This window comes from Xanthomonas nasturtii (genome assembly GCF_023337365.3).
Classification (GTDB): Bacteria; Pseudomonadota; Gammaproteobacteria; order Xanthomonadales; family Xanthomonadaceae; genus Xanthomonas; species Xanthomonas nasturtii.
Map to the genome: position 1 here is coordinate 4019445 of NZ_CP142084.2, position 112619 is coordinate 4132063.

Annotated in this window: 105 protein-coding genes, 4 other RNA genes and 5 pseudogenes (2 of these 114 cut by a window edge); 51 read left to right on the forward strand and 63 right to left on the reverse strand. The window is 64.9% G+C overall.

Translation table 11 applies throughout. The features are described 5' to 3' along the window. Positions 1–96 carry the end of a beta-ketoacyl-ACP synthase I gene (gene fabB, locus M3O59_RS17470; RefSeq protein WP_064635117.1) on the forward strand. The gene continues 1113 nt to the left of window position 1, outside the view, so only the last 96 of its 1209 coding nucleotides appear in the window; the start codon falls outside the window, past its left edge; its stop codon occupies positions 94–96. Positions 97–321: 225 nt separating this feature from the next. Here fabB and M3O59_RS17475 read toward each other — a convergent pair whose 3' ends face one another. The 3 genes from M3O59_RS17475 to M3O59_RS17485 form a co-directional block, all read right to left on the reverse strand. Next, on the reverse strand, positions 322–987 hold the full coding sequence (locus tag M3O59_RS17475; RefSeq protein ID WP_064635245.1) for an SH3 domain-containing protein: 666 nt from the start codon (positions 985–987) through the stop codon (positions 322–324). A 146-nt stretch (positions 988–1133) separates the two neighbouring features. Continuing rightward, entirely contained in the window at positions 1134–3158 is a 2025-nt protein-coding gene (locus M3O59_RS17480; RefSeq protein ID WP_249054599.1) for a M3 family metallopeptidase, read from the reverse strand. Between the two features lie 92 nt (positions 3159–3250). Then, positions 3251–4354, reverse strand: coding sequence for a PLP-dependent cysteine synthase family protein (locus tag M3O59_RS17485; protein WP_064635113.1), 1104 nt, complete (start codon positions 4352–4354; stop codon positions 3251–3253). 133 nt (positions 4355–4487) lie between these two features. Between M3O59_RS17485 and M3O59_RS17490 the strand changes: the two genes are divergently transcribed. The 5 genes from M3O59_RS17490 to gloA all read left to right on the forward strand — a co-directional run bounded on the left by M3O59_RS17490 (position 4488) and on the right by gloA (position 9059). Further along, positions 4488–4904, forward strand: coding sequence for a CopL family metal-binding regulatory protein (locus tag M3O59_RS17490; protein WP_330462232.1), 417 nt, complete (start codon positions 4488–4490; stop codon positions 4902–4904). 224 nt (positions 4905–5128) lie between these two features. Beyond that, positions 5129–6922 carry a copper resistance system multicopper oxidase gene (locus M3O59_RS17495; protein ID WP_249054608.1) on the forward strand — a complete coding sequence of 598 codons (1794 nt, stop codon included), beginning with the start codon at positions 5129–5131 and terminating at the stop codon, positions 6920–6922. Beyond that, a complete protein-coding gene (locus M3O59_RS17500) occupies positions 6919–8181 on the forward strand; it encodes a copper resistance protein B (RefSeq protein WP_116905765.1) in 1263 nt (420 codons plus the stop codon). Before M3O59_RS17495 ends, M3O59_RS17500 begins: the two co-directional genes overlap by 4 nt. 97 nt (positions 8182–8278) lie before the next feature. Further along, positions 8279–8353: non-coding RNA, sX9 sRNA (locus tag M3O59_RS17505), on the forward strand. A gap of 181 nt (positions 8354–8534) precedes the next feature. Then, entirely contained in the window at positions 8535–9059 is a 525-nt protein-coding gene (gene gloA, locus M3O59_RS17510) for a lactoylglutathione lyase (protein WP_116905766.1), read from the forward strand. Positions 9060–9067: 8 nt separating this feature from the next. Here the strand turns inward: gloA and M3O59_RS17515 are convergent. Both M3O59_RS17515 and M3O59_RS17520 read right to left on the reverse strand, forming a co-directional pair. Next, positions 9068–9866 (reverse strand): IS5 family transposase gene (locus M3O59_RS17515; RefSeq protein ID WP_373419007.1). Its coding sequence is split into 2 segments (ribosomal slippage): positions 9068–9596 and positions 9595–9866, totalling 801 coding nucleotides; the frame shifts between segments, so codons are not numbered across the junction. A gap of 104 nt (positions 9867–9970) precedes the next feature. After that, positions 9971–10954, reverse strand: a complete 984-nt coding sequence (locus tag M3O59_RS17520) for an IS5 family transposase (protein WP_330462230.1) — start codon at positions 10952–10954, stop codon at positions 9971–9973. Between the two features lie 327 nt (positions 10955–11281). Here M3O59_RS17520 and M3O59_RS17525 point away from each other — a divergent pair, with 327 nt between their 5' ends. Continuing rightward, positions 11282–12040 carry a hypothetical protein gene (locus M3O59_RS17525; protein WP_116906363.1) on the forward strand — a complete coding sequence of 253 codons (759 nt, stop codon included), beginning with the start codon at positions 11282–11284 and terminating at the stop codon, positions 12038–12040. 106 nt (positions 12041–12146) lie between these two features. Beyond that, positions 12147–14012, forward strand: a complete 1866-nt coding sequence (locus tag M3O59_RS17530; protein ID WP_116906362.1) for a peptidoglycan-binding protein — start codon at positions 12147–12149, stop codon at positions 14010–14012. Between the two features lie 134 nt (positions 14013–14146). Here M3O59_RS17530 and M3O59_RS17535 read toward each other — a convergent pair whose 3' ends face one another. The 3 genes from M3O59_RS17535 to glmS all read right to left on the reverse strand — a co-directional run bounded on the left by M3O59_RS17535 (position 14147) and on the right by glmS (position 18225). After that, positions 14147–15292, reverse strand: coding sequence for a hypothetical protein (locus M3O59_RS17535; protein WP_116906361.1), 1146 nt, complete (start codon positions 15290–15292; stop codon positions 14147–14149). A 234-nt stretch (positions 15293–15526) separates the two neighbouring features. Beyond that, the gene (locus M3O59_RS17540) at positions 15527–16000 is read right to left on the reverse strand and encodes a hypothetical protein (protein WP_116906360.1); all 474 of its coding nucleotides are present in this window, start codon (positions 15998–16000) and stop codon (positions 15527–15529) included. Positions 16001–16395: 395 nt separating this feature from the next. Beyond that, positions 16396–18225: a glutamine--fructose-6-phosphate transaminase (isomerizing) gene (gene glmS / locus M3O59_RS17545; RefSeq protein WP_116906359.1), complete on the reverse strand. Its 1830-nt coding sequence runs from the start codon at positions 18223–18225 to the stop codon at positions 16396–16398. A 206-nt stretch (positions 18226–18431) separates the two neighbouring features. On the opposite strand from glmS, the gene M3O59_RS17550 reads away from it, so the two are divergent. From M3O59_RS17550 to M3O59_RS17575, 6 genes are all read left to right on the forward strand, one after another. Beyond that, positions 18432–19703: an efflux RND transporter periplasmic adaptor subunit gene (locus M3O59_RS17550; protein WP_249048939.1), complete on the forward strand. Its 1272-nt coding sequence runs from the start codon at positions 18432–18434 to the stop codon at positions 19701–19703. Between the two features lie 100 nt (positions 19704–19803). Next, positions 19804–20523 carry an ABC transporter ATP-binding protein gene (locus M3O59_RS17555; RefSeq protein WP_249054685.1) on the forward strand — a complete coding sequence of 240 codons (720 nt, stop codon included), beginning with the start codon at positions 19804–19806 and terminating at the stop codon, positions 20521–20523. An 11-nt stretch (positions 20524–20534) separates the two neighbouring features. Further along, positions 20535–21836, forward strand: coding sequence for an ABC transporter permease (locus tag M3O59_RS17560; protein ID WP_249054683.1), 1302 nt, complete (start codon positions 20535–20537; stop codon positions 21834–21836). Between the two features lie 55 nt (positions 21837–21891). Continuing rightward, the gene (locus tag M3O59_RS17565; protein WP_116906355.1) at positions 21892–23118 is read left to right on the forward strand and encodes an ABC transporter permease; all 1227 of its coding nucleotides are present in this window, start codon (positions 21892–21894) and stop codon (positions 23116–23118) included. A 390-nt stretch (positions 23119–23508) separates the two neighbouring features. Then, positions 23509–24852 (forward strand): sigma-54-dependent transcriptional regulator, encoded by a 1344-nt coding sequence (locus M3O59_RS17570; RefSeq protein ID WP_116906354.1) that lies wholly within the window; start codon positions 23509–23511, stop codon positions 24850–24852. Positions 24853–24860: 8 nt separating this feature from the next. After that, positions 24861–26204, forward strand: coding sequence for a sensor histidine kinase (locus M3O59_RS17575; RefSeq protein WP_116906366.1), 1344 nt, complete (start codon positions 24861–24863; stop codon positions 26202–26204). A 278-nt stretch (positions 26205–26482) separates the two neighbouring features. Here the strand turns inward: M3O59_RS17575 and glmU are convergent, their stop codons facing one another. Beyond that, entirely contained in the window at positions 26483–27847 is a 1365-nt protein-coding gene (glmU, locus tag M3O59_RS17580; protein ID WP_064635085.1) for a bifunctional UDP-N-acetylglucosamine diphosphorylase/glucosamine-1-phosphate N-acetyltransferase GlmU, read from the reverse strand. A gap of 108 nt (positions 27848–27955) precedes the next feature. Beyond that, positions 27956–28032, reverse strand: a non-coding RNA gene (locus tag M3O59_RS17585) — sX9 sRNA. Between the two features lie 104 nt (positions 28033–28136). Here M3O59_RS17585 and M3O59_RS17590 point away from each other — a divergent pair. Further along, complete coding sequence (locus M3O59_RS17590; RefSeq protein WP_116906353.1) at positions 28137–28520, forward strand: GtrA family protein; 384 nt, start codon at positions 28137–28139, stop codon at positions 28518–28520. Between the two features lie 189 nt (positions 28521–28709). Here the strand turns inward: M3O59_RS17590 and M3O59_RS17595 are convergent, their stop codons facing one another. The 10 genes from M3O59_RS17595 to M3O59_RS17640 form a co-directional block, all read right to left on the reverse strand. Further along, entirely contained in the window at positions 28710–29279 is a 570-nt protein-coding gene (locus tag M3O59_RS17595) for a chorismate mutase (protein WP_064635081.1), read from the reverse strand. 237 nt (positions 29280–29516) lie between these two features. Then, on the reverse strand, positions 29517–29939 hold the full coding sequence (locus M3O59_RS17600) for a F0F1 ATP synthase subunit epsilon (protein WP_064635079.1): 423 nt from the start codon (positions 29937–29939) through the stop codon (positions 29517–29519). A 137-nt stretch (positions 29940–30076) separates the two neighbouring features. Further along, entirely contained in the window at positions 30077–31483 is a 1407-nt protein-coding gene (atpD, locus tag M3O59_RS17605; RefSeq protein ID WP_116906352.1) for a F0F1 ATP synthase subunit beta, read from the reverse strand. 144 nt (positions 31484–31627) lie between these two features. Next, entirely contained in the window at positions 31628–32491 is an 864-nt protein-coding gene (atpG, locus tag M3O59_RS17610) for a F0F1 ATP synthase subunit gamma (protein ID WP_008571039.1), read from the reverse strand. A gap of 190 nt (positions 32492–32681) precedes the next feature. Further along, the gene (gene atpA / locus M3O59_RS17615) at positions 32682–34229 is read right to left on the reverse strand and encodes a F0F1 ATP synthase subunit alpha (RefSeq protein WP_116906351.1); all 1548 of its coding nucleotides are present in this window, start codon (positions 34227–34229) and stop codon (positions 32682–32684) included. 47 nt (positions 34230–34276) lie between these two features. Beyond that, a complete protein-coding gene (locus M3O59_RS17620; protein WP_064635075.1) occupies positions 34277–34804 on the reverse strand; it encodes a F0F1 ATP synthase subunit delta in 528 nt (175 codons plus the stop codon). Positions 34805–34807: 3 nt separating this feature from the next. After that, positions 34808–35278 carry a F0F1 ATP synthase subunit B gene (locus M3O59_RS17625; protein WP_016901014.1) on the reverse strand — a complete coding sequence of 157 codons (471 nt, stop codon included), beginning with the start codon at positions 35276–35278 and terminating at the stop codon, positions 34808–34810. Between the two features lie 114 nt (positions 35279–35392). Next, entirely contained in the window at positions 35393–35695 is a 303-nt protein-coding gene (gene atpE, locus M3O59_RS17630) for a F0F1 ATP synthase subunit C (protein ID WP_002814105.1), read from the reverse strand. A gap of 72 nt (positions 35696–35767) precedes the next feature. After that, positions 35768–36568: a F0F1 ATP synthase subunit A gene (atpB, locus tag M3O59_RS17635; protein ID WP_064635073.1), complete on the reverse strand. Its 801-nt coding sequence runs from the start codon at positions 36566–36568 to the stop codon at positions 35768–35770. A 25-nt stretch (positions 36569–36593) separates the two neighbouring features. Next, complete coding sequence (locus tag M3O59_RS17640) at positions 36594–36959, reverse strand: hypothetical protein (protein ID WP_095522480.1); 366 nt, start codon at positions 36957–36959, stop codon at positions 36594–36596. A gap of 531 nt (positions 36960–37490) precedes the next feature. On the opposite strand from M3O59_RS17640, the gene M3O59_RS17645 reads away from it, so the two are divergent. After that, a complete protein-coding gene (locus tag M3O59_RS17645) occupies positions 37491–38303 on the forward strand; it encodes a hypothetical protein (RefSeq protein WP_064635071.1) in 813 nt (270 codons plus the stop codon). Between the two features lie 130 nt (positions 38304–38433). Here M3O59_RS17645 and M3O59_RS17650 read toward each other — a convergent pair whose 3' ends face one another. From M3O59_RS17650 to M3O59_RS17675, 6 genes are all read right to left on the reverse strand, one after another. After that, a complete protein-coding gene (locus M3O59_RS17650) occupies positions 38434–38721 on the reverse strand; it encodes a hypothetical protein (RefSeq protein ID WP_116906350.1) in 288 nt (95 codons plus the stop codon). Positions 38722–38783: 62 nt separating this feature from the next. Beyond that, positions 38784–40634 carry a dihydrolipoyl dehydrogenase gene (gene lpdA / locus M3O59_RS17655; RefSeq protein ID WP_116906365.1) on the reverse strand — a complete coding sequence of 617 codons (1851 nt, stop codon included), beginning with the start codon at positions 40632–40634 and terminating at the stop codon, positions 38784–38786. Between the two features lie 17 nt (positions 40635–40651). Further along, positions 40652–41299, reverse strand: a complete 648-nt coding sequence (locus tag M3O59_RS17660) for a hypothetical protein (protein ID WP_064635066.1) — start codon at positions 41297–41299, stop codon at positions 40652–40654. Next, complete coding sequence (locus tag M3O59_RS17665; RefSeq protein ID WP_116906349.1) at positions 41296–43056, reverse strand: dihydrolipoyllysine-residue acetyltransferase; 1761 nt, start codon at positions 43054–43056, stop codon at positions 41296–41298. Before M3O59_RS17665 ends, M3O59_RS17660 begins: the two co-directional genes overlap by 4 nt. A gap of 129 nt (positions 43057–43185) precedes the next feature. Continuing rightward, the gene (locus tag M3O59_RS17670; protein WP_064635061.1) at positions 43186–43944 is read right to left on the reverse strand and encodes a DUF2884 family protein; all 759 of its coding nucleotides are present in this window, start codon (positions 43942–43944) and stop codon (positions 43186–43188) included. 102 nt (positions 43945–44046) lie between these two features. After that, the gene (locus M3O59_RS17675) at positions 44047–44616 is read right to left on the reverse strand and encodes a DNA-deoxyinosine glycosylase (protein ID WP_116906348.1); all 570 of its coding nucleotides are present in this window, start codon (positions 44614–44616) and stop codon (positions 44047–44049) included. 144 nt (positions 44617–44760) lie between these two features. On the opposite strand from M3O59_RS17675, the gene M3O59_RS17680 reads away from it, so the two are divergent. Continuing rightward, positions 44761–45432 carry an OmpW/AlkL family protein gene (locus tag M3O59_RS17680; protein ID WP_064635057.1) on the forward strand — a complete coding sequence of 224 codons (672 nt, stop codon included), beginning with the start codon at positions 44761–44763 and terminating at the stop codon, positions 45430–45432. A 287-nt stretch (positions 45433–45719) separates the two neighbouring features. Here the strand turns inward: M3O59_RS17680 and M3O59_RS17685 are convergent, their stop codons facing one another. The 5 genes from M3O59_RS17685 to M3O59_RS17705 all read right to left on the reverse strand — a co-directional run bounded on the left by M3O59_RS17685 (position 45720) and on the right by M3O59_RS17705 (position 50155). Continuing rightward, positions 45720–46277 carry a DUF1453 domain-containing protein gene (locus M3O59_RS17685; RefSeq protein WP_116906347.1) on the reverse strand — a complete coding sequence of 186 codons (558 nt, stop codon included), beginning with the start codon at positions 46275–46277 and terminating at the stop codon, positions 45720–45722. A gap of 140 nt (positions 46278–46417) precedes the next feature. Further along, positions 46418–47218 carry a MetQ/NlpA family ABC transporter substrate-binding protein gene (locus M3O59_RS17690; protein WP_116906346.1) on the reverse strand — a complete coding sequence of 267 codons (801 nt, stop codon included), beginning with the start codon at positions 47216–47218 and terminating at the stop codon, positions 46418–46420. A 93-nt stretch (positions 47219–47311) separates the two neighbouring features. Then, positions 47312–48007, reverse strand: coding sequence for a methionine ABC transporter permease (locus tag M3O59_RS17695; protein WP_249047085.1), 696 nt, complete (start codon positions 48005–48007; stop codon positions 47312–47314). After that, a complete protein-coding gene (locus M3O59_RS17700) occupies positions 48004–49011 on the reverse strand; it encodes a methionine ABC transporter ATP-binding protein (protein ID WP_064635048.1) in 1008 nt (335 codons plus the stop codon). The genes M3O59_RS17695 and M3O59_RS17700 overlap by 4 nt, the downstream gene beginning before the upstream one ends. 247 nt (positions 49012–49258) lie before the next feature. Then, a complete protein-coding gene (locus M3O59_RS17705) occupies positions 49259–50155 on the reverse strand; it encodes a DMT family transporter (protein ID WP_116906344.1) in 897 nt (298 codons plus the stop codon). A gap of 122 nt (positions 50156–50277) precedes the next feature. On the opposite strand from M3O59_RS17705, the gene M3O59_RS17710 reads away from it, so the two are divergent. The 6 genes and pseudogenes from M3O59_RS17710 to M3O59_RS17735 form a co-directional block, all read left to right on the forward strand. Continuing rightward, the gene (locus tag M3O59_RS17710; RefSeq protein ID WP_064635044.1) at positions 50278–50763 is read left to right on the forward strand and encodes a YajQ family cyclic di-GMP-binding protein; all 486 of its coding nucleotides are present in this window, start codon (positions 50278–50280) and stop codon (positions 50761–50763) included. 136 nt (positions 50764–50899) lie between these two features. Then, positions 50900–51361 carry a hypothetical protein gene (locus M3O59_RS17715; RefSeq protein WP_116906343.1) on the forward strand — a complete coding sequence of 154 codons (462 nt, stop codon included), beginning with the start codon at positions 50900–50902 and terminating at the stop codon, positions 51359–51361. Continuing rightward, positions 51354–53088 (forward strand): annotated as a pseudogene (locus M3O59_RS17720) (ATP-binding response regulator). The gene M3O59_RS17715 and the pseudogene M3O59_RS17720 overlap by 8 nt, the downstream one beginning before the upstream one ends. Next, entirely contained in the window at positions 53075–53902 is an 828-nt protein-coding gene (locus tag M3O59_RS17725) for an alpha/beta hydrolase (RefSeq protein ID WP_064635039.1), read from the forward strand. The pseudogene M3O59_RS17720 and the gene M3O59_RS17725 overlap by 14 nt, the downstream one beginning before the upstream one ends. A 160-nt stretch (positions 53903–54062) precedes the next feature. Continuing rightward, positions 54063–54623 (forward strand): DUF1415 domain-containing protein, encoded by a 561-nt coding sequence (locus tag M3O59_RS17730; RefSeq protein ID WP_064635037.1) that lies wholly within the window; start codon positions 54063–54065, stop codon positions 54621–54623. 219 nt (positions 54624–54842) lie between these two features. Continuing rightward, positions 54843–55109: pseudogene (locus M3O59_RS17735) on the forward strand (SDR family NAD(P)-dependent oxidoreductase); the annotation flags it as partial. 6 nt (positions 55110–55115) lie between these two features. Here M3O59_RS17735 and M3O59_RS17740 read toward each other — a convergent pair. After that, a protein-coding gene (locus M3O59_RS17740; protein ID WP_373419007.1) for an IS5 family transposase occupies positions 55116–55914 on the reverse strand; the annotation gives its coding sequence in 2 pieces (ribosomal slippage) (positions 55116–55644 and positions 55643–55914; 801 coding nt in all). 32 nt (positions 55915–55946) lie between these two features. Here M3O59_RS17740 and M3O59_RS17745 point away from each other — a divergent pair. Next, positions 55947–56501 (forward strand): annotated as a pseudogene (locus M3O59_RS17745) (SDR family oxidoreductase); the annotation flags it as partial. 299 nt (positions 56502–56800) lie between these two features. Here the strand turns inward: M3O59_RS17745 and M3O59_RS17750 are convergent. From M3O59_RS17750 to M3O59_RS17760, 3 genes are read right to left on the reverse strand one after another with little or no spacing between them, the layout of a single operon-like run. After that, a complete protein-coding gene (locus tag M3O59_RS17750; RefSeq protein WP_116906895.1) occupies positions 56801–57481 on the reverse strand; it encodes an HAD family hydrolase in 681 nt (226 codons plus the stop codon). Beyond that, on the reverse strand, positions 57478–58191 hold the full coding sequence (locus M3O59_RS17755) for a pseudouridine synthase (RefSeq protein WP_116906896.1): 714 nt from the start codon (positions 58189–58191) through the stop codon (positions 57478–57480). Before M3O59_RS17755 ends, M3O59_RS17750 begins: the two co-directional genes overlap by 4 nt. Next, complete coding sequence (locus M3O59_RS17760) at positions 58188–59255, reverse strand: class I SAM-dependent methyltransferase (protein ID WP_116906897.1); 1068 nt, start codon at positions 59253–59255, stop codon at positions 58188–58190. Before M3O59_RS17760 ends, M3O59_RS17755 begins: the two co-directional genes overlap by 4 nt. 148 nt (positions 59256–59403) lie before the next feature. Between M3O59_RS17760 and M3O59_RS17765 the strand changes: the two genes are divergently transcribed. Continuing rightward, positions 59404–59664 carry a hypothetical protein gene (locus tag M3O59_RS17765; protein ID WP_095522479.1) on the forward strand — a complete coding sequence of 87 codons (261 nt, stop codon included), beginning with the start codon at positions 59404–59406 and terminating at the stop codon, positions 59662–59664. Positions 59665–60125: 461 nt separating this feature from the next. Here M3O59_RS17765 and M3O59_RS17770 read toward each other — a convergent pair whose 3' ends face one another. From M3O59_RS17770 to M3O59_RS17790, 5 genes are all read right to left on the reverse strand, one after another. Next, positions 60126–61463, reverse strand: a complete 1338-nt coding sequence (locus tag M3O59_RS17770; protein WP_116906898.1) for a PQQ-dependent sugar dehydrogenase — start codon at positions 61461–61463, stop codon at positions 60126–60128. Positions 61464–61551: 88 nt separating this feature from the next. Further along, positions 61552–61860: a DUF3247 family protein gene (locus M3O59_RS17775; protein ID WP_064635027.1), complete on the reverse strand. Its 309-nt coding sequence runs from the start codon at positions 61858–61860 to the stop codon at positions 61552–61554. A gap of 336 nt (positions 61861–62196) precedes the next feature. Continuing rightward, positions 62197–64230 (reverse strand): PAS domain-containing hybrid sensor histidine kinase/response regulator, encoded by a 2034-nt coding sequence (locus M3O59_RS17780; RefSeq protein ID WP_147308595.1) that lies wholly within the window; start codon positions 64228–64230, stop codon positions 62197–62199. 105 nt (positions 64231–64335) lie between these two features. Continuing rightward, complete coding sequence (locus tag M3O59_RS17785; RefSeq protein WP_116906899.1) at positions 64336–64626, reverse strand: hypothetical protein; 291 nt, start codon at positions 64624–64626, stop codon at positions 64336–64338. Then, entirely contained in the window at positions 64613–65059 is a 447-nt protein-coding gene (locus M3O59_RS17790; RefSeq protein WP_064635024.1) for a hypothetical protein, read from the reverse strand. The genes M3O59_RS17785 and M3O59_RS17790 overlap by 14 nt, the downstream gene beginning before the upstream one ends. A 249-nt stretch (positions 65060–65308) precedes the next feature. On the opposite strand from M3O59_RS17790, the gene M3O59_RS17795 reads away from it, so the two are divergent. Beyond that, the gene (locus M3O59_RS17795; protein ID WP_064635023.1) at positions 65309–65884 is read left to right on the forward strand and encodes a DUF3016 domain-containing protein; all 576 of its coding nucleotides are present in this window, start codon (positions 65309–65311) and stop codon (positions 65882–65884) included. Positions 65885–66146: 262 nt separating this feature from the next. Here M3O59_RS17795 and alr read toward each other — a convergent pair whose 3' ends face one another. Together alr and M3O59_RS17805 are read right to left on the reverse strand one after the other, a co-directional pair. After that, the gene (gene alr, locus M3O59_RS17800; protein ID WP_116906900.1) at positions 66147–67247 is read right to left on the reverse strand and encodes an alanine racemase; all 1101 of its coding nucleotides are present in this window, start codon (positions 67245–67247) and stop codon (positions 66147–66149) included. Then, positions 67247–68536: a D-amino acid dehydrogenase gene (locus M3O59_RS17805; RefSeq protein ID WP_116906901.1), complete on the reverse strand. Its 1290-nt coding sequence runs from the start codon at positions 68534–68536 to the stop codon at positions 67247–67249. The genes alr and M3O59_RS17805 overlap by 1 nt, the downstream gene beginning before the upstream one ends. 148 nt (positions 68537–68684) lie before the next feature. Here M3O59_RS17805 and M3O59_RS17810 point away from each other — a divergent pair, with 148 nt between their 5' ends. Then, positions 68685–69164 carry an Lrp/AsnC ligand binding domain-containing protein gene (locus M3O59_RS17810; protein ID WP_116906902.1) on the forward strand — a complete coding sequence of 160 codons (480 nt, stop codon included), beginning with the start codon at positions 68685–68687 and terminating at the stop codon, positions 69162–69164. A gap of 159 nt (positions 69165–69323) precedes the next feature. Here the strand turns inward: M3O59_RS17810 and M3O59_RS17815 are convergent, their stop codons facing one another. Continuing rightward, positions 69324–69752, reverse strand: coding sequence for a hypothetical protein (locus tag M3O59_RS17815; protein ID WP_064635020.1), 429 nt, complete (start codon positions 69750–69752; stop codon positions 69324–69326). 341 nt (positions 69753–70093) lie between these two features. Here M3O59_RS17815 and msrB point away from each other — a divergent pair, with 341 nt between their 5' ends. The 6 genes from msrB to M3O59_RS17845 all read left to right on the forward strand — a co-directional run bounded on the left by msrB (position 70094) and on the right by M3O59_RS17845 (position 74424). Continuing rightward, on the forward strand, positions 70094–70558 hold the full coding sequence (msrB, locus tag M3O59_RS17820; protein ID WP_064635018.1) for a peptide-methionine (R)-S-oxide reductase MsrB: 465 nt from the start codon (positions 70094–70096) through the stop codon (positions 70556–70558). 168 nt (positions 70559–70726) lie between these two features. Continuing rightward, on the forward strand, positions 70727–71206 hold the full coding sequence (locus tag M3O59_RS17825) for an MliC family protein (protein WP_373418982.1): 480 nt from the start codon (positions 70727–70729) through the stop codon (positions 71204–71206). 97 nt (positions 71207–71303) lie between these two features. Beyond that, a complete protein-coding gene (motA, locus tag M3O59_RS17830; protein ID WP_064635017.1) occupies positions 71304–72158 on the forward strand; it encodes a flagellar motor stator protein MotA in 855 nt (284 codons plus the stop codon). A 10-nt stretch (positions 72159–72168) separates the two neighbouring features. Next, positions 72169–73344, forward strand: a complete 1176-nt coding sequence (gene motB, locus M3O59_RS17835) for a flagellar motor protein MotB (RefSeq protein ID WP_064635016.1) — start codon at positions 72169–72171, stop codon at positions 73342–73344. Positions 73345–73524: 180 nt separating this feature from the next. Then, complete coding sequence (locus M3O59_RS17840; RefSeq protein ID WP_249047002.1) at positions 73525–74130, forward strand: hypothetical protein; 606 nt, start codon at positions 73525–73527, stop codon at positions 74128–74130. A 9-nt stretch (positions 74131–74139) separates the two neighbouring features. Then, the gene (locus M3O59_RS17845) at positions 74140–74424 is read left to right on the forward strand and encodes a DUF4031 domain-containing protein (RefSeq protein WP_064635014.1); all 285 of its coding nucleotides are present in this window, start codon (positions 74140–74142) and stop codon (positions 74422–74424) included. A 171-nt stretch (positions 74425–74595) separates the two neighbouring features. Here the strand turns inward: M3O59_RS17845 and M3O59_RS17850 are convergent, their stop codons facing one another. Then, positions 74596–75147 carry a DUF6630 family protein gene (locus M3O59_RS17850; protein ID WP_064635013.1) on the reverse strand — a complete coding sequence of 184 codons (552 nt, stop codon included), beginning with the start codon at positions 75145–75147 and terminating at the stop codon, positions 74596–74598. 164 nt (positions 75148–75311) lie between these two features. On the opposite strand from M3O59_RS17850, the gene M3O59_RS17855 reads away from it, so the two are divergent. Beyond that, a complete protein-coding gene (locus M3O59_RS17855) occupies positions 75312–75578 on the forward strand; it encodes a DUF3297 family protein (RefSeq protein ID WP_116906683.1) in 267 nt (88 codons plus the stop codon). 249 nt (positions 75579–75827) lie between these two features. On the opposite strand, the gene M3O59_RS17860 is transcribed toward M3O59_RS17855, so the two are convergent. The 4 genes from M3O59_RS17860 to M3O59_RS17875 form a co-directional block, all read right to left on the reverse strand. After that, positions 75828–76589: an ABC transporter permease gene (locus M3O59_RS17860; protein ID WP_116906685.1), complete on the reverse strand. Its 762-nt coding sequence runs from the start codon at positions 76587–76589 to the stop codon at positions 75828–75830. Beyond that, on the reverse strand, positions 76586–77530 hold the full coding sequence (locus M3O59_RS17865; protein ID WP_064634686.1) for an ABC transporter ATP-binding protein: 945 nt from the start codon (positions 77528–77530) through the stop codon (positions 76586–76588). Before M3O59_RS17865 ends, M3O59_RS17860 begins: the two co-directional genes overlap by 4 nt. Before the next feature lie 333 nt (positions 77531–77863). Beyond that, positions 77864–79501, reverse strand: a complete 1638-nt coding sequence (locus tag M3O59_RS17870; RefSeq protein WP_064634685.1) for a Na+/H+ antiporter — start codon at positions 79499–79501, stop codon at positions 77864–77866. Between the two features lie 167 nt (positions 79502–79668). Next, complete coding sequence (locus M3O59_RS17875) at positions 79669–80397, reverse strand: hypothetical protein (RefSeq protein WP_249047003.1); 729 nt, start codon at positions 80395–80397, stop codon at positions 79669–79671. 411 nt (positions 80398–80808) lie between these two features. On the opposite strand from M3O59_RS17875, the gene M3O59_RS17880 reads away from it, so the two are divergent. Both M3O59_RS17880 and M3O59_RS17885 read left to right on the forward strand, forming a co-directional pair. Continuing rightward, on the forward strand, positions 80809–80976 hold the full coding sequence (locus M3O59_RS17880) for a hypothetical protein (RefSeq protein ID WP_249047940.1): 168 nt from the start codon (positions 80809–80811) through the stop codon (positions 80974–80976). A gap of 81 nt (positions 80977–81057) precedes the next feature. Then, the gene (locus M3O59_RS17885) at positions 81058–81615 is read left to right on the forward strand and encodes a fasciclin domain-containing protein (RefSeq protein ID WP_181920651.1); all 558 of its coding nucleotides are present in this window, start codon (positions 81058–81060) and stop codon (positions 81613–81615) included. A 178-nt stretch (positions 81616–81793) separates the two neighbouring features. Here M3O59_RS17885 and M3O59_RS17890 read toward each other — a convergent pair whose 3' ends face one another. The 4 genes from M3O59_RS17890 to M3O59_RS17905 all read right to left on the reverse strand — a co-directional run bounded on the left by M3O59_RS17890 (position 81794) and on the right by M3O59_RS17905 (position 86245). Continuing rightward, positions 81794–83245 carry a UdgX family uracil-DNA binding protein gene (locus tag M3O59_RS17890; protein ID WP_116906686.1) on the reverse strand — a complete coding sequence of 484 codons (1452 nt, stop codon included), beginning with the start codon at positions 83243–83245 and terminating at the stop codon, positions 81794–81796. A 135-nt stretch (positions 83246–83380) separates the two neighbouring features. Further along, positions 83381–84625, reverse strand: a complete 1245-nt coding sequence (locus M3O59_RS17895) for a putative DNA modification/repair radical SAM protein (protein ID WP_064634682.1) — start codon at positions 84623–84625, stop codon at positions 83381–83383. A gap of 379 nt (positions 84626–85004) precedes the next feature. Then, entirely contained in the window at positions 85005–85823 is an 819-nt protein-coding gene (locus M3O59_RS17900) for a dioxygenase family protein (RefSeq protein WP_116906687.1), read from the reverse strand. Further along, complete coding sequence (locus M3O59_RS17905; RefSeq protein WP_064634680.1) at positions 85820–86245, reverse strand: DoxX family protein; 426 nt, start codon at positions 86243–86245, stop codon at positions 85820–85822. Before M3O59_RS17905 ends, M3O59_RS17900 begins: the two co-directional genes overlap by 4 nt. Positions 86246–86279: 34 nt before the next feature. Between M3O59_RS17905 and M3O59_RS17910 the strand changes: the two are divergent. From M3O59_RS17910 to M3O59_RS17935, 6 genes and pseudogenes are all read left to right on the forward strand, one after another. Then, positions 86280–86952: pseudogene (locus M3O59_RS17910) on the forward strand (substrate binding domain-containing protein); the annotation flags it as partial. Positions 86953–87085: 133 nt separating this feature from the next. Then, positions 87086–87655 carry a flavodoxin family protein gene (locus M3O59_RS17915; RefSeq protein WP_064634679.1) on the forward strand — a complete coding sequence of 190 codons (570 nt, stop codon included), beginning with the start codon at positions 87086–87088 and terminating at the stop codon, positions 87653–87655. 141 nt (positions 87656–87796) lie between these two features. Then, positions 87797–88792, forward strand: coding sequence for an aldo/keto reductase (locus M3O59_RS17920; protein WP_064634678.1), 996 nt, complete (start codon positions 87797–87799; stop codon positions 88790–88792). Between the two features lie 312 nt (positions 88793–89104). After that, a complete protein-coding gene (locus M3O59_RS17925) occupies positions 89105–89800 on the forward strand; it encodes a glycosyltransferase (protein WP_116906688.1) in 696 nt (231 codons plus the stop codon). Between the two features lie 149 nt (positions 89801–89949). After that, a complete protein-coding gene (locus tag M3O59_RS17930; RefSeq protein ID WP_147308566.1) occupies positions 89950–92019 on the forward strand; it encodes a M13 family metallopeptidase in 2070 nt (689 codons plus the stop codon). A 192-nt stretch (positions 92020–92211) separates the two neighbouring features. After that, positions 92212–92634: a hypothetical protein gene (locus M3O59_RS17935; RefSeq protein WP_249054634.1), complete on the forward strand. Its 423-nt coding sequence runs from the start codon at positions 92212–92214 to the stop codon at positions 92632–92634. Between the two features lie 366 nt (positions 92635–93000). Here the strand turns inward: M3O59_RS17935 and M3O59_RS17940 are convergent, their stop codons facing one another. Continuing rightward, positions 93001–93927 carry an oxygenase MpaB family protein gene (locus M3O59_RS17940; protein WP_249047004.1) on the reverse strand — a complete coding sequence of 309 codons (927 nt, stop codon included), beginning with the start codon at positions 93925–93927 and terminating at the stop codon, positions 93001–93003. 612 nt (positions 93928–94539) lie between these two features. Here M3O59_RS17940 and M3O59_RS17945 point away from each other — a divergent pair. Next, a complete protein-coding gene (locus M3O59_RS17945) occupies positions 94540–95139 on the forward strand; it encodes a hypothetical protein (protein WP_064634449.1) in 600 nt (199 codons plus the stop codon). Between the two features lie 198 nt (positions 95140–95337). On the opposite strand, the gene M3O59_RS17950 is transcribed toward M3O59_RS17945, so the two are convergent. The 4 genes from M3O59_RS17950 to M3O59_RS17965 form a co-directional block, all read right to left on the reverse strand. Next, positions 95338–96933 (reverse strand): APC family permease, encoded by a 1596-nt coding sequence (locus tag M3O59_RS17950; RefSeq protein ID WP_064634434.1) that lies wholly within the window; start codon positions 96931–96933, stop codon positions 95338–95340. Positions 96934–97094: 161 nt separating this feature from the next. After that, positions 97095–97463 carry a hypothetical protein gene (locus M3O59_RS17955; RefSeq protein WP_249047005.1) on the reverse strand — a complete coding sequence of 123 codons (369 nt, stop codon included), beginning with the start codon at positions 97461–97463 and terminating at the stop codon, positions 97095–97097. Positions 97464–97642: 179 nt separating this feature from the next. Continuing rightward, positions 97643–98419, reverse strand: coding sequence for a LytR/AlgR family response regulator transcription factor (locus tag M3O59_RS17960; protein WP_116906177.1), 777 nt, complete (start codon positions 98417–98419; stop codon positions 97643–97645). Next, entirely contained in the window at positions 98416–99711 is a 1296-nt protein-coding gene (locus tag M3O59_RS17965) for a sensor histidine kinase (RefSeq protein ID WP_064634437.1), read from the reverse strand. The genes M3O59_RS17960 and M3O59_RS17965 overlap by 4 nt, the downstream gene beginning before the upstream one ends. 306 nt (positions 99712–100017) lie before the next feature. Here M3O59_RS17965 and M3O59_RS17970 point away from each other — a divergent pair, with 306 nt between their 5' ends. Continuing rightward, positions 100018–101229, forward strand: coding sequence for an FAD-dependent oxidoreductase (locus M3O59_RS17970; RefSeq protein ID WP_249046599.1), 1212 nt, complete (start codon positions 100018–100020; stop codon positions 101227–101229). 23 nt (positions 101230–101252) lie between these two features. Here M3O59_RS17970 and M3O59_RS17975 read toward each other — a convergent pair whose 3' ends face one another. Continuing rightward, complete coding sequence (locus M3O59_RS17975) at positions 101253–101447, reverse strand: hypothetical protein (protein ID WP_064634450.1); 195 nt, start codon at positions 101445–101447, stop codon at positions 101253–101255. A gap of 476 nt (positions 101448–101923) precedes the next feature. Here M3O59_RS17975 and M3O59_RS17980 point away from each other — a divergent pair, with 476 nt between their 5' ends. From M3O59_RS17980 to M3O59_RS17990, 3 genes are all read left to right on the forward strand, one after another. Beyond that, entirely contained in the window at positions 101924–102430 is a 507-nt protein-coding gene (locus tag M3O59_RS17980; RefSeq protein WP_064634439.1) for a YciE/YciF ferroxidase family protein, read from the forward strand. Positions 102431–102563: 133 nt separating this feature from the next. Next, positions 102564–103463: a manganese catalase family protein gene (locus M3O59_RS17985; RefSeq protein ID WP_116906179.1), complete on the forward strand. Its 900-nt coding sequence runs from the start codon at positions 102564–102566 to the stop codon at positions 103461–103463. A 128-nt stretch (positions 103464–103591) separates the two neighbouring features. After that, the gene (locus M3O59_RS17990; protein WP_064634451.1) at positions 103592–103930 is read left to right on the forward strand and encodes a hypothetical protein; all 339 of its coding nucleotides are present in this window, start codon (positions 103592–103594) and stop codon (positions 103928–103930) included. Positions 103931–104054: 124 nt separating this feature from the next. Here M3O59_RS17990 and M3O59_RS17995 read toward each other — a convergent pair whose 3' ends face one another. From M3O59_RS17995 to M3O59_RS18005, 3 genes are all read right to left on the reverse strand, one after another. Beyond that, positions 104055–104627 carry a hypothetical protein gene (locus M3O59_RS17995; RefSeq protein WP_116906203.1) on the reverse strand — a complete coding sequence of 191 codons (573 nt, stop codon included), beginning with the start codon at positions 104625–104627 and terminating at the stop codon, positions 104055–104057. Between the two features lie 462 nt (positions 104628–105089). After that, positions 105090–105165: non-coding RNA, sX9 sRNA (locus tag M3O59_RS18000), on the reverse strand. A gap of 60 nt (positions 105166–105225) precedes the next feature. Further along, a complete protein-coding gene (locus M3O59_RS18005) occupies positions 105226–108768 on the reverse strand; it encodes a CheR family methyltransferase (RefSeq protein ID WP_116906180.1) in 3543 nt (1180 codons plus the stop codon). 336 nt (positions 108769–109104) lie between these two features. On the opposite strand from M3O59_RS18005, the gene M3O59_RS18010 reads away from it, so the two are divergent. Continuing rightward, positions 109105–109485 carry a response regulator gene (locus tag M3O59_RS18010; RefSeq protein WP_064634442.1) on the forward strand — a complete coding sequence of 127 codons (381 nt, stop codon included), beginning with the start codon at positions 109105–109107 and terminating at the stop codon, positions 109483–109485. A 12-nt stretch (positions 109486–109497) separates the two neighbouring features. Here the strand turns inward: M3O59_RS18010 and M3O59_RS18015 are convergent, their stop codons facing one another. Continuing rightward, entirely contained in the window at positions 109498–109740 is a 243-nt protein-coding gene (locus M3O59_RS18015; RefSeq protein WP_064634443.1) for a hypothetical protein, read from the reverse strand. Continuing rightward, a complete protein-coding gene (locus tag M3O59_RS18020) occupies positions 109740–111020 on the reverse strand; it encodes a sigma-54-dependent transcriptional regulator (protein ID WP_147308515.1) in 1281 nt (426 codons plus the stop codon). The genes M3O59_RS18015 and M3O59_RS18020 overlap by 1 nt, the downstream gene beginning before the upstream one ends. 561 nt (positions 111021–111581) lie before the next feature. Here M3O59_RS18020 and M3O59_RS18025 point away from each other — a divergent pair. From M3O59_RS18025 to M3O59_RS18035, 3 genes and pseudogenes are all read left to right on the forward strand, one after another. Next, positions 111582–111854, forward strand: a pseudogene (locus M3O59_RS18025) (hypothetical protein); the annotation flags it as partial. Between the two features lie 357 nt (positions 111855–112211). Next, a non-coding RNA gene (locus tag M3O59_RS18030) (sX9 sRNA) lies at positions 112212–112289 on the forward strand. Between the two features lie 17 nt (positions 112290–112306). Continuing rightward, positions 112307–112619: the start of a cytochrome ubiquinol oxidase subunit I gene (locus M3O59_RS18035; RefSeq protein ID WP_116906181.1), read on the forward strand. Its footprint extends 1097 nt past the window's final position; only the first 313 of its 1410 coding nucleotides appear in the window; its start codon is at positions 112307–112309; its stop codon lies off the right edge, out of view.

Below are 112619 nucleotides of genomic sequence, written 5' to 3' on the forward strand. Positions count from 1 at the left end.
CTGCGGCAGACCCAGGACGCCAGGTTGAACACGGTAATGTCCAACAGCTTCGGCTTTGGCGGTACCAACGGTACGCTGGTGTTCGGCCGGGTGTGATGCTCGCCGCCACCGCCGTTCCACCGCGGTGGCCCTGCGGTGGCGGTGGTGGCATCCCACCAGTCACGCAATGACGCAAGTGCCTTGGCGTGCAGCCTGCTTAGACCGGGCACCACGTGGGGCATGCGGGCGCTGCGCGGTTGATACCGCGCGGCGCCGCACCGGCAGCACCTGCCACTTCGCGTTGAATACGCTTGCGTGCCGGTTCGCTGGCGGGCGTTCCGGTCAACGCGTCTCCCGCTCCCGAACCGATCGATCGTAGTCGCTGCGTGCATTTGAGATGCAGCCTTGCACGGTGCTGTCCTGGCCACCCGAGCGCTCGCAGCCTTGTATCTTGTCGTCCCGCCTGTCGGCGTCGTAGTGATTGCGCGCGGCTCGATCGATTTCGGCGCGTTCTCCTTGCACACGTTCGTTTTCCGAACGTGTCTGCGCCTTCAGGCGCTTTGCGATGGTGGGCACGCCAGCTTGCGGAGCATCACTGGGCGCCATCATGTCCAGACTCGGGGAATCGCCGGGCACATGCGCGCGCCAGAGCGCACGTTCGCTTTCGGCCGTCCATTCGCGGCCTTGATAATGCGCGCCCCAGTACGCATCCAGCGCGAACGTAAGCTTTGGCACCGCCTTTGCGACCGCGCCACGGCCGGACACGATTGCCTGCGCAGGCATCCAGCCGCGCGCATCGGGCCCACGCACATCGCACCACCTGCCAGTTTCCAGACAGCCATACACGGTGACCGGGTTGCCAGCGTGGGCCTCACCCACCAACCGGTATTCCTCGCCAGGGCCGGCACGCAGACGGACCAGGCTGTTGACGTGCGCTGTGTGCTGCGCCGCGACCGGCGTGGCCACTGCGATCAACATCGCCACGCTCCATGACAGACCTCGCCGCATTGCACGCTCCTTGATGTGCCGATCCATGCCGCAATTGGCCACTGCAGTGACCGCGCTGCCACGTGTATCAGCCAGGCGGCCTCACCGCGCTGCGAACGCAGCGCCTGCCGACACTGGCAGGCGCAAGGCCGACAAGGCCGGCATCTTCAGCCTGCCATGCCGTTGTGTCGCAGCAACGCATCGATGCTCGGCGCACGCCCACGGAAAGCGCGGAAGTTGTCGGCCGCACTGCGGCTGCCACCGCGCGACAACACCTCATGGCGGAAACGTGCACCGGTCTCGGCCACCTGCTCGGGCGCCTCTTCGAACGCGGCATAGGCATCGGCGCTGAGCACTTCGGCCCATTTGTAGCTGTAATAGCCGGCCGCATAGCCCCCGGCAAAGATGTGGCTGAATTGATGCGGGAAGCGATTCCACGCTGGCGGCCGATTGACTGCCACCTCGTCGCGCACGCGCTCGATCAATTGCAGCACGCTGTCCTGGGTCGGGTCGAAGCTGCTGTGCAGCTGCATGTCGAACAAGGCAAATTCCAGCTGGCGCACGGTGAACATGCCGCTCTGGAAATTGCGCGCAGCCAGCAAGCGATCGAACAGGTTGCGCGGCAACGGTTCGCCGGTCTGCACATGCGCGGTCATCGCCTGCACGCGCTCCCATTCCCAGCAGAAGTTCTCCATGAACTGGCTCGGCAACTCCACCGCATCCCATTCGACGCCGTTGATGCCGGCCACGCCCAGCTCGCCGATGCGGGTCAGCAGCTGATGCAGGCCGTGGCCCATTTCATGGAACAGCGTGGTGACCTCGCCATGCCGGAAGGTGGCCGGTGCGTCGCCGCTGCCGCGGCCGAAGTTGCACACCAGATACACCAGCGGCGTCTGCACGCCGTTGGCTGTGTCGCGGCGATTGCGGCAGTCGTCCATCCATGCGCCACCGCGCTTGCCTTCGCGCGCATACAGATCCAGATAGAACTGGCCGACCAGCGCGCCTTGCGCATCTTCCAGCCGGTAAAACCGCACATCCGGGTGCCAGACCGGCGCGCTGTCGGGTTTGACGGTAAGCCCGTACAGGCTGTGGATCACATCGAACAGGCCGGCCAGCACTTTCGGCTCGGTGAAGTACTGCTTCACCTCCTGCTCGGAAAAGCTGTAACGCGCCTGCTTGAGTTTTTCGCTGACGTAGGCCAGATCCCAGGCCTGCAGCTCGTCCAGGCCCAGTTCGTCGCGCGCAAAGGTTTCCAGCTCGTCGCGGTCGCGCTGCGCATGCGCCTTGGCGCGCACGGCCAGATCGCGCAGGAAGGCCATCACCTCGTCCGGGCTCTGCGCCATCTTGGTGGCCACCGAATAGTCGGCGTAACTGGCGAATCCGAGCAGCTGCGCCAGCTCGGCGCGCAAGCCCAGAATGCGATCGATATTGGCGCTGTTGTCCAGCGCGGCATCGCCGAATTCGGAAGCACGCTCGGCGTTGGCGCGGTACAGCAGCGCGCGCAGTTCGCGGCTGTCGGCATCGCTCTGCACCGGCAGGTAGCACGGCATCTGCAAGGTGAATTTCCAGCCCGGCACGCCGTCTTTCTCTGCGGCAGCGCGCGCGGCGGCGATCACTTCGGCCGGCAGGCCGGAGAGCTGCGTTTCGTCCTCGGTCACATGCGACCAGGCATCGGTGGCGTCGAGCACGTTCTGCGAAAACTTGGCCGCCAAGGCCGACAGTTCTTCCTGGATCTGGGCAAAACGCGCCTTGGCCTCGTCATCGAGTTCGGCACCGCCCAGGCGGAAATCGCGTAGTGCGTTGTCCAGCACCTTGCGACGCGCTTCATCGTAGGACGCTGCCTCCGGCGACTGCGCCAATGCCTTGTACTGCGCATACAGCGCCAGGTTCTGGCCCAGCGCACTGCCAAAGCGGCTCACCTTGGGCAGGTTGCTGTTGTAGGCCTCGCGCAACTCCGGGGTGTTCATCACCGCCTGCAGATGACCAACCTGCCCCCAGGCGCGCCACAGGCGCTCGGTGGCATCGTCCAGCGGCGTGACAAAGCTATTCCAGCGCACCGGGCTGACCTGCTCGGCCGCCTTCACTGCCGCCTCGGCATCGGCGAGCAAGTGGTCGATCGCCGGGCCCACGTGTTCGGGGCGGATCGCATCGAAGGACGGCAGTCCGGACAGATCGAGCAGCGGGTTGGTCATGGGGCGCTCCGGGTGGGACTGGATCAGGAATGACGAAGTTGTCTGGTGACAAGTACCGACAGCTGCGTGTCACTGCGTGGTGGATATGGCGGTCATTCCAGCGCCGCACAAGGCAAGGCGGGCAGATCGCCGCCGTTCACGGCCAGGGCGATGGCTGCATCGCTGTCGCTGACATCGATCTCGCGCGCCACGTACCAGGCCGGGTCGTAATAGCTGTGCGCGTAGCGTTCGCCGGCATCGCACAGGATGGTGACGATGGAGCCCTGCCGGCCTTCCTCGCGCATTCGCCGGGCCGCCTGCAGCACGCCGACGAAATTGGTGCCGGTGGAGCCGCCGACGCGCCGGCCCAGGGTGGCACTGACATGGCGCATCGCCGCCAGGCTCAGCGCATCGGGCACCTTGATCATTACATCCACGCAGCTGGCGATGAAGCTCGATTCCACCCGTGGCCGGCCGATGCCTTCGATGCGCGAGCCGCCGGTGATGGCCAGCTCTTTGGGGCACTGCCCGTCCACCGCACGGCAGTAGCCGTCGAAAAACACCGACACTTCCGGGTCTGCGCACAGGATGCGGGTGGCATGCCGGCGATAGCGCACATAGCGGCCCAAGGTGGCGCTGGTGCCGCCGGTGCCGGGGCTGCATACGATCCATTCCGGAATCGGGTGCGGCTCCTCGGACAGCTGCTTGAAGATCGATTCGGCGATGTTGTTGTTGGCGCGCCAGTCGGTGGCACGCTCGGCATAGGTGAACTGGTCCATGAAGTGCCCGCCGGTCTCGCGCGCAAGCGCATGCGAGGCGCTGTCCAGATCGCAGGCGCGCTCCACCAGATGGCAGCGGCCGCCCTGGAATTCGATCGCGGCGATCTTCTCCGGCGAGGTCGACGCCGGCATCACCGCGATGAAGGGCACCCCCAGCAGGCGCGCGAAATAGGCTTCGGAAATGGCGGTGGAGCCGCTGGAGGCCTCGATCACCGGGCGCCCGGCACGCAGCCAGCCGTTGGTGAGCGCATACAGGAACAGCGAGCGCGCCAACCGGTGCTTGAGGCTGCCGGTGGGGTGGCTGGACTCGTCCTTGAAGTACAGATCGATGCCCGGATAGCCCGGCAGGTCCATCGGGATCAGATGGGTGTCGGCCGAACGGTTGAAATCGGCTTCGATCTTCTGGATGGCGGCGGCCACCCACTGGCGCTGCGACATGGGCACGGGCGTGATGCAAAGGAGGCCGCAATTCTACCGCCGCCGGGCGTGCGCCCGGGCCGGGCGGTCATCCGGCGGACAGTTGCCGGGCCGGTGGTATGCTCATGGCTCCTGTCCGCCGCCCTGACTGCCCGTGCTGCGTTGCCTGCTCCGCCTGCTGCTGTGCCTGTGCCTGGTCGCCAATACGGCCACCGGTGCGTGGGCGTCGGTGGGCATGGCGATGCCGGATACGGTGATGCCACAGGCCGCGGTACACGCGATGGCGACGCACCCGTCGACCGCACAGGCGATGCCCTGCCACGACGCCATGGTGGCGCCGGACAAGGCGGCGCCCGACGCACTGGCCCCGCCGGACAAAGGCGATCACCCGCATGCGGCCGACTGCTGCAAGCTGGGCAGTTGCGACTGCCTGCACCATTGCAGCCTGGCCCTGCTGACGCTGCCGGCGGTGCCGGCGGGGATGCCCGGCCATTCCGCAGTATCTGCCACCCTGGAAGAGGGTCGCAGCAGCCCGGCGCACGAACAACCGGTACGACCTCCCATCGGCTAAGCGGCCGACGGACCCTGTGCCCACCAGCAGGCGGGCATGCCCGCTACCGGATGTCGTCAGGTCTTGCGCGCGCGGCGCGCGCAATTGCGCCCTCGTCGCGGCCTGACGCTGGCTGCGCATCGTCTGTCAGCCACGTTTCGTGTCCTTCGCCCTGCGTGCCAGCACGCGGGAGTTCCCAGCGATGCGCTGCGTCCGCCCGTTGGCGCAGACGTACCGGAGGTGTCATGTCTTCCGATTCCCATGTAGTCGATCCAACCTCCGCGCCGGGCCTGAGCCGGCGCCGCTTCGTGCAGGGCCTGGCCCTGGGCGGGGTTGCCGCTACCACCGGGCTGTGGCGCAGCGACGCGCGCGCAGCCCGCGCCATGGCTGCACCCGTCTTGCGCGGCAGCAGCCAGTCGCTGCAGATCGGCCGCCTGCCGGTCAACGTCACCGGACGTACCCGCCCGGCGATCACCGTCAACCAGAGCCTGCCCGCGCCCACGCTGCGCTGGCGCGAGGGCGACACGGTCAGCGTGCGCGTGCGCAACGCGCTGCCCGACCAGCCCACCTCCGTGCATTGGCATGGGTTGTTGCTGCCGGCCAACATGGATGGCGTGCCGGGCATGAGCTTCGATGGCATCGCGCCGGGGCAGGAGTATCACTACCGCTTCGCGCTGCGCCAATCCGGCACCTACTGGTACCACAGCCATTCGATGTTCCAGGAGCAGGCGGGCTTGTACGGCGCCATCGTCATCGACCCGCTGACGCCACCGCCGTATCGCCACGACCGCGAGCATGTGGTGCTGTTGTCGGACTGGACCGATCTGGACCCGGCCGCGTTGTTCCGCCGGCTCAAGCAGATGCCCAGCCACGACAACTACGCGCAGCGCACCGTGGGCGATTTCCTGCGCGATGCGCGCGAAGACGGTGTGCGGGCAACGCTGGCAGACCGCGGCATGTGGGGGCGCATGCGCATGACGCCCACCGACCTGTCCGACGTCAATGCCAACACTTACACCTACCTGCTCAATGGGGTGGCACCGGCCGGCAACTGGACCGGGCTGTTCACCCCCGGCGAGAAAGTGTTGCTGCGTTTCATCAACGGCTCGTCGATGACCTACTTCGACATCCGCATCCCCGGCCTGCGCATGACGGTAGTAGCCGCCGATGGCCAGTACGTGCATCCGGTCAGCGTGGACGAACTGCGCATTGCCGCGGCCGAAACCTTCGACGTGATTGTCGAACCGCTTGGCCAGGATGCATTTACGTTATTCGCACAGGACATGGGACGCACCGGTTTCGCCTGCGGCACCTTGGCGGTGCGGCATGGCTTGCAGGCGCCGATTCCGGCGCTGGACCCGCGTGCGATCCTGACCATGCAGGACATGGGGCATGGCGACGGGATGGCGCATGCAGACCACGCAACGCCCGCAATGCATGGCACACCCGGGATGCAGGCGGCGCATGAGATGCACGACATGCACTCGCATGACGATGCAAAGACACACGACAAGACGCCGCACCACCCCGCCAGCGAAGACGGCAACCCGCTGATCGACATGCGCAGCAATGCCACCGTGCCGCGGCTGGACGACCCCGGCGTGGGCCTGCGCGACAACGGCCGCCGCGTGCTGCGCTATGGCGATCTGCACAGCCTGTTCGACGACCCGGATGGGCGCGATCCCGGGCGCGAGATCGAGCTGCACTTGACCGGCCATATGGAAAAATTTGCCTGGTCGTTCGACGGCGTGGCGTTCGCCTCGGCCGAGCCCTTGCGGCTGCGCTACGGCGAGCGGCTCCGCATCGTGCTGGTCAACGACACCATGATGCAGCACCCCATCCACCTGCACGGCATGTGGAGCGATCTGGAAGATGCCGACGGCAACTTCCAGGTGCGCAAGCACACCATCGACATGCCGCCGGGCACCCGCCGCAGCTACCGCGTGCGCGCCGATGCGCTGGGCCGCTGGGCGTATCACTGCCATCTGCTGTACCACATGGAAGCGGGCATGATGCGCGAAGTGCGGGTGGAAGCATGAGCCGCTATCGCACGCAGGCCTGGTTGGCGGCCGCACTAGTGGCGAGCGCCTCTGCAAGTGCGCAGGAACACCCGCAAGAAACGCTGCAGAGTTCCTCGCAGGACACGCAATACCATGTAATGCAGATGCATCCTGGGCACATGCAACATAGGGAGCCGATGAAGAGCTCTACCAAAACGGTAAAGCCGTCGAACGCAGCCAGCGACATCCCGGCACCGCCGTCTGTGCAAGCCGCCCCCGCGACATCGCACGCAACGACACCGCATTATTCCCACCTGCAACATGGCGACATGCCGCCTGCGCAGCGCGCGCCCTCTCAACCCGCCCAAATGGACCACGCCAACATGGCGCATGCCGCAGTGAAACATGAGGCGATGACGCATGCGTCAATGGATCACGGAGCACTTGATCAAGAGCCAATGGATCACGCCTCGATGGATCACTCGAAAATGGGGCATGCGCAGCCCACCTCCGCTGCGCAACCTCCCGCAGCACGCGCCAACACCACACTCACCCACCACCATGCCGACGTCGGCAGCACCGGCCTGCCACGCGAACCACTCCCCACGCCCACCGACGACGATATCGCCGCCGCGTTCGCACCCTTGCACGCGCATACGATGCACTCCGCGGGCATCAACCACTATGTCCTGCTCGACCGGCTGGAAGGCTTCAACACCGATCGCGGCAGTGGTCAGGCATGGGAATCCCGCGCATGGATTGGCGGCGACATCGACCGGCTCTGGCTGCGCAGCGAAGGCGAGCGTCACGACGGCCGCACCGAATCCGCCTCGCTGGAAGCCTTCTACGGGCACTCCATCTCGCCATGGTGGGACCTGCTCGTGGGCGCGCGTCAGGACCTTGGCGCAAATGCACAGCGCAGCTGGGCCGCCTTCGGCGTGCAAGGACTGGCGCCCTACAAGTTCGAAACCGAGGCCACGCTCTATGTAGGCAACGGCAGCCGCGCAGCGCTGCGGCTGGAAGGCGAGTACGAGGTGTTGCTGACCAACCGCCTGATCCTGCAACCGCGCGTGGAAGCGGACATCGCGCTCACCGACGACACCAGCCGCGGCATTGGCAGCGGCCTGGAAGAGGTCGAGGCTGGCCTGCGCCTGCGCTACGAAATCACTCGCCGCTTTGCGCCCTACATCGGCTGGGTGCACAGCCGCAGCTTCGGCGATACCGCGCGAAACGCCACGACCGAAGGCGAACCGGCGCGCGACAGCCGGTTCGTTGCCGGCCTGCGCATCTGGTTCTGAAACAGCAGCGGCGGGTGCATTGACCGATCGTTTTAGAGCGGCTAACAAGACGACCGCGCTCACCGCCAGGCGGGCGCGGTCGGTACTCGGAATCCGCATGTACCACTTCACACGCTGCGGTTCTGAGCCGCCGTCCGCACCCGCCTGACAGCTGCTCGCTATGTTTTGAGCCGCTCATCGGCCGTGCACGCGGTGTTGAAGCGTAAAAAAGCTGCTGCTGATTTCGGTGGGCCGAGGAACACAGCCGCCAGATCAGCGATCTCGCGCAGTGCAGACATATCGACAACCCTTGCCCCGCTACCATCGGCGCCCACGCAGCCAGACCTGCACCCCATTTCATCGAGGAGACCACAATGCCTTTGACCGATCTGCAACATGTCCCCGGCGCCAGCGCCGCGCCTGCCGACACCAGCGGCTTCGTGTTCAACCACACCATGCTGCGCGTCAAGGATGCCCAGCGCTCGCTGGACTTCTACACGCGCGTACTGGGTTTTCGCCTGCTCGATGCGCGCGACTTCGCCGATGCAAAATTCAGCCTGTATTTTCTCGCGCTGCTGCCGGAAGGCACCCCCATTCCCGATGACGACGCACCGCGTCGCCTCTGGATGGCCGGCATCCCCGGCGTGCTCGAACTCACCCACAACCACGGCACCGAAACCCAGGGCGGCCCGGTCTACCACGACGGCAACAGCGACCCACGCGGCTTCGGCCACATCTGCATCTCGGTGCCGGACATCCACGCCGCCTGCGCGCGCTTCGACAGCCTCAACGTGCCCTACCAAAAACGCCTGGAAGATGGCCGCATGAAGCACCTGGCCTTCATCAAGGACCCGGACGGATACTGGGTAGAGATCATTTCCAACACGCCGCTGCCCTAAGAACCTGTTCACAATCTTCTGAGTAACAGTGCCAAGAAGGCCAAATGGATGAACTGCAGGCTGGTGTTGAGTTTGCGCTCGCAGTTCTTCCATAGCCTTCGGTTCTTCTCCAGCCAAGCAAAACTACGCTCGACAATCCATCGCTTGGGCATGACCTTGAAGGTGTGCAGTTCGCTGCGCTTGGCAATCTGCACCGTGAGCTGCTCGCCTAAAATCTCTCGCGCGCCGCTGGCAAACGGTACTCCGGTGTAACCGCCGTCGCACAGTAAGCTTTGTACAAGCGTCAGGTTTGACTGACAGCGCTCCAACGCCTGCAGCGCACCTTTGCGGTCGGTCACCTCCGCCGTCGTCACCGCGATTGCGTGGGGCAACCCCTGACTATCAACAGCGATATGCCGTTTGATGCCCGACACCTTCTTGCCTGCGTCATACCCCTTTTGCCCAGCTGTGTCCGTGTTCTTGACGCTCTGCGCGTCCACGATCAAGAACCTGGTGCAAGCGTTGCGCCCCTGTCTCACGCGGGCCACGCCAACCTGATTTTTTGAGCGCCCGCTCCAGCAGGCTCACCCCCTCATCGTCGCACTCGCTCCACTTGGCAAAGTACGAGTGCACGGTCCGCCACTTCGGAAAGTCGCTGGGTAGCGCTCGCCATTGGCAACCGGTTCGCAGCACGTACAACACTGCGCACCACACCTCATATAAATCCACACGGCGTGGCTTGGTGCGCTTGCGCGCTTGTTCCAGGATCGGCAGCACGTGTGCGAACTGCTCCCGGCTCATGTCACTCGGATAGGTCTTTTGGCGCATCCGCATAGTCTGCACTGATCTGCGAAGATCGTGAACAGGTTCTGATGGCACTCAGACCCTCGATTTTTTGCCGTTTCCGCCGCGTTTGCGGGGTGTTGCCTGGATTACAGGCACACCGTCCCCACGACAGGCATCAACTGCTTTCGCTTCAGCCACAGGTTCGACAGCGCAAACAGCGTCAGCACCTGCGCGGTGTTCTTCGCCAAACCGCGATAGCGCACCTTGACGTCACCGAACTGGCGTTTGATCACCCGAAACGGGTGTTCCACCTTCGCGCGCAAGCTGGCCTTGGTGTGCTCCCAACGCTTGGCCCGCTTCAATTCGCGTTGGTTCTTGATCTGCTTCAGCTTGGAGGGCTTGGCTGCGATCAGGTAGCGCAACTTGCGCTTGCTCGCCATTTCCTCGCGCTTGTCCAGCCCGGTATATCCGCCATCCCCGCTGAGCGTGTCTTCCTTGCCATGCAGTAGCTTGTGCGCCTGCGTGATATCGGCGACGTTGGCTGCCGTGCATTCTACGTGGTGCACCAACCCGGACACATCGTCCACGCCGATATGCGCTTTCATTCCGAAGTAATACTGATTGCCCTTCTTGGTCTGGTGCATCTGCGGATCACGCTTGCCGTCCTGGTTCTTGGTCGAACTTGGCGCTGAAATGATCGTGGCGTCTACGATCGTCCCGCTGCGCAGGCTCTGTCCCTTGCGCGACAGGTGCGCGTTGACCCGGTTGAACAGCTTGCGCGCCACATCGTGTTGCTCCAGCAAGTGGCGGAAGTTGAGTATCGTCGTCTCGTCCGGCACCTCATCCAGGCCGCCGATCTTTGCAAAACGCCGCATCGACACCGTGTCGTACAGGGCTTCTTCCGCCGATGGATCGCTCAATGCGTACCACTGCTGCAAAAAGTGGATGCGCAGCATCGTCTCCAGCCGATACGGCTGTCGCCCTGGCTGCCCCGACTTTGGATAATGCGGCTCGATCAGCGCCAGCAGGTCTTTCCACGGCACCACCTGATCCATCTCGGCCAGAAATACCTCGCGCCGCGTCTGCTTGCGCTTGCCGTTGTACTCCGCATCGCCGAAGGTCAGCTGCATCGAAATCGTCCGCTCGGTTCGTTGATCGATTGTCGCAGATCATGCTGCTTTGTTCAGAGCTTCCCTAGAGGTCGCACGCCCCGGCGGAAAGCCGGCATCACCAGGCGCGGCGCGACGACTGGACACAACGGCGGGCTGGAGTAGACTTTCGCCGCCCTCCGCAATGGATGCACCCCAATGCTCGTCAGGAAGATTCCACTGATCCTTGCGCTAGCAACGATCGCCGCGTGCAAGCCGGCGGCGCCAGACGCCACGGCTCCAAAGACGGCCACCGCCGACACGGCCAACGCCACCACCTCTAAATCCGCAGACAAGGATGCATCTCCCATGCAGGACGCAACCCAGGGATCGACCCAGCAAGTGCAGCCGCCGCGACCCGATAGCGTGCTGTATTTCATCAGCAACGTGGACGGCGACGGCGCAACCTCTTACGAGGTCGCCAATGGCAGCTGGATCAATTACTGGTACGGCTTCCAGTTCGAACTCGGCGGTACGCGTTATTACACCGGCTTTGCCTGGGAAACGCCCGAGCTCTACGGTGCGGAGCGCGAGAATCACGACGCTGCCCCTGGTACCAAGGTGACCTTGGCCCACGCCACCTTCGTCACCAGCGAACCAGGCAGTAAGTCGCCATGGAAGCTTCTTGGCGCAGAGCCGTACATCGGCGAGTTCGGCGGAATGGAAAAAGGCAACACCGTCGACACGACGCGTAAGCCGGAGACTTTTGTCACCGACGACGGCCGCTTGGTCCTAGCCGTGCCGACGTGGAGCCTGCAGTCGGGCATACGGATGCTTTCCTACGACGTATTGGTGTTCAACCCGAAGGAAACCGATAACGTCAACGACAAACATTGGACCTACATCGGCAATATCCCGGCCGGTGAGGACAATAGTGCAAATTGTGGCGAGGACGCGCCCGGGAAGATCGCCTGCGTCAAGAACAGCAGTACGCTTGCGTTCGTTAAGCAGCCAGGGCTGCCCGCGTTGCGGGTGAGCGTTTCTGCAGACTCGCCGACGAACGGGGGTGACGAAACGGTTGAATATCGCTACGATGCCGCCCACAAATCGTATTTGCCGACCCCTTAACACAGGACCAAAGGAATTGGTTCGGGCGGCGTACCGCTGCAGCCGCATGGCTGCAGCACTCAATCAAGGACCTTGAGCGATGCCGACGAATTACTCACGAGCCCAAGTGCTCGACATCATCGAACGTGAAGCGACCGAGCGGAATATTCCGCGTGACGACTTCCTGCGTTTTGCCCATGTAGAGACTGGCGGCGCCTTCGACGAACTGGCTAGCCGCGGAGCCGCTGGTGCGAAAGGCCTGTTTCAGTTCACTCCGCCGACTGCCCAGCAATACGGCATCGCTGGACGAGAGTTGGATGCCGTGGTCAACACCGACGCAGCAGCGCGGTTGTACCTGGATAACCGCACGAGCCTGGTTAATCGACACGAACGCGATGGGCGGCCCTATCTGTCGGGCAAGCCGGAACCCGATGGTCTGGACATGTACCTGGCCCATCAGCAGGGCGCCGGTGGCTACCGTTCGCTTCAGACCGCGATCGCCACAGGGTCTTTTGGTCTCGAAAGCACGCGCGCGAACATCATCAACAATGTCGGCGAGAAAGAGCTGAAATCTTTAACGGGTGTCGATTCTGCGACATTCCGGAACATGTCCGACAAGGACATGGCGCAGACGTTTGTGCAGTACTGGGATACGAAGATGGACCGTATCCGTATTCCTGAAAAAGGCATCGAGCCCATTTCGGCCACACAGCAGACACCGTCGCAGTCTGCGCCATCGCAGTCCGCACCGGCCCAGCCGGAGAAAGCTGCAGCGCACGGCATTGCGCTCCACGCCGCCTACGACCTCACCAACAAGTACGACCACGTCAAGTATGGCTTGGGCGCAAAAGATCCTGACAAAGGCAAAGTCGATTGTTCTGGCTGGGTTGTCGAGATGCAGAACGCGACCATGGATGAAATCAACAAGGGTGCCGACAAGGCCATCTTCACCAAGGACGAAAAGTTCAGCCCTGGTTTCGACAGTGCATCCGAACTGCTGCGCAAGGCCGAGCAGCGCTCTGGAGTTCTGATCCAAGGCAAAGACGTCACTGCCAAGAATCTCAAAGAGGGCATGATCATCGGCGAGGACAATGGCCCGCAGAGTTGGGACAAGGGGCGTTATAAGGGCATCGATCACATCACGATGGTGGTGCGCGACCCCAAGGATGGCGAGCTCAAGATCAGCCAGTCGCGTGGCGGCGAGGGTGTCGAGCTCAGCTCGCTGGATACCTACCTCGAGCGTAAGCACGCCAAGGGCGTCAAGCTCTATGCCAGCGACCCGCTCTCCGAGGCGCGCGAGTTGCTGCAGGACCGTAGCCAGACCAAGCAGCAGTCGCACGACAGCAACGCGCACAAGCCCACGCATGCACAAGCTGCGGCCGAAACATCCGACGTGCTGCGAGAAAAGGCGCACGGTGCCGATGTTCAGAAAGTGCAGCAAACCTTGCAGCAGCTGGGCTACAAGGACGCCAACGGCAATGAGCTCAAAGCCGACAGCGCCTATGGCCAGCGGACGGGCGAGGCAGTCAAGGCATTCCAGCGTGCACACGGGCTACAGGACGATGGCGTGGTTGGCCGCGATACGTTGAATGCATTGAAGCAGGCAGAAAAGACGCCGCTGCTCTCGGAGAAAACCAACCCCGACCACCCACTATTCAACCAGGCTGTCAGCAAGCTGGAACACCTGGGTCCGAATGCATTCGCCAACCGGCAGCAGTTGGTGAACGCTGCCGGCCACATGACCTTCGAAGCAAAAGTCAGTGGCCTGCAGCGAATCGACATGGTGGCGCAAAGCAAGGATGGCAGCGGGCTGTTTGCCGTACAGGGCCAGCCGAGCGACCCGGCGCATCAGCGGATCTACACCGACAAGGCAACCGCTGCGGAACGTCCCCTGGAGCAAAGCAGCAATGCCGTGCGGCAGGAAGCGCAAACGCAGACGCAGGCTCAAGATCAGCACGAGCAGCAACGTAACCAGGCGCGCAGCGTAGGCTGAGCGCTCTGCAATGGAAAGACACAAGGGGCACTGATCGACGGATCAGTGCCCCTTGTGGTTTAGCGATATGTTTACCTTGATTCTTGTCAGATCACATCGGGTGCCATATGTCCGGCGTCGGCAGATCCGGCCATTCAATTGGACGTCGCAACAGCCTCTCTATCGGGGAACCACTGCGGCAACCGCTCGGCGAATTTCGCTGCGCATTCGTCGCTGTAGGCTTGTGCGGCCTCTTTGACCAATGCGTAATCGTTGGCTTCCCACTGCTCCAGAGAAGCAGTACGCGGTGTCGGCGTACAGTCCATGCTGACCGGGCTCGCCTTGCGCTTGAGCAGGCAGGTGCGTTCGCCACCGATCGTCACTGCATAGCGCAATTCATAGGGCGATTCGCTATCGGTCAGGCTTTGATACACCAGCAACCAGTCGGACATCAGCACCTGCAATGGGAACCGATCCACCGGCAGCACCGTAGGATGCCCGGTGAAGTAGGTCTTCAAGTGCGCGTTGACCGCATCGCGCTGCAATTGATAACCCGGATTGCCCACCCCTTCCATCTTCTCGCCTTTCAGCTGCCCCTTGTTGAAGGCCGAGACAACGCCCCCACGCGCAAACACGCTGGTGGCGATCTGCAATCCCACCACCGCCCCGGTATGCCCGCGACGCACCACGCGCAACATTTCATCGCCGTTGGGCTGACCGTTCGGGCCCACCCGCATGCTGGACTGTAACGGCAGCTGCAAGGCCCAGTCAGACGACGGTGCAATGACGACATCTGCATCGGATTGCGTTTGTGGCGATGGCTGCCCTTCGGCCGCCGCAACCGCAATCGTCCCCGCTTCAGCCGCCGCCGCATAGGCAGTTGCCGCAGAGAAATCACCGCCAGCAAACGCAGGCCCCACCGCTGTGGCTTCGGTCACGCGCGCCGGCGTACAAAACGTCCCGGCCGCGCGCATCTGCGCTTCATGAAAGCCGATCCCGTTGATCTGGTGCACCACGGCATCCTTGCCGTACTGCTCCACCAACTTGCCGATCAATGCATCCGATGACGATTGCTGTGCGCAGACCTTGGCGGCAGCGATGCGCGACCAGGCGAACTGCAGCGCAGGATCCCAGCCCAGCGCATCTTCGCCCACGAATCCGTGGTCGTAGTGATATGCATAGATGGCAGGGTCGATCTCCTGCAGCGTCATTCCACCCTGACCGGCATAGCCCAGCGGCAGATCTTGCGCAACGGCAAGCCCAGGCAGTGCCAACAGCACCGCTGCAATACACGTCTTCATGAATCCCTGTCCCTTTGGATAAGTGCGACGCGCTGCATGTCCCCCATGCAGCGCGACCGATGCACCAACGCTTGCACGCGATGGCTTCCAACGATGCAGAGTTCGGATCGACAGGTAATGGCACAACGCACCCGCAGATCGACCTGCAGGGATAGTGTGCCCGCACACGGCCGCCATCGCAGTCGGGGCGGTCCCGACGCCGATGTGGGGACCGCCCCTGTGCACGTGCACTGGTTACGCATGCAAGATCCCGCCAACGCTCGGTTGCCAATCGTGTGGCGTGCGCAATGCAGCGAGTGTGCGCACCAGCTCGCGATAGCTGCCGGCCAGTTGTGCGAACAGCCCCGCATCGCTGTAGCGGGTGTCGGCTACTTCGGAATATGCGCCGCGCCCCAGGTCGATGAAGTAGTCCACGCTCAGCCGACGGCGCTGCGCCACGCCCGGGAACAGGCCTGCAATCAACAGACATCCGTCGCCCACATCGCGCAATGCGTCGGCCCGCACGCTGCCGACCTGATCCTGCGCATGCAACCATGCCAGTGCCTGCGTGCGCGACAGCAGATGCGCATCGCGCTGGAAACGCAACAACACGAACACCAGATAGTGTTCGCGCGATTCGTCCAGCGGACGCGCAATCCGCTGCCCCGCCTCGCGCACCAACGCCTGCCACAATTCCGCCGGCGCCCCCTGTTTGAAAGACTCGTGCATACGTCCTCCTGCGTGGTGTGACCCTCGCAAGAAGCTTATGCATAACCTGGGCCAAAGCGTTGGCAGCCTTGAAGCGCGGCTGCTAATCGGCGCAACACGCAGCTGCCTTGACGACGCCCTGCCGCTTGGCTGCCCGAGGATCACGATCGCCGCCATCTCTTGCGTAGCAGCAGCAGCGAGGTCGCCACGCGGCCTGGCTGCGCACCGCCGTTGCACAGGGGCTGCGGGCTCACGCGTCGGTGCAGTGGCGCGATGCGGCTAAGGCACGCAAATCATCGGCCCGAGGCCGGCACCGGCGGCACGCAGGCACCACCATTCGCGTGGTACAGGCCAAGCACAAACAACGCACTGGCCGCGCCTGCCTGACGGCGGGCACGGTTGTCCCGCCCGCGCGCTTACTCCACCGTCACCGATTTGGCCAGATTACGCGGCTTGTCCACATCGGTGCCGCGTGCCAGCGCGGTGTGATACGCCAGCAGCTGCACCGGGATGGTGTGGATCACCGGCGACAGCACGCCGGCGTGGCGTGGTGTGCGGATCACATGCACGCCCTCGGATTCGCTGAAGTGGCTGTCCTGGTCGGCGAACACGAACAGCTCCCCGCCACGTGCGCGCACTTCCTGCATGTTGGATTTGACCTTCTCCAGCAGTCGGTCATTCGGTGCGATCACCACCACCGGCATCGCCGCGTCCACCAATGCCAGGGGGCCGTGCTTCAACTCGCCGGCCGGATACGCTTCGGCATGGATATAGGAGATTTCCTTGAGCTTGAGCGCGCCTTCCAGCGCAATTGGGTAATGCAGGCCGCGACCGAGGAACAGGGCGTTTTCCTTCGGCGAAAACTGCTCGGCCCAGGCCATGATCTGCGGTTCCAGATTCAGTGCGTGCTGCACGCTGCCCGGCAGGAAACGCAACTGTTCCAGATAATCGGCTTCTTCGGCCTCGCTGATGCGGCCCTGCAGCTTGCCCAGCACCATGGTGAGCTGGAACAGCACCGCCAGCTGCGTGGTGAACGCCTTGGTCGAGGCCACTCCGATCTCGGCACCGGCGCGCGTGTAGCAGACCAGTTCGCTGGCGCGCGGGATCGCGCTTTCGGGCACGTTGCAGATCGACAACGTATGCAGATGCCCGAGCGATTTGGCGTATTTCAGCGCTTCCATCGTGTCCAGCGTTTCGCCGGACTGCGAGATGGTGACGATCAGGTGCTTTGGGTTGGCGTAGGCGGTGCGGTAGCGGTATTCGCTGGCGATTTCCACGCTGCACGGCAGGCCGGCGATGGCTTCGATCCAGTAACGCGCGGTCATGCCGGCGTAGTAACTGGTGCCGCAGGCCAGGATCTGCACGCCTTCGATCTCGCGCAATACCGCCTCGGCATTGGGCCCGAACAGCGATGCCGGAAAACCCTTGGCGTCGATGGCCGCTTCGATGGTGTCGGCCAGCGCACGCGGCTGCTCGTGGATTTCCTTCTGCATGAAATGCCGGAACGGGCCCAGTTCCAGCGACGCCAGCGACACATCCGATAGATGCAACGGGCGTTCGACTGGCGCGTCGTTGCCATCGAAGATGCGCACGCCATCGCGACGCAGTTCGGCAGTGTCGCCTTCTTCGAGGAAGATCACCTGGCGGGTGGCCTGCACGATGGCCGACACATCGGAGGCGACGAAGTTCTCGCCCTCGCCCACCCCGATCAGCAACGGGCAGCCCATGCGCGCGCAGACAAACCGTTCCGGCTCGGCCTGGCTCATCACCGCCAGCGCGTAGGCGCCGGTGAGCTCCTTGACGGTGCGCTGCAGCGCGGACAGCAGGTTTCCCGCGCTGCCCAGATGGTGATGGATCAGATGCGCGATGACCTCGGTGTCGGTCTGCGACTCGAAGGTGTAGCCCAGCGCGCGCAGTTTTTCGCGCTGCTGTTCGTGGTTTTCGATGATGCCGTTATGCACCAGCGCCACGCCGGCGCTGATGTGCGGGTGCGCGTTGGCTTCGGTGACGCCGCCGTGGGTGGCCCAGCGGGTGTGGCCGATGCCCAGCGTGGCGCCGAACTGCTCGGCTTGCGCGGCCTGTGCCATTTCGGCCACGCGGCCGGTACGGCGCACCCGGCGCACCTGCGCGCCGTCGAGCACGGCGACGCCGGAGGAATCGTAGCCGCGGTATTCCAGGCGCTTGAGTCCTTCGATCAGGACCGGGACCACATCGCGCCCGGCGATCGCTCCGACAATGCCGCACATAGGGACAGCTCTTTGGAAAGAAGACCGGCATTTTAGCGTGTCCGCTCTTGTCCGCTGCATGACCACGCCCGGACAGCGTGTCCGCCCGCAGTGTCCGCGGACACCGCGGACACTGCCTACCAGCGCATAAACATGATTTCCTTCAAGTACTTGAAGGTTGGCACACGTCCTGCTTTATCGCAGTGACGCCACCGAGCCAGCCGATCATGATTCGCGATACCTCCGCCCAGGACCAGGTTCTCCGTACACCCGCCCAACGAGCGCCGTGGCGCCGTTGGCTGTGGCCCGGCATCGCTGCGGCGGCTGTGTTGGCCGGCATCGGTTGGGCGGTTACTGCGTGGAGCGCCGGCAGCCGCTCGTTCGACGCCAGCCGGGTGCGCATCGCCACCGTCAGCCAGGGCGACCTGGTGCGCGACATCGCCGCCGACGGCCGCGTCATCGCCGCCAACAGCCCTGTGCTGTACGCCATCTCCGCCGGCACGGTAACGCTGAGCGTGGTCGCCGGCGACGTGGTCAAGCAGGGCCAGGAACTGGCGCGCATCGACAGCCCGGAGCTGCGCAGCAAGCTGGCGCAGGAGCAGGCCACGCTGGCCGGCCTGGAGGCCGAATCCAGCCGCGCCGCCCTGGATGCCACGCTGGCCCGCGCCACGGCCAGCAAGCTCACCGACCAGGCCAAGATCGACAAGCAGGCCGCTGCGCGCGACCTGGAGCGTTACCAGCGCGGCTACGATGGCGGCGCAGTGCCGCAGGTGGAGCTGGCCAAGGCGCAGGACACCTTGAAGAAGACCGACATCGACCTGCAGCACGCCCAGCGCGATGCGGCGCTGAAGAGCCAGGGCGCAGATCTGGATTCGCGCAACAAGCGCCTGCTGGCCGACCGCCAACGCGCGGTGGTGGCCGAGGTGCAGCGCCAGGTGGACGCCCTCACGCTGCTGTCGCCGTTCGATGGCCAGGTCGGCCAGGTGCAGGCCGTGCAGCACACCCAGGTCGCGGCAAACGCACCGATCCTGGGCGTGGTGGATCTGTCCAAGTTCGAAGTGGAGATCAAGGTGCCTGAGAGCTTCGCGCGCGATCTGGCCATCGGCATGCCGGCCCAGCTCACCAGCGGCAGCGGCGAACCGTTCCCCGGCGCCATCTCGGCGGTGTCGCCGGAAGTGGTCAACGGCGAAGTCACCGCACGCATCCGCTTCGCCGACAAGCAGCCGCCCGGCCTGCGTCAGAGCCAGCGCATGAGCGCACGCGTGGTCATGGACACGCGCCGCAACGTGCTCAAGGTCGAGCGCGGCCCGTTCGTCGAACAATCCGGCGGCAGCTACGCCTACGTGATGGATGGCAACACCGCGGTGCGCCGCCCCGTGCGCATGGGCGTCAGCAGCCTGGGCGAAGTGCAGGTGCTGTCCGGGCTGCAGGCCGGCGACCGCGTGGTGGTCTCCGGCGCAGATAACTTCGGCGATGCGCCGCGCGTCACCGTCCACTAAGGCGGCCAGCACCTGCTGCGCAGCCGTCAGGCTGCTCGCCACGGTTTGTCAGCCACGCTCGACCTCTTTCGCACACACCTTCTTCGTAAAGGAATCGGCAATGCTCAAGATGCAAGCAGTCTCCAAGGTCTTCCGCACCGAACAGGTGGAAACGCACGCGCTGCGGTCGCTGCACCTGCATGTACGCGAAGGCGAATTCGTCGCGGTCACCGGCCCCTCCGGCTCGGGCAAGACCACCTTCCTCAACCTGGCCGGGCTGCTGGAAACCTTCACCAGCGGGCAGTACCTGCTGGATGGCGAAGACGTCAGCCACCTCTCCGACGATGCGCGCTCGCGCCTGCGCAACCAGAAGATCGGCTTCATCTTCCAGGGCTTCAACCTGATTCCCGACCTCAACCTGTTCGACAATGTCGATGTGCCGCTGCGCTATCGCGGCATGGCCGCGGCCGAGCGCAAGCAGCGCATCGAAGAGGCACTGACCAAGGTCGGCCTGGGCTCGCGCCTGAGGCACTACCCCACCGAACTGTCCGGCGGCCAGCAGCAGCGTGCCGCGATTGCGCGCGCACTGGCCGGCAGCCCGCGCCTGCTGCTGGCCGACGAACCCACCGGCAACCTCGATTCGCAAATGGCGCGCGGGGTGATGGAACTGCTGGAAGAGATCAACAGCCAGGGCACCACCATCGTCATGGTCACCCACGACCCGGAACTGGCCGCGCGCGCACAGCGCAACGTGCACATCGTCGACGGCCAGGCCACCGATCTGGAACGCAACCCCAGCCTGATGCGCGCGCCCAGCGCTGCTGCAACCTTGGCCGACTAAGGAGCCCGCCCATGTTCGGCTATTACTTCACTCTGGCGGTCCGCAGTTTCCGCCGCAACAAGGTGCTCACCGCACTGATGGTGCTGGCCATCGCGCTCGGCATCGGCGCCAGCATGACCACGTTGACGGTGTTCTATGTATTGTCGGGCGATCCGATTCCGCAGAAGAGCGATCGGCTGTTCAATGTGCTCGTCGACCCACAACCGAAGGCAGGCTTCCAGCCAGGCGAAGAGCCCGGCGATCAAGTGACCCGCTTCGATGCCGAAGCGCTATTGCGTGAGAAGCGTGCCAAGCACCAAGCCTTGATGACAGGAGGAAGCCTGGCAATCGAACCGGCAAAAAGCGGATTGAGCGCCTTCAAATCTGAAGCACGCTACACCTCGGCCGATTTCTTCCCGATGTTCCAGCCACCCTTCCTGTACGGCCAGGCCTGGTCGTCCAGCAGCGACGAACGGCACGAACGCGTGGTGGTGATCACCAAGACGCTCAACGACAAATTGTTCGACGGCAGCAACAGCGTGGGCCGTGATCTGCGCTTGAACAAAAACGCGTTCCGTATCGTTGGCGCACTGGATCGCTGGAAAGCAAACCCGCGCTTCTACGACGTGACCAATACCTACGGCTCCAACGAACAGGTCTATCTGCCCTTCAGCGTGGCAATGGATCTGAAAATGGACCACAGCGGCAGCATGAACTGCTTCGGCAAGCTTGAAAGCGGCGATACCAATGCACTCAACGCGCCCTGCACCTGGATGCAGTACTGGGTGGAACTGGAAAGCCCCGCGCAGGCTGGCGACTACAAGGCCTATCTGGACAATTACTCCACTCAGCAGCGCGCCGCCGGGCGCTTCGAGCGCCCGAACAATACGCGCCTGCGCAACGTGTTGGAGTGGCTCAACTTCAAGGAAGTCGTGCCGAACGATGTGCGCCTGCAGCTCTGGTTGGCCATGGGCTTCCTGTTGGTGTGCCTGCTCAACACAGTGGGTTTGCTGCTTGCCAAGTTCTTGCGCCGCAGTGGGGACATCGGCGTACGCCGCGCACTGGGCGCATCGCGTCGCGCCATCTTCGCGCAATGCCTGGTGGAAGCGGGAACCGTCGGTTTGGCTGGCGGGCTGGCCGGGCTGGCATTGGCGTGGCTGGGACTGTGGGCCGTACGCCAACAGCCGGTGGACTATGCCGAGCTTGCACACCTCGATACCAAGATGCTGCTGCTCACCTTCGTTCTGGCGCTGTTGGCAAGTTTGTTGGCCGGTCTGCTACCCGCCTGGCGTGCCATCCAGGTCGCACCGGCACTGCAGCTCAAAGCGTCCTGACCACGTCGCCCGCCGCAACACGGCGGGCATTGCCCTCTTCTCGAAGGTACCGCTCATGGACATCCGTCCAATCGTCTCCACACTGCGCCGCCACAAGACAGCCGCAGCACTCATCGTGCTCGAAATCGCACTGGCATGCGCGATCATCTGCAACGCGCTGTTTCTGATCGGCAACCGCATGGAAACCCTGCATCGCGTCAGCGGCATCGCCGAATCGGAATTGCTCAGCATCGAACTGGGCGGTATCGGCACACAAGTCAATGCCGATGCGCGCACCCTGGAGGATCTGGCAGCGCTGCAATCCATCCCCGGCGTGCGCGACGCGGCCATCACAAACCAGATTCCATTTATTGACTCATCTTCCAACAGCAGTGTATCGGTCACGCGCGAGCAGGAGCGCCCGAACCTCAACGCTGCGCAATACTTGGTGAGCGAAGGTGCATTGAACACCTTGGGGCTGCAACTGGTGGCCGGGCGAGACTTCACCAAAGACCAATACATCAGCGTTGAGAAGGCTGACAACGACAAAAGCGTGCGCGAGCAAGGCTCGTCGGTCATTCTTGCGCAAGCGACCGCAGACAAGTTGTTTCCGAATCAGAGCGCACTCGGCAAAACCGTTTACTCGGGTGAGGTTCCGCTGCATATCGTCGGCATCGTGCAGACACTGGTTCGGCCCAACACCGTGAATGGCCTGGCCAGCATCAATTACTCAATGATCTTGCCGATCCGTGTTCCATACACAGCAGGCAGGTATGTAGTACGCGTCACCGACCCGGCGCGGCGGCAGGAAGTGCTGAAATCCGCAGTGGCGGCATTGATGAAGCTGGATAACAGCAGGCTTTTGCTGAAGCAGGAAATCTACTCCGATATCCGAAAGGAGTTCTTTCAGAACGACCGTGCAATGGTCTGGTTGCTGGGCGCAGTCTGCATCGCGCTACTGATCGTCACCGCACTCGGCATCGTTGGGCTTGCCAGCTTCTGGGTACAGCAACGTACCAAGCAGATCGGCATCCGCCGCGCACTGGGCGCCACACGCGGGCAGATCCTTCGCTATTTCCAGATCGAGAATTTCCTGCTCGCCTCGATCGGCATCGTGCTTGGCATGTTGCTGGCTTACTCGATCAATGTCTGGTTGATGGCCCGCTACGAGTTGCCACGCCTGCCGCTGATCTACCTGCCGATCGGTGCGCTTCTGTTGTGGGGGCTGGGCCAGATCGCGGTGTACTGGCCAGCACGTCGCGCCACGATGGTGCCCCCGGCGGTGGCGACGCGGAGCGCGTGACGGCGTGATGGCGCATCAGCGGTTCCTGTGTCGGCCCGCTGACGCGTAGTAAGCAGCAACGTTGGGTGTCCCAGTCAGATGGCATCACGCAGCAATATCGTTCGCCTGCAAACACCCACAAGGATCGCCCCTCCACCCGCGGCGCCTGCGCCAAAAGCTCCTGCCGGCCCTGACGTCTGCGCTGCGTCAAGATCTGCGCTTGAGGTCGGCATCGACGCAGCCCTGTTGCCAACGCCATCGCGCCGATCAGACGATCGCTGCATTGCCGGGATCAGCCCCGTCTGGCTGAGGCCTGTCGGGCACACGCACTCCCCGTTGCTCGCGCAGTTCCGCCACGCACAGAATCCTGTTCTGATAGCCCTTCTCCCAGCGTTTCCCACTGAGCACCCGATGCCGCAAATCCTGATCATCGACGACAACGCGGCCGTGGCCACTGCGTTGGAGGTGCTGTTTTCGTTGCACGACATCGAGGCGCGGCACGCGCATTCGCCGCAGGCCGGGTTGGCGCTGCTGGATGAGCAAGCGTTCGATCTGGTGATCCAGGACATGAACTTCACCGCCGATACCACCTCCGGCGAAGAAGGCAAGGCGCTGTTTAGCCAACTCCGCCAGCGTCACCCGGACCTGCCGGTGATCCTGCTCACCGCCTGGACCCATCTGGGCAGCGCGGTGGGCCTGGTCAAGGCCGGTGCGGCCGATTACATCGCCAAGCCCTGGGACGACACCAAGCTGCTGACCACATTCAACAACCTGCTGGAATTGTCCGAAGCACGCCGCGAATTGGAGCGCCGCCGCGATCGCGAACGGCGTGGTCGCGAGCAGCTGACCCAGCGCTACGACCTGCGCGGCGCGGTGTTCGCCGATCCGGCCAGCGAACGGGCGATTGCGCTGGCCTGCCAGGTCGCACGCTCGGACTTGCCGGTGCTGATCACCGGCCTCAACGGCAGCGGCAAGGAGAAGATCGCCGAGATCATCCAGGCCAATTCGGCAACCAAACACGGGCCGTTCATCGCACTCAACTGGGGCGCATTGCCAGGCGAATTGATCGAAGCCGAATTGTTCGGCGCAGAGGCCGGCGCCTACACCGGCGCCAACAAGGCGCGCGAAGGCAAGTTCGAAGCCGCCGATGGCGGCACGCTGTTTCTCGATGAGATCGGCAACCTGCCGCTGGCAGGGCAGATGAAACTGCTGCGCGTGCTGGAAACCGGCCGTTACGAGCGGCTGGGTTCCAACCGCGAACGCCACGCCAAGGTCCGCGTGATCAGCGCCACCAATGCCGATCTGCAAGCGATGATCCGCGAGGGCAGTTTCCGCGAGGATCTGTATTACCGCCTCAACACGGTAGAAATCGCGCTGCCTGCACTGGCCGAGCGCCCCGGCGATATCGGCCCGCTGGCCGAATATTTTTTGGCCGGTGAAAAGCCGCTGTCCACGCAAGCGCGCGACGCATTGCAACGGCATGCCTGGCCCGGCAACGTGCGCGAGCTGCGCAATGTGCTGCAACGCGCCGCGCTGCTCGCACAGGGTGCGCGCATCGAAGCGAGCGATCTGAATCTGCCGCGTGCTGCCGCGCCACGGCCGGTCGCCCCGGCCGCGGGCGAGCCGGATCGCGCGCGCATCGAACAGGCGCTGGCACGCGCGCAAGGCGTGATTGCACAAGCGGCCGCCGAGCTGGGGCTAAGCCGCCAAGCGCTGTATCGGCGCATGGACCGCTACGGCATCACGTCGGAATGAGCCTGCGTATGTGGAACCGCTCCTTCACCTTTTCGCTGTTTCTCCGCTTGTTGCCGGTGCTCGCGCTGGCTGCGGCTTTGCCGTGGTTCATGGCTTATTGGCTGGACCGCGGCTGGCAGGTGGCCGCGATTTCGGCCGTGGTTCTGCTGGCAGCGATGTGGTTCAGCCTCAGCCGCGCCACCGCGCCGATGCGCTCGCTGTTTCGTGCGCTGGCCGGCACCACCAGCAGCTACCGCGATGGTGAGTACAACTTCGGTGTGTATTGGCGCGGCAATGACGAACTGGCGCAACTGGTGCAGGCGCATGCCGAACTTGGCGATGTCCTGCGTGCGCAGCGCAGCAATCTGGTGCAGCGCGAACTGATGCTGGACACCATGCTGCAAAACACGCCGGTCGCGATGCTGCTGGTGGTCGCCGGCGGCGATGGCGTGCGGCGGGTCGGGTTTTCCAACTACGCCGCACGCAAACTGCTGTACGACGGACGCAAGCTCGAAGGCCAGCATCTGGACGATGTGCTCAGCCGCATGCCCAACGAATTGCGCGACGCCATGGCACGCGGCGGGGACTGTCTGTTCGCGGTGCGCGAAGACGGCGATGACGAGGAGGACGAGCAGATCTACCACCTGTCGCGGCGCAGCTTCCATCTCAATGGGCGCGGCCACGAACTAGTGTTGATCCGCACGTTGACGGCCGAACTGCGCCGCCAGGAAGTGCAGACGTGGAAAAAGGTCATCCGCGTGATCAGCCACGAATTGAACAACTCGCTGGCTCCGATCGCCTCGCTGGCGCATTCCGGCGCCGAGCTGCTGCGCCGCGAACGCACCGATCGGCTGGGTACCGTGTTCGAAACCATCGAAGAACGTGCGCGCCATCTGGAAGGCTTCATCCGCGGCTATGCGCGCTTCGCAAAGTTGCCGCAGCCGCAGCTGCAGACCATCGAGTGGGCGCCGTTTCTGCAGCGCCTGCAGCAACAGATTCCGTTTCAGGTGCATGGCACGCTCACCGATGTCTCCAGCCGGATAGATGCAGCGCAGATCGAGCAGGCGCTGCTCAATCTGCTGAAAAATGCGCACGAAGCCTGCAGCGAAGCACAGCCGCCCAACAGCGACGTGGCCGTACGGGTCACGCGCCTGCCGCAGTGGCTGCGCATCGAAGTGCTCGACCGCGGCAATGGCATGAACGAGGCTGTGCTGCACAACGCGCTGATGCCGTTCTATTCGACCAAGCGCAATGGCACAGGTCTTGGCCTTGCACTGACCCGCGAAATCGCCGAAGCGCATAGCGGGCGCATCTCGCTGCATAACCGCGAACACGGCGGGTTGTGCGTGACCGTGTTGCTGCCGTTGGCCTAGTAAAGACAGCGTCGCGCTCAGGCTTGGGATCAACGCAGCGTGTGTTGCATCTGACTACCAGCCTCACGCACGTCGCAGGAGCGCCCCCCAGGCGCGAGCGACATTACCAGTAAATCCCCGTAAATCCCTGTCGCGCCCAGGGGCGCTCCTACACATTCAATGCGGGGTGGCATCGCCGCTGCTGAGCCGCGTCGAGGTGGCCAGCAGCCTCAATGCCTCAGCTGAGAACGGCCGGGCTATCGCACGCGTCCGACGGGTCACACCGCCGGCGATGCGGCCTATTTTTTGGTCGGCCGCTCCCAGCCTTCGATCACCGTCTGCCGCGCACGCGTCACACTGAGCTGGCCCGCCGGCGCATCGCGGGTGATCACCGAGCCCGCACCGATGGTGGCCTTGGCACCGACGGCGATCGGCGCCACCAGTGCGCTGTTGGAGCCGACGAACGCGCCGTCGCCAATGGTGGTCTGCGACTTGTTCACCCCGTCGTAGTTGCAGGTGATGGTGCCGGCGCCGATGTTCACCTTGCTGCCGATCACCGCATCGCCCAGGTAGGTGAGGTGGTTGGCCTTGCTGCCCACGCCCATCGTGACCTTCTTGGTCTCCACGAAGTTGCCGATATGCACGCCATCGGCCAACACGGTGCCGGGGCGCAAGCGCGCGAACGGGCCGATTTGCACCGCGCCTTCGGTGATCACGCCTTCCAGATCGCAGTGCGCGCGCACCTGCGTGCCGGCACCCAGGGTCACATCGCGCAGCCGTACGAACGGGCCGATCACCACGCCGTCGCCCAGCGTCACATCGCCTTCCAGAATCACATCGATATCCAGCTGCACATCGCGTCCCACCTGCACGCTGCCGCGCTGCTCCACCCGCGCCGGGTCAGCCATGCGAACGCCCTGCAGGCACAGCGCACGCGCAGCGCGCAGCTGCCAAGCACGTTCGAGCTGGGCGAGTTGCCACGGGTCATTGGCACCTTCCACGTCCTGCGGGTCGGCCACGTGCACCATGTCGGCCGGAGTGAAATCGGCGGCGGCGCTGGCAAATACATCGGTCAGATAGAACTCGCCCTGCGCATTGTTGTTGGACAGGCCAGCCAGCCAGCGGCGCAGCGCGGTCGATTCGGCGGTGAGGATGCCGGTATTGATGGTGCGAACACGGCGCTGTTCGTCGTTGGCGTCCTTCTGTTCGACGATGGCGGCAACCTTGCCTTCGGCATCGCGCAGGATCCGCCCGTAGCCGCTGGGGTTGGCCAGTTCGGCCACCAGCACCGCCATCCGGCCCGGTGCATGCAGCAACTGCAGCAAGCTCTCGCTGCGGATCAGCGGAACATCGCCATACAACACCAGCACCGTCGCCGCGTCGGGAATCGCAGGCATCGCCTGCTGCACCGCATGCCCGGTGCCCAGCTGGTCGCGCTGCTCGGCCCACTGCAGATCGCCTTGACCGGCGAATGCTGCCTGCACCTGATCGCCGCCATGCCCGTACACGATATGGATCGCTGCCGGCTGCAGCTGACGCGCCGTGGCGATCACATGCGCCAGCATCGGCTGGCCCGCCAGCGGTTGCAGCACCTTGGGCAGGGACGAGCGCATGCGCTTGCCCTCGCCCGCGGCCAGGATCACAACGTGCAGGGGCAGGGTCATCAAGAGATTCCAGACGGATAGATGGCTAAATTCTAGTCGCTGCGCCTCCGTCGCGTCGTTGCCCTGATGCAGCGTTCGTCTGCGGCGGCAGCGTTTGCGCGTCACTGCGGCTGACAACACCTGGCGAGCAGTGTTCAGGCGGGCGTGGACGGCGTGCTCATCACCGGCGTGTGCGCGTGGTACATGCCGCACCGATCACCGGCCGCGCCTGCCTGGCAGCGAACGCGGTTGTTTGGTTGGCTGCGCTCAGTGCGGCTAGGATGGGCGCCCCTTCTTCGCTCACACACGCATGAGTCTGTTCCGCCAAGGCAGCCAGTTCATGATGATTGGCGCCCTGCAGCTGGCCGTGGATTGCGGCATCTTCATTGTCGCCACTGCCGCAGGCATGCCTGCGGTGCCCGCCAATCTGCTTGGACGCATCAGCGGCGCCATGCTCGGCTTCTGGCTCAATGGCCGCTACACCTTCGCCCAGCAAGGCGATGCGCGACTGGGCTGGCAACGCTTCCGCCGCTTTGCGCTGATGTGGCTGGCGCTCACGCTGATCAGCACCTGGCTGCTGTCGACAACGGTGGATCTGCTCGGCCTGCGCCAGGCCTGGCTGGCGAAACCACTGGTCGAAGGCGGGCTGGCGGTGGTGTCGTTCTTCCTCGGCCGGCATGTGGTGTACCGCTGAGCAAGGCATGCGCAGGCCGCGCGCCCTCGACCCACGCAGTGGTTGATCTGGACGCCTGACGATGTCCACCAAAACGGCCGACAGCACCGCCGCACTCACCACCAGGCGAGCGCTCGCTACGGTTTGGTCAGCCGCGCTCTAGCTCACGACAGCGAGCGGGGCATCGCAGACCACACCCACTGCAGCAGATCAGTGGCAAAAGTCGCCCAGGCTGCGTAGCAGCGCCGCGCGATGCAACGCGTCCAGCTGCCATTGCGTGGCGTAATGCGCCGCTGCACGCGCGGTACTGGCCGGGCAGTCGGGCGCGCTGCGCGCTGACGCAACCTCGGCCAGCGCATCGAGCAGTTCGCCCTGCAGTTGATCCAGGCGTGTGCGCAGCGCGGTGAGATCCGGACGGGCGGTGTCTGGCGCGCGCCCGCGTTCGTGCCAGTGGTGCAGCAACGCGTACTGCACCGATTTGTTGGCTTCGATCTGCGCACCAAAAAAACGCGCCGCATCGTCGGCATCCAGCCCACGCGCCGGCGCCTGGTCGCGCACGCTTTGCAGCACCGCCGCCTCGCGCGCCTGATCCAGCACCGGCTTGCCGCTGTCCCACTTGCTCAACGCAACCGCATCGCCAATGGCGTTGCGCTGCACGATGCGATCCAGTAACCGCTCCAGCGGCGGCTGGCTACGTGCCGGAAGTGCACAGCCCAGCAGCGCGGCGGCCAGCAGGCCGGTCACCATGTAAGCGCGAATGCCATCGATCGAACGGGTCATACCGTGTTCCTCAACGTGCCTGGGCAAGCGTGCCACGCCCCACCGCCGGGCATGTGCGCCAAGCCACGCAGTGTGCCTGCCGCGCGCTGCGGCCAATTCGCGGAGCCGCCGGCGAATCTCCAAAAACGAAAACGCCGACACAGGGTCGGCGTTTCGACGTTCTTTATCTGCAAGTGATCTTGCAGCTGCTTGCGGTGCGCGCCCCATCAACAGGCTGCGCAATCGACAGGCAATCGCTCAGTGCTTGAGGTTACGACGCAAGCGCTCCAGCGCCTGCAGCTGAACCGTCGCCTCGGCCAGCTGACGCTGTGCCTGGGCCACGTCCACCGTGTCGCCACGGTTGGCCAGCAGCCGCTCGGCTTCTTCCTTGACCTTGCGCACGGCCGCCTCGTCGATGTCCTGCGCACGCACCGCGGTGTCGACCAGGATGGTCACCACCTGCGGCTGCACTTCCAGGATGCCCCCGGAAATGGCGAAGTCCAGCTGTTCGCCGCTGGCGGTGGTCACCACCACCTTGCCCGGCTTCAGGCGCGTGATCAGCGGCGCGTGCTTGGGCGCAATGCCCAGCTCGCCCAACTCGCCGGTGGCCACGACCAGCGTCGCCTCACCGTGGAAGATTTCCTTCTCGGCGCTGACGATGTCGCAACGGATAGTGCTCATGCTGCCTCACGTTGTGAGGCGGGGATTGGGGATTCGGGATTCGGGATTAGCAACCGCAGCTTTCGCTGTGACCACTCACCTCGTTCCCGCACCCAGCTCACCCGCCGTACCTAATCCCGAATGCCAAATCCCGGCTGTTACGCCTTGGCGCTTATCTTGTTGGCTTTTTCGACCGCTTCTTCGATGCTGCCGACCATGTAGAACGCCTGCTCCGGCAGGTGGTCGTATTCGCCGTCGCAGATCGCCTTGAAGCCGCGGATGGTGTCCTTCAGCGAGACGTACTTGCCCGGCGAGCCGGTGAACACTTCGGCCACGTGGAAGGGCTGGCTGAAGAAGCGCTCGATCTTGCGTGCGCGCGACACCGACTGCTTGTCTTCTTCGCTCAGCTCGTCCATGCCCAGGATCGCGATGATGTCCTTCAGTTCCTTGTACTTCTGCAAGGTCTGCTGCACGCGCTGGGCGGTGTCGTAATGCTCGTGGCCGATCACCAGCGGGTCCATCTGGCGGCTGGTGGAATCCAGCGGATCCACGGCCGGGTAGATACCCAGCGAGGCGATGTTACGGCTCAGCGTGACGGTCGAATCCAGGTGGGCGAAGGTGGTCGCCGGCGACGGGTCGGTCAGGTCGTCCGCAGGCACGTACACGGCCTGGATCGAGGTGATCGAACCGCTCTTGGTCGAGGTGATGCGCTCCTGCAGCACGCCCATTTCTTCGGCCAGGGTCGGCTGGTAACCCACGGCCGACGGCATACGGCCGAGCAGCGCGGACACTTCGGTACCGGCCAGCGTGTAGCGGTAGATGTTGTCCACGAACAGCAGCACGTCCTTGCCCTTGCCGTTTTCGTCCTTCTCGTCGCGGAAATACTCGGCCATGGTCAGACCGGTCAGGGCGACGCGCAGACGGTTGCCCGGCGGCTCGTTCATCTGGCCGTACACCATCGCGACCTTGTCCAGCACGTTGGAGTCTTTCATCTCGTGGTAGAAGTCGTTGCCCTCACGGGTACGCTCGCCCACGCCGGCAAACACGGACAAGCCGCTGTGCGCCTTGGCGATGTTGTTGATCAGTTCCATCATGTTGACGGTCTTGCCGACGCCGGCGCCGCCGAACAGGCCCACCTTGCCGCCCTTGGCGAACGGGCACATCAGGTCGATGACCTTGATGCCGGTTTCCAGCAGTTCGGTGCTGGAGGACTGGTCTTCATACGACGGCGCGGCGCGGTGGATTTCCCAATGGTCCGAAGCCTGCACGTCGCCGGCTTCGTCGATCGGGCGACCCAGCACGTCCATGATGCGGCCCAGCGTCCCGGCGCCGACCGGCACCGAAATCGCGCGCTCGGTGTTGGTGGCCAGCAGGTTGCGCTTCAGGCCGTCGGTGGAGCCGAGCGCAATCGTGCGCACCACGCCATCGCCGAGCTGCTGCTGCACTTCCAGGGTGATTTCGGTGCCTTCGACCTTCAACGCGTGATAGACCTTCGGCACTTCATGGCGCTGGAATTCGACGTCGACGACCGCGCCGATGATCTGAACGATCTTGCCCTGACTCATTTTGCTGCTCCGGTTAGCTTTGTTCTGTCCGAGTGGCCGATGCCATCTCGTGGAATTTTGTGATTTGGGATTCGTGATTGGGGATTCGCAAGGGCGCGATTCGCTGCGCTCCAACCAATCCCGAATCCCCAATCCCGGCGGTACTTAGACGGCGGCCGCGCCGCTGACGATTTCCGAAATTTCCTGGGTGATCGCCGCCTGACGTGCCTTGTTATAGACCAGTTGCAGGGTGCCGATCATCTTGTTGGCGTTGTCGCTGGCGGCCTTCATCGCCACCATGCGCGCGGCATGTTCGGAGGCCACGTTTTCCAGCACGGCCTGGTACACCAGCGACTCGATGTAACGCGTCATCACATGCTCCAGCACGGTCGCGGCATCGGGTTCGTACAGGTAGTCCCAATCGTGGTGGGCCACCTTGTGCTCGGCGGCCGGCAGCGGCAGCAGTTGGTCGAAGCTGGCCTTCTGCGTCATCGTGTTCACGAAGCGGTTGTAGACCAGATACACACGGTCCACCTTGCCCTCGATGAAGGCATCGATCATCACCTTGATCACGCCGATCAGCTGTTCCACCTGCGGGCTGTCGCCCAGGTGGGTCACGCTGCCGACCATGTTGACCTTGATGCGACGGAAGAACGCCGAGGCCTTCTGCCCGATGGTCACCACGTCGATCTCGGCGCCGGTGTCCTGCCACGGGCGCACTTCGCCCAGCATCTTGCGGAACAGGTTGTTGTTCAGGCCGCCGGCCAGGCCGCGGTCGGAAGAGATCACGATGTAACCGACCCGCTTGACCTGCTCACGCTCGACCAGGAACGGATGCTGGAAATCGGTGCTGGCCTGTGCCAGATGCCCGATCACCTGCTTCATGGCCTGCGCATACGGACGCGAGGTCTTCATGCGCTCTTGCGCCTTGCGGATCTTGGAGGCCGAGACCATTTCGAGCGCGCGCGTCACCTTGCGGGTGTTCTGCACGCTCTTGATCTTGGTTTTGATTTCGCGTCCGCCTGCCATTGCTCGCTCGCTTCGCTCGTGGGATTCGGGATTGGTGATTCGGGATTGGCCAAAGCCCCCGACGTCACCTCACCTGCAAATCCCGAAATACTGAATCTGGAGATCCAACGTGGTGATCGGGGGCCTTCCAGCCCTCAGATCACCGCTACAACGAATCCCGAATGCCCAATCCCAAATCCCGGTGACTGACTTACCAGCTACCCGTGGTCTTGAACTCTTCGATGCCCTTCTTGAAGCTGGCTTCGATGTCGTTGTCCCAACTGCCGGTGCTGTTGATCTTGCTGACCAACTCGCCCTGGGTGTTGGCGAAGTGCGCGTGCAGGCCTTCTTCGAACGCCAGCAGCTTGTTGACCGGCACTTCATCGAGGTAACCCTCGTTGACCGCGTAGATCGACAGCGCCTGGTTGGCGATGGACATCGGCGCGTACTGCTTCTGCTTCATCAGCTCGGTGACGCGCTGACCGCGCTCGAGCTGCTTGCGGGTGGCTTCGTCCAGGTCCGAGGCGAACTGCGCGAACGCGGCCAGCTCACGGTACTGCGCCAGCGAGATACGGATGCCGCCGGACAGCTTCTTGATGATCTTGGTCTGGGCCGCACCACCGACGCGCGACACCGAGATACCGGCGTTCACGGCCGGACGGATACCGGCATTGAACAGGTCGGTTTCCAGGAAGATCTGGCCGTCGGTGATCGAGATCACGTTGGTCGGCACGAAGGCAGAAACGTCGCCGGCCTGCGTTTCGATGATCGGCAGCGCGGTCAGCGAGCCGGTCTTGCCGGTCACCGCACCGTTGGTAAACTTTTCCACGTATTCCTCGGACACGCGTGCAGCGCGCTCGAGCAGGCGGGAGTGCAGATAGAACACGTCGCCCGGATAGGCCTCGCGGCCCGGCGGGCGCTTGAGCAGCAGCGAGATCTGGCGGTAAGCCACGGCCTGCTTGGACAGATCGTCGTACACGATCAGGGCGTCTTCGCCGCGGTCCATGAAGTACTCGCCCATGGTGCAGCCGGCATACGGGCTGATGTACTGCATCGCGGCCGATTCGGACGCGGTCGCAGCCACCACCACGGTGTGCGCCAGCGCGCCGTTTTCTTCGAGCTTGCGCACGATGTTGGCAACGGTCGAGGCCTTCTGGCCGATCGCCACGTACACGCACTTGATGCCGGTGCCCTTCTGGTTGATCACCGCATCGATCGCCAGCGCGGTCTTGCCGGTCTGACGGTCGCCGATGACCAGCTCGCGCTGGCCACGGCCGATCGGGATCATCGCATCGACAGACTTGTAACCGGTCTGCACCGGCTGGTCGACCGACTTGCGCCAGATCACGCCGGGCGCAACGCGCTCCACTGGTGCGGTCTGGGTGGCGCCCAGCGGGCCCTTGCCGTCGATCGGCTCGCCCAGTGCGTTGACCACGCGACCCAGCAGTTCCGGACCCACCGGCACTTCCAGGATGCGGCCGGTGGTCTTGGCCACGTCGCCTTCGCGCAGGTTTTCGTAATCGCCCAGCACCACGGCGCCGACCGAATCGCGCTCCAAGTTCAGTGCAAGCGCGAACGTGTTGTTCGGCAGTTCGATCATTTCGCCCTGCATCACGTCGGCCAGGCCGAAGATGCGCACGATGCCGTCGGACACGCTGGTCACGGAGCCTTCGTTGCGCGACTCTGCGGACAGCTTGACCGCTTCGATGCGGGTCTTGATCAGGTCGCTGATTTCGGAGGGGTTGAGCGTGGTTGCCATCGTTCAGTCCTAGGTGCCGGCCGCGAGGGCCATGCGTTTATGTGAATTCAGTGGGCGAGCGAGCTTTGCAGACGCGCAAGCTTGCCCTTCAGCGAGCCGTCGATGACCACGTCGCCGGTGTCGATCACCGCGCCGCCGATCAGCGACGCATCGACTGCCGTGGTGATGTCCACTTCGCGGCCGAAGCGCTTCTTCAGCGCAGCAGCGATCGTGTCCAGTTCGGTCTGGCTCATTGCAGCGGCCGAGGTCACCGTCGCCTTGACGACGTGTTCGGCATCGGCGCGCAGTTGTTCGTACAGGCCTGCAACTTCCGGCAGCAGCGACAGCCGCTGCGCACCGGCAAGCACGCCGAGGAAACGCAGGTAGTCCTCGCCTGCCTGCGGCGGCGCCAGCAACGTCACCGCCTGTTCCTGGCGCAAGGCCGGGTTGAGCAGCAATGCGGCCACGCGCGGGTCGCCGGCCACCTGCGCCGAAAACGCCAGCGCATCGGACCAGGGCGCGAAGCTACCGCCCTCACGCGCGATCGCAAACGCCGCGCGGCCGTAGGGACGGGCAAGTGTGAGGGCCTGGCTCATCGCTTAAATCTCCGCCGCCAGCTCGTCGAGCAGCGCCTTGTGGGCGTTGGCATCGATTTCGCGCTTGAGCAGCTTTTCGGCGCCACTGACCGCCAGCACCGAGACCTGCTTGCGCAGTTCTTCACGTGCGCGGGTGGCAGATGCGTCGATTTCGGTCTGGGCCAGATCCTTCTGACGGTTGGCTTCGGCAATCGCCTCGTGCTTGGCCGCTTCGATGATCTGGTTGGCGCGCGCATGGGCCTGGTCGATGATCTCGTTGGCCTTGGTGCGTGCGTCTTTCAATGCTTCGTTGACCTTTTCCTGCGCCTGCGCCAGATCCTTCTGACTGCGATCGGCGGCAGCCAGACCTTCAGCGATCTTTTGCTGACGCTCTTCGATCGCCTGCAGCAGCGGAGGCCAGATTTTGGTCGCGACGATCCAGATCAGACCGGCGAAGGCCAACGCCTGGGCAAAGATGGTAAGAGTGATATCCATGGGTCGCTCAATCGCTGTTTAGGGGTGAAAGCGCCGCCGCAGTGGCGACGCTTTCCGACCTTCATCCGCGGATGCAACCGCCAAGGGCTGCATCCACATCCTGCTACCGCTGGATCAGCCGGCAGCCTGCGACAGACGCTCGATGAACACCTGGGCCAGCGGGTTGGCGAAGGCGAACAGCAGGCCGACCGCGACGCTGATGATGAACGCGGCGTCGATCAGGCCGGCGGTGATGAACATGCGGACCTGCAGCACCGGGATCAGTTCCGGCTGGCGCGCGGCCGATTCCAGGAACTTGCCAGCCATGATGGCCAGACCGAGGCCGGCACCCAGCGCGGCCAGGCCGATCATGATGCCGACGGCGAGGACGGTGGAGCTCTGGACTTGAGCGAGGTTGGTCAGGACGGCGAGGTACATGGTGATCTCCGAACGAAAGTTTCTAAGGGTGATGGATGAAGCGGAATGAAGCAGATGAAGGGTGACGCAAACTCAGTGACTGTCTTCGGCCAGGCTCAGATACACGATCGACAGCATCATGAAGATGAAGGCCTGCAGCGGAATCACCAGCAGGTGGAACAGCATCCAGCCGAGGCCGAATACGCCGCCAGCGACCATGCCGGCGATGCCCGCACCGCCCAGCACCCAGATCAGCAGAAAGACGATCTCGCCGCCGAACATGTTGCCGAACAGTCGCATCGCCAACGAAATCGGCTTGCTCAGCCACTCGACGATGTTCAGAAGCAGGTTGAACGGCATCATCCACTTGCCGAACGGCGCCGTGAGGAATTCCTTGGTCATGCCGCCCACGCCCTTGGAGCGCAGCGAGAACACGATCATCAGGAAGAACACGCTGATCGACATGCCCAAGGTGGCGTTGACGTCGGCGGTCGGCACCGGCTTCCAGGCGTGGATACCGGCCCAGCCCAGCGGAATGGCGATGAAGTCGGCCGGGATCATCTTGATGAGGTTCATCAACAGGATCCAGAAGAAGATGGTGATCGCGATCGGCGTCACCAGCTTGCTGCTGCCGTGATAGGTGTCCTTGGCCTGGCGGTCGACGAACTCCAGGCAGATTTCCACGAATGCCTGCCACTTACCCGGCACGCCGGCCGTGGCATTGCGGGTCGCAGTCCAGAACGCCAGCACCATGACCAGGCCCATCAACACGGCCATGACCAGGGTGTCGACGTGAATGGTCCAAAACGTACCGCCACCATCGCGAACCGGAACGACCAGGTTCTGCAAGTGATGCTGGATGTAGGAGGTAGGGGTTGCTGCCTCGCCCGCCATGTGTCTGGAGCCCTTTAAGTTCGAATCAACGCCTGGCCAGAGCCAGAACCTGAAAAATCAACCCGATGGCGATACCCGCCAACAGAGCCAGAGGAGGCAGCCGCCACAGGGCAAAGCCCAACGACAACGCCGCAAATACCAACACCCACTTCAACACCATCGCCAGGATCAGCCGCACCATGGCGATGCCCGCTGCCTGGATACCGCCCCCCAGGGCGGTACGTGCCGCGACCCAACCACCCAGCACCGTCGCAAACCCGGTCAGTGCCAGACCGGCAGAGTAACGGGGCCCGACCAACAGCAACCCCAGACTGGTTATAGCTACAGCGGCAAGCGGATATACCGCAGCGCGCAGCATCAACCGCCGACCCGCGTCAACGGAGTTCAGCACTACGGTTACCTTACGTGTGAATGAGTGGGAAGCGCAGTTGCGCCTCGTCGAGCCGCGGAATTATAGCAATGGGACAAATTGCGAGACAACCGGCAGAGACCATCACTTGTTGCAATGCACCACGTCGCCGCTGTCGCAGCGAAGGGAACTTTGCCACAAACCGGCGGTCATAGCGTACGAGGCCTGCAAATCCTCGTCGAAAGGTACCGCCGCAGGCTGCGTCTGGGAGCCCTGGGAGACCGGGGCTCATGCTTTTTAAGCACTTTGTCGCACCCTGCGACCTTCCCATCAGCGGTCCAATCGCCGCCCTCGCGACTTGCGGGAGGTTTCGCCACTTCGTCTGGCGCGCCCTGAATGCGCATGATTCGACCAAAGGACTAGAGCAGCAGCAAAGTGGGCCGTTTTGTCCGATTGCTATGCCGGCCTTCACAGGCATTCGACAGCTCCTTCACTTTTGAACGACGCTATCTTATCGATCATGGGCCGCACAGGCCGAACTGCCTGACCATTCTTGAGAATTCGGAGCTCCCCATGAAACACCTTCTCGCACTGGCCATTCCGTGCGTCCTGGCTGCCGCCTACGCCGCGCCCGCGCATGCCGAAGATACCGATGACCGTTTCCAGCTCCGTCTCGGCGCGATGAATGTCGACAACGACAACACCATCCGTGGCAACACGCTGGTGGCCGGCAACAACGTTTCGGTCAATGAAGACTTCAAGCTCGGCGGCAAGGAATGGGAGCCGCGTATCGATGGCGTGTTTCGCATCAGCACCCGTCAGCGCCTGATCTTCGACTACTTCAAGTACGACAAGGATCGCCGTGAGACCCTGACCCAGGATCTGAGCGGCGGCGGCGTGACCGTGCCGACCGGCAGCTTCATCAAAGGTGAGTTGAAGTACCAGGTTGCCACCCTGGTGTACGACTACTCGGTGATCGATTCGCCGGAATTCAGCCTGGGCCTGCAGATCGGTGCCGAGTACGCCAAGGTCGAAGCCAATGCGTATGCCGACCTGGGCAGTGTGTTCAGTGGCGACGTGCTGGACGAGAAGGCCGACGGCGTGGCGCCGGTGGTCGGTATCCGCTTCACCGCACGTCCGAGTGAGCATTGGCTGTTCAACGTGCAGGGCCAGTACCTCAATACCAGCTGGGGCAACTTCGACGATTACGACGGCGACCTGAGCCGTGCCAACGCAATTGCCGAATACCGCTTGACCAAGAACTTCGGCTTGTTCGCCGGCTACGACTGGTTCAAGCTCGACGTCGACCAGCGCGGCAGCGATGGCCTGATCGGCCTGAAGCAGGAGTTCAAGGGCCCGGTGGCAGGCGTGACGTTAGCGTTCTGATTCTTCCGGGACCCGTGACCCGAAAAAGCAGCCTTATGCAGAACCCCGCAGCGATGCGGGGTTCTGTCGTTTTACGGATGCATGGCAAGTAGCCGACGCGGCTGCAGCCCATGGCAGCAGCGGACACAGCTCAGGGCGGCTTGGTCGCACCCGCGACCAACAGATGCTGGTGCGTGGTGCAGTAGCACTCGTCGTGCCAACCATAGTGCGGATCGGTGCAGATTGCATGCTGCACCGTTGCCGGCAGCGACGCCACGTGGCTGCGCAAGTCGCGCTTCAGCGAGACGAACACCGAGCCCGGATGTGGCCAGTCGGTTCGCTGCGGCGGCTCGGCGATACGGTTGCCACAGGCCAGTTCGCGCTGCAGCAGCGCCTGCAGTTCAGGACACAGATTGCCCAGCCCCATGACGAGCTCCATGTGTCGACTCGCCACCGCGGCGACCGCACCACACGTGGCAGCACGGCCGTGCGGAACGGCGCTTACTTCTTCTTCGGGATATACAGGTCGGTGATGGTGCCGTCGTAGACCTCGGCCGCCATGCCGACCGATTCGCTCAGGGTCGGATGCGCGTGGATGGTGTGGCCGATGTCTTCGGCTTCGGCGCCCATCTCGATGGCCAAGCCGATCTCGGCTAGCAGATCACCGGCATGCACGCCGACGATGGCGCCACCGATCACGCGATGCGTTTCTTCGTCGAAGATCAGCTTGGTGAAGCCTTCGGTGCGGCCAATGCCGATTGCGCGGCCACTGGCAGCCCACGGGAACTTGGCCACGCCAACCTTCAGGCCCTTGGCCTTGGCTTCGGTTTCGGTGACGCCGACCCAGGCGATTTCCGGGTTGGTGTAGGCGACCGACGGAATCACCCGCGCCACCCATTCCCGGCCTTTGCCAGGAACGCCCTCGCCGGCAGCCACTTCGGCGGCCAGCTTGCCTTCGTGGGTGGCCTTATGCGCCAGCATCGGGTTACCGACGATGTCGCCGATGGCGAAGATATGCGGCACGTTGGTACGCATCTGCCGATCGGCCGGGATGAAGCCGCGCTCGGTGACGGTGACGCCGGCCTTGTCGGCGCCGATCTTCTTGCCGTTGGGCGTGCGGCCTACAGCGACCAGCACGCGATCGTAGGCGGTGGCCTGCAGACCCGGCTTTTCGCCCTCCACCGCCGCTTCGAACGACACCGTGATGCCGCTGGCGTCGGCGGTGACGTCGGTGGCCTTGGTCTTGAGATGGACCTCCACGCCCTGCTTCTTCAGGCGATCGGCCAGCGGCTTGACCAGGTCCTTGTCGGCGCCCGGCATCAGCTGGTCCATGAACTCGACCACGGTGACCTTGCTGCCGAGCGCGCTGTACACCGTGGCCATTTCCAGGCCGATGATGCCGCCGCCGACCACCAGCAGGGTCTTGGGAATGTCGTGCAGCTCCAGCGCGTCGGTGGAGTCCATCACGCGCTTGTCGTCCCACGGGAAGTTGGGCAGCTTCACCGCCTGCGAGCCGGCCGCGATGATGCAGTGCTCGAAACGCAACAGCTGGGTGGTGCCGTCGTCGCCGACGATCTCCAGCTCGTTGGGCGAGACGAAGCTGGCCACACCGGTGACGGTGCGCACCTTGCGCTGCTTGGCCATGCTGGCCAGACCGCCGGTGAGCTTGCCGACCACTTTTTCCTTGTACTCGCGCAGCTTGTCCAGGGTGATCCTGGGCTGGCCGAAGTCCACGCCGAAATCGCCGGCATGCGCCACTTCATCAATTACCGCGGCCGCATGCAGCAATGCCTTGGACGGGATGCAGCCCACGTTGAGGCAGACGCCGCCGAGGCTGGCATAGCGCTCGATCAGCACCGTGTCCAGGCCCAGGTCGGCGGCGCGGAACGCGGCCGTGTAGCCACCGGGGCCGGCGCCGAGCACCACCATCTTGCATTCGATGTCGGCCGGCTTGCCGCTGGCCAGCGCCGGCTTGGAAGCCACCGGTTCGGCCGGGGCGCGATGCGACGGCGTCACCGGCGGCTTGCTGCCGGGGGCGGCGGCCGCCGCGGGGGCAGCAGCAGGCGCAGCGGCCTTGGTCTCGGCCTTGGCAGGTGCAGGCGCGGCGGCCTCGCCTTCGGTCTCGAGCAGCAGCACGACCGCACCTTCGGAAAGGCTGTCGCCGACCTTGATCTTTAGCTCCTTGACGACACCGGCTGCCGAGGACGGCACTTCCAGCGTGGCCTTGTCCGACTCCAGCGTTACCAGGCCCTGATCCTTGACCACGCTGTCGCCGACGGCGACCAGCACTTCGATGACGGGGACATCGCTGTAATCGCCGATGTCGGGAACCTTGATTTCAATGACCGCCATTTGCTTCTCCTGATGGCTCAACCGGCCGTGCCGGCAAGCGTCTGCTGAAGTTCATCCAGCGACGATTCGATTTGGGTCCAGCGCTTGTCGCGCTTCTTTTGCTTGCCTTCGCTGGCTTCGATCAGCAGCGCGGCCTGTTGCAGCAGCAGTTCGCCGGCACCGCAGCTCGGGCGCGTGCCGCTGTAGCGCACGCCCTCGACCTGGAACGACAGAACCTCGCCCTCGCTCACCGGCGCGGTGCGACCGGTCGGTGCAAGCTGGGTCAATGCGGTGGTCCAGTTGCTGACCAGGCGTTGTGCCAACGCCGCCGGAATCGGAATTTCCACCGCTTCCGGGGTCTGTTCGGTACGGAACTGCACACTGCCGCGATCGGCCTGGCTGACCCAGCTGTAGACGCGCTCGTCGGCGCGGCTATGCCGCAGGGTCCAGTCGGCGCCATCCTTGCCCGGCACCAGCGACACGCCGCTCTCCACCCCACGTGTGGGCAGGGTCAGCAACGACAAGGCCGGCTTGCCGGCGCCATCGAGCAGCGTGGTCACCGCGGTGCCGTAGTTGCCCACTGCCGGCGGCCAGCCGCGCCCAAGCGTGCTCTCGCACTGGCGTGCCGCCGCGGATGTCCACGGCAGCACACCCAGCAGGGCGATCGTCAGCAGCGCAGGCTTCACAGCAGGACGCGACGCATGTCGGCCAGCACCTGGCTGAGGTAGGTGGTGAAGCGGGCCGCCAGCGCGCCGTCGATGACGCGGTGGTCGTAGCTCAGCGACAACGGCAGCATCAGCTTGGGCGAGAAGTCCTTGCCGTTCCAGACCGGCTGCATCGCCGACTTGGACACGCCCAGGATCGCCACTTCCGGTGCATTGATGATGGGCGTGAACGCGGTGCCGCCGATGCCGCCGAGCGAGCTGATCGAGAAGCAGCCGCCGCTCATGTCGGCCGGGCCCAGCTTGCCGTCACGCGCCTTCTTGGCCAGCTCGCCGCTTTCCTGGGCGATCTGCAGCACGCCCTTCTTGTCCACGTCGCGGATCACCGGCACCACCAGGCCGTTCGGCGTATCGGCGGCAAAACCGATGTTGATGTACTTCTTCAGCGTGAGGTTTTCACCGGCCGCATCGAGCGAGGCGTTGAACTCGGGGAATTTCTTCAGCGCCGCGGCGCTGGCCTTGACCAGGAAGGCAAGCATGGTGAGCTTGATGCCGGCCTTCTCGTTTTCCTTGTTCAGCGCCACGCGCAGCGCTTCCAGGTCGGTGATGTCGGCCGATTCGAACTGGGTGACGTGCGGAATCATGGCCCAGTTGCGCGCCAGGTTGGCGCCGGAAATCTTCTTGATGCGCGACAGCGGCTGGGTTTCGGTGTCGCCGAACTTGCTGAAGTCCACCTTCGGCCAGGCCAGCAGGTTCAGGCCGTTGCCGCCACCGGCCGGTGCAGCGCCGGCTGCAGCAGGTGCGCCGCCGCTGAGTGCGGCCTTGACGAAGCGCTGCACGTCCTCACGGGTGATGCGGCCGCCCTTTTCGCTGCCCTTGATCTGGCCCAGGTCCACGCCGAGTTCGCGCGCAAATACGCGCACCACCGGGCTGGCATACGGCACCTTGGACGGCAGCACGCTGTCGGCGTCGAAGGTTACCGGCGGGCTGCTCGGGTTGCCGGCCGACGGCTGGCCACCCTGCGCTGCCTGCGCACCCGCACCGGAGCGCGCACCCTGCACCTGCGCAATCTCGCGCTGGGCCAGCTTGTCCGGCTCGGCCGACACAGCGACCGGCTCGACCTTGCCCGCGGTCTCGGCGGCGTCGGTGGTGGGCTTGGCCGGGGACTGCGCCGCACCGGCGCCGCCATCGCTGGCGGCGATGATCGCCACTACATTGCCCTGCGACAGGGTGTCGCCGACCTTGACCTTGAGCTCCTTGACGACGCCAGCGGCCGAGGACGGTACTTCCATCGTGGCCTTGTCCGATTCCAGCGTGACCAGGCTCTGGTCCTTGGCAACGGTGTCGCCCACGGCCACCAGCACTTCGATCACCGGGATGTCGGTGTAGTCGCCGATGTCGGGCACGCGCGCTTCGATCAGGCCGCCTTCCGAGGCGGCGGCAGGCGCAGCAGCGTCGGCCTTGGCAGCGGGTGCCCGGGCAGCCGCCGGTGCGGCAGGCGCGGCAGCAGGTGAGGGCTTGGCGGAATCGGCGCCGGCATCGGCCACTTCGATCAACGCCACCAACGCGCCCTGCGAGAGCGAATCGCCAACCTTGACCTTGATCTCCTTGACCACGCCGGACACCGACGAAGGCACTTCCATGGTGGCCTTGTCCGATTCCAGCGTGACCAGGCTCTGGTCCTTGCTGACCGTATCGCCGACCGACACCAGCACCTCGATTACCGGGACGTCGCTGTAGTCACCGATATCGGGGACAAGTGCTTCCTTGATTTCGGCCATACGGGGAACTCCGGCAACAGAATGGGGAAACCCCTATTGTGGCCGGCTGCGGGCCGCAGCGCCAACCATTGCCGTGGAAAAAATCGCACACCCGGCGGGATGCAGCGTCCGCATATGTGCGTGCACAGATCATTTCGTCGCGCGTCGATCGACCCGCAACAGTTGCAGTGGCTCGCCCGACGGCAAACGATACGCCAGCGCATTGTCCAGCCCATCGAGGGCTTCCAGGCGTGCGCACAGCTGCTGCGCGCGCGGCCGCAAGGCACGCGCCTGCGGCTCGATCAGGCGCTCGATGCGCGCTTCCACGCCATCGAGCGAACGCAGCTGCGCGTCATTTCCGGTGAGCGCGGACTGCACCGCACCGGCCACCACATCGCCGATCAGCTGCGGCAGCAGCTCGGCGACCAGCGCGCCGATGTCGTCGTCGATGTTGATCGGGGTCAGCTGGCTCTTGCTGAAACTCTGCCTCAAGCGCACGTCGATCTTTTCGCGCACGTTTGCCAGCTGGGCGCGCGTGGCGGCCGGGCTACGGCTGAAGCCGGCCGCCACCTCTCCCAGTGCCGTGACGGCGATATCGGCCGCTTCACGCCCAACGGCCTGCGCCAGCGGCACCACATCGCGGGCCTGGCGCTCGAACTGGATCAGGCGAGCGCGATCGTCTGCGTTCAACGCCACCCAGCGGTCGTCGACGAACAAGGCGCCCTGGCGCATCACCAGCCGCTGCGGCGTGCCCGATTCACGGATCAGGATCAGGCTGCGTGCGTTGAGCGTAAGGTCGTAATCACTGCTGACCTCGCAGTGCAGGTCCTCGGCAGCAGCAGCCCCTGCAGCGCCCAGCAGACCGAACAGCACAGCTGTTGCCATCGTGATTGCGTGCTTGATCGACATATCGCTACTCCGTGATGCGGTATCGGCAGCATGCCCGCCGCTGCGCTATGCAGGCCCGTGCCGGACGCTGGCATGACTTCTGGCCGATGGCGTCAGCACCGATCACTCCCGCTGGCGCACCGCCTCGCGCAGCGGTTGCCACGCCGCGGCCAGGCGCGGCAGCGACCAGGCGGCATTGGCCGGGCTGGTGGACGGCAAGGCCACGACCGGCACCGCGCGCAGTTCGGACGACAGCAGCGGCTGCACATGCCGGCGCCAGGCCTGCGCAGCCGCGGCGCCATTACAGGCCACCATGCGCAGCTGCGGCAACGTGACCAGCAATGCGGGCAACGGGTTGACGACGATGCTGTCCGCCACGATCGCCGTATCCAGGCTGCCGCGCCGCTCGCATTGGCCGATCACATCCCACAAGCCCACACGGTGGTCGAGCAACGCGTCCAAGCGCGAGGCATAACTTGCGGCTGTATCGATGCCCAACAAGGCATGCATCAAGGGCCAGAAACGATTGCGCGGATGTGCGTAGTAGCGGGCCGCCTCCAGCGACGCCACACCGGGCATCGAACCAAGCAGCAACACCCGGCAATCGCTGCGAACGTGCGCTGGCAGGCCTTGCAACGCACTGTTTTTCGTCACGGCGATCGCATTTGCGTGAATGTCGTTTTCAGCTTGCATGTCGCAACCACGGCCTTCTTAGGAAACTTGCTGAACAAACGAAATTTTAGCGAGCCACGGGTGGGCGTGTATTCAGATTTTCAGGAATAGCTTTGGCGCGGCCCACTCCACGGGCCTAACAAAAATTATGCGAGGAGACCTCCAATGCGTGCCATTTCCATCCTGAGCCTGGCTGCTGTATCCGCTCTTGCGATTGCACCGTCCGCGTTCGCGCAGGACACGACCTACACCAGCGATACCTCCTCGACTTCCACCAGCGCCGATAGCGCTTCCGGCAAGCGTTGGGCAGTGGTCGGCGGTGTCGCCCTGATCAAGCCGAAGAATGACCCGGCCCCGGGCCTGGACGTCGATGGTGGCCCGGCGCCGACGCTGAGCGCCAGCTACTACATCAACGACAACTGGGCCGTTGAAATCTGGGGCGCAGCCGACAAGTTCAACCACCGCGTCAACGCCGATGGCGTGGGCAAGCTGGGCACCGTCGAGCAGCAGCCGATCGCCATCAGCGGCCAGTACCACTTCGGCCAGGCCGACAATGTGTTCCGTCCGTTCGTGGGCGTGGGCTACTACGAGTCGAACTTCAGCAACGAGAAGATCGATGCGGCATCGGCCACCGGCCAGCACGTCGGCGTGGATACCGCCAAGGGCGTGATCGGCACCGTTGGTGTTGACATGAACATCAACTCCACCTGGTTCGCACGCGCCGACGCCCGCTACATGCGTTCGCGTCCGGAACTGCGCGTGGGCGGCCAGGGCACCGGCAGCGAGCTGGAACTGGATCCGTGGACCGTCGGCTTCGGCGTCGGTGCGCGCTTCTAAGCACGCACCTGCCAGCCAGGGTTTGAGTTGAACAAAAACGGGCCGCGAGGCCCGTTTTTTTGTGCGTGGATTGTGCGGTGTCGAGATTGCAACGCTGCTAGGAGGGAAGCTCTGGGATGCGGGACCGCCCGAGCGCATCTGATTGCGACAAGCAGTGCGTCTTCCCGACATCCTGTTTATCAGTCAGCCTGTCGATCCATCTTTCAGCTGCGTACGCGCGCGCATGTCAATGCGTACATATGCACGTGAGTGACGCATCGCCACTCCGCCGCCATGCCTACCCGCATTCAACGCCAATAAACACTGCCGCGCAGACGCGCGCTGCGCCAGCGCCACCACAGCAAGCTGGCATACGCCAGCGCATAACCGAGCAGCACGCCGGCAGCGCCGAGCAGACTGGCGTGACTGAGCCAGCCTTCGGTTGGCCAGGCCACGCCCTGCCAGGCGCTGCGCCAGCCCTGCACCATCCCGGCGATCACCCGCACCACCACCAGCGCGGTCAAGGCCAGCACCAGCCACAGGTTCGGCCGGTAAAACAGGCCCTGGGTGGTGCGTTCGAAACGGGTCAACTGCAGCGCCAGCACTCCCAGCACCAACCCGCAGGCCCAGCCGACCGCCGCATGGCTGATCGCACCGGGCCAGAACGCCGCCGCGATCAAGGTGAAGATCACAAACAGCACGCTGGAGATGCCGGCCGAGACCAGGTTGATCAGCAGCAGCCAGCCACGTGCCTGCCGACGCGCAGTGCCCACGCGAAACCGCTGCAGCAGCGACAACGGGAACAGCACCGCGAACACTGCCAGGGCAATGATCACGGCCAGCGGAATGGCGAGCAGCAAGGGCATCGGGACGTGGCCGGGAAAAGATGGCCGACAACGCTACTACGCAAGCACGCAGCTGCGCGTGTTCGGCGCTGTCGACGCCGCAGTTCCGGCATCGCAACCGCGCTTACCTTGCGACTGCGTACGCCTTGTGTCAGCCGCTCTTAAAAAGCGGGCAGCACTGCGCCTTTGTACTTCTGTTCGATAAAGGCCTTCACTTCCGGGCTGGTCAGGGCCTTGGCCAGTTTCTGCACGCGCGCATCGTCCTTGTTGTCGGCGCGCGCCACCAGGAAGTTGACGTATGGCGAATCCTTGCTTTCGATCGCCAGTGCATCGCGGGTGGGGTTGAGCCCGGCATCGAGCGCGTAGTTGGTGTTGATCAACGCCAGGTCGACCTGGTCCAGTACGCGCGGCAACATCGCCGAATCGAGCTCGCGAAATTTCAGCTGCTTGGGGTTGTCGACGATGTCGCGCTGGCTGGACAGCGCATTGCTCGGGTCCTTGAGTTTGATCACCCCGGCCTTGTCGAGCAGGATCAGCGCGCGGCTGTTGTTGCTGGGGTCGTTGGGAATCACCACGTCGGCGCCGGTGGGCAGCTCGGACAGCGTCTTGAAGCGGCGCGAATAGGCACCGAATGGCTCGATATGCACGCCGACCACGGTCACCAGCTGGCTCTTGCGGTCGCGGTTGTAGGCGTCCAGATAAGGCTCGGTCTGGAAATAGTTGACGTCGATCTGCTTCTGCACGACCTGGTCGTTGGGCTGCACGTAGTCGTTGAACACGCGCACATCGAGCTTGACGCCCTGCTTGGCCAGCAACGGTTCGACCACTTCCAGGATCTCGGCATGCGGCACGGCCGTGGCGGCCACGGTCAGGGTGTCGCCGCCGCTGCTGCCACCGCCGCCACAGGACGCCAATGCCAGCGTGGCCGCGGCCAGGAGGGAACGAAACGCGAATGTGCTCATGTAGGGATCCGTGGGAGGAGGAATGCGGCGCTGCCGCAGGCAGTCAACCTAGCAGACGCGGCGTGTGGCAGCGATGCATCCAGTGCGCCCCGCTCACCGCCGGCTGTAATGCGCCACCAGGCGGTCGCCCAGCATCTGCAGCAGCTGCACCAGCACCAACAAGGCGATGACGGTGATCAGCGCCACGTCCGAATGCGAGCGCAGGTAGCCTTCGCGGTAGGCCACATCGCCCAGGCCACCGGAGCCGATCGCACCGCCCATCGCGGTGAAACCGATCAGCGCGATGGTGGTGACGGTGGCGCCGGCGATCAGGCCGGGGCGCGCTTCGGGCAACAGCACCCGCAGCACCAGTTGCCGGGTGGTGGCGCCCATCGCCTGGCTGGCTTCGATGATCCCGCGGTCGACCTCGCGCAGCGCGGTTTCCACCAGGCGCGCGTAGAACGGCGCGGCGCCGACCACAAGCGGCAGGATCGCGCCGCGCACGCCGAGCGAGGTACCCATCAGCATCAGCGTGAGCGGAATCATCGCGATCATCAAAATGATGAAAGGCACCGAGCGCAGCAGGTTGATCAGCGCCGCCAGCGCGCCGTACAGCACCGGCCGGCGGCGCAATTGCGGAGCACCGCACAGGAACAGGGCAACACCCAGCGGCAGGCCGATCAGCAGCGTCAACGGCAGCGCGCCGGCCAGCATCAGCAAGGTGTCCAGGGTCGCCTGGCCGATGTCGCCCCACTTGGCGGCATCGAGATTGCGGAAGAAATCGCCGGCGGCGGCAATGATCGGGTTCATACGCGCAGATCCTCCAGATGCACGCCGGCGGCGACAAAGCCGGCGCGCGCAGCGTTATGGTCGCCGCCGGTCAGGGCGACGATGAGCTGGCCGTATGGCGTGTCCTTGATGCGGTCCACGCGCCCGGACAGGATGTTGTAGTCCACCCCGGTCTCGCGCGCGATGCGCCCCAGCACCGGTTCGTAGGTGCCGTTGCCGAGGAAGGTCAGCCGCACGATACGCCCGCCGACGGCGGCGAAATCGCGGTGCAGTTCGGCCTCGTCCACGTGCTCGGCTTCGGACACGAAGCGCCGCGTGGTGGCGTGTTTGGGATGCAGGAACACCTCGGTGACCGGGCCGGTTTCCACCAGCTTGCCGGCGTCCAGCACCGCCACGCGGTCGCAGACGCGGCGGATCACGTCCATTTCGTGGGTGATCAACACGATGGTCAGGCCGAGCTCGCGGTTGATCTGCGCCAGCAGCTGCAGCACCGAGGCGGTGGTCTGCGGGTCCAGCGCGCTGGTGGCCTCGTCGCACAGCAGGATCTGTGGCCGGGTGGCCAGCGCGCGCGCAATGCCCACGCGCTGCTTCTGCCCGCCGGACAGCTGCGCCGGATACTTGCTGGCATGCTGCTCCAGCCCGACCCGGGCCAGCAGCTCGGCCACACGCGCATCGATTTCGGCGCGCGGGGTGCCGGCCAGTTCCAGCGGGAAGGCCACGTTGCCGGCCACGGTGCGCGAGGACAGCAGGTTGAAGTGCTGGAAGATCATGCCGATCCGGCGACGCAAGGCGCGCAGGCCCTGGCTGTCCAGCGCGGTGACGTCCTCGTCGCCGATCAGCAGGCGGCCGCCGCTGGGCTCTTCGAGCCGGTTGATCAGCCGGATCAGGGTCGATTTGCCGGCACCGGAATGGCCGATGATGCCGAACACCTCGCCGGGGCCGATCCGCAGATCGAGCGGGTGCAGCGCCACGATCTGGCGACCGTCAACGGAATAGGACTTGTGCAGGCGCTGAAACTGGATCACCGCGCGTGGCCGATTGGGGGGTCGTGAAGCCTAACAGTCAATGTTTAGGGCCGTCATTCCATTCGGTTCTAACGGGCGGGGATTCGGGAGTCGGGATTGGGGAGTCGCAAAGGCGGCGGCCCTCGCCGTTGCGAATCCCAAGCGCCCGCTATCTCGCGCTGCCAAGCGCTAGCTCTGTGACGCATCGGAGCGCGCGCGCCCTGCTTTGCCGAATCCCCAATCCCCAATCCCAATCCCGAATCCCGAATCACGGCCGCTCGAGCGGCAACGGCCTGTCAGCCTTGCGAATCCGCTCCCGCCGCAACAAATACAGCCCGCTGGCCACGATGATGCCGGCGCCGGTCCAGGTCCAGCTGTCGGGCAGGGTCTGCCACAGCAGCCAGTCCCAGCCGATCACCCAGACCAGGCCGGTGTATTCCAGCGGCGCGATCATCGAGGCCTCGCCGCGCATGAAGGCCTGGGTCAGCGCGACCTGACCCAGCGCACCGGCCAGGCCCATGCCGGCGATCAACCAGGCATGCCCGGCCTGCAGCGGCACCCAGCCGGGGATGGCCAGCAGCCCGGCGCCGATCGCCATGAACAGCAGAAACCACACCACCATCGCCTGCGGGGTGTCGGTGCGGGTCAGCAGGCTCACGGTGATCGCCGCGACCGCGTAGGCCGTGGCTGCCAGCAGCACCATCAGGCCGGGCAACGAGATCAGCCCGTCCACGCCCGGGCGCAGCACCACGATCACCCCGAGCAGGCCAATGCCAATGGCGGTCCAGCGGCGCGGGCCGACGTGTTCGCCCAGCAGCGGTACCGATAGCGCGGCCACCAGCAATGGGGCGACGAAATACAGCGTGTAGGCCGTCGACAGCGGCATGCGCTTCAAGCCGTACACGAAGCAGCCGATCATCACCATGCCCAGCACCCCGCGCAGCAGATGCAGGCCCCAGCGCACCGGCACGATCGCGCGCGGCCCGGCGGTGGCGAACACCCACACCAGCACGAACGGCAGCGAGGCGGCGCCGCGCAGCAAGGTGACCTGCAGCGGCGGGTAATGCGCCGAGAGCAGCTTCATTCCCGCATCCATCAGCGAGAAACAGGCCACGGCGGCCACCATCCAGGCGATGGCGGGAAGCGGAGAACGGGGGTTTCGCATGCACGCATTATCGCCGAGCGCCGTGGCGCCGGGCCCGCTGCGTGGCTTCCGTGACCGTGCCCCTGTCATCGCACACAGCCGGCGCTTTAGACTGGCGGACGAATTTTGATCAGGGAATTGCCATGCCGTCGTTCGACGTCATCTCCGAAGTGGACAAGCACGAACTCACCAACGCTGTGGACCAGGCCAACCGCGAGCTGGACACGCGGTTCGACTTCAAGGGCGTCGAGGCCAAGTTCGAACTGGAAGATGGCAAGGTGATCAACCAGTCCGCCCCCAGCGATTTCCAGGTCAAGCAGATGACCGACATCCTGCGTGCGCGGCTGCTGGCGCGCGGCATCGACGTGCGCTGCCTGGAGTTCGGCGATGTGGAAACCAACCTGGCCGGCGCGCGGCAGAAGGTGACCGTCAAGCAGGGCATCGAGCAGAAGCAGGCCAAGCAGCTGGTGGCCAAGTTGAAGGAAGCCAAGCTCAAGGTCGAAGCGCAGATCAATGGCGACAAGCTGCGCATCACCGGCAAGAAGCGCGACGACCTGCAGGACGCGATCGCGTTGCTGAAAAAGGCCGACTTCGAACTGCCGCTGCAGTTCGACAACTTCCGCGACTGAGCGCGGCTGTGTGATTGCAACCATCGGCGCGGGCGTGTGTCTGCCGGCGCTGCAATGGGGTGAACGGTGCCAGCCCAGGTGGCCTGTGCACTACGTGCGCGGCGGTCGCATCGCTGTGCACCCATAGCCTGCGACCATGCGCAGCCTGTTCGCCAGCCTGTTGCAACGCCTGCGCATGCAGCGTCCGGCAAACGCGTCGGGCACTGCCGCCGGCAACAGTGCCGCCTACGCGCAACCGCGGATCGAAGTCGGCTCGACGTTGCACACCATGGCCGACCTGGACCCGGTGGCGGCTGCGGCATTTGCCGACGCCTTCGTGGTGGAGATCGACCATGCCATCGCCACCTGCACGCTCGGCGATGCCGGCACGCCCCCGGCGCAGGCGCTGCAGCAGATCCATGCGCTGAAGAACACCATTTCACTGACCGGCTCGCAGCAGCTGCTGAAAGCCTGCGACCAATTGCGCGACGCGGCGAGCTGCGACGCGCTGGGCGACACGCTTGCGCAGCGCTTCATTGCGGTGGCGAACGCTGCTGGTCTACTGGTCAAGCATTACCGGCGTAGCCTCCCCTCCGACGACGCGGACCCTCATGCGTAGCACTCCCAACCGCGCAGCGCCCGGCCTGATCCTGGCCGCCAGGCAGTTGCGCAACGACAGACTGGTGCGGCTGTTCGAGTCGTTCCTGGAATACCGCGCCTGCGTCGGCCGCGTGATCGTGCAGACCATGGTGACCGCGTGGTGCCTGGGCTGGCTGTACGGTCCGCAGCCGGTGCTGGTCAAGGACGCGCACAACGTCTTTCCCACTGCGGTGAGCCTGTGGGTGCTGTCGGTGGTGTGGATGCTGCTGGTGCGCCGTCGCCTCATTCCGCCCAGCGAATGGCTGGACGCGATGGGCTTTGCAATGAACCTGCTGTTCATCGGCATCCAGACCACCCTGGCCTTCATCCTGCTGATGTCGTTGAACGCGTTTTTGCCGTTCATCACCATCGCGGCGGTGGCACGCTACGGGCAACGCGCGACATTCCCGGTGTTGCTCAGCGCCTTGGTGTTGATGCTGTTGACCGCGCCGTCAGGCTACTGGCTGTCGCGGCCGGCGTATTTCCTCTATGCGGTGGCGCTCAGCATGGTGTTGCCGTTGCTGGTGGCGCGCATCGTGCTTGCGATGCAGGAAGTGGCGCTGCAGGCGCTGGCCTCGCGCGATGCGCAGAGCCGCTTCATCAGCACCATGAATCACGAATTGCGCACGCCGTTGAATGCGGTGATCAACTGCGCGCAATTGATCGACAACGAGCAGATGCCGGCGCAACAGCGCGAGCTGCTGCAGGCGGTGACGGTCAATGCAACTGCGCTACGCCATCGCGTCAACGAGGTGCTGGACGTGGCCAGCATCGACGGCGGACGCCTGCAGCTGCACAGCAAACCGCTGAACCTGCTGGACGTGGTCACCACAGTGAAAGCGGTCTGCGCCACCGCAGCGTCCAGCAAGGGCGTCACCCTCGACGTGCGTGTGGATAGCCCGCAAACACCGCACGTGATGGGTGACGAAGGCCGCATCGAACAGGTGATCAGCAACCTGGTGATCAACGCGATCAAGTTCACCCCGGCCGGTGGCACGGTGGATCTGCTGATCAAAGCGACCCAGGTGCACGAGCGCTGGAGCATCGAGGTCACCGTCACCGACACCGGCATCGGTGTGCCCGACGACCAGAAGGCCTACATCTTCACCCCGTTCACCCAGCTCAGCACCGGCTTCAGTCGCGTCGAAGGCGGCGTGGGCCTGGGCCTGTACATCGCGCTATCGGTCTCCGATGCAATGGGCAGCAGCCTGACCGTGAGCGACAACCCCGCCGGCGGCAGCATCTTCCGCTGGATCTTCGAACTGCCCGGCGCCGCAGCCGGCAGCAGCACGCTGGCGTTGCGCGATGCGCTGGCGCAGCACGCACAACAGGTGCCCTCGCTGCATTGCCTGGTATTCGAGGACCTGGACACCAACCGGCTGGTGATCGGTAATCTGCTGACCCGCGCCGGGCATCGGGTGAGCTTCCAGATCGATGGTACCGATGCGGTACGGCGCATCCGCGAAGCAGCGCCGGATCTGGTGTTTCTGGATCTGCACATGCCCGGCACCTCCGGCTGGGACGCACTGCGACGCGCGCGATGCGATGTCGGCGCTGCCGCCGATCATCGTGCTGACCGCCGACACGCGTACCGATTCAATGCGCGATGCCAGCGCGGCCGGTGTTGCCGGCTATCTGTCCAAACCGATCAACGCGCACGAGTTGCTGGCATTGCTTGCCCGGCACGCCACGCATGCACGCCCCTGAGCTCAAACCCGGCAATGCCGCGCGCTGCCACTGGCAACATGCGGCGGAAATCCGCACGCCGCTGGCTTTGCTGTACCTGCACGGCTTCAGTGCCAGCCCAGGCGAAGCTGGCGCGCTGCCCGAGCAGATGGCCGATGCGCTGGCCGCCAATGGTTATGTGCATCGCTGGCCCGGGCACGGGCTCGGCGCCGCCGATGCAATGCAGGCACTGACCCCGGCGGTGTTGCAAGCCTCGGCGCTGGAGGCGCTGGCCCAGGCGCAACGCATGGGACAGCGGGTGGCAATTGTCGGTTCGTCGATGGGTGCCACGCTGGGCTTGTGGCTGGCCGCACAGCACCCGGACGCGGTGGCAGCGGTGGTCGCCTGGTCGCCCGGCATCCAGCCCGCCGACCCGGCATTGCTCGACCAGGTGTGCGCCGCGCAGGCGCCGCTGACCGACCCACGCCCGCGCACGCCAGCTACGCGCGCCTTCTGGTCGGAGACCATCCACCCGGACGGATTTCGCGCATTGCGCAGCCTGTTTCAAGCCATTGCCGACGACCCGCCATGGCCGCGCGTGCGCTGCCCGGTGTTTCTGGGCTATTACCGCGCCGACGATGGCCGCGAGGATCCGACCGCATCGGTGCCGGCGATGCTGCACATGTTCGCCGCACTGGGCACTGCGCCTGCACACACGCGTGCGGTCGCCTTCGACAGTGGCGCGCATGCGATCGGCTCGCCGCACAAGACACCGCTGGCGGGCGCCGTTGCGCAGGCCTCCATCGCGTTCTTGCAGGCGCAGCTCGGCGCTGCACTGCCCGGCGGCAACGCGTGAGCGCAGCTCCGCACGCGCGGGTGAGCGCAGCAGCCAACCGCAGCGCTCGCAGCGTGGTGAACGCGCGCCGCTAGCGCGTGTTGCTGCAGCACGCACCTGCGCACGCGGCCCCGCTGCGCAGCGATCGCATACACTGGCGCACCATCCCGCTGCCGCCACGATGACCACCACGCCTGCCACGCCCGATCCGATCGCCGCCACCCGCAAATGGATCGAGCGCGCGGTCATCGGGTTGAACCTGTGCCCGTTCGCCAAGGCGGTGTACGTCAAGGAGCAGGTGCGCTTGGTGCTCAGCGATGCCAGCACGCCCGAAGCACTGCTGGAACAACTGGCCGAAGAACTGGTGCTGTTGCGCGATACGCCGGCCGAACAGATCGACACCACGCTGATCGTGCACCCCGACGTGCTGACCGATTTCCTGGACTACAACGACTTCCTCGACAACGCCGATGCGGCGGTGGAAGCGCTGGATCTGCAAGGCGTGCTGCAGGTGGCCAGTTTCCATCCGGATTACCAGTTCGCAGGCGCCGCGCCGGACGATGTCGCCAACTTCACCAACCGCTCGCCCTTCCCCACCCTGCACCTGCTGCGCGAAGACAGCGTGGAGCGCGCGGTGGCGGCGTTCCCGGATCCGGACGTGATCGTCGAACGCAATATCGAAACGCTCCAACGCCTGGGCCGCGATGGCTGGGAGCGCGTGTTGAACGGGGCCGAGCACTGAGTGATGCGCCGGCCGCGCGCGATTGCGGGCGACCGCAACTAGGTCTTCGGAAGGGCGAGCGCCGACTCCCACCGACCCAACTTGGATAGCGATGAGCGAGCGGCGCGGCATCGTGTGCGATGCGCGCAGTCGCTGCCCTTGCCTGCGTGCACGGTGTTGCTGCGACGACGACAGCCCGCACGCTACAGTGAGGCCACCTCTACCGATGCATCGCACACCATGGCCCTGATTCCGGAAATTTCCGCATGGAACCCCGCTCCACTGCAGGACCGCGTCGTGGTCATCACGGGTGGTGCGCAAGGCATCGGCCGCGGCATCGCGCAGGCGGTGCTGGGTGCCGGCGGCAGCGTGGTGATCGGCGACCTGGACGCGGTGGCCGGCAAGGCCTGCCTGCAGGAATGGGCGCTCCCGCGCCGGAGTGCCTTCGTCCGTTGCGATGCGGCGCGTGAAGTGCAGGCCACGCGATTGATTGCCACCGCGCTCAGAACCTGTTCACAATCTTCTGAGTAACAGTGCCAAGAAGGCCAAATGGATGAACTGCAGGCTGGTGTTGAGTTTGCGCTCGCAGTTCTTCCATAGCCTTCGGTTCTTCTCCAGCCAAGCAAAACTACGCTCGACAATCCATCGCTTGGGCATGACCTTGAAGGTGTGCAGTTCGCTGCGCTTGGCAATCTGCACCGTGAGCTGCTCGCCTAAAATCTCTCGCGCGCCGCTGGCAAACGGTACTCCGGTGTAACCGCCGTCGCACAGTAAGCTTTGTACAAGCGTCAGGTTTGACTGACAGCGCTCCAACGCCTGCAGCGCACCTTTGCGGTCGGTCACCTCCGCCGTCGTCACCGCGATTGCGTGGGGCAACCCCTGACTATCAACAGCGATATGCCGTTTGATGCCCGACACCTTCTTGCCTGCGTCATACCCCTTTTGCCCAGCTGTGTCCGTGTTCTTGACGCTCTGCGCGTCCACGATCAAGAACCTGGTGCAAGCGTTGCGCCCCTGTCTCACGCGGGCCACGCCAACCTGATTTTTTGAGCGCCCGCTCCAGCAGGCTCACCCCCTCATCGTCGCACTCGCTCCACTTGGCAAAGTACGAGTGCACGGTCCGCCACTTCGGAAAGTCGCTGGGTAGCGCTCGCCATTGGCAACCGGTTCGCAGCACGTACAACACTGCGCACCACACCTCATATAAATCCACACGGCGTGGCTTGGTGCGCTTGCGCGCTTGTTCCAGGATCGGCAGCACGTGTGCGAACTGCTCCCGGCTCATGTCACTCGGATAGGTCTTTTGGCGCATCCGCATAGTCTGCACTGATCTGCGAAGATCGTGAACAGGTTCTCAGGCGTTTCGGTCGCATCGACGGCCTGGTCAACAACGCCGGCGTGCCCGACCCGCATATCGCTGCGCTGCCGCACCTGGACTGGGACGACTGGAACCGCCGCCTGTCCAGCCTGCATGGCGCCTTCCTGTGCAGCAAGCATGCGCTGCCCGCGCTGACGCAGGCGCCCGGTGGCGGTGCGATCGTCAACATCGCCTCCACCCGCGCCTGGCAATCGGAGCCGCATAGCGAAGCCTATGCGGCTGCCAAGGGAGGATTGGTGGCGTTTACCCATGCGCTGGCACTGAGCGAAGGGCCGCAGGTGCGCGTCAACAGCATCAGCCCGGGCTGGATCAGCACCGATGCGTGGCGTGCGCCGCAGCGTCGACGTGCGCCAAAACTAGCGCGTCGCGATCATGCGCAGCATCCGGCCGGACGCGTGGGCACGCCGGAAGACATCGCGCAGCTGGCGGTGTATCTGCTTGCGCCGCAGCTGTCCGGCTTCGTCACAGCGCAGGATTTCATCGTCGACGGTGGCATGTCGCGCAAGATGCAATACCTGTAAGTCCGGGTTGGAATGCGGATGCACGGCGCGTGTGGACGATGCTGCGAACACGTGCATGCCGCCCATCCACGCCGCTGTCAGCGTGAGCATTGCCTTGCGCAGGTGCCTGCGGAATACGCAGGTTTTCAGATGCGCGTGCTCCAACGCGCGCGCACGTTGGCGCACACCGTCGTTCAGTGATGTCACGCGACAAGCGAGCTCTGGTTGATCGCATGCATCGAACCTGGCTATCGCACCTGGCGATCAGAGGCTGGCTGGCGATGCGGCGTGGCCCCGATGCGCAGCGCCACCCCAACCCATCAACGCGCCAAACGGGCTTCCAGCAACTGCTGCGCATCGCCTAGCGAGGGCAGGATGCGATGGCCGAGCGCACGCACGGCGGCATCGGGTTCGAGCAGGTCCGGAATCTGGATCGGGGTCATGCCGGCCGCCAATGCCGCGCGCACGCCGGTGGGGGAGTCTTCCAGTACCAGGCAGTGCGCGGGGTCCACGGCCAGCGTGCGTGCGGCCAGCAGGTAGATGTCCGGCGCCGGCTTGGGGTGGACCACATCGCTGGCCGTGCACACCGCATCGAAGCGCCACAGCAGGTCGGCCGCTTCCAGCTTGCGCAGCGCCAGCGGGCGCTGGGTGGAGGTAGCCACCGCACGCGGCATGCCCTGCCCGGCCAGATACTCCAGCAACGTGATGATGCCGGGCCGATGCGGGATGCCGCGCTCGACCGCAGCAGCGTATAGCTGTTGCGCATGCGCCAGCATGCTGTCGGCAGCGGCGTCACCGATGCGTGCGCCCAGCAACCGGCGGCAGGCCGCATCGCCGGTGCCCACCATGCGCAGCCAGAACGCCGGCTCGATGTGCAGGCCCTGCTCGTCGGCGACCTGCGCCAGGCAGGCGGTGATGGCGCGCTCGCTGTCGAGCATCAAGCCATCCATGTCGAAGATCACCGCCTGCGGGCGAAACGGCAGCGCCGCGATCTGCGTCATGCTGCAGCGCCGCGGCCGAACAACACCTCGAGATCGCTCGCTTCCAGCGTGCGCCATTGCCCGGGCTGCAATGCCTCCAGCGACAGGCCGCCGATGCGGCTGCGATGCAGGGCCACCACGTGGTTGCCGGCGGCAGCGAACATGCGCCGCACCTGGTGATAGCGGCCTTCGTGCAGGGTCAGCCGCGCCTGGCGTGGGCCAAGCACCTCCAGTTCGGCCGGCAGCAATGGCTTGGTTTCGCCTTCCAGCAGCAAGGTGCCACTGGCAAACAGGGCGGCTTCGTCGCCGCGCAGGTCCTCGGCCAGGGTGATGTCGTACACCTTGTCGAGTGCGGATTTGGGCGAAATGATCCGGTGCAGCAGCGCACCGTCGTCGGTCATCAGCAACATGCCGCTGGTCTCGCGATCCAGCCGCCCCACCGGCGCCAGCACCGGCGCACGCGAGCGGAAGCGTGGCGGCAGCAGCTCGTAGATCAGCCGGCCGGTGTCCTTGGTCGAGCAGGTGTAACCGCTGGGTTTATGCAGCAACAGGCTAAAGCCCGGGGGCGGATCGAGCGGCTCGCCATCGATACGAATGGCGTCGTGTTCCACCTGGTCGTCGGCATACAGCACCTCGCCCTGCGCATCGGTGACCGCGCCCTGCCGGAACAACTGGGTCACCTGCTTGCGGCTGCCATAACCGAGATTGGCGATGTGTTTGACCAGCTTCATGCACGCGCTCCACGGCCGCGGATGGCCGAGATCAGCTTGAAGCCATCGCGCTCTGCAGCCACGTGCACGTGCCCGAAACTCTCGTTGAGCACCTGTTCGTAAGGCAGATGTCGGTTGGCTACCAGCAACAGTTGCCCGCCCGGTCGCAGCGCCTGCGCAGCGACCGCAATGAAGCGCTGCCCGATATCCGGGCGGTCGGCACGCGAGGGCGTGTGGAACGGCGGGTTGCTGACGATGAAATCGTATTGCGCCACCAGCCCGGCGGTGACATCGCGCCAGTGGTAGTGCAGCTGCGCCGGATGCTGTATGTCCTGCAGGTTGCGCTGCGCCAGGGTGAGCGCGCGCGCTTCGGCTTCGTACAGGTCCAGCGCGGTGACCTTGGGGCAACGGGCCAGCACTTCGGCCGACAGATAGCCAAAGCCCGCACCCAGATCGGCGCCATGTCCGGCCAGCGTGGTGGGCAGATGCGCGGCCAGCAGCGCGGACGCCGGGTCGATGCGATCCCAGGCGAACACACCGGGGCGGCTGACGAAGCGGCCGTCCAGAATCTTGCGTGGCGCATCCAGCGCCGCCCAGCGCGCCTGCAGCACGGCATCGGTGTCGGCCGGCAGCGGCGCGCTCCAGTAGGTACGGCAGTGATGCTTGGTCAGGCTGCCGGCCAGCCCGGTGAGCTGGCGCAGATCGGCTTCGCCCGAGCGCGCACCCTCGTTGTTGGACTGACAGGCAACCACGCGGCCACCCGGCGCGGCCAAGGCCAGCGCACGCGCGAACAGCGCACGCGCTTCGTCGCGCTGGCGCGGCGGCAGCACCAGCACCAACGCGTAGCGCGTGCCGTCAGCCTCGATCTCGCCTTCTTCGCGCACCTTCCACCCGTTGCGCTCCAGCGCTTCGGCGAAGGGGCGGAAGCTCTGCTCGCAGGTCAGCGTCTCGGCCGCCGCCTGCTCGCGCAGCGGGAAGCCATCGCGCGCGCGCAGGAACAACACCGGCCCTTCCGGCCACGGCAGCACGCCTTGGGCGAAGGGCAGGAACAGGGCTTGAAGCGGGGCATCGTGCGGGCCAGCCATCGGATCATCGGGTCGGGAACAGGCCGCCATTGTAAGGGACCTGTGCCGATTGCCCGCCGCGCGCCTTCCAATGTCTATACGGACTATTGATGCGCACGCAACATCCGCCCGCCTAGGCTGGAATCCAAGCCCACACCGGAGAAACGCGATGCGAGCCCTGTTTGTAGGAGGCGTTGTCGACAACAGCGAAATGGATCTGGATGACACCCCGCCACCGATGCATTACCCCGAAAATACCGGCGCCGGCCGGCCCCGCTACCGCCTTCACCAGGTAGGCGAGCGCGACGATGGCACGGTGGCCTATGCGGTATACGGCGCCCCGGAAATGGCCGACGACGACATCAGCCGCATCACTGAAGAGCGCGGTTATGCACGACGCTTCAGCGCGTCGCCGGAAGCGCCGCGATAAATGAAGTCACTGCGTGGTGAGAGGCGGTTGACCGTCTTCAGTTAAAGCATGTTGCGGCGACATCCATCGAGCGAATTCCACTGCAGCGTGTCCTGCCGATTGCCGGCACGCTGCGCAGACGCGAACCGGGCCTTGGCTCGGCTGTTTGCATTTATCGCGCGAGAAGTCTTGTATCGCGCGATAAGTCTTGGGCGAACACAGAGTGCCTTGCTCGATTTCCACAGACTCGATTCGCAGAAATGACGATCGAATGCGTCGTTCGAGGTGGCGGGGTGTCGTTCGAAATAGGGCGTGCGTGGCAAGGTTAAGCAATGGGTGGCGAATTACCTGCCATCAATTGTCCACTGCGCACGTACCCTCATCCGCCCCTGCGGGGCACCTTCTCCCGACGGGAGAAGGAGTTGTATCACTGCAGCTTTAGTGGCGCGCCTGAAACTACGCGCGCGAAGCCGCTGGCGCGCTTACCGCGCCTTCGGCGTCACCCGCCAGATCACATTGCCCACATCGTCGGCCACCAGCAGCGCGCCGCTGTTGTCGGGCGCCACCCCGACCGGTCGGCCCTGCGCATTGCCTTCGGCGTCCAGGAATCCGTCCAGCACCGTGATCGGCGTTCCGCTGGGCTTGCCGTCGGCGAATGGGACGAACAGCACCTTGTAGCCGCTGGGCGGGTCGCGATTCCATGAGCCGTGCTGGCCGATGAAGGCGCCCTGGCGGAAACGCTCGGGCAGCAGGTTGCCGTTGGCGAAAGTCAGGCCGAGCGAGGCGGTATGCGGCCCGAGCGCGTAATCGGGCTTGATGGCCTTGGCCACCAGCTCGGCGTTCTGCGGTTTGACCCGCTCGTCCACATGCTGGCCGTAGTAGCTGTACGGCCAACCATAGAAGCCGCCGTCGCGCACCGAGGTCAGGTAATCCGGCACCAGGTCGCTGCCGATTTCATCGCGCTCGTTGACCACCACCCACAGCGATTTGCTCTGCGGCTCCCAGGCCGTGCCCACCGGGTTGCGCAGGCCGCTGGCGAACACGCGGCTGCTGCCGGTAGCCGGGTCGATCTCCAGGATCGCCGCACGGTTCAGCTCGGCCTCCATGCCGTTTTCGGCCACGTTGCTGTTGGAACCGACGCCCACGTACAGCTTGCTGCCGTCCGGGCTGGCCAGCAGCGACTTGGTCCAGTGGTGGTTGATGCCGCCGGGCAGATTGGCGACGAAGGTCGGCTTGGCGGTGATATGCGTGTCGCCTGGTTTGTACGGAAAACTCACCAGCGCATCGGCATTGGCGACATAAAAACGGTCGCCCACCAGGGCCATGCCGAAGGGCGAGAACAGGCCGCTGACGAACTGCGTGCGCACTTCCGCCACGCCGTCGCCATCGGCATCACGCAGCAAGGTGATGCGATTGGCGCTGGGCACCACCGCACCGGCCTTCTTCATCATCGCGCCCTGCACCTTCTTGCGCAGCCCGCCGCCGGTTTCAGCGTCTTCGGGCTTGGGCGGCTCGGCCGTTTCGGCCACCAGCACATCGCCGTTAGGCAGCACGTAGACCCAGCGCGGGTGATCCAGATCGCGCGCAAACGCAGCCACCTGCAGGTCGTCGGCAGCAACGGGCTTGGCGTTGGCTGCCCAGCGCTTGACCGGCGCCACCTTGACCGTGGGAATCAGACGCTTCACCGGCTCGGGCAATTGTGGATTCGGCCCGGTCCCCTGTTCGATGGCCAGCGTGGCGGTGTCACCGCACGCAGCGAGAACGGCAACCGCCATCAACGACAGCGGCCAGCGAGCGAACTTCAACAGGGGTGCATTCATTGCGGAAGAATCCTGAACGGTTGCGACAGTCGGTCATGATGCCGTCAACACGACAGTGAGAAGTAAACAGACCGTCAACACGCGGCCATTACGGCAGGACTTGCGGGTCGGCGCCCAGCGGCAGCGGGTGGACCGCCACGATCCGGTCCATCCAGATCCATTGCGGCTCTTGCGAGGCATCCAGCTGATCCAGCCGCAGCTGCCCGTTCACGCCTTCGTTGTCGTGTTCGTCGAGATAGGTCTGAAGACTGGGGCGCACGGCAACCGTGCCGCTGAGCATGCTGCCATCGTCGAGTTCGATCCGCACGCGCTCCTGACCATCGAGCAGGGACACCCAATGTTCGAGTGTGGCGATCTGGACCTGTTCGGAATACACATGCGGGGCGTATTTGGGCATTGCGCGATCTCCATGAGCAGAGCGCATCACGCTAGGCCAGCACGCGTGAAAAAGGCAGAAAATACGGCGTTTTCCAGTGACCTGTACTTGCACAGCATTGCGCTTGCGGCTGCAAGCGTTCTTGCTCGCAGCACATCCGTTGAACCGGCAGTTGCAGCGAAAAAGCATTAAAAACGGCCGTCGCAGGACGGCCGATTCTTTCAGCGCAACGTTGGCTGTGGCTGTGGCGCCTCAACACGCTCGATCTGGACGACCTTCTGCACGCCACCGCAGCGTAGGCAACTGCGCTTGCCATTGACCAATCCATCTACGCACGGCGGTAACGCCGCGCACGTGTCACTCCACCGCTTCGCGCGCGGCACGCACGGCGGTGACCAATTGCGCCACGCTGTACGGCTTGGCCAGATGCTCCTGAAACCCGGAGTCCAACGCGCGCTTGCGGTCGTCGTCGCGCGCCAGTGCGGTCACCGCCACGGCCGGCAGCGCGCTTGCATCCAGCCCGAGGTTTTCGCGCACGGTGCGGATCAACCCGTAGCCGTCCATGCCCGGCATGCCGACATCGGTCAGCATCAGGTCGAAGCGTGCGTGACCGCGATGATCGATCAACGCCAATGCATCGGTGGCGCTGCCGGCGGTGACCACTTCGGCGCCCTGTTCTTCGAGCAAGCGCCGCAGATAATCGAGCATGTCCGGTTGGTCTTCGACCGCAAGCAGACGCAGACCGTTGAGCGCGCGCGCTTCGACGATCTGCTCGGACATCAGCCGCCGCCGCAATTCGCGGCGCGGGCGCTTGGCCTGGTCGGGCACATGTTCCGGCAGGCGTACGGTAAAGGTCGCCCCCTTGCCGCGGCCGCCGCTGGTCGCACCAACCTGGCCGCCATGCATTTCCACCAGCTGCTGCACGATGGCAAGGCCCAGCCCCAGGCCACCATGCTGACGCGTGGTGGTGCCATCGGCCTGACGGAAACGGCCGAACAGATGCGGCAGGAATTCGGCTGCGATGCCGTCGCCGGAATCGCAGACCGACACCAGCAGATGCCCGTCGTCGCGCTCGACAGTGACGTCGATGCGGCCATGCGCCGGGGTGAACTTGATCGCGTTGGACAGCAAATTCCACAACACCTGCTGCAAGCGCGTGGCATCGCCAAGCACCAGGCACGGTGTGGCCGGCACGTGCAGCTCCAGCACCTGGTCCTTGCCCTGGGCGGCCAGTTCCTGGGTGTTCAGGGCTTCGCGCACCTGCTCGACCAGATCCAGCGATTCGACCTCCAGCTGCACCTTGCCCAGCAACATGCTGCTCAGATCGAGCATGTCGGAAATCAGCCGCTTCTGCGCACGTGCGCTGCTGGCAATCACCGACAGGCCCTTGTAATTGGGGTGACTTTCTTCCACCCGCTGCAGCAGCAATTCGCTCCAGCCCAGGATGGTGGTCAGCGGTGTGCGCAGCTCGTGCGAGAGCGTGGCCAGGAACTCGTCCTTCAGCCGCGCCATGCTTTCGGCTTCGTTGCGCGCGCTGCGCTCGGATTCAAGCAGCTGTTCGCGCGCCAGTTCGATCTCGCGCTGCTCGGTCACGTCCGGGCTGCTGCCGGCCAGGCCGATGAAGCGGCCATCGGCCGAATAGCGCGGTGTGGCGGTCATTTCGATCCAGCGCCACTGCCCATCGTGGCGGCGGGCACGCACCAGCGCGTGCAGGCCGCGCTGTTCTTCCAGCGATGCCGCCAGTTCGAACTGGAAGATCGACAAGTCGTCCGGATGCAGCAGCTCGCTCCATGCCGACACCGTGCCACTGGAAATATCCAGGCCGAAGAACTCGCCATAGGCGCTGTTGACGAAGCGCACCACGCCCTGCGCGTCCAGCACCCACACCGGCATCGGTAGCCCGTCGGCCAGCGCGCTGAAACGCGCCTCGCTCTCTGCCAGTTCGCGCTCGACGCGTTTGCGCTCGGTGATGTCCATGAACAGCACTGCGACCCGCGCCTGCTCCGGCTGCCCGACCCGAAACGCATCCACCGAATACCAGCGTTTGAGCGCTTTGGACTGCATCTCGAAATGGATGCGATTGCCGGTGCGGGCAACCTGCCCATAGCGGTCGAACCATTCCTGCTCGTGCTCGGGGAGCATGCTGCGGATGGACACGTTCAGCGCGTTGGACAGACCGGTATAGCGCTCGAACGCGCCATTGGTGGCGCGGATCATATAGTCGACTGCCTGATCGCCCTCGAACACCATGTCGATGACGCAGAAGCCCGCATCGATGTTGTGGAAGATCTCGTGATACATCGCCGGATCGAGAAACGGCTCGGCGATCGCGGCCAGCAGGGGGGCGGCCAATGACGGGCTGGGAGTGGGAGTGCTCAAATCGGAGACCACGGATGCTGCCGGAGCGGATGACGGGCAGATGAAACCATGCCCGATGTCGTCAGCGGGTGCACGGCAGGCCGCCGGAGTGCACGCTTCCATTGCCAACCACCAGGCTCACCACAAGGTGGCGGCAGCCAGGCCAATGCAGGCTGCCAGCACGACGATGCCGGCGATGACGCCACGTAACACCCATTCACCTTCGCAGCGCAGCTGTTCGTCCATCCAGCGCTGCGCTTCCTCGCGCCAGGCGGTGGAACGCGCGTCATCGGCATCCAGCAGCAACAGGCGTACCCGCGACAAGCCGAGTTCGGCGCATTCGTCACGGCAGCACTGGCTGAAACCGTCTTCGCCACTGGCGATCTGTGCACCCAGCGGCAACTGCAATTCGAGTTCATGCCTGGACATAACGGGGGCGCTCCTGATCAAGCTCGTGTTCCAGCGCCATGCGCGCCAGTTGGGTGTAGTTGGCGCGCGGACCCTGGCCCCGGCCGGTGAGCATTCCCTGGTAATCCAGGTCCTGCCAGACCCGCCCGGTCCATTCGACGCAGTCTTCGGCAATGACCAGCATCAACGAATAACGGTAGTCCAGCCCATTGACCGCGGTGTAGGTGTAGACCGGCGGGAACTGCACCGCCACATCCACCTGGCGCGCCAGCGCAGCCAGATGCTCGCGCAACGCGTCGCGCGGGTTGGTGCCCGGCTCCAGGCGCAACGTGCGCGTGGCCAGATCCAGATCCACTTCGCCTTGCAGAGCGACGAAGGCAGCCGCGCCGGTTGCGGGGTTGTGACCGTGCTGCTTGGCCCAGTCGATAAACTGCAGGCGCACGTCCGACGGCATGTGTGCCGGCGCCGAAGACGCTGATTTTGTGCGGAAAGAGTGGGTGTCCATGTTGGCGATCTTCCCGGCTGTGCCGTGAAGCGCGGGCGCAGGCGTGGTGAACCCGCCGTCATGGCCCAAGGGCGGCGGATTAACCGCGCGGCAACGTGGTTGCGAGCCCGGGCGCGCACTGCGTTGCGGGCGTCTGGACGCACCCCCATATCGCTGGAACGCCCGGGACGCAACGTCCCTTCCGCTTGGAGGCTTTCGATGAAACTTTCCAGTCTTTCCGGCGCCAGCCTGTTGCTGGCCGGCCTGCTCGCGGCAACCGGTGTGCAGGCCCGGGTCCGCAACGTCACCGATCCCGAAGCACCGCGCGCGCTCAGCAACGATGGCAAGGTGGACGTGCGCTGGACCGACCCGGCGCAGTTTTCGGAAGTGCGCTTCAGCGGCAACCGCTGGGAAGCGCAGCGCGGCGATTGGGTGACCCAGCTGGCAACCCACTTTCAGCAGAGCGCAGCGCGCCAACTGCCCGACGGCCAGCACCTGAGCGTGACCATCACCGACATTCGCCGCGCCGGCCAGTACGAGCCCTGGCATGGGCCGCGCATGCAGGACGTGCGCGTGGTCAAGGACATCTACCCGCCCCGCCTGAGCTTTACCTACACGTTGACCGGTGCCGATGGCCGGGTGATCGACCAGGGCGAACGCAAGCTGGTGGATTCGGCCTTCCTGATGAGCGGCCCGCGGCTGACCGACAGCGACCCGCTGCGCTTCGAGAAAGCCATGATCGACGACTGGGTGCGCAAGCAATTCCGCGGCGATCGCAGTACCGCTGGGTTGTGAGCTCCGCTTGAGCCCCTCTCCTGCGGGGCGAGAAGGCACAGCTTGCGCGCCACTGGCGCGCGTGCCTTGGTGCGCCTGCGCCTGCGCCGCTGGCGCAGGCCGGGGCGCGGAGCGGGGGTTGATGTGAGCCATGGGCAAGCGGAGTGTCACTTCTGAAGGCGCGCGGCGACGCGTTTGCCACTCCAGGCACTTGCAGGTGCCTGAGGCGCACCCTCATCCGGCGCTGCGCGCCACCTTCTCCCGATGGGAGAAGGGATGCAACTTACCGGGCCACTTCATCACCCACTGCCGCCTCACCCACATACGTCCTTGGCACGCGCTTGAGTCCGCACAGCAGTTGGTACGCACTGACGTTGCACTGGGTGGCAAGCGGGCTCACCTGCGGCGCATCGCCCCATAGCTGCACCGGCGCGCCGATCCCGGCCTGCGGATGGTCGGTGAGGTCCACCGTCAACATGTCCATCGAGACGCGACCGATCAACGGGCAGACCTGGCCGTCGACCAGCACCGGGGTGCCGTTGGGCGCGAATTGCGGGTAGCCGTCGGCATAGCCCATCGCGACCACGCCCACGCGTGTCGGCCGTTCGGCGACGAAGCGCGCGCCATACCCTACCGGTTCGCCAGCGGGCAGCTCGCGCACCGAAATGATGCGCGAGCGCAGCGTCATCACCGGGCGCAGTTGCGCGGTGCTGGCGGTGTCCTGCGCGAACGGGTTGGCGCCGTACAACATCAGGCCCGGGCGCGACCAGTCGTTGCGCAGCGCCGGCCAGCCGAGCAGGCCGGGCGAGTTGCGCAGGCTGGTTTCCGCGCGCATGCCGCCGGCGGTGAGCGCGAAGGCCACCGCCTGTTCGTCGGTGCGGCTGCAGTCCAGTTCGTCGGCGCGCGCCAGATGCGTCATCAATACCAGCGAGGCAATCTGCGGCAGCCCGCGCAAACGCAGCCACGCGGCGCGGAAATCCTCCGGCGACAGGCCCAGCCGGTGCATGCCGCTGTCCAGCTTCAACCACACCCGCAACGGCCGCGGGCTCTGGAACTCGGCCAGCGCGCGGACCTGCTGCGGGGTGGCCGCCACCGTCCACAGGTCGTGCTCGGCGATCAGGCGCAACTCGTCGTGTTCGAAGAAGCCTTCCAGCAACAGGATCGGTGCGCGGATACCGGCCTGGCGCAGTTCCAGCGCTTCTTCGATGCACGCCACCGCAAAGCCGTCCGCTTCCGGTTCCAGCGCCTGCGCGCAACGTACCGCGCCGTGCCCGTAGGCATCGGCCTTGACCACCGCCAGCGCCTTGCTGGCGCCCAGCTGTTTGGCCAGGCGGTAGTTGTGGCGCAGTGCATCCAGATCGATCAACGCTCGCGCAGGACGCACTACGCGGCCTCCCGCTGCGGGCGTGCGCTGCGCGGCGACAGGTAACGGAACACGTCCAGGCCTTCGGTATCGATCTCCGGCGTGCGGCCCTGCATCAGGTCGGCCAGGTAGCGCCCGGAGCCGCAGGCCATGGTCCAGCCCAGGGTGCCGTGGCCGGTGTTGAGGAACAGGTTGGCGTACGGCGTGGCACCCACCACCGGGGTGCCGTCCGGGGTGGCCGGGCGCAGGCCGGTCCAGAACTCGGCCTGGGCCAGATCGCCGCTGCCGGGGAACAGGTCGTTGACCACCATTTCCAGCGTGGCGCGACGGCGCGGATTCAACGACAGATCGAAGCCGGCCACCTCGGCCATGCCGCCGACGCGGATGCGGTCGTCGAAGCGGGTCAGCGCGACCTTGTAGCTCTCGTCCAGCACCGTGGAGGTCGGCGCGCGCTGCGCATCGACGATCGGGATGGTCAGCGAATAGCCCTTCAATGGGTACACCGGCAGATGCAGGCCGAGCGAGAGCAGCAGATCGGCCGAATAGCTGCCCAGCGCCAGCACGTAGCGGTCGGCGGTTTCGATGCGGCCGTCGATCTGCACGCCGGTGATCTGGCCGCCGGCATGCTCCAGGTGCTCGATCTGCTGCCCGTAGCGGAACGTCACGCCCGCCTGCGCAGCCAATTCGGCCAGGCGCTGGGTGAACAGGCGGCAATCGCCGGTCTGGTCTTCGGGCAGATGCAGCGCACCGGCCATCTGCGCGCCGCCCCCGGCCAGGCCGGGTTCGAATTGCGCAACCTGGGCCGGGCTCAGCAACTCGTAGGGCACCCCGTACTGGGCCAGCACTTCGATGTCCTGGGCAGCGGCATCCAGTTGCTGCTGGGTGCGGAACAACTGCGTGGTGCCGAGCTGGCGGCCTTCGTATTCGATCCCGGTCTCGGCGCGCAATGCGTTGAGGCAATCGCGGCTGTAGTCGGACATGCGCACCATGCGCGCCTTGTTCACCGCATAGCGCTCGGCGGTGCAGTTGCGCAGCATCTGGCTCAGCCAGGCCAGCTGACGCAGGTCGCGGGTGGGGCGGATCGACAGCGGCGCATGCTGCTCGAACAGCCACTTCACCGCCTTGCCGGGTACGCCGGGCGCGGCCCACGGCGAGGTGTAGCCGAACGACAGCTGGCCGGCGTTGGCGTAGCTGGTCTCCAGCGCCGCCGCCGGCTGGCGGTCGACCACGGTCACTTCGCAACCGGCCTGCGCCAGATACCACGCAGTGGTCGTGCCGATGACGCCGCTACCGAGAATGAGCACCCGCATGTCGCTCTCCTGAAAAGGGCATTCCCCCACAACAAGCCGCTGAGGGGGATAGTTAGCCGCAGTATATTGCGAGCCAGGCAGTGCCATTTCTGGAATCGACACGCCTTTGCAGTGAAACTTCCTGCCAAACCTTGCCGAGACAGACCCCATGACCACCCGCACCCGCGAGCTGGACAAGATCGACCGCAAGATCCTGCGCATCCTGCAGCAGGAGGGGCGGATTTCGTTCACCGAACTGGGCGAGCGGGTCGGCCTGTCCACCACGCCGTGCACCGAGCGCGTGCGCCGGCTGGAGCGCGACGGCGCCATCACCGGCTACTACGCGCGGCTGGACCCGCACTACCTCAAGGCCAGCCTGCTGGTGTTCGTGGAGATCAGCCTGGCCTACAAATCCGGCGACATCTTCGAAGAATTCCGCCGCGCCGCGCTGAAGCTGCCCAACGTGCTGGAGTGCCATCTGGTGTCCGGCGATTTCGACTACCTGCTCAAGGCGCGCATCAGCGAGATGGCCTCCTACCGCAAGCTGCTCGGCAGCACCTTGCTGACCATGCCGCATGTGCGCGAATCCAAGAGCTACATCGTGATGGAAGAGGTCAAGGAGACGCTGGCGTTGCCGATTGCCGATTGAATCGGGGATTGGGGATTGGGGATTGGGAATGTGCGGGTGTGCGGGCTGCAAAAATATCGCCTGCTGCGTGGCAGGCAATTTTCAAAAGCACGGGAGCTGGGTGGCAAGCCGGTTGTGATGGGCGATATGTGCAGGTGATCTACAACACGCACGCTATCGTCAGCGCACCACGCGCATGCCATCGCCCGCCGGCACCGCGTCGTAATAACGGCCGGTCTTGGTATCCAGCACCCGGTTGGCGCCGGCCGGTTGCATGCCCTGCAGCAAGCGGCCATTGCGGTCGTAGACCATCGGCGTGATCGGCGACACCTGGCTGCCGGCAGGCGCCACCGGTGTCTGTGCCGGCCCCCGGGTAGGAATGGTCGGGGCAACCGGACGTTGACCCAATTGCGAAGGCACTGGCGCAGCGGCGGGAGCCGGCTGCACCGCGCGCGGCGGGGTCACAGTGGGCTGAACCGGTGTCGGCGTGGTGATGGGCTGCAGCGTATTGGACGAGCGCGTAGTGGTGGCCGACTGCGCCACCGCCGCGCCGGCCATCGCCAGCAGACCGCAGAACAGCACGCCGCGCATTGAAGAATGGATCGCCATGACAGTCACCGTGATTGATCGGGAGTGGTTAGTCGATGGGGGCGCAGATAGGTTGCGGCAATGCATGCCACCCGCCAGGGGATGAACGCTTTCGTTAGGTCGTTGCAGTGCGAAGACGCCAATCTCCCCGCAGGCTGGATTCCCTTCTCCCGCCGGGACATTGTCCTCCTTCATGGGGGAGAAGGTGGCGCGCAGCGCCGGATGAGGGTACGTGCGAAGCCTGGGGCTCCCCAGCGCACGCGTGACTTCGTGAACACGTCAACCGGTTGAACCTCAGGCGCGGTGCCCACATCACTGGAGCAGACGCCGGCACGCCGCCAGCGCGCGTATGCGAGAGCCCTATGAGCCAGTTCGATCTGACCCCTCCCTCCCCCGCCCAGCGCGATGCCCTGATCGCCGGGCTCAGCGAAGAGGAACAGCGCGTACTGCTGCACCACGGTACCGAGGCGCCGTTCTGCGGGGTGTTTCTGGACAACAAGCTGGACGGGGTCTACACCTGCCGGCTGTGCGGTCTGCCACTGTTCCGTTCCAGCGCCAAGTTCGAGTCCGGCACCGGTTGGCCAAGCTTCTTCGCGCCGTACGACCCTGCCCACGTGCGCGAGATCCGCGATATCAGCTACGGCATGATCCGCACCGAAATCGTCTGCGCACGCTGCGACAGCCACCTGGGCCATGTGTTCCCGGATGGCCCGCCGCCGACCGGCGAGCGCCACTGCCTCAACTCGGTCTCGCTGGGCTTTGCCGAAAACGGCCAGGCACTGCCCAACCCGTTGCACCGCGATGGCGCCGAGGCGCAGCCGGCCTGAGGCCAGACAGCATCCCGGCCGGCGGCGGTGGTGCTCACGCGCGCCGCCGATCTGGCACCGACGGACGCCGCAAGGCACCCTGTGCGGCGCCAGACCTTCATCGTCGGCCACACCATGTCCCAACCGTCGCCGCGCCGGCGACGGCCCGATCCAGGCAGGAGTCCGCAGATGCACACGTCCTCGACCCTGATGCTCGTCGGCCTGCTGGCCGCCACCCTGGCCGGTTGTGACGCAGGCGACAGCCCGCCTGCCGCACCAGCGCCCACGACAAGTCCCCAGCCCGCCACAACCGCGAGCGGACGCGATAGACCCCCGCACATCGCGACGGACGCCAGCGTGACCGGACCGCTGCCCCGTGCCCCCAACCCGGCGCCGCCAGACGCCGCCCCTGCAATGCCCCCGGATGCCGTGGCCTGGCACTGCGGCGAACGCGTCGTCACCACCCGCCTCGACCCGGCCACCGATGCCGTGCACCTGACCCTCGACGGCCGCACGCTGACCTTGCTCGGTACCCAGGCCGCCTCCGGTACGCGCTTGGCCGACGCCCACGGCAACCAGTTCCGGGAACATGCCGGCGCGGCGACGTTGTCGCTGGCAGGCGGCGATGCGGTCAAATGCGTGCATGAGGCCGCGACGACAATCGGCTGATCGTTCAGTTACAGCGCACATCTTCACGCCGCCCGCTTCAAGAATCCGCCGCGCAAGCCGAAACAACTAGCACTCCCAGCTTGCTTCCGGCTTCGCCATGCTCATCATCGTTGGCTTCATCGTCGTCATCGTCAGCGTCCTCGGCGGCTATGTGCTGTCGCACGGAAAGCTGGGCGCGTTGTGGCAGCCGTATGAGCTGATGATCATCGGTGGCGCCGCATTGGGCGCGTTTCTGGTCAGTACGCCGGCCAAGATCGTCAAGGAGACGATCGCCGACGTGCTGGGCGTGTTCAAGGGTCCGCGGTACAAGTCCGACGACTACAAGGACACCTTGAGCCTGATCTACGAGCTGCTGAACAAGGCGCGTCGCGACGGCTTCATGGCACTGGAAGACCATGTCGAAAAACCGCAGGACAGCACCATCTTCGGCACCTACCCCAAGGTGGTGGCCGACCATCACCTGCTGGACTTCATCACCGACTGCCTGCGTCTGATGATCGGCAGCAATATCGAACCGCACGAACTGGAACCGCTGCTCGAACTGGAGCTGGAAAAGCATCACCACGAGGCAATGGCGCCCTCGCATGCCTTGAGCAAGGTGTCCGACGGGCTTCCCGGCTTCGGCATCGTGGCGGCGGTGCTCGGCATCGTGATCACCATGGGCTCGATCGGCGGGCCGATCGAAGAGATTGGCCATCACGTCGGTGCCGCGCTGGTGGGCACCTTCCTGGGCATTTTGCTGGCCTATGGCTTCGTGGCGCCGCTGTCGGCGGCGATGGAAGCGCGTGCCGATCAGGACGGACGCATGTACGAAGCGGTCAAGACCGCGCTGCTGGCATGCCTGCGTGGCTACAACCCGAAGATTGCGCTGGAATTTGCGCGCAAGACGCTGCCGTCCAACGTGCGTCCGAGCTTCGGCGATTTCGAAACGCACCTGAAGACGATCAAGTAGGGCCGCGGTCATGGCCGAGGGCAAATCCACCGTCGTCATCCGACGGGTCAAGAAGGTGCAGGGCGGCGGCCATCATGGCGGCGCCTGGAAAGTGGCGTTTGCCGACTTCGTGACCGCGATGATGGCCTTCTTCCTGGTGCTGTGGCTGATGGCCGCCACCACCAAGGAACAGCGCGCGGCGATCTCCGAATATTTCCGCAATCCCAGCCCGTTGTCGGGCAAGTCGCCTGCCCCCTCGCCGGGCATGAATGGCCCTGGCGGCGCCAGTACCTCGATGATCAAGCTCGGCGGCACCGCCGACATGGCCAAGGGGCAGAAGGACGAAATGGGCCGCAAGCGCGACAACGCGGCAGATACCACCGAAGACAGCCGTGCCAAAGACAAGAAGCGCCTGGAAGCGCTGATGCAGGACCTCAAGGAAGCCATGGACAAGAGCCAGGCGCTGGAGCCGTTCAAGGACCAGTTGCTGCTGGACCTGACGCCCGACGGTCTGCGCATCCAGATCGTGGACAAGCAGAACCGCCCGATGTTCGACATCGGCCGCGACCAGCTCAAGCCCTACACGGTGGATATCCTGCGCGAGCTGGCGTCGTTCATCACGCAAGTGCCCAACCACATCAGCATCACCGGCCATACCGACACCACCGCCTACAGCAACGATACCGGCTACACCAACTGGGAACTCAGCGCCGACCGTGCCAATGCCGCACGCCGTGCGCTGGTCGGCGGCGGCATGGCCGATACCAAGGTGACGCGTGTGGTGGGGCTGTCCTCGTCGGTACTGTTCGACAAGACCAACCCACAGAACCCGATCAACCGCCGCATCAGCATCGTGGTGATGACCCAGGATGCCGAGCAGACCGCGCTGGCCGGCGCCGGCCAGGGCGTGGCGCTGGGCAAATCGCTGCGCGATGCCGACACCCAGGTGCCGGACCTGAGCGCCGCTGCCACCGGCACGGCCAGCGTGGGCGCGCCGGTGACCGGTGCTGGGCGTGCAGCGGCTGCGATGCCGCCCGCGGCCGGGACAGGCGCCGCGGGGGCGACCCCGCCGCCGGCCGGCTCGGCTGCTGCACGCCCGGCCGCACCGCGGGTGTCGTCCAGCGCACAGGTGGCTTCGGCCACCGCACTTGCCAAAGCAGCCGAAGCGGCGGTGGCTGTGCCGCGGGTGGCGGTGGAGGAGCAATGATTGGCGATTCGGGATTAGGGATTCGCTAGGCAGCCGGGGCGTTGCGATCCGCAGTCGCCAGGTGCGCGCGCTTGTGGTGTTGGTGTTACCTGGCCCGAAACTCCCATCAATTCCCGCTGCTCATCGCATCGTGCAGCGCACGCTCTAGAATGGCCGGCCATTCCCAGCGTCGAGAAGACCGTGTCCCGTAATTCCAAGGCCAAGCGCGACAAGCGCAAGAAGCAGCAACCCAAGCGCCCCATCGTCCGTCTGGGCCAGGCGCCCCAGGTCACCAACCATGCCGTACTGCAGGATGCCGACGGCCGCGTCGTGGCCGCGATCGGCCTGCAAGGTGGCAGCGAGTGGATGCTGTCCATCGGCGGCCAGACCATGGGCAGCGCCGACAACCCGGTGCCGATGCTGGCCATGCTCAAGCACCTGGCCAACCTGCAGGAAGCCGAAGGCAAGACCATCTCGCTGGAATATTCGACCCAGCTGCAGCAGATGATCGACGACCTGGCCGCCGACGAAGGCCAGACCGCCGAGGAATACCTGACCACGCTGGTGTCCGAGTTCCAGAACGCCGATGCGGATGAAGACGGCGACGCCGACGCAGAAGACGCAGCAGAAGACGCCGGCACCGAAGCTGCCGCTGAAGACGCTGCTGCCGAAGACGACACCGCCAGCGACGAGGACAGTGCCGCAAAAGCCAGCGACGACGCCTCCGACGCGGTCGCGGACGACGCCGACGCCGACGCCGACGGCGATAGCACCGGCAAGAAGCCGAAGAAGTCCAAGAAGGCCTGAGGCCTGCGGGTGGCCGTCTACGTCGACGATGCGGTGCATCTGTGGCGCGATCAGCGCTGGGCGCACCTGCTCGGCGATACGCTGGACGAGCTGCATGCAATGGCGGCGCGGCTGGGCATTCCCCGCCGCGCCTTCCAGAACAAACTCAGCGGCGCGCACTACGACGTGCCCGCACCGCTGCGCATCGAGGCGATCGCGCTCGGTGCCATCGCGATCTCCCGCCATACCGATCGGGCCTTGCTCAAGGCGCTGATCGCCAATGCGCGCGCGCAAGCGCGGGGTCAGTCGCCGTGAATGGGGAATCGGGAATCGGAAAATCGGGGTTGTCGTGAGCTGCGGCCTGATCGGGAGCGAACTTGCTTGCGATGCGCCGCCCCGAGAAAGACCGATGACGACACGCAGAGGCTCCAAGGCTCGGAAACCGGCTCTTGCGATTCCCGATTCCCGATTCCCCACTCCCCGCCCTCAGAACGCCTCGTTCCCCAGCCGGACTTCCACGCCCAGCAACGAGGTCAGCGCCAGCAGGGCGTCATCGTCGCGGCTGAGCGCAATCCAGCCGGCATAGGCATCGCCGCCGGTGTTCCAGTTCCACAGCGAGTAGCCGTGTTCGCGCAGGCGGTCGAACGCCACTGCCATCAGATCGGGCACGTCGAGGTTGCGGGCGAAGTCTTCGTCGTCCAGGTCGCCGCCCCAATCGATGCGCAGGTTCCAGCGCGCGCTGAGTTCGTCGATGGCGGCGATGAACGAATCGGTGTCCTTCCAGTCCACGAAGAAACCCGAGCGCCAGTCGATGACGTCCTTCAGCGTCCACAACCAGGTGTCGTCGCCTTCGTCGTCGTCGGCATCGGCCTGCGCTTCGCGCCAGGCGTCGAACTGGGCCAGCGCGGTGTCTTCGTCGCCGGGATTGATCAGCACCAGCAGATTCCACACCCGCGCCGGGTGGTCGTCGACATCGTCCTCGTCGCTTTCGGGCTGCAGGCCTTCGTCGTCTTCGTAGTCGGCACTGTTGTCGGGCATCACGGTCTCACTTCCAAGATTGCAGGGCGAAAGTGTGAGGCCTGCGGCCGCGCAAGCAAACCGCTCGGCGCCTGCGACTGCATCGCCGGGGCTGGTCTTCCCGGCGCAGGCCCGTATCCTGTGCGGCCGAAGACGGCCATCCTGGCCGCCATGACGCCTTTCCCATGAGCGATACCCCTCCCGATCACCTGGCCATCGACGCGCGCAGCCCGTTCCACAATGCAGATGCCCTCAGCCGCGGCGTTGGCGTACGTTTCAACGGTATCGAACGCGACAACGTCGAGGAATACTCGGTCAGCGAAGGCTGGATCAAGGTGCAGGTCGGCAAGGCGCGCGACCGTCGCGGCAACCCGATGACAATGAAGATCAAGGGCGAGGTGGCCGCGTATTACCTGGACACCAAGACCGACGCCGCGCCTGCTGCCGAGTAAGAGCGGCTGACCAAACTACTTCACGTTGTTCTATTGCAGAGCTGCTGAGCTGCGACTTGGCTGCAGGGCCCTTGCCCGCCCACCATCGCAGGACACGCCGTGAATCCGTCCCTGGAGGCTCTGGCGCGGCATCCATGCCGCTCAAGGTCCCGCGACGGCGGGCGGGCAAGGACCAGTCACGTGGGTCGGTGCGCATGGCTTTCAATCAAACAGCCAGCAAGCGGTGAGGACACCGCACAGGCGACCCACTCACGCCTTGAGCCGGTAGCCGCTGCGGAAGATCGCTGCCACCACGCCCAGGCACACCAGCAGGAACAGGAACGTCATGCCGGTGCTCACCGCGATATGCACGTCGGCCTTGCCGTAGAAACTCCAGCGGAACCCGCTGATCAGGTACACCACCGGGTTGAACAGTGTGACCTTCTGCCATAGCGGCGGCAGCATGTTGATCGAATAGAAACTGCCGCCCAGGAAGGTCAACGGCGTCACCACCATCAGCGGAATCACCTGCAGTTTCTCGAACCCGTCGGCCCAGATGCCGATGATGAAACCGAACAGGCTGAAGGTCAGCGCGGTGAGCACCAGAAAGCCCAGCATCCACACCGGATGTGCAATCTCGTACGGCACGAACAGTCGCGCGGTGGCCAGGATCAGCAAGCCCAGCAACACCGACTTGGTGGCGGCCGCGCCGACATAGCCGATCACGATCTCCCACCACGCCACCGGCGCGGACAGTACTTCGTAGATGGTGCCGGCCCAGCGCGGCATGTAGATTCCGAACGAGGCGTTGGAAATGCTCTCGTTGAGCAAGGACAGCATCACCAACCCGGGAATGATGAAAGCACCGTAGCTGATGCCGTCGATATCGCCCATGCGCGAACCGATCGCCGCGCCGAACACCACGAAGTACAGCGAAGTCGACAACACCGGCGAGGCGATCGACTGGGTCAGCGTGCGGAACGCGCGCGCCATTTCGAAACGGTAGATCGCCGCAATCGCATGCAGGTTCATGCGCGCAGCTCCTGTTGGCGGGCGCCATGCACCAGGTCGACGAAGATCTCTTCCAGCGAACTCTCGCTGGAGTGCAGGTCCTTGAAGTCGATGCCCTGCTCGTTGAGACGGCGCAGCACCGCGCCGATGCCGGTCTGCTCGGCCTGGGTGTCGAAGGTGTAGATCAGGGTATTGCCGTCGGCGGCCAACTCCAGCGGCAGATCGGCCAGGGCGGCGGGCAACGACTGCAACGGCGTCTGCAGGCTCAGCGTGAGCTGCTTCTTGCCGAGCTTGCGCATCAGCGTGTGCTTGTCTTCCACCAGCACCAGCTCGCCGCGGTTGATGACACCGACGCGGTCGGCCATGTCTTCGGCCTCCTCGATGTAATGGGTGGTCAGAATCACCGTGGTGCCCTGCTCGCGCAGCCGCCGCACCATCTGCCACATGTCGTGGCGCAGCTCTACGTCCACACCGGCAGTGGGCTCGTCGAGAAACAGGATGCGCGGTTCGTGCGCCAGTGCCTTGGCGATCAGCACGCGCCGCTTCATGCCGCCGGACAGCGTGGAGATCTTGTTGTTGCGCTTCTCCCACAAGGAGAGCTCGCGCAGGATGGTTTCCAGATACTGCGGATTGGCCGGCTTGCCGAACAGGCCGCGACTGAAACGCACCGTGGCCCACACCGTTTCGAACGCGTCGGTGGCCAGTTCCTGCGGCACCAGACCGATGCTGGCACGCGCGGCACGGTAGTCGCGCACGATGTCGTGCCCGTCGGCCAGTACGGTGCCGGTGCTGGGGTTGATCAGCCCGCAGATGATGCTGATCAAGGTGGTCTTGCCGGCGCCGTTGGGGCCGAGCAGCGCGAAGATCTCGCCGCGCTGGATCTCAAGATCCACCTGCTTGAGTGCCTGAAAACCGCCAGCGTAGGTCTTGCTCAAGCCCTGGATGGAAACGATCGAAGTCATGGGTCTGGCAGGGGAACGATAAGCGCCACAGGGTAGGCGCTGCGCCGTGACGAGGGGAGGGGGATAGATGGGATGGTGTCTCTCCACGCGCGCCGAGCAGCGCCAGCGAACTCAGCTGCGCATGCACGCTGCGTCCTGGTGTTGGCGCATCTGCTGCGATGATCAGTCGGAAGACATACCGCTGTTAGGCGGCGATGTCCAGATACAAGAAGCGCGCTTGCGCGCGATGGGGCGTTGGCGGGAAAGCCCTATCGCGCGCAAGCGCGCTCCTACACAACCACGGCCGCACGCGCGCCATGGCTTTTACGAATCCCGATTCCCGAATCCCGGCCCTCAAGCGCGCTTGCGCGACTCGATCAGATCCAGATTGCGCACCAACCGCCGCGACAGGTCGTCGGAAATCTCGCGGCGGCGCGCGAGCTTGAACAGCTCGTTGCGCTCGGCCACCAACGCCGCATGCCGGAACTGGCGCAGCGCCTGTTCGTAGGCACCGGCCTCTTCCGGATCGGTCTCGGCCATGTCCACCGCACCCAACTTGCGCTGGTAGCGCTGACTGACCTGGTTGGCCGCTGCGTTGTAGCGCTCGGCATGCTTGCTGCCGTCCACCAACCGCTGACGCAGCTTTTCCACGGCCTCCAGCGCGGCCTGCGAAGCGGCTTTCACGGCCAGATCTTCCTTGAGCTGCTCGTCTTCTTCTTCCGGCAATTCCAGCCCGCGCAGCAGCGGCGGCAGGGCCACGCTGGCCACCAGCAACGACACCAGAATCACCGAGGCCGCCAGGAAGATCGCCAACTGCCGGGCCGGAAACGGCGAGCCGTCTTCCAGCATCAACGGCAGCGTGAGCACGCCGGCCAGGGTGATTGCGCCGCGCACGCCGGCCAGCGACACCGCCACCACGATGCGCCACGGCGGGCTGACATGCGCCTCGCCGCGCCGCTGCGCCTTGAAAATATTCCAGCGCAGCGACAGGAACACCCACACGAAGCGCAGCGCCATCAGGCTGGCGCTGATGGTGGCCACATACACCGCCAGCCACCACGGATTGAGGTGCCCGGCCTCCTGCACGCTGCGCACCGCACCGTCCAGGATGCCCGGCAACTGCTCGCCCAGCAGCACGAAGATGATGCCGTTGAAGGTGAACTGCACCGTGTCCCATACCGCCGAACGCTGCAGGCGCATGTTGCCCGGCGCATTGCCGGCCATTTCCACATAACTCATGGTGACGCCGGCGGCCACCGCGGCCAGGATGCCCGAGGCGTGGAAGGCTTCGGCCAGCAGATACGCTGCGAACGGGGTCAACAGATTGACCAGGATCGCCGAACCCGGCTCTTCGCCGAAATGCCGCCAGATCCATGCCTGGATGCGGCTCAAACCGAACGTGGTGGCCACACCCAGCGCCAGCCCGGCCAGCGCCACCCACAAAAACGTCAGCGAGGCGGTGGCGATGGAGAAGGTGCCGGTCAGCACCGCGGCCACCGCGAACTGGAAGCAGACCAGCCCGGAGGCGTCGTTGAGCAGCGACTCGCCTTCCAGGATGTGCATCAGCCGCTTGGGGATCGGCACCTTGGAGGCGATCGAGGACACCGCCACCGGGTCGGTCGGCGAGATGATCGCCGCCAGTGCGAAGGCCACCGCCAGCGGCATGGCCGGAATCAACCAATGGATCAACAAGCCCGCGCCGACCACGGTGAACACCACCAGGCCCAGCGCCAGCTCAAGAATCGCCGCCTTGTCGCGGAACAGGCCTTGCTTGGGAATCCGCCAGCCGTCCAGGAACAGCAGCGGCGGCAGGAACAACAGGAAGAACAATTCCGGTTCCAATTCGTGCCCCGCATCGAACACGCCGGCGACCACCGCGCCCAGCGCAATCTGGACCAGCGGCAACGGCAGCGAGAACGGCAGGATGCGGATCAGATAACCGCTGGCCGCGACCGCCAGCAACATGGCGAGGACGACATCGATCGAATGCATGAAAAACCCGGAAGAAGAACGGTATGCGCGTGCGGCATCGCATCGTGCAGCGCACAACAACGCGCCGAAGGGAACATACCGGTTTGCAGGCGACGATGAAACCTCCGCGCCGGCGTGACTGCGCCGCGCTACGCAAGCAGGTCCATCGCGCGCGTTGGACGCAGCCGCTAGTGCTGATCGCTGGCGATCAGGCCCTGCTGCATACGCTGCCGGATGGACAGGCCATCCACCTGACAATGCGGCGTTGATTCGCCAAACCAGCGCCATGCCGGGGCACCTGCTGCAATTGCGGCGGCGGGGAGATGCAACGCGGTCAGCTGTTGTGCACGTGCCTGTTCGCATGCGACTTCGCTGGCCGGGTGGCCTCGACCGGGACCAGATGGCCCTTCATGTAGCTTCAGCCTGGAATCGTCGTGACTCACCGTCACCTTGACCGTCTTGGGCTTTTTCTTGAACGCAGATGTCCACTGCGCGCCGACCATTTCCTGCCCGACCTTCTGGCCGTTGCTGTCTTCAACCAGCTTGATGTGCACGGGGTAATTACCTGCACCGCCGTTGCCTGCATCGTTCGCATCGACCACGTCGAGATGCGCCTTCGAAAACGCCAGCGTCGATGCACCGCCATCCTTAAAATTGGTACTGTCGTCGAAGCCCGGATTCTTGTAGCGATGGGTCAACAGGATCACTGGCATAGGAACCCCGGAGCCGCCATGATTGGGAATCGTCACCGTGGCCACGCGTGCGCTATCCACGGTGAAGTCCCACTCGCCCGGAACGCTCCAGCGCTGACCTGTTCGATAGATATCGTCTGCAGGAACCGCCGCTGTGGCTGAGGGCGCATGCCTTGGCGTCGGCGTGACAGCTGCTGCTTGTGCAGTAACCAACACTGTCAGCATGCCTGCTGCCAGCCATGCGGCAGCAGCACCCGGTTGTATTGGCTCTTTTTCGACTTCGTGTTTTACAGCCTCTCAGCCGTGTTCATTGCGCAAGCGCGAGCAAGATAGTTGCACTGTGCGGGCGTGCTTTTGCCAACAGCGAACATGCGTGCAGCATTTGGATGCTCGAGCGCTCGCTCCGACACGATGGACTTGGTGATGTACTCATCGCGCCCTCGCTTCTGCACACCGACCAACTCGACTGGCCCTTGCCCGCTCACCGCCGCGGGACCTTGAGCGGCATGGATGCCGCGCCAGAGCTACAGGGACGTACTTGCGCCGCGTCCTGCGATGGTGGGCGGGCAAGGGCCCTGCAGCAAACGCAAAGTTGTCGAATGCGCAGCGCCCTCACCGCGCCAGTCAATTCGCTGGATGCGTGTTGAGAACGCTGCATTTCGCCAAGTGGATTTTCATCTGTCAGTCGGCATCGTTGCCATCGTCGATCGAACAGACGCATCGCATCGCGTCCTTTCCGCAATGATGACACGAAAGATATGGAGTGACGCTGCAATGCAGCACGGCCATGTGAAAAACACGTGATGCATCCGCGCCGCATCCAGGCGCGTATCCAGCATTACGATTGCCATCCAGGCGATCGCTTACCCAAAGGATCGATGCCTCATGAAGACCTCATTCCAGTCGCTTGCCGTTGCCACCGCCATTGCCCTAAGCAGCGCGATGGCCCCCGCCTACGCTGCGTCCAATCCGACCGTTGGCGGCGCGCCGATGCTGGTGACCAAGGATATTGTCGACAACGCGGTCAACTCCAAGGACCACACCACGTTGGTGGCTGCCGTCAAAGCGGCCGGTCTGGTCGACACGCTGAAGGGCCCGGGTCCGTTCACCGTGTTCGCGCCCACCAATGCGGCCTTCTCTGCACTGCCGGCTGGCACCGTGGACACCTTGCTCAAGCCCGAATCCAAGCCGACGCTGACCAAGGTGCTGACCTATCACGTGGTGCCGGGCAAGGTGGATGCCGCCTCGCTGATCGCCAAGATCAAGGCCGGCGGCGGTAGTGCCACGCTGACCACCGTGCAGGGTGAACCGCTTACCGCAAAGCTCAATGGCAAGAAGGTCACCATTACCGACGTCAAGGGCAATACCGCCAACGTCACCATCGCCGATGTCATGCAGAGCAATGGCGTGATCCACGTGGTGGACAAGGTATTGATGCCGTAATTGCCTGCAGTTGCAGCGCGATGCCTCCTTGCTGATGTGTGTACGGAGTGACCGGCGTGCCGGTCGCTCCGTTTGGTGTGCTGATTCTCCGACACCGTGCGCGTGCATTTGTACGCGTATTTTTTTGCCTGTATTTCGGCCTGGAGCGGCTAGTAAAACGGAGCGGGTCCTTTTTTAACTACTCTTGCTTTTCGTTTTCGAACGCTGGTTCCGGCGGCTGCGGTGGGCTCAATAACTGACGCAGATCTTCGACAAATCCGCGATAGCCTTCTTCGCGTGCATCCGTCGATGGCTGGCGCAACACCCAGGACGGATGCACCGTGGTCAGCACCGGCGTGCCGTCATCCAGACGCTGCCACTGCCCGCGTTGCTGCATCAATCGAAAACCGCTGCCCAACACCGCTTGTGCTGCAGTTGCGCCCAGACACACGATCTGCGCCGGGCGCAGCTGTGCGCGTTCCGCGTGCAACCATCCACTGCATGCCTGCACATGCGCGCGCTCCGGGTTGCGATGCAGCCGCCGCTTGCCGCGTTGCTCGAAGCGGAAATGCTTGACCGCGTTGGTCACATAGACCGTGGCGCGATCGATTCCGATCTCGCCCAGCGCCATGTTGAACAGGCGCCCGGCCGGCCCGACGAATGGACGCCCGCTCAGATCCTCTTCGTCGCCCGGCTGCTCGCCGATCACCATCACCGATGCATCGTTCGGACCTTCGCCGAACACCGTCTGCGTTGCCGGTTGCCACAACGCGCAACGCCGGCAATCGCGCGCGGCCACGCGCAACTGCGCCAGGCTTTGCGTGGCCACTTCCGGGACCGGCGCTGGCGCGACCGGCACTCGCCGCCGCACCGGCTCTGGCGCACGCTCGGCCATCTCGCGCACGCGCACGCCGGCCTCGCGGATCAGCTCCGGCAACAAGCTCGCCTCGGGCAGGTTCTTCCAGTATTTCTGCGGCATCTCCTGCCGCATCATGGTGGGATTGAGCCGCGCCGGATTGAAGATATGCGCGTAGTAAGTGCGCCACAGCGTCTCCTGCGCATCGTCGGCCGGCACTTGGGTGCGCACCGCACCCTCGCCGAACGTCAACGCCTCGCCATCCCAGCGCACGCTGCGATACGGAGTCAGAATCGCCCAGCGCATTCCAGCGAAACGGCGCGCGAAAAACGGCGCCACCCGATCCACGATCCAGTGTTCGGGCTCGAACCACGCCACAAAGTCTTCTTCTTCGCCGGGCAAGCGCCGAAAGCGTACGAAGGCCTTCATCTTGTGGGTATCGCGCTGCACCGCTTTTTGCCATTGCGCCACCCGATGCACATCGACATCGGTTGCCCGCTCCAGCAACGCGCGCTCACCGGACGCCAACCGCCACAACAGCCGATACAACACCGCATAGCGCTGCGGATCGCGATGACACAGCACCGCACCCGCCATCTGCAAGAACTCCGCCGACACCCGCGGCGCGGCAACCACCGCCGGCAAATCCAGCAACCCCTGCCCCATCAACAGCCCGCCCTGCACTCCCCCATTCCACGCAATGGAATCAGGCTCCACCTGCGCACACCACCCCGCCCGCGCCAGCGCACGCCACCCTTCCAGACTCCAACCGGGTTCTACTTCAGCGCTGAACATCGTTGACACCTGACCTCTCAATTCTCGCCATCGCCATCGCTCTACTGGCGGCGCCAAGGACTTTCCAACGCTGCGTGCGGCCGTACCCTCATCCGCCCTCTGGGCACCTTCTCCCGACGGGAGAAGGGACAGGCGTCACTCGAACAGACTGGCCTGGCGCGGCGCGGGTGCCAATTGCGCGCGCAACCGCACCGGGTCGTCCAGTCGTTGCCGCGGATGGTGATCGAGCACGCTCACGAACGGCAGCAGCTTTTTCATCGGCACGCGCAGCCGCGCCAGGTCGCCTACGCGCAGGCGCGCATGCCGGCGCGACAACAACAAGCGCTCCACGTTACGCGTGCCCAGGCCCGGCACGCGCAGCAGCATCTCGCGCGGCGCCACGTTCAAATCCACCGGAAAGCGCTCCGGGTTGCGTAGTGCCCATGCCAGCTTGGGATCCACGTCCAGATCCAGCATGCCGCTGGACTGCGCCGGCGCAATTTCCTCCACGCTGAAGTCGTAGAAGCGCAGCAACCAATCGGCCTGATACAGCCGGTGTTCGCGCTGCAACGGCGGTGCCTGCAGTGGCAACTTGGACGAGGCATCCGGGATCGGGCTAAAGGCCGAGTAGTACACCCGGCGCATGCGGTAATTGCCGTACAGATTGTGGCTGGTGTCCAGAATGCTGCGGTCGTTGGCATCGTCGGCGCCGACGATCATCTGTGTGCTCTGCCCGGCCGGTGCAAACCGTGGCGGCTTGGCGCGGCGCACTTTTTCGGCCTTGCGCTCAAGCTGATTTTCTTCGATGCGCCAGCGCAGCTCGCCCATTGCCGAGCGGATACCGCCCACGCTCTTTTCCGGCGCCAGCAGTGTCAGGCCCTGCTCGGTGGGCAACTCCACGTTGATGCTCAAGCGGTCGGCATAGCGCCCGGCCGCGGCCAGCAATTCCGGCGTTGCATCGGGGATGGTCTTGAGATGGATGTAGCCGGCGAAGTGATGCACCTCGCGCAGCTGCCGCGCCACTTCCACCAGCTGCTCCATGGTGTAGTCGGAGTTGCGGATGATGCCGCTGGACAGGAACAGGCCTTCGATGTAATTGCGCTTGTAGAAATCCAGCGTGAGCGTGACCACTTCTTCCGGCGTGAAGCGCGCGCGGCGCACGTTGCTGGACACGCGATTGACGCAATACGCGCAATCGAAGATGCAGAAGTTGGTCAGCAGGATTTTCAACAGCGACACGCAGCGGCCATCGGGCGTGTACGAGTGGCAAATGCCCATGCCCTCGGTGCTGCCGATCCCGCCGGTGCCGAGCGAATTGCGCTTGTTGGCGCCACTGGAGGCGCAGGAGGCGTCGTATTTTGCGGCGTCGGCGAGGACGGCGAGCTTGTCGAGGATTTTCACGCGGGCAGCATGCAGCGGCGGCGTCTCAGCCTATGAGATTGCGCCGCACCCGATCGTGAATGCTTCAGAGCACTAGCCGGTAGCACCTGCCGTCACGGCACACGCCTGGCCGCCCCGTGCCGACACCGGGGCACCGGCCAGAGACCTGCCTGCAGGCCCATGGTGGCACCGCGATCTTGGCGCCCTGGCAGTTCGACCAGGGCGCTTGCTGCTGGCAGCAACCTAATCTGTAGCACCGGCAATCACGTCAACCGGGTCGCCGCAAAACGCAATGCAGGCCGGGGCCTGAACCATCAGCCCGGTCAGCCTTGGCGGCACCGCGCAACCTTGGGCGAAATACCCCCAGCAGCGCAGTGCGACCTGCACTGGCGCACCGGCGCTATGCCGCAACCGGATCAGTCGGCGCCGCCCGGCCGTCGAAGCGGTAGATATCCATCGCCAGGAAACCCGCATCGATGCCGGCGTCGATGCGCTGCGCGCCGAGCCGGTCATCGCCAGCCGCGCCCATCGCCACGTACAGCGGCAGAAAATGTTCGTCGCTGGGATGCGCGCGTTCGGCATGCGGTGCCTGGCGGCGGTAGTCCAGCAGCGCGGAGATGTCGTTGTCGAGCAGCTTGCGCTCTGCCCATTCGATGAAGGGCCGCACGTACGGCGCTTCGCGCGCGTCGCTGTAGCCGTGGCGGAAGTCGTGCAGGTTGTGGGTGATGCTGCCCGAGCCGATCACCAGCACGCCGTCATCGCGCAACGGCGCCAGCGCGCGCCCTACCGCAAACTGGTGCGCGGGGCCAAGCTCGGGCTGGATCGACAGCGACACCACCGGGATGTCGGCGTCGGGATACAGCAGGCGCAGCGGCACCCAGACGCCGTGGTCGAAGCCGCGCTGCGGGTCCAGATGCGGATGCAGGCCGGCCCGCTCCAGCCGGCGCACGATCTGCTGCGCCAGTGCCGCCTCGCCGGGCGCCGGGTAGTCCAGCTCGTACAGCGGCGCCGGGAAGCCGCCGAAGTCGTGGATGGTGGACGGCCGCACCGCGCCGCTCACCAGCGGGCGACGGCCCAGCCAGTGCGCGCTGGCCACGACGATGGCGCGCGGCCGCGACAGCGCCTGCCGCAATTCGGCCAGCCGCTCGCCGACCTGCCCCGGCTGCAGTGCAGTCATCGGCGAGCCGTGCGAGATATACAGGGAGGGCAGGCGGGTCATGGACAGCTCCTCGATGGATGAAACACAGCTCCGCGCGATGGCTTCACTGCGAATGCGCCGTCGCCAGGCAACGCCTGCACGATCAGCAACACCGCCCACAGCGCCGGGTATTCCCAGCCGCCGCCCGGATTGGAGAAGCCGAACCCGTTGTCGCCATGCACGGCGACAACCGTGCCCAGCAGCACGTCCCGGCGCGCATAGGTGCCCAGCAGCAACAACACGCCCAGGCCGAACTCCAGCGTCATGCTGACGTACGCCAGCGCGCCGGGCAGGCCGAGCGACTGGAAATAGGCCGCGCTGCCAGCCGGGGTGAACACCAGCAGTTTGGTCAGACCATGCACCAGAAACAGCATGCCCAGGCTGATGCGCAGCAAGGCCGCGCCATAGGCAACGGAACGTGGGGATGCAAGAGCGGCGGTCATGGGCAGACTCCGTTGAGGGCACATTGCAGCCTACCGCCGGGTCAGCCTGACCAGTGCCGGCAGCGCGTACTACCAGCGCTGCCTGCAACTGCTCGCCGATCTGGACGACCTGGAAGCCACCATCGGCGCGCAGGCGCTGGAGCCGGCGGGCGTGCTGCGGGTGAATGCACCGGTGAGTTACGGCATCGGGCGCCAGGGCGCCTTGCTGCCGGGCTTTCGCGCGCTACCCGCAGGTAGAGCCGGACCTGTCGCTGTCCGACCGCCTGGTCGAGATGGTCGACATGGTCGACATGGTCAAAGAAGGTTTCGATGTCGCCATCCGCATCACCCGCCAGCCGGCGCCGATGCTGATCGCACGCCAACTGGGCAAGCTGCGGCTGCTGCCGTGTGCCTCGCCTGCCTACCTGGCGCGTGCAGGCACCCCGCAGCACCCCGCCGATCTGGCTGGCCACGAATGCCGGCTCTACCACTACGCGCCCACCGGCGACGAGGTGCGCTTACGGGCCCCAGGGCGACATCGACGTGCGCCTGCACGGCGGCCTGCGCGCCAACAGTGGGCACGTGCTGAGCGCGGCTGCGCTGCCCGGGCAAGGCATCGTGATCCAGCCGGATTTCCTGGCCGAACCGCACATCGCCGCCGGGCGCCGAAGGTGCGCAGCTTCATCGATTACCTGGTCGCGGGCATGGCCGAGCCGGGGCCTGCTTGAGTAGTGAGCAAGCGCATCGCGCTTCGACAGGCATCGGCAACCGACCCCGGCAACAGTTCGTCCCGCGCGTGGTCATTCTGCTGTCGCGGTCGGTGTGTACACAATCCCCGCCCCCCGTTCAACAGGAGTGTCCATGAGCAAGATCGCCATTGTGTATTTCAGCGGCTACGGCCACACCGTCAAGCAGGCCGAAGCGGTGCATGCCGGCGCAGCCAGCGTTGGCGAGGCCACGCTGTACCGCATCGACCAGGACGGCAACCTGCCCGACGACGCCTGGGAAGCGATCAGTGCCGCCGACGCCATCATCTACGGCAGCCCCACCTACATGGGCGGGCCGGCGTGGCAGTTCAAGAAATTTGCCGACGCCAGCTCCAAGCCGTGGTTTACCCAGGCGTGGAAGGACAAGATCGCGGCCGGCTTCACCAACTCGGCGTCCGTGAACGGCGACAAGGCCACCACCATCCAGTATTTCTGGACCCTGTCGCAGCAGCATGGCCAGATCTGGGTGGGCACCGGGCTGCCGCCAGCCAACACCAAGGCGCACGGCCCGCAGGACGTGAACTGGACCGGCGGCTGGGGCGGCGCACTGGCCATTTCGCCATCGGACGCATCGCCGGACGAAGCGCCGCGCGAAGGCGATCTGGAAACGGCCAGGCTGCTCGGCAAGCGCGTCGCCGAATACACCGCCAAGCTAAAGAGCTGACCGCAGCCCACAACAGCCCGCGGAATCCGGCAGCCTTGCCTGTTGAGTTCCGTAGGCTGCGCGTCAGTGCGCGGGCCACATCGCGCTAACGCCCGCCGCGCCATTGTTGCGCGATCTTTTTGCTGCACGGAGTCCCCCACCATGCAAACCCGCACACTTGGCCGTTCCGGCCCCACCGTTTCGGCGCTCGGCCTTGGCTGCATGGGCATGAGTGCGTTCTATGGCGACCGCAGCGACGAGGCCGCGTCGATCGCGGTGATCCACCGCGCGCTCGACCGTGGTATCAGCCTGCTCGACACCGCCGACATGTACGGCCCGCATACCAATGAAGTGCTGGTCGGCAAGGCGATCGCTTCGCGCCGGCACGAAGTGTTCCTGGCCACCAAATTCGGCATCAAGCTCGACCCCAACGACCCGTCGGTGCGTGGCATCGATGGCAGCCCGGCGTACGTGCAATCCGCGTGCGAGGCCAGCCTGCGCCGGTTGGGGGTGGAGCACATCGATCTGTACTACCAGCACCGCGTCGATCCCAACGTGCCGATCGAAGACACCGTGGGTGCGATGGCGCGCCTGGTCGACCAGGGCAAGGTGCGCTTTCTCGGCTTGTCGGAAGCGGCCGCGGCCACCATTCGCCGTGCGCATGCGGTGCATCCCATCACCGCGGTACAGACCGAATATTCGTTGTGGTCGCGCGAGCCGGAAGACAACGGCGTGTTCGCCGCGGTGCGCGAACTCGGCATCGGGTTCGTGCCGTACTCGCCGCTGGGGCGCGGCTTTTTGACTGGCGCGTTTTCGTCGCCGGACGATTTCGATGCCGGCGATTACCGCCGCCATTCGCCGCGCTTTCAGGGCGACAACTTCACCCGCAACCTGCAGCTGGTGGAGCAGGTCAAGGCGATTGCTGCCGACAAGGACATCACGCCCGGGCAACTGGCACTGGCGTGGGTCCTGGCACAGGGCCAGGACCTGATTCCGATTCCGGGCACCAAGCGGCTGGCCTATCTGGAAGAAAACATCGGCGCGCTGGACGTGGCGCTGATGCCGGACGAACTGGCCCGCATCGATGCCATCTTCCCGCCCCAGGCTGCGGCCGGCACGCGCTATCCGGAAGCGATGATGGGTGCGGTCAACCGCTGAGCCAACGCCGCGTGGTTGCACATCGGCCACGCGGCCGCTGGCTCGGGGCATTTGCAGGTCTGACTGACCTCGATGGCTCGGTTGCTCACGTCCAGGCGCGGTGGCGTCCCTTTCCGCAGCGATCGCGATGCGCAAGCGCTGGCGCACGCCGCCGCAGGTTCCTGCGTAGGCATCGAGGTGGCTGCACGCCCGGGCAAGGCACGCAACCGTCGCGCTCGCTTCGGCGCCGCGTCACCGGGCTGACCGCGTGTACTCACGCCGCCGCATCGTCTGCGCTTGCACACTCGGCAGCACTCCACACCGCGTACGCCCATGCTGTCCTTCGTGATCCCCGCCCATGACGAAGCCGCGCTGATCGGCGACACGCTGCAGTGCCTGCATGCCTGCGCGCAGGCCATGCAGCTGGACTACGAGGTGATTGTGGTGGCGGATGCCTGCGCAGATGAGACCGCCGTCATCGCGCGCAGCAATGGTGCGCAGGTCCTGGAAGTGCAATTGCGGCATATAGCCGCCACCCGCAACGCCGGCGCGCAGGCCGCACACGGCGAGCGCCTGCTGTTTCTGGATGCCGACACCTTGATCAACCCGCAGGTGGTTGGCGCGGCGCTGGATGCGCTGGATGCCGGCGCGGTGGGCGGCGGTGCGCAGGTGCATCTGCAGGGCAAACGCGTGTGGTCAGAGCGCGCAGCGCAAGCGATGTTTGGCTGGTTTTTTCGTGTTTCCGGCATTGCGCCGGGGTGCTTCCTGTTCTGCACGCGCGTGGCATTCGTCAGCGCCGGCGGCTTCGATACGCGTTATTACGCCGGCGAAGATGTGGCCCTGAGCCGCGCGCTGGCGCGCTGCGGGCGCTTTGTGATCTTGCGCCAGACCGTGCACACCTCCGACCGCAAGTTGCGCAGCTTTTCCAAGCGCGAACACCTTGGTCTGCTGCTGCGGTTTCTATGGCGTGGGCGGCGCATGTTGCAGACCCGCGATGCGCTCGGTTTCTGGTATCAGCGCCGGCGCTGAACCGAGCGTGTCCGCAACACCCCGATCCGCAGTGGAGCCTGCCCTCGAGCCGGCACATGACACCGCAGGCCACTTACACTGTGCTGCCTGTCTCGGTATACGAGTTACGCCGCATGGCTTCCTTGCATCGCCTCGTCCTGATCGCTGCCATCTCTGCTGCGCTGCTGACCACCGCCGCGTGTCACCGCGATGGCGTGGCACCGGCCGCGAGCACGCACGCAACCCCGCCCCCCAGTACGCCCAAGCTCGGCGATTTCGGCTTCGATGTTGCCGGCATGGACCGCAGCGTGGCGCCGGGAGACGACTTCTTCGATTACGCCAGCGGTAACTGGGTCAAGACCACACAGATTCCCAAAGACCGCTCCAGCTTCAACAGCTTCGTCGCCATCGCCATCGAGACCGAGCGGCATAGCCGCGACATCATCGAAGGCGCTGCCGCCAACGACCGCGTCACCGGCGAAGACAAGCAGATCGGCGACTACTACGCCGCCTACATGGACGAAGCCAGCATCGAAGCCAAGGGCGTGCGCCCGGTGCAGCCGGAACTGGATGCGATCGCCCAGCTCGACGACAAGCAGGCGCTGGCGCGCACCCTGGGCGGCCAGCTGCGTGCCGACGTGGATCTGCTCAATTCCACCAATTTCTACACCGACCGGCTGTTCGGCCTGTGGGTGTCGCAGGATCTGCATCACCCTGACCGCTATGTGCCGTATCTGGTGCAAGGCGGCCTGGGCATGCCGGAGCGCAGTTTCTATCTCGACGGTGGGCGCATGGCGCGGCTGCGCGATGCCTACCGCACGCACATCGTCACGCTGCTGGAGCTGGCCGGCATCGGCGATGCGCAGGCCAGGGCCGAGCGCATCCTGGCACTGGAAACCGCCATCGCGCATGTGCACGCCACCGCCGAGCAGACCAACAACGTGCAGGCCGGCGCCAATGCCTGGAGACAGGCCGATTTCGTGCGCAATGCCCCGGGCCTGGACTGGACGCTGTTCTTCGATGCAGCCGGTTTGAACGCACAGCAGGACTTCATCGTGTGGCAGCCGCGCGCGGTGAGCGGATTGTCGGCGCTGGTGCACTCCGAGCCGCTGCAGACCTGGAAGGATTATCTGGCCTTCCGCGCGCTGGACCGCGCCTCGCCGTATCTGTCCAAGGCCTTCGCCGACGAGCGCTTCGCGTTCTACGGCACCACCCTGGAAGACACCCCGCAGCAGCGTCAGCGCTGGAAACGCGGCATCGACGCGACCAACGCAGCCCTGGGCGAAGCGGTTGGCAAGCGCTATGTGCAGAAGTACGTCAGCGCGCAGACCAAGACGCGGGCCGAAGAGATGGTCAAGAACATCATCACCGCGTTCGGCAAGCGCATCGATGCGCTGGGATGGATGAGCGCCGAGACCAAGCAGCACGCCAAGGCCAAGATCGCCGGTTTGACGGTGGCGGTGGGCTACCCGGACACCTGGCGCGACTACAGCGCGCTGGAGGTGCGTCGCGACGATGCACTGGGCAATGTGCAACGCGCCCAGCTGTTCGAGTACCGCCGCAACCTGGCCAAGCTCGGCAAGGCGGTCGATCACCACGAGTGGTACCTGTTGCCGCAGGAGGTCAACGCGCTGAATGTACCGCTGGAAAATCGCCTGCTCTTCCCGGCAGCGATCCTGCAGCCGCCGTTCTTCGACCCGGCTGCCGACGATGCGGTGAACTACGGTGCGATCGGCGCGGTGATCGGGCACGAAATCAGCCACAGCTTCGACAACATGGGCGCGTTGTTCGACGAACATGGCAAGCTGCACAACTGGTGGACGCCGCAGGACCTGAAGAAGTTCGAGAGCGCCGGCAACGCGTTGGCCGCGCAGTTCAGTGCCTACAAACCGTTCGACGATTTGTCGGTCAACGGCAAACTGACGTTGGGCGAAAACATCGCCGACGTCGCGGGCCTGGCCACTGCCTACGATGCCTACCAGTTGTCGCTGCAGGGCAAGCAGCCGCAGACCATCGACGGTTTCAGCCCGGATCAGCGCTTTTTCCTGGGCTTTGCGCAAGCCTGGCGCGGCAAGTACCGCGACGCAGCGCTGCGCAATGTCGTGCTCACCGACGTGCACGCCCCCGGCCGCTTCCGCGCGCAAACCGTACGCAATCTGGATGCGTGGTATCCGGCCTTCGACGTGACCCAGGACCAGCAGCTGTATCTGGCGCCTGAGCAGCGGGTCAAGATCTGGTAGTTGTTGGCGCTGGTTGCTGCAGGGCTGTTTGGACTGATCGCTGCAGAGCTACTGTTCAACACTGGTGCTATCGCGTGACTGATACGCGTGTCTGCTGCGCAGTTCTTCGCTGCTAGGACTGGTCTGGTGTTGAAGGTTGAGTGACATCGCCACGGGATCGGGCGTGACATGAGACGCCGCTAAGCTTTATGCGTGCATGTTATTGCTGTTGCTGTTGCTGTTGCTGTTGCTGTTGCTGTTGCTGTTGTTGCTGTTGTTGCTTTTGCTGTTGCTGTTGCTGTTGTTGTTGCTTTTGCTGTTGCTGTTGCTTTTGCTTTTGCTGTTGCTGTTGCTGTTGCTTTTGCTGTTGCTGTTGCTTTTGCTTTTGCTGTTGCTTTTGCTTTTGCTGTTGCTGTTGCTGTTGCTGTTGCTGTTGCTGTTGCTGTTGTTGTTGTTGTTGTTGCTGTTGCTGTTGCTGTTGCTGTTGCTGTTGCTGTTGCTGTTGTTGTTGCTGTTGCTGTTGCTGTTGCTGTTGTTGTTGCTGTTGTTGTTGCTGTTGCTGTTGTTGTTGCTGTTGCTGTTGCTGTTGTTGTTGCTGTTGTTGCTGCTGCTGTACCGGTTCTCAGCACGAAGTGATCAGCGCAGCACTTACGATTCCTGTGCTGGCTTGCCTGCTTCGAGACCCGTGACGCCTGGGCTGCCGCTCGACGTGCGCCCTACCCTCACCCCAACCCCTCTCCCGAGGGGAGAGGGGCTAGTTTTTTTACCCTCACCTCAGCGCGAGAGGGGCTAGTGTTCGATTGCTGCTGGCATGCAGGATGCTGCACGCAACGCTGCACCTAGCCGCTGCGGCAGCAGGGTGCTGAAAGCCCCTCTCCCCTCGGGAGAGGGGTTGGGGTGAGGGTACGGTGTCGCATCACGCTACCGCCCGCGCGCATCCTCGCTTGTGAGCCGCTCCCGGGCCGCGCCATGTCGCTCGCAACCAACCCAACCTCGCAACCATCACGCCCGGTCAGGCCACTCCAGCAACATCGCCGGCGGCATTTGCATGCGCCTGCACCCGCGCGCAGACAGGCCATCGCGTAATGCAGTGCGGAACAGCGGCGACAGGCCGCGTAGCAGACGTGCCGATGCGCGCGCCTGCGCGCGTTGCGTGGTGGTGCGGCCGAGCATGTCGCTGGCCCAGCCGGGCAACAAGGCCATGCCCGCGCCAAGAAACACGCCGCGCGACAGGCCTGCGGCGGGCACCGGTAGCTGGATGCTGGTGAGGATGTCGAGCACCTCGCGCGAACGTGCGTCCATACGCAACTGGCCGCGCACCGACGCAAAATACCTGTCCACCTCGGCCTCGCTGGCGGGTACGTTGGTGGCGCCCAGGGCTTCGGCCACGCGTCGCGCTTCGTCGTAATAGCGGTCGGCGATGGCGCCCGGCACGTCGCGGCAATAGCGCCGGCATCCCTGCAGAAAACCGTACGCCTGGGTGACATGCACCCAGGTCAGCAGCGCAGGATCGTTGGCTTCGTACGGCACGCCGTCGGCAGTGTGGCCGCGGATATGCGAATGGATGTTGCGCACGCGCGCAATCAACTGCTCGGCCTCCGCACGAGGCGCGTAGGTCGTGCCGGCGACGAAGTTGGTGGTGCGCCGTAGCCGTCCAACCAGGTCGGCGCGGAAGTTGGAATGGTCGTAGACCCCGGCCAGCGCGCGCGGGTGCAGCAGTTGCAGCATCAATGCGCACAACCCGTCGGACAGCATGCCGGGGAATTCGGAGTGGATGCGCCAGGTGACGCTGTCGGGCCCGAAGATGCCGGGGTCGCCCAGTGGCTGGTCGTATTCGATGGTGCTCTGACCACGCGGAAACGCGCCAAGCACCCAGCGGCGGATCTGTTCGGCGGCGGGGGCGGTGAGGGCACGCAGGACGGCTGACATGCGGCGATGATACGGGTGCGCCTGCACGACCGCGTCAGCATCCGCCCGGTCGGGCACAGCTGCCTCATCCGCCCGTTAGGCACAGACCTGCGCCCTCGTTCGTTGCAGTCGAGCCAGCGAGCGCGCACACGCGAGTGAAGCGTCAGCGCCGGCGCTCGTCATCGTCAGAGAGCGCCAGGTGCTGCGGAAGGATCCCAACACGCGAATCACAATCCCGGGTCCGTCCACCTGCAATGTCCTCCCGGCGGCGGTGCCGTCATTCTGGTGGCCGCTCTGGTCCGCACAGACGGCGCCGTCCACTCCACGGCCCACATCTCGGTCACGCAGGCATCGCCGCACTGTCAGGTGTGCAGTGCAACAAGAGAGGCGACGCAACGCACGCGCGATCTGGCGTGATTGCGGCTAAACCACCTGAATTCAGCGTTTTGTGCGTGGATGCGCAACTTTGCGCGGCCATAGGGTCGCCTCAGGCATTGCCATGCACGGCGAAAGTGCTAGAACTAGGGCCGTCCGACAGCGTCCGTGCATGGCACGGCGCATCGGGCGCTCCAGGGCACCGGCCGCGGCCAGTGCAGCAAGTCGTTCGTACCAGCCAACCGTCAGGAGCTTGTCATGATCGCTTTGTTCCAGGGTTTAGGCCTGCTATTGCAGGACAATGCACTCCATCGGCTCTCCTTCGACGAGCAGGTGGCTCACTGGCGCGACAAGACCGACGCGCAGCTGGACGAAGAGCTCACGCTGCTCAAGTTGGCCAAGAAACAATGGGTGATCGCCTCGATCATCGGCTGGCAGGCGATCTCGCTGGTGCTGCTGGGGGTCATCACCCACCAGCTGTGGCAGAACGATTACCACCTGACCTTCAGCCGCGTGGTGATCATCTTTACCTCGTGGGCGTCGATCCTGTTCGTGATGTGGTACATCGCCGACCTGTTCGACCATAGCGCCGGTTTCGAGCGCTGGCTGCGTGCCTTCAACAGCCGCGAGCGGTTGACGCCGGACGCGGACTCGGTCGAGTGCGTGGCCGATGCGCTGGACATGACGCGCAGCTACCCGGAAGTGTTGCGCTACAAGCAGGATGTGAGCTCCAAGCGCGAGCTGCGCCACGAAGACATCGTCAACATGCGTGAAATGGGCCGGTTACGCCGCTATGCCGAACTGTTGCGCGACCTCGACCGCTTCGATGGCGCGCCGCGGCTGGTGGTCAATTCCTGACAAACCCCGGCATGCCGATGCAATGAGGTCGTACAACGGCAACACATCACCGCAGCGCTCGTGGGCTGCAAACAAAAACGGCCGGTGCGCACTGCACCGGCCGTTTTTGTTTGATTTTCAGCGGCTAGTGCGCGCCGGTTGCCGGGACGTCCTGCAACCGCCAGCACGCGCTGGCAGCGCACCGACTGCGCAACCCACTCAGGCCTGCGCAACCGCCTTTTCCACCGACGGGGTGCGCCAACCGCTGCGCACGCCCCAGATGTAGAACACCACGCCGACGGCAGCAACCACGGCCAGGTCGGTGCCGTAGCTGAGATAGCCGTGGCCACCGAAATCGCTGCTGCCGGCCCAGGACAGCAGCGCGATCATCGGCAGGTAGCAGATCATCCAGGCCGCGCCCTTCAAGTTGCGGCGCAGGTCCGGCCAGCCCTGCTTGGCCTGGTAGTAGCAGTACACCGGCAGCGCCACGACCATCAGCAGGATGATCTCGCCGGTCAGCGGCCAGCGCGCCCAGTAGAGCAACTCGGTGGCCATCACGAAGGCCACCCCGGCCAGCACCGGCAGCGCGGCGATGCGCAGCGGGCGATGCAGCTCCGGTGCGTGGCGACGCAGCGCCATCGCGCTGATCGGGCCGGTGAGGTAGGAAATGATGGTGGCCACCGAGATCACCGCCGCCAGCGTGCCCCAGCCGCGGAAGAAGAACAGGAACACGAACGACACCGCCAGGTTGAAGAACATCGCCATGCGCGGCACGCCCCAGACCGGGTGCAGCTTGCCCAGCGCCGCCGGCATGGTGCCGTTCTTTTCCATGCCGTAGACCATGCGTGCGGTGGTCGCGGTATAGGTGATGCCGGTGCCGCTGGGGCTGACGAACGCATCGATGTACAGCAGCATCGCCAGCCAGTGCAGGTTGACGATGATGGCCAGCTCGGCGAACGGCGAGCGGAAATCGATGCCGTGCCAGCCGGCCTTGGCCAGCAGATCCGGCGGCACCGCGCCGATGTAGGCCACCTGCAGGATCACGTAGACCACCGTGGCCAGCGCGATCGAGCCCAGCACCGCGAACGGAATGCTGCGGCCCGGGTTGCGCGCCTCACCAGCCAGGTTCACCGGGCTCTGGAAGCCATTGAAGCTGAAGACGATGCCGGCGGTGGCCACGGCGGTAAGCACCGCAGCCAGGTCCAGCACGTGCGCATCGCCGTGGATGCCCACGCTGAAATTTTCGGTGTGGAACCCGCTGGCGATCAGCGCCACGCCGGTGGCGGCCGGCACCACCAGCTTGAACACGGTGATCAAGGTATTGGAGCGCGCGAACAGCTTGACGCTCCAGAAATTCAGGAAGAAATACACCAGCACCAGCACCGCCGAGATCAGCAGGCCCGGCACCGACAACTCGCCTGCCCCGCCAGGCGCCTGTACATACAGCCCTTGCGCCCAGGCCCACGGCCAGGAGGCCATGTACTGCACCGAGGCCTCGGCCTCGACCGGGATCACCGAAACGATGGCGATCCAGTTGGCCCAACCGGCGATGAAGCCGACCAGCGAGCCGTGCGAGTAATGGCTATAGCGCACCATGCCGCCGGACTCGGGGAACATGGCGCCCAACTCTGCGTAGGACAGCGCGATGGTGGTGATGATCGCCGCGCCCAGCACCCAGGCCCAGACCGCACCGGGGCCAGCCAGCCCGGCCGCGCGCCAGGCGCCGAACAACCAGCCGGAACCAATGATCGAGCCCAGACCGGTGAGCATGAGGGCGAAGGGGCCAACGTCGCGGCGCAGCGAGTGTTCGGACATGAGAAGCCTGGCAGTGAGGGCGCCGTGAACCGGCAACAAGCCGGTAATGATCGCAGAAGCGACCGCTTGCCGTCAGTGCGTATTCAGGCTTGGCGGAGTTTTGGTCGGTCGCGTCCCGCCGAATCTGCGCGCAGGCCCATGCGCGCAGCAACCTTCCTGGCTCAGCCGTGGCAGTCGGCGCGGGGTGCGGTACTGTCCACGCAGGCATGCATCTGACCCGAGACGCCGCGCAGTTCGCGCACCTGCCCCGGGGTCAGCGCAAAGCTGTCCAGGGTCTTGCGGGCGCAGGCCGGTGCGCTGGCGCTGTCGCCGCTGCGGGTGGCGCACTGTTCCTCGTAGATCAGGTAGTAGCAGTGGCCGGAGTCGCTGGCCAGGCAATGCACGTTGGTCGTGGTTGCGGTGGTCAGGGTCTTGCTGAAGATCACATCGCGGCCGTCGCTGGTGGCACGGGTGATGGAGGTGGTGCCATTGCGTTCGTGGCAGCCGGCCAGGGCGAGCAGGCAGTAGACCAGGGAGGCGATCAGGCGCATGAAGGTAGTCCTTTCGGTCGATGCAAACGGGGGAATCAGCAACAGCCGGCAACGCAATGGGCGGGCATCAGGCGGGCGCGCACGGTGTTCGGATTGGAGGTAATGCTCACGCACGCATTCCGGCTCCGAGCGCGCTGTCCGCATCCAGCGCGGCGCGCGCGACGTCTTGCCGGCCGCGCTCACATGCCGCGGAACAGGGTCATGAACGGCTGGCTGACGGTGAGCGTTTCGCTGCGGCCGCGCAGCGCCAGCCGGCCCTTGCCGGTGTCGTCGCGCACCACCGAGGCCACCGCTTTCATGTTGACGATGGTGGAGCGGTGGATCTGTTTGAACACCTGCCGGTCCAGTACCTCCAGCAGCTCGCGCAGCGGCGTGCGCAGCACCGCTTCGCCGGCGCAGGTCATCACCGTGGTGTATTTCTGGTCGGCCTGGAAATACGCCACGTCTTCCAGCGCGATCAAGCGGGTCTCGCGCCCGCTGCTGGCGGTGAGCCACGCCAGCGGCGGCGCGGCGCTGGTCGCCGCCGGGCGCGCCGACAGACGCTGCAGCAAGGCCTCCAGCAGCGCACCATCCGGCTGGCCGGCAGCGGCGCGCTGCTGCACGCGCTGCCAGGCCGCCTGCAGGCGCTCGCGGCTGATCGGCTTGAGCAGGTAATCCACCGCGCCGTGTTCGAACGCATCGATGGCGTACTGGTCGTAGGCGGTGACGAACACCACCTGGCTACGCGGGCTGACCTCACGCATGGCACGCGCCACGTCGATACCGGTGAGGCCGGGCATGCGGATATCCAGGAACACCACGTCCGGCTGCTGCGCGGCAATGGTCTCCAGCGCGCTGGCACCATCTTCGCAAGCGCCCACGACCTGCAGCAGCGGGCACACCTCGGCCAGCAGCGTCAGCAACGACTGCCGCAACAATGCCTCGTCTTCGGCAACGACTGCCCGCAACGCGCTCATGCCTGCACCTGCGGGGCGTGCGCCGCAGCGGTAGGCAACGGCGGCGGCGAGGGTGCGGCGACCAGCTGCGCCGGCAATGGCAGGCTGATGGTGGCAGCCACCCCGCTGGGGAAGTTGGAGACGATGGCAAAGCTGGCCTTGCCGGCATAGATCAGCTGCAGCCGCTCGCGCAGGTTCTTCAGCCCGATGCCGGTGCCCTGGCTGTGCGTGTTGAAGCCCTGCCCATCATCGGCCACGGTGAGGGTGGCATGGTCGTCGTGGCGGCGCGCCAGGATCCACACGGTGCCGCCGCCGGGCTTGGCTTCCAGCCCGTGCTTGATCGCGTTTTCCACCAACGTCTGCAGCATCATCGACGGCAGCGGCAGCGCACGCAGTTCGTAGGGCACTTCCACCTGCAAGGCCAGCCGCGCGCCCATGCGGATGCGCAGGATCTCCAGGTACGCCTGGGTGCGTTCGAGTTCTTCGCCAAGGGTGGCGATGGCGCCATCGGCGCTGGGCAGCGAGCTGCGCAGGTACTGGATCAGATGGCCGATCATGATGTCCGCACGCGGCGGGTCGGTGCGCGCCAGCACCTGTGCGCTGGCCAGGGTGTTGTAGAGAAAGTGCGGCTCGACCTGGGCGTGCAGCAGATTCAGGCGTGCCACCGCCAGTTCCTTTTCCATCACCGATTGCTCGGCGGCCGCCTGTTCGTCGCGACGCTGCTCGCCGACCCGGCGCACCACCGCGCGATTGATCGCCTCGGCGTTTTCGTAATTGCTGCCTTCGTCCACTGCGAACAGATCCACCCAGGCGCCGGCGTCGGGCTCGCACAACACGGTGACGCTGCTGGTGCCCTGCCCCGGCGTGATCGTTGCCAGGATCTGGTTATGGGTGATGGCAAAGCGCGCAAACAGGTTCCAGCGCGACGGCTGGCGGCCGGCGTACGGGTCGATGCGGCGCACCTTGGCACGAATCAGCAGGCTGCCCGGCGCGCATTCGATGTCCTGCACACGCGGCAGCGCACGCACCGCCTCTTCCATGACCGCAAAGCTGGCCTGCACATCCAGCGGCACTTCGATCTGGCGGCGCTGACGGGTGGACAAGGTGGTGTGATCCAGTCGCCCGGCGATCAGGCGGACCCGCCGCACATGGGTGATCGAACTCATCAACGCCAGCGTCAACAAGACCACGCAGGCCAAGGCGAAGAACGGGCCGATGGCGCCGAACAACTGCGCCCACATGATCCCGGCCACCACCAACGCGGCGGCCCAGGCGAACACGATACGCAGGATCATCAAGACGCTGGCAGACACAGGCGGGCAACTCGTTGGGTTGGCACGCGGCGAGCATAGCCGGCGCACGCGGCGGCGAAAGCACCGGGCGACGAATGGCCGGCAGCGCGGTACCAAGCGCCAGGATCGCGGTGCGAAACGCAAGGCGCTGCAGCGCCGGCAGCGGCTGACGCGCGCGTTATGCTCGGCGCCTGCGGGTGTCAACGCTGCAGTTCGGGTGCCGCGCTGTGGCGGCCGGCATGTGTAGACCGCATCAGCGGGCAGCCGCAAGCGTGGCCAGGCGCATCGTGGCGATCACTCCACCCATCACAGCACTCAGGGAGTTGCATGCACCGTCGTCATTTCTTACGCAGCGCCGGCGTTGCGCTCGCGGCCGCTTCCACCGCCAGCTGGGCAGCCACCGACAAGGCGCTGGTCAGGCCGCCCGCTGCGCTGCCGGCGACGCCGCCGGACGGTTCGCTGACGCAGTTCGCGGCTACCCCGCCCTTGGCACCGATGCGCGCCGCGGTCGATCGCATCATCGCCATCAACGGTTGCACGCGTCCGTTTCGTGCACAGGGGCCGCGGATCGAAGCCGAGCGCATCGGGCGCAAGACCGTGGTGCACAACTACGGGCATGGCGGCAGCGGGTGGTCGTTGTCGTGGGGCGCCGCCGAGCATGCGCTGCGGCTGGTGCGTGCCGCCGATGCGGATGCGCGCGAGCTGGCGGTGATCGGCTGTGGCGCGATCGGCCTGACCACTGCCCTGGTCGCGCAACGCGCCGGCCTGCGCGTGCGCATCTATGCGCGCGAACGCCTGCCGGATGTGCGCTCGTTCTATGCCACCGGCGTGTGGTCGCCGGACTCGCGCGTGTGCACCAGCGACTACGCCACTGCCGATTTCAAGACGCGTTGGGAAGAGATGGCGCGCATTTCGTTTCGCCGTTATCAAACCCTGCTGGGCCTGCCCGGCGAGCCGATCGAATGGCGCGATGGCTACGCGCTCTCGGATGTGCCGTTCGATCAACCTGTCGCGTCTGCCGAAGCGCATGAGCCGGACTATCCGCCGTTGGAGCGCGAACTCATCCATGACCTGGCCCCCCGCTCGCAGCCGGTGGCGGCCGGCAGCCACCCGTTCCCGGTCCCGTTCGTGCGCCGCTACAGCCAGCTGACCTTCAACCTCAGCGCCTATGCGCGGCTCTTGCTCCAGGACTTCCTGCAGGCAGGCGGCGAGCTCTATACGCGGGAGTTCGCGCACCCGCGGCAATTTGGCGATCTGCGCGAGAAGATCCTGATCAACGCCACCGGATACGGTGCGCGCGCCCTGCTGGGCGACGACAGCGTGATCCCGGTGCGCGGGCAGACCGCGCGCCTGATCCCGCAACCGGAGGTCACCTATGGCCTGGTCTGGCGCGGCCACAATCTCAACGTGGTGCCGCGGCGCGACGGGCTGCTGGTGCAATCGCAGGGTGCGCACGACTTCAACAACGCAGACGCCAGGCCCGATCGCGCAGCATCGGAAGCGGCGGTGCGCGAGCTGGCGCGGTTGTTCGCAACCTGAGCGAGTAGCTCAGCAGCGCTGCACTACTGCTCGGCAAGCGATGCCTGCAATGCGCTGGCCAGTGCGGCATCGCCGCTGACCAGCGCGTCCCAGCGCAATGCCACGCCCTTGCGCTTGCCCTTCTCCACCAGCTTCAACCCCTGCGGATCGATGACCAAGGTGTATGCCTGCTCGCCGATCTGCAGTTCGCGCCGTAACGATTTGTCCAGTGGCGTCATCGCCTGGCTCTCGCGTCGAGATGCGTCTGCGTTGTCACGCATCCATGTGCATGCGTGCAGTGCTGCGTAGATGCGAAGCCGCAGCGTCCCTGCACGCTGCATCGCCGCTGCATGGGCAGTACTCAGCGTCGCTCTTATCGCGCACGCGGCGAACGCGGCCTGCACTACAGCACAGGTCGCCATCGCATCGGGATCACCGTTTCCACCAATCCCGCTAACACTCGCAGGACTAGCGTAGCGATCACGCAGTACTGCCTTGAGCTCGAATCGACAACGACGGTGACATCAACGAACGCCGGGGGCTATGCCCGCAGCATGTTCTGCGGATGAGTTACACACCTCGCTGCATACGCAGTTACCGGCTGTGATGCAGCGATACATCTGCGCGTCTTCGCGCAACGCAACGACGCAAGACGGCACCGCCCACGCAATGACACGCTGTAGTTATCTCACTGACCACCCCCAAGGAGCCACACATGGCGATCAAGACTGTCGAAGAACTTTTCATCCACGAACTGTCGGACATCTACAGCGCCGAGAAGCAGCTGACCAAGTCGCTGCCGCGTCTTGCACGTGCGGCCACCGAGCCGAAGCTGAAAGAAGCCTTCGAAACCCATCTGGAGGAAACCCAGGGCCAGATCGAACGGCTCGACCAGGTTGTCGAGGTGTTGGGCATCAAGCTCAAGCGCATCAAGTGCGCCGCGATGGAAGGCCTGGTGGAGGAAAGCCGCGAAGTCATCGATGAAATCGAAGCCGGCCCGGTGCGCGATGCCGCACTGATCGGTGGCGCGCAGAAGGTGGAGCACTACGAAATTGCGTCGTACGGCACCATCGCAGCCATGGCCAAGCAACTCGGCTATGCAGACGCGCTGCCGCTGCTGCTGGCCACGCTGGAGGAAGAAAAAGCCACCGACGAGAAGCTGACCCTGCTCGCCGAGCAAGGCGGCAACGCAAAGGCATCCAAGGCCAGCAAGGCCGCCTGAGTCACCACGCACGGCGGCACCGCCGCCCTGCTTCGCCTGCACTCCTGCAGGTATCCCCCCGAGCCAAGCCCCACGTCTCTGCACGCTCCCTGAGTGGTTGTAGTTGCCGGGTGCCAGCCATGGAGCACCACCTATGTTCATGCACAACAAGCGTCTGATGTATACCGTTCGCGTCGCCCAACCCAACCCGGATCTGGCGACGTTGATGCTGGAACAGTTCGGCGGGCCGCAGGGCGAACTTGCCGCGGCGATGCGCTATTTCACCCAGGCATTGGGCGAAGACGATCCGGGCCGCAAGGACCTGCTGTTCGATATCGCCACCGAAGAATTGAGCCATCTGGAGATCATTGGTTCGATCATTGCCATGCTCAACAAGGGCCCGAAGGCGGTGCTCTCCGAGGGTATGGAAGAGGCCATGGAGATGCGCACCATGACCCAGAACAGCACCAGCCACACCCAGCAGATTCTGTATGGCGGTGGCCCGGCGTTGGTCAATTCCAGCGGCGTGCCGTGGACGGCTGCGTATGTGGACAGCATCGGCTGCCCGACGGCGGACATGCGCTCCAACATCGCTGCCGAAGCGCGCGCCAAGCTGGTATATGAGCGGCTGATTACCGTTACCGACGATCCGGGCATCGTGGATGCGCTGCGCTTTTTGATGACGCGCGAAGTGGCGCATCAGAAGTCGTTCGAAAAGGCCTTGTATTCGATCGAGCCGAATTTCCCGCCGGGCAAGCTGCCGGGCGACCCGCGCTTCACCGATACGTACTACAACACATCGCAGGGCGAAGGCGACATGGTCGGCCCGTGGAATGCGGGCGAGCAATGGGAGGTTGTTGCAGACAGCGAATCGCAGGCCGCAGTCGATGGCGGCGACGGTTCGGCCACGGTGGCGCTGGACGCCACGCAGACGCAGGCACTGGATGCGATGTCCTTACGTCTGCTGTCCAATCCAGAGCTGGATCGCGTGACCGGTGCCGACCTGGGCGCAGGCCCGGGTGCCGGCTCCACCACCGGCGACATCCAGCGCTGAGCACGGCTCCCAACGCGTTGCCGCGCAGTGGTTCCAAGCTGCGCCAAACCCGATGGGTGCCTTGCACCCATCACCGGCCCGGGGCGACCACGCTCCGGGCTTTTTCATTGCATTGCACAGAAGTTGGCATAAACGAGAAATCCAGACTCGACACCCACGACGAACGTCAATCCGCCTATCGCCGCCACGGCACGGACGCGTGGGTAGATGGCCAGGGCCGACACGATCCCTCTGCTGCAAACACCCATGATGCGCAGCCACCGCGCGACGGCGTGCCCGAAGCCTTCAATCAACGCGGCCAAGGACATGGCGGCGGATTGGGCGAAGGCGAACCCGACGGCCATCCGGAACGCGATGGCAGCACGCAACCCAACTTCGGCCAAAGCGGCACCTACGGCAAGCAGCAACACATCCAGGCGCAGCAACGCGCCCTGGACGACAGCACTGACGAGCAGGACAACAGCTGAGCGCCAGCATGCCCGCACACCGGTTTACTCACGATGTTGCCAGCCATTTCAGATCAACTACCGCCGACTGAAACGACAAAGGGGCCGATCGGCCCCTTTGTTTGTTGAACCATGGCATGCGCGCTCACACCCGCGCAGTCTGCGCTGAACCGGTGTCGCTTGCCCACTCTGGCCGCACGTCTGCAGCAGCGGCGCAACGCTCCAGCCGCCAGGGCGTGAGATGGCGCATCGCTTCGGCACCGCCCATCTGCAGCCACTTGCTCAAGTCGCCATCGATGCACAGCGGCCGATGCGTAGGCATGCTCGCCGATGAGGCCACCAGCAACGAAAATCCCATCTGCAGGCGCCCGCCGATATCCATCACGTTGCGCAATCCGGCCGCATGCACCGCGCCTCCATCCTGGCTCAACCAGGTTGCGGCAGTCGTGCCGTCTGCCGACGCGGTGCAGACGAAGCCGCACAACGGGATGGCGCAGCGCTGGGTTTCCCAGATGGCCAGATCCACGCCGCCCAGCCAACCGGGTTCCTGCAGATGGATCGAGCGCTGCTGTCCTGGCGCGCGCCGTCCGAAGGTGGCGCGCTCCTCGCGTTTGCCGCCGCGGTCGGCGACGAAGATGTCGGCATCGGCGCCTACGCCGACCTCGACCCATGCGTTGCTCGCCACGCGGGCGGACAACTGAAGAATGCGCGTAATCATGATTACTCCACCGTGTGCATCTCGACGACTACAGTGCTTACGCACAATACGCGCCAAGTTCTCGACTTTCGCAAAGGCGTGCAGCGCAAGCGTTTCATGCAGTTTCAGCGATGGCGCATGCACGACGAAGGCCGATTCGGTCGCAGGTTCTGCACCGTCGCGCAGTATTTTCCGTGAGCTGCGCGTGTGCAGCGCATCGCAGCCTCTGCGCGTGCAGCAGAGGCTGCTGTCAACTGCGTGCATGCGCTGCGATACGCAATCGCTTGTTGCATTCAGCGCCAGGCCGTTGCGCTGATTGTAGTGATGGTTGCACGCAACTTTATTGGCGCAGGCAGCATGCATCCACTCGGCCACGCGATGCGCACTGCTGCATCTGCCGCGATGCACTTTGATAGGCAGGTTTTTTTCACTACATCGCGCAGGCACCTGACGCACTCAGCGACACACGCCTTGATGTAGCGCGGCTAACAAACCGTAGCGAGCAGTCGTCAGGTGGGTGCGAACGGCGCGGAGGAACCGCAGTGTCCGGGTGGTCCATATCGATTCCGAGCGCCTGCCGCGCCCGCCTGCCAACTGCGCAGAAGTTTGTAAGCTGCTCCTAATCGTTCACTGGATTGAGCGGCAACTGGATCTCGCATTCCAGGCGCGTGTCGCTGAGCTCGTAACGCGTCTGCGCGCCATGGCTGTACGGCAAGGCCTTTTCGATCAGGCGGCGACCGAACCCGCCGGCTTCATCACGGTCGTCGCGCAGCTGCTGGCTCGCACCTTCTTCGATCCACAACAACACCAGGCGCGCTGGCGTGTTACCGGCGGACACCACCTCCCAGCGGATTGACAAGGTGCCGCTGTCCGTTGCCAGTGCGCCATGCTTGAGCGCGTTGGTGGCCAGTTCGTGCAAGGCCAGCGCCAAGGTCTGCACGGTGGATTTGCGTAGCGCCACGTTCGGGCCTTCCACCACGATGCGCTTTTGATCCACCGCTGCACCGAGCGCGTCCAGCTCCATGCGCAGCAATGCGCCGATGGTGGTGGGCATATTGTCCGACTGCGACAGCAAGCCCTGCACGCGCGACAGCGCTGCAAGCCGGTCGTCGAACTTGCCGGCAAACTCGGGCATGCTCTGGCTGGTCTGCACGGTCTGCTTGGCCACCGACTGCACCACGGTGATCAGATTGCGCGTGCGGTGCTGCAACTCGGCCACCAGCACGCGTTGCTGTTCCTGCAGGCGGCGCAAGTTGTCCGATTCGGTGGAGGTGCCCAGCCACTCCAGCACCTGGCCACGTTCGTCGCGGACCGGCGCGCTGCGCGTATGAAACCAACGGTAGCCATGCTCGGCCGCATTGAACAGCCGGTGTTCGATATCCATCCCACCCTTGGACGCACTGTCCAGCCAGGCGTTCATGGTCAGCTCGCGTTCGTCAGGATGCACCACCTGCAACCAGCCCAGCTCCAGGCTGTCGGCATCGCTCTGCCCGGTGTAGCTGGACCATTGCGGGCTGGACCAGGTCCAGCGGCCACCATCGAGCGAGCGCCACACCAGCTGCGGAATGCCTTCCATCAAGGTACGCAGGCGTTGCTCGCTACCGCGTAGCGCACGCTCGGCGCGCGTGAGCGGGGTGACATCCATGAAGGTGAGCACCGCACCGCCGATGAAATTGTCCACGGTGCGGTACGGCAGCACGCGCACCATGTAGCGCGCATGCGTGGTGGGGTTTTCGACCTCGCGATCGAGCACGGCCAGGGTACGGATGACCCGGCGCGCATCGTCCTGCAGCTCGTCGTAATCCACATGCAATTTGATATGGCTGATCGGGCGATGGATGTCGCTCTCCACCAACGGCAGGATGTCGGTGACGGCCGGCGTGAAGTTGGTGACACGCAGTTCGTTGTCGAGAAAGACGGTGGCGATCTGGGTGCTTTCCAGAAGGTTCTTCAGATCGCTGTTGGCACGCGCCAGCTCTTGCACGCGATGGGCCAGCTCGCCGTTGACGGTGGTCACTTCCTCGTTGACCGATTGCAGCTCTTCCTTGGAGGTTTCCAGTTCCTCGTTGGCGCTCTGCAGTTCTTCGTTGAGCGATTGATATTCCTCGTTGGACGACTTGAGCTCTTCGTTGGTGCTCTCCAGCTCTTCGATCATCGACTGCAGGCGCTCGCGGGTGATGCGCAGCTCGTTTTCCAGCACTTGCACATGGCCGCTGTCGTGCACGCTGTCGCGCGGGAGCGGCGGCTCCACCGGTTCGCGCGCTTCCACTTCCTGGAACAGCACCACATAGCCGCGCTGAACTTCCGCATCGGACGTGGGCTCGACAAACAGGTTCACCGCCCAGGACGCCGCATCTTCGTGCACCGGGATCCCCTTGACGTGCACCGGGGAACGGTCCATTTCGGCGCGACTGAGCGCGCTACGCAGGTCCAGGCGCAAGTCACGGTGGATCAGATTGATCAGGTTGAGGCTGGGCGTGCCGCCGCCAGGACGGATGAAACGCCCCGCCTGCGAGGAGAAATGCAGCACGTCAAAATGCTCGTCCAGCACGGCGTACGCCGGCGCATAGCGGTCGGCGATGCGCTCGCCGGCACGCACCAGCGCATTGCTGGGATTGCGCGGCCGCTGCGGTGGCGCCGGCGCCCTGGCAGCGGCCGCAAGTTGCATGGTCGGGAACGTGGCGTGCACGTTGCTTTGCACATCGATCCGCTGAAATACCCGAAAGCTGCGCTCCACGGGCGTGAAGAACTGCGCGTGGCGTGAGACGTTTTCGGCGTTGCCCAGGAACAGATAGCCGCCCGGCCGGATGGCGAAGTGGAAGATCGGGATTACCCGGTTCTGCAATTCGGCGTCCAGATAGATCAGCAGATTGCGGCAGGACACCAGATCCAGCCGCGAAAACGGAGGGTCCTTGACGATGCTGTGTTGGGAAAACACGCACAGCTCGCGCAGTTCCTTGCTCACCACGTAGGTGTCGCCTTCCTTGACGAACCAGCGCCGCAAGCGTTCCGGCGCCACCTCGCCCACGATGCTGGAGGCATACCGCCCCACCCGCGCGGTGGCCAGCGCACGCCCGTCGATATCGCTGGCGAAGATCTGGATGCGCGGGGCGGTGTCCAGGGTTTCGGCATGCTCGCGCAGCAGCATCGCCAGCGAATAGGCTTCTTCGCCGGTGGAGCAGCCCAGCACCCACACGCGCAGGCTGTCGCCGGTGTGCTTGCCCTGAAACAGCCGCGGAATCACCTGCTGTTCCAGAAATTCGAACTCGCGGCGATCGCGGAAGAATTTGGTCACCCCGATCAGCAGATCGTTGAACAGCTGCAACGGCTCGTCGAACCGGTTACGCAGGATCTCCAGATACTGCTCCAGCGTTTCCACCTGCGCGACCTGCATGCGCCGTTGCACGCGGCGCAGGAACGTGGCGCGTTTATAGCCATGAAAATCGTGCCCGGTGGTATTGCGCAGGATGCCGGCAATCTGGCTGAGCTTGTCGCTCTCGCTGCCGTTGCGCAGCCCCACCGGCACCGGATGCCCGAAGCCATGATGGCGCTGCATGTGCGCAGCGATACGCGCCGCAACCTGCGGCAGCGGCAGGATGTCGTCGGTGATGGCGGCCGGATTGCTGGCGCTACGCAGATCCAGCCCATGCAGCGAGGCATCGTCCACGGCCAGCGCCAGCCCGCCGCACTCCTTGATCGCCGCAGTGCCCAGCGTGCCGTCGCCGTCCAGGCGCCCCATGATCAGGCCGATCACGTTGCCATCCTGATCGTGCGCCATCGAGACGAAAAAGCCGTCGATCAACCCGTGATCGCTTTCGCCACCGGGCAATGCACGCAGGCGGATGCGGCCTTCTTCCAGCGTCACCACGGTCTCGCTGGGCGGCAGATAGAAGCGCCCCGGCTGCAACCGCTCACCATCGCTGGGCACCGACAGCAGCGCGGCCTGTCTGCCAAGCAATTCACGCAGACGCGCTTCGTCCAGCAACTGGCGGTCGCGCAGCAGCAGCATGATGGCCAGGTTCGAGGCGCCCGCCACCGCATCGAGCAATTCCGCCAGGCGTCCGGCATCCAGCCCGGCAGCGCCTACGCCAAGCACGAACAAGGGCTGCTGGGTCGTCGCGTCCGGGGCGATATCGTCGTTGGAAGTTTCGTCGTCGGTCATGGCAACACCATCGTTCGCAGCGCTGATTTCAAGCGTAATCGGCGATGATGACGCAAAGCACGGCGCCTTGCCATGCAGCGCTTGGAGCGGACCAGACAGCGTAGCGCGCTCTGGTCAGCCGGGCCTGTACGAGGCTGCGTCTACGCGTGCGACATGCCGGTTCGACCGCGCCCGCCTGGCAGCGCGCACTCGCCTTGCCTGGTCGCTCTGATGCAGTGCCAAAAAGATCTTGCAGAGGCCGGTCTTGGAAGCGCCTGCTTACGCGCGCCGTTAACCTGCGCTACGCGCACCATGCGTACGCGCGTCGCCTGATGTGCCACCGCCCTGGAGCCTGCCATGCACGACCACATACTCACCGGCCGCCGCATTCTTGTCGTCGAGGACGACTATCTGTTGGCAGAGTCGCTCAACGACTTGTTGGTGGAAGCCGGCGTCAGCGTGGTGGGACCGGTCGGCAATGTGCCGGACGCGCTCTCGCTGGTGGCCTCGGGTCAGGTCATCGATGGCGCCTTGCTGGATGTCAATGTGCGCGGCCAGGCGGTCTTTCCGGTGGCCGATGCGCTGCTGGAACGCGGCGTACCGTTCTCGTTCTGCTCGGGCTACGACCGCTACACCCTGCCCAAGCGCTTCGCGCATCTGTCGTACTGCATGAAGCCGTACAACCCGCGCACGATCACCAGCTTGCTCAGCAAGCAGACCGAGTTGGCCAACCACTGACGCGTTGGCCGATCATCCATCGCTGCTGGCAGGGGGCGGAACATCCCGCGGCAACTCGCCTGCCTGCTGCAGGGCGCGCTCCTGTTCGCCTAGCTGATTGAGCAGCTCTACCGCAGACTGATGCGCGGTGCGCAGCGTTTCCAGCGGCTTGGATGTTTCGTTGCGCAAGGCGTACAGCGCAAAACCCATCACATTGAGGCGGTTGCGCAATTGATGCAGCAGCTCGCGCCGCTGCCCTTGCGGTAGCTCACTCACTACGCATCCTTGTCGCTGAGCCGGTTATGCAGGGTGCGTACGCTGATGCCCAGTTCGCGCGCGGCGGCCTTTTTGTTGAAGCGCGTGCGTGCCAGCGCCGATTCGATCATGGCGTCTTCGGCCTGGCGCATGGTCCAGCCGGCAGGAATCAGCAACCCGTCTTCATCGGCCTGCGGCACGGTCTGCTCCACATCCGGCGCACTCAACAGATCGCCATCGGAGCGCAGATACAGGTAATGGATGAACGAGCGCAGCTCGCGCACATTGCCCGGCCAGGCGTGGTACGCCAGATAGCGCAGCAGCGACTTGGTCGGCAACTTGCGCGCGCCGTACTTGACGTTGAGCTCGTCGATCACACGCAACCCCAGCAGGCGCGCATCGCCACGGCGCTCGCGCAGCGGCGGCACCTGGATCGGGTATTCGTTGAGGCGGTAGAACAGGTCTTCGCGCAGCACCCCGTGGTCACGCTGCACGTGCTGATGCGTGGCCGCAACCACGCGTGCGTCCAGCGGAATTTCCTCGTTGCCGCCCACGCGCATGAAGCTGCGCGACTCGATCGCCCGCAGCAGATATACCTGCAGGCGCTTGGGCATTTCGCCGATTTCGTCCAGAAACAGCGTGCCGCCTGCGGCCTGCTCCAGGAACCCGGCATGCCGGCGGTCGGCGCCGGTGAAGCTGCCGCGCTCGTGGCCGAACAACTGGCTGGCCAGCAATTCCTCAGGAATGGCGCCGCAGTTCACCGGCACGAAGCGGCCGCGGCGGCCGGACACGCGGTGGATGGCGCGCGCGACCAGATCCTTGCCGGTGCCGGTTTCGCCGGTGACCAACACATTCAAATCGGTCGGCGCCACACGCACGATGTCCTTGCGCAGCATCACGATGCTGTCGCTATTGCCGAAGATACCCAGGTTGCCTTGTCGCGCTTCGCGCAGCCCGCCGAGCACACGCTCCAGGCGTTCGGGCGCAAAGGGCTTGGTCAGGAATTCGCTAACCCCGAACTGCTGCGCGCGGCCCTTGGTTTCGCAGGCGTAGTCGCCCGACACCACCACGATCTGTGGGGTGTGATCCGGGTCGAGCCGTTCGATCAGATCGAAACCGCTGCCGTCTGGCAGGCCAACATCCACGACCAACAGGTCGGGAAAGTTGCTGTCCAGCCAACGGCTGGCTTCGCCAAGGGTGTGGATTCCCTTGGCACGGAAGCCGCTATCGGTGGCGAGTTCAACCACCTGATCGCAAAACTCCACGTCGTCGTCGATGATGGCGCAGGAAAGACGTTCCATGGGCGCTTCTGTCCGCAATGACTGATACATGTTCAGTTGAGAATTGTGACGGCGGCGCGAAACGCGCCTGCGCACCACATCGGGAAGGCATACTGCTGTCACGATCTGTCAGTGGTGCGGCGCTCTCCCCCAAGTCGAGCTCGCCCTGATAACGGTGAGCGAAGTACGCACGGAAGCGCTCGATTGCGCCAGTGCCAAGCGTCATGGTCGGGGTCGGTGGCCGCTTCGAGGCTGACGAAACGCCAAGAAGTGCAAGGTTTGCGGCGGCACGCACGCCAGTTCAATAGCAAGTGCCGTCTTGGTCGAGCGCCAGCTCAGCTCGCTTGCAGTGGTGCATCGTTACCAGGCTATCAGTGTGTGCCGACGTGTGCCGACGCCCCTATGGCGCCGCTTGATCTATCGCTTGATCTATCCGAGGACCGTGTTGCATTTCTTGGGGTTGGGTGCGCCGGGTGACCCACAGCCTACGCCTCGTGCGTGGAGAGCGTGTGCAAGCTGTGCTCACGTATTGCTATCGCGTGGCGGCAAATACTTACGCCATACCGTGAGACGAGGTGCTCCATGCATGCTGTCGCCACGCCCGTGCAAGCCGATGCGCAAACCGAGTTGGACTACTGGCGTGGCGAGCATCGCCGCGGCCAGCTTGGTTATCACCCTTTCGATGGAATTCCGGAAAACACCATTCGCGCAGTCTGTGCGGCCTATGACGCGCAGCCCACGTTGACCGAGGCAGACGTGATCAAGGCAGTGCGCGATGCGCTATGCCTGACGCCCGGCTCGATGAATGCGGTACTCGCCGATTGGCTGGCACCGCGTTGCCTGCGCCATTTACGCGGGCATGACACGCCGCACGGCTGGGTGCGTTTGATTGCGCAATGCGCTGCCGCGGCGATGCGCAAGCGTCGCCCACGCGTAGGCAGGACGGCGCACCGTGCAGCACATCACGCTTTTCATTGCCTCCTGCGCGCAGGCTCGCAGTCATCCGCCAGCCGTACCGCCATGCGGCCGGCATGCTCTAACAAGTGCGCGTGCCTGCGTTGTGCGCCGCGGCTGCAGATTGCAATTGCCGCAGCACGCTGGCGGCCATGCGGCAGCGCACCTGCAAGCGCTAGTGCGTGCCGCCGGGCCTTGAAGAAGCCAACAACCTGCTGCGCCTACCGTCGCACGGGCGCGCTCAGTGCCCGGGGCGGCATGTAACACACGCACGCTGCGGTGCTGAGCGCGCCGCCCGCACCCACCTGACGACCGCCCGCGAGATCGTGTTTAGCCGCTCTTAGGAGACACCTGTGGAAGCATTGCTGCTGTCCCGTATCCAGTTCGCCTTCGTCATCTCGTTCCATGTGCTGTTTCCGGCCTTCACCATTGGCCTGGCGAACTTGCTCGGCTTTCTGGAATGGCGCTGGCTACGCACGCACGACGAGGCGTGGAAGCGGCTGTACTTTTTCTGGTTGCGGATCTTTGCGGTGTCGTTTGGCATGGGCGTGGTCAGCGGCATCGTGATGGCGTTTCAGTTCGGCGCCAACTGGCCCGAGTTGAGCCGCATTGCCGGCAGCGTGATCGGCCCGCTATTGAGCTACGAAGTACTCACCGCCTTTTTTC

Coding starts and splice junctions, on each gene's coding strand:
- lpdA (WP_116906365.1), bottom strand. CDS start 40,634: ATGGCGGTCATTGAAATCAAGGTTCCCGACATCGGCGATTACAGCGAT.
- M3O59_RS17550 (WP_249048939.1), top strand. CDS start 18,432: ATGATTCGCGATACCTCCGCCCAGGACCAGGTTCTCCGTACACCCGCC.
- M3O59_RS17970 (WP_249046599.1), top strand. CDS start 100,018: ATGCACCGTCGTCATTTCTTACGCAGCGCCGGCGTTGCGCTCGCGGCC.
- M3O59_RS17810 (WP_116906902.1), top strand. CDS start 68,685: ATGACCACCCGCACCCGCGAGCTGGACAAGATCGACCGCAAGATCCTG.
- M3O59_RS17795 (WP_064635023.1), top strand. CDS start 65,309: ATGAAACTTTCCAGTCTTTCCGGCGCCAGCCTGTTGCTGGCCGGCCTG.
- M3O59_RS17915 (WP_064634679.1), top strand. CDS start 87,086: ATGAGCAAGATCGCCATTGTGTATTTCAGCGGCTACGGCCACACCGTC.
- M3O59_RS17790 (WP_064635024.1), bottom strand. CDS start 65,059: ATGCCGTCGGACGTGCGCCTGCAGTTTATCGACTGGGCCAAGCAGCAC.
- M3O59_RS17645 (WP_064635071.1), top strand. CDS start 37,491: ATGAAACACCTTCTCGCACTGGCCATTCCGTGCGTCCTGGCTGCCGCC.
- M3O59_RS17620 (WP_064635075.1), bottom strand. CDS start 34,804: ATGAGCCAGGCCCTCACACTTGCCCGTCCCTACGGCCGCGCGGCGTTT.
- M3O59_RS17855 (WP_116906683.1), top strand. CDS start 75,312: ATGAGCGATACCCCTCCCGATCACCTGGCCATCGACGCGCGCAGCCCG.
- M3O59_RS17765 (WP_095522479.1), top strand. CDS start 59,404: ATGCGAGCCCTGTTTGTAGGAGGCGTTGTCGACAACAGCGAAATGGAT.
- M3O59_RS17980 (WP_064634439.1), top strand. CDS start 101,924: ATGGCGATCAAGACTGTCGAAGAACTTTTCATCCACGAACTGTCGGAC.
- M3O59_RS17575 (WP_116906366.1), top strand. CDS start 24,861: ATGTGGAACCGCTCCTTCACCTTTTCGCTGTTTCTCCGCTTGTTGCCG.
- M3O59_RS17670 (WP_064635061.1), bottom strand. CDS start 43,944: ATGTCGATCAAGCACGCAATCACGATGGCAACAGCTGTGCTGTTCGGT.
- M3O59_RS17875 (WP_249047003.1), bottom strand. CDS start 80,397: ATGCTGACAGTGTTGGTTACTGCACAAGCAGCAGCTGTCACGCCGACG.
- M3O59_RS17805 (WP_116906901.1), bottom strand. CDS start 68,536: ATGCGGGTGCTCATTCTCGGTAGCGGCGTCATCGGCACGACCACTGCG.
- M3O59_RS17870 (WP_064634685.1), bottom strand. CDS start 79,501: ATGCATTCGATCGATGTCGTCCTCGCCATGTTGCTGGCGGTCGCGGCC.
- M3O59_RS17920 (WP_064634678.1), top strand. CDS start 87,797: ATGCAAACCCGCACACTTGGCCGTTCCGGCCCCACCGTTTCGGCGCTC.
- M3O59_RS17955 (WP_249047005.1), bottom strand. CDS start 97,463: ATGCGCCTGATCGCCTCCCTGGTCTACTGCCTGCTCGCCCTGGCCGGC.
- M3O59_RS17975 (WP_064634450.1), bottom strand. CDS start 101,447: ATGACGCCACTGGACAAATCGTTACGGCGCGAACTGCAGATCGGCGAG.
- gloA (WP_116905766.1), top strand. CDS start 8,535: ATGCCTTTGACCGATCTGCAACATGTCCCCGGCGCCAGCGCCGCGCCT.
- glmU (WP_064635085.1), bottom strand. CDS start 27,847: ATGACCCTGCCCCTGCACGTTGTGATCCTGGCCGCGGGCGAGGGCAAG.
- M3O59_RS17750 (WP_116906895.1), bottom strand. CDS start 57,481: ATGACGCAGATCGCGGCGCTGCCGTTTCGCCCGCAGGCGGTGATCTTC.
- atpD (WP_116906352.1), bottom strand. CDS start 31,483: ATGAGTCAGGGCAAGATCGTTCAGATCATCGGCGCGGTCGTCGACGTC.
- M3O59_RS17570 (WP_116906354.1), top strand. CDS start 23,509: ATGCCGCAAATCCTGATCATCGACGACAACGCGGCCGTGGCCACTGCG.
- M3O59_RS18005 (WP_116906180.1), bottom strand. CDS start 108,768: ATGACCGACGACGAAACTTCCAACGACGATATCGCCCCGGACGCGACG.
- M3O59_RS17815 (WP_064635020.1), bottom strand. CDS start 69,752: ATGGCGATCCATTCTTCAATGCGCGGCGTGCTGTTCTGCGGTCTGCTG.
- motB (WP_064635016.1), top strand. CDS start 72,169: ATGGCCGAGGGCAAATCCACCGTCGTCATCCGACGGGTCAAGAAGGTG.
- M3O59_RS17730 (WP_064635037.1), top strand. CDS start 54,063: ATGACCACCACGCCTGCCACGCCCGATCCGATCGCCGCCACCCGCAAA.
- M3O59_RS17995 (WP_116906203.1), bottom strand. CDS start 104,627: ATGATTACGCGCATTCTTCAGTTGTCCGCCCGCGTGGCGAGCAACGCA.
- M3O59_RS17770 (WP_116906898.1), bottom strand. CDS start 61,463: ATGAATGCACCCCTGTTGAAGTTCGCTCGCTGGCCGCTGTCGTTGATG.
- M3O59_RS18010 (WP_064634442.1), top strand. CDS start 109,105: ATGCACGACCACATACTCACCGGCCGCCGCATTCTTGTCGTCGAGGAC.
- M3O59_RS17755 (WP_116906896.1), bottom strand. CDS start 58,191: ATGAAGCTGGTCAAACACATCGCCAATCTCGGTTATGGCAGCCGCAAG.
- M3O59_RS17785 (WP_116906899.1), bottom strand. CDS start 64,626: ATGTCCAGGCATGAACTCGAATTGCAGTTGCCGCTGGGTGCACAGATC.
- M3O59_RS17690 (WP_116906346.1), bottom strand. CDS start 47,218: ATGAGCACATTCGCGTTTCGTTCCCTCCTGGCCGCGGCCACGCTGGCA.
- glmS (WP_116906359.1), bottom strand. CDS start 18,225: ATGTGCGGCATTGTCGGAGCGATCGCCGGGCGCGATGTGGTCCCGGTC.
- M3O59_RS17905 (WP_064634680.1), bottom strand. CDS start 86,245: ATGACCGCCGCTCTTGCATCCCCACGTTCCGTTGCCTATGGCGCGGCC.
- M3O59_RS17715 (WP_116906343.1), top strand. CDS start 50,900: ATGCGCAGCCTGTTCGCCAGCCTGTTGCAACGCCTGCGCATGCAGCGT.
- M3O59_RS17485 (WP_064635113.1), bottom strand. CDS start 4,354: ATGTCGCAGCGCCAGTGGGTGGCCGCCGCCATCCAGAAGATCGAAGCC.
- M3O59_RS17950 (WP_064634434.1), bottom strand. CDS start 96,933: ATGTCCGAACACTCGCTGCGCCGCGACGTTGGCCCCTTCGCCCTCATG.
- M3O59_RS17495 (WP_249054608.1), top strand. CDS start 5,129: ATGTCTTCCGATTCCCATGTAGTCGATCCAACCTCCGCGCCGGGCCTG.
- M3O59_RS17880 (WP_249047940.1), top strand. CDS start 80,809: ATGCGTGTTGAGAACGCTGCATTTCGCCAAGTGGATTTTCATCTGTCA.
- M3O59_RS17685 (WP_116906347.1), bottom strand. CDS start 46,277: ATGCCCTTGCTGCTCGCCATTCCGCTGGCCGTGATCATTGCCCTGGCA.
- M3O59_RS17590 (WP_116906353.1), top strand. CDS start 28,137: ATGAGTCTGTTCCGCCAAGGCAGCCAGTTCATGATGATTGGCGCCCTG.
- M3O59_RS17540 (WP_116906360.1), bottom strand. CDS start 16,000: ATGCACGAGTCTTTCAAACAGGGGGCGCCGGCGGAATTGTGGCAGGCG.
- M3O59_RS17760 (WP_116906897.1), bottom strand. CDS start 59,255: ATGGCTGGCCCGCACGATGCCCCGCTTCAAGCCCTGTTCCTGCCCTTC.
- M3O59_RS17900 (WP_116906687.1), bottom strand. CDS start 85,823: ATGACCCGCCTGCCCTCCCTGTATATCTCGCACGGCTCGCCGATGACT.
- M3O59_RS17825 (WP_373418982.1), top strand. CDS start 70,727: ATGCACACGTCCTCGACCCTGATGCTCGTCGGCCTGCTGGCCGCCACC.
- M3O59_RS17960 (WP_116906177.1), bottom strand. CDS start 98,419: ATGAGCGCGTTGCGGGCAGTCGTTGCCGAAGACGAGGCATTGTTGCGG.
- M3O59_RS17860 (WP_116906685.1), bottom strand. CDS start 76,589: ATGAACCTGCATGCGATTGCGGCGATCTACCGTTTCGAAATGGCGCGC.
- M3O59_RS17890 (WP_116906686.1), bottom strand. CDS start 83,245: ATGTTCAGCGCTGAAGTAGAACCCGGTTGGAGTCTGGAAGGGTGGCGT.
- M3O59_RS17695 (WP_249047085.1), bottom strand. CDS start 48,007: ATGAACCCGATCATTGCCGCCGCCGGCGATTTCTTCCGCAATCTCGAT.
- M3O59_RS17710 (WP_064635044.1), top strand. CDS start 50,278: ATGCCGTCGTTCGACGTCATCTCCGAAGTGGACAAGCACGAACTCACC.
- M3O59_RS17775 (WP_064635027.1), bottom strand. CDS start 61,860: ATGCCCAAATACGCCCCGCATGTGTATTCCGAACAGGTCCAGATCGCC.
- M3O59_RS17885 (WP_181920651.1), top strand. CDS start 81,058: ATGAAGACCTCATTCCAGTCGCTTGCCGTTGCCACCGCCATTGCCCTA.
- M3O59_RS17525 (WP_116906363.1), top strand. CDS start 11,282: ATGCAGGACGCAACCCAGGGATCGACCCAGCAAGTGCAGCCGCCGCGA.
- M3O59_RS17650 (WP_116906350.1), bottom strand. CDS start 38,721: ATGGAGCTCGTCATGGGGCTGGGCAATCTGTGTCCTGAACTGCAGGCG.
- M3O59_RS18020 (WP_147308515.1), bottom strand. CDS start 111,020: ATGGAACGTCTTTCCTGCGCCATCATCGACGACGACGTGGAGTTTTGC.
- atpE (WP_002814105.1), bottom strand. CDS start 35,695: ATGTACCTCGCCGTCCTGACCAACCTCGCTCAAGTCCAGAGCTCCACC.
- motA (WP_064635017.1), top strand. CDS start 71,304: ATGCTCATCATCGTTGGCTTCATCGTCGTCATCGTCAGCGTCCTCGGC.
- M3O59_RS17925 (WP_116906688.1), top strand. CDS start 89,105: ATGCTGTCCTTCGTGATCCCCGCCCATGACGAAGCCGCGCTGATCGGC.
- M3O59_RS17680 (WP_064635057.1), top strand. CDS start 44,761: ATGCGTGCCATTTCCATCCTGAGCCTGGCTGCTGTATCCGCTCTTGCG.
- M3O59_RS17535 (WP_116906361.1), bottom strand. CDS start 15,292: ATGAAGACGTGTATTGCAGCGGTGCTGTTGGCACTGCCTGGGCTTGCC.
- M3O59_RS17865 (WP_064634686.1), bottom strand. CDS start 77,530: ATGACTTCGATCGTTTCCATCCAGGGCTTGAGCAAGACCTACGCTGGC.
- msrB (WP_064635018.1), top strand. CDS start 70,094: ATGAGCCAGTTCGATCTGACCCCTCCCTCCCCCGCCCAGCGCGATGCC.
- M3O59_RS17665 (WP_116906349.1), bottom strand. CDS start 43,056: ATGGCCGAAATCAAGGAAGCACTTGTCCCCGATATCGGTGACTACAGC.
- M3O59_RS17625 (WP_016901014.1), bottom strand. CDS start 35,278: ATGGATATCACTCTTACCATCTTTGCCCAGGCGTTGGCCTTCGCCGGT.
- M3O59_RS17705 (WP_116906344.1), bottom strand. CDS start 50,155: ATGCGAAACCCCCGTTCTCCGCTTCCCGCCATCGCCTGGATGGTGGCC.
- M3O59_RS17985 (WP_116906179.1), top strand. CDS start 102,564: ATGTTCATGCACAACAAGCGTCTGATGTATACCGTTCGCGTCGCCCAA.
- M3O59_RS17940 (WP_249047004.1), bottom strand. CDS start 93,927: ATGTCAGCCGTCCTGCGTGCCCTCACCGCCCCCGCCGCCGAACAGATC.
- M3O59_RS17500 (WP_116905765.1), top strand. CDS start 6,919: ATGAGCCGCTATCGCACGCAGGCCTGGTTGGCGGCCGCACTAGTGGCG.
- M3O59_RS17560 (WP_249054683.1), top strand. CDS start 20,535: ATGTTCGGCTATTACTTCACTCTGGCGGTCCGCAGTTTCCGCCGCAAC.
- M3O59_RS17595 (WP_064635081.1), bottom strand. CDS start 29,279: ATGACCCGTTCGATCGATGGCATTCGCGCTTACATGGTGACCGGCCTG.
- M3O59_RS17850 (WP_064635013.1), bottom strand. CDS start 75,147: ATGCCCGACAACAGTGCCGACTACGAAGACGACGAAGGCCTGCAGCCC.
- M3O59_RS17555 (WP_249054685.1), top strand. CDS start 19,804: ATGCTCAAGATGCAAGCAGTCTCCAAGGTCTTCCGCACCGAACAGGTG.
- M3O59_RS17565 (WP_116906355.1), top strand. CDS start 21,892: ATGGACATCCGTCCAATCGTCTCCACACTGCGCCGCCACAAGACAGCC.
- atpG (WP_008571039.1), bottom strand. CDS start 32,491: ATGGCAGGCGGACGCGAAATCAAAACCAAGATCAAGAGCGTGCAGAAC.
- M3O59_RS17945 (WP_064634449.1), top strand. CDS start 94,540: ATGATCGCTTTGTTCCAGGGTTTAGGCCTGCTATTGCAGGACAATGCA.
- atpA (WP_116906351.1), bottom strand. CDS start 34,229: ATGGCAACCACGCTCAACCCCTCCGAAATCAGCGACCTGATCAAGACC.
- M3O59_RS17600 (WP_064635079.1), bottom strand. CDS start 29,939: ATGAGCACTATCCGTTGCGACATCGTCAGCGCCGAGAAGGAAATCTTC.
- M3O59_RS17725 (WP_064635039.1), top strand. CDS start 53,075: ATGCACGCCCCTGAGCTCAAACCCGGCAATGCCGCGCGCTGCCACTGG.
- M3O59_RS17480 (WP_249054599.1), bottom strand. CDS start 3,158: ATGACCAACCCGCTGCTCGATCTGTCCGGACTGCCGTCCTTCGATGCG.
- M3O59_RS17675 (WP_116906348.1), bottom strand. CDS start 44,616: ATGCAAGCTGAAAACGACATTCACGCAAATGCGATCGCCGTGACGAAA.
- M3O59_RS17520 (WP_330462230.1), bottom strand. CDS start 10,954: ATGCAGCTGACCTTCGGCGATGCGGAGTACAACGGCAAGCGCAAGCAG.
- M3O59_RS17475 (WP_064635245.1), bottom strand. CDS start 987: ATGCGGCGAGGTCTGTCATGGAGCGTGGCGATGTTGATCGCAGTGGCC.
- atpB (WP_064635073.1), bottom strand. CDS start 36,568: ATGGCGGGCGAGGCAGCAACCCCTACCTCCTACATCCAGCATCACTTG.